The sequence below is a fragment of the Mesorhizobium sp. M1348 genome (genome assembly GCF_040317925.1).
Lineage (GTDB): Bacteria > Pseudomonadota > Alphaproteobacteria > Rhizobiales > Rhizobiaceae > Mesorhizobium.
Genome location: NZ_JAMYLH010000003.1, coordinates 56,580 through 167,989, shown reverse-complemented (window position 1 = coordinate 167,989; position 111,410 = coordinate 56,580). Strand labels below are relative to the sequence as shown.

The 111,410-nt window shown below is 63.2% G+C and carries 112 protein-coding genes, 1 tRNA gene and 1 pseudogene (2 of these 114 cut by a window edge); 55 read left to right on the top strand and 59 right to left on the bottom strand.

The genetic code is table 11. The features are described from left to right. The 3 genes in view from NKH13_RS07820 to NKH13_RS07810 are tightly spaced (at most 15 nt apart) and all read left to right on the top strand, a layout consistent with a single transcriptional unit that may run on beyond the window. Positions 1 to 1,161: the 3' portion of a mannitol dehydrogenase family protein gene (locus tag NKH13_RS07820; protein WP_352911872.1), read on the top strand. 318 nt of this gene lie to the left of the window's left edge; only the last 1,161 of its 1,479 coding nucleotides appear in the window; its start codon lies off the left edge, out of view; the stop codon is at positions 1,159 to 1,161. Positions 1,162 to 1,176: 15 nt separating this feature from the next. Beyond that, the gene (locus NKH13_RS07815; RefSeq protein ID WP_352911869.1) at positions 1,177 to 1,860 is read left to right on the top strand and encodes an HAD family hydrolase; all 684 of its coding nucleotides are present in this window, start codon (positions 1,177 to 1,179) and stop codon (positions 1,858 to 1,860) included. Then, positions 1,857 to 3,443 (top strand): FGGY-family carbohydrate kinase, encoded by a 1,587-nt coding sequence (locus NKH13_RS07810; protein ID WP_352911867.1) that lies wholly within the window; start codon positions 1,857 to 1,859, stop codon positions 3,441 to 3,443. Before NKH13_RS07815 ends, NKH13_RS07810 begins: the two co-directional genes overlap by 4 nt. Before the next feature lie 14 nt (positions 3,444 to 3,457). Here NKH13_RS07810 and NKH13_RS07805 read toward each other — a convergent pair whose 3' ends face one another. Continuing rightward, positions 3,458 to 4,039 (bottom strand): histidine phosphatase family protein, encoded by a 582-nt coding sequence (locus tag NKH13_RS07805; RefSeq protein ID WP_352716406.1) that lies wholly within the window; start codon positions 4,037 to 4,039, stop codon positions 3,458 to 3,460. 232 nt (positions 4,040 to 4,271) lie between these two features. On the opposite strand from NKH13_RS07805, the gene NKH13_RS07800 reads away from it, so the two are divergent. Next, positions 4,272 to 5,675 (top strand): MATE family efflux transporter, encoded by a 1,404-nt coding sequence (locus NKH13_RS07800; protein WP_352592983.1) that lies wholly within the window; start codon positions 4,272 to 4,274, stop codon positions 5,673 to 5,675. A 16-nt stretch (positions 5,676 to 5,691) separates the two neighbouring features. Here the strand turns inward: NKH13_RS07800 and NKH13_RS07795 are convergent, their stop codons facing one another. From NKH13_RS07795 to speB, 4 genes are all read right to left on the bottom strand, one after another. Then, entirely contained in the window at positions 5,692 to 6,339 is a 648-nt protein-coding gene (locus NKH13_RS07795; protein WP_352716354.1) for an amino acid ABC transporter permease, read from the bottom strand. Continuing rightward, entirely contained in the window at positions 6,336 to 7,004 is a 669-nt protein-coding gene (locus NKH13_RS07790; RefSeq protein WP_352911864.1) for an amino acid ABC transporter permease, read from the bottom strand. The genes NKH13_RS07795 and NKH13_RS07790 overlap by 4 nt, the downstream gene beginning before the upstream one ends. Before the next feature lie 6 nt (positions 7,005 to 7,010). Further along, positions 7,011 to 7,820, bottom strand: a complete 810-nt coding sequence (locus tag NKH13_RS07785; protein WP_352716358.1) for a transporter substrate-binding domain-containing protein — start codon at positions 7,818 to 7,820, stop codon at positions 7,011 to 7,013. A 137-nt stretch (positions 7,821 to 7,957) separates the two neighbouring features. Then, a complete protein-coding gene (gene speB / locus NKH13_RS07780; protein WP_352911862.1) occupies positions 7,958 to 9,019 on the bottom strand; it encodes an agmatinase in 1,062 nt (353 codons plus the stop codon). Positions 9,020 to 9,202: 183 nt separating this feature from the next. Here speB and gcvA point away from each other — a divergent pair, with 183 nt between their 5' ends. From gcvA to NKH13_RS07740, 8 genes are all read left to right on the top strand, one after another. Continuing rightward, positions 9,203 to 10,177 (top strand): transcriptional regulator GcvA, encoded by a 975-nt coding sequence (gene gcvA / locus NKH13_RS07775; RefSeq protein WP_352716361.1) that lies wholly within the window; start codon positions 9,203 to 9,205, stop codon positions 10,175 to 10,177. Positions 10,178 to 10,371: 194 nt separating this feature from the next. Next, positions 10,372 to 11,676 (top strand): nicotinate phosphoribosyltransferase, encoded by a 1,305-nt coding sequence (gene pncB, locus NKH13_RS07770; protein WP_292662367.1) that lies wholly within the window; start codon positions 10,372 to 10,374, stop codon positions 11,674 to 11,676. A 176-nt stretch (positions 11,677 to 11,852) separates the two neighbouring features. Then, on the top strand, positions 11,853 to 13,295 hold the full coding sequence (locus tag NKH13_RS07765) for a hypothetical protein (RefSeq protein WP_352716363.1): 1,443 nt from the start codon (positions 11,853 to 11,855) through the stop codon (positions 13,293 to 13,295). Between the two features lie 163 nt (positions 13,296 to 13,458). Next, positions 13,459 to 14,763 (top strand): ABC transporter substrate-binding protein, encoded by a 1,305-nt coding sequence (locus NKH13_RS07760; protein WP_352467797.1) that lies wholly within the window; start codon positions 13,459 to 13,461, stop codon positions 14,761 to 14,763. An 86-nt stretch (positions 14,764 to 14,849) separates the two neighbouring features. Next, positions 14,850 to 15,731 carry a branched-chain amino acid ABC transporter permease gene (locus tag NKH13_RS07755; protein WP_352716364.1) on the top strand — a complete coding sequence of 294 codons (882 nt, stop codon included), beginning with the start codon at positions 14,850 to 14,852 and terminating at the stop codon, positions 15,729 to 15,731. Beyond that, complete coding sequence (locus NKH13_RS07750) at positions 15,728 to 16,690, top strand: branched-chain amino acid ABC transporter permease (protein WP_352911857.1); 963 nt, start codon at positions 15,728 to 15,730, stop codon at positions 16,688 to 16,690. Before NKH13_RS07755 ends, NKH13_RS07750 begins: the two co-directional genes overlap by 4 nt. Beyond that, positions 16,687 to 17,415 carry an ABC transporter ATP-binding protein gene (locus NKH13_RS07745; RefSeq protein ID WP_352911854.1) on the top strand — a complete coding sequence of 243 codons (729 nt, stop codon included), beginning with the start codon at positions 16,687 to 16,689 and terminating at the stop codon, positions 17,413 to 17,415. Before NKH13_RS07750 ends, NKH13_RS07745 begins: the two co-directional genes overlap by 4 nt. Next, positions 17,408 to 18,127 (top strand): ABC transporter ATP-binding protein, encoded by a 720-nt coding sequence (locus tag NKH13_RS07740; RefSeq protein ID WP_352911851.1) that lies wholly within the window; start codon positions 17,408 to 17,410, stop codon positions 18,125 to 18,127. The genes NKH13_RS07745 and NKH13_RS07740 overlap by 8 nt, the downstream gene beginning before the upstream one ends. Here NKH13_RS07740 and NKH13_RS07735 read toward each other — a convergent pair whose 3' ends face one another. Continuing rightward, positions 18,128 to 19,555, bottom strand: a complete 1,428-nt coding sequence (locus tag NKH13_RS07735; RefSeq protein ID WP_352911848.1) for a sodium:proton antiporter — start codon at positions 19,553 to 19,555, stop codon at positions 18,128 to 18,130. 40 nt (positions 19,556 to 19,595) lie between these two features. Next, positions 19,596 to 20,195, bottom strand: a complete 600-nt coding sequence (pncA, locus tag NKH13_RS07730; protein ID WP_023718168.1) for a bifunctional nicotinamidase/pyrazinamidase — start codon at positions 20,193 to 20,195, stop codon at positions 19,596 to 19,598. 272 nt (positions 20,196 to 20,467) lie between these two features. Here pncA and NKH13_RS07725 point away from each other — a divergent pair, with 272 nt between their 5' ends. From NKH13_RS07725 to NKH13_RS07700, 6 genes are read left to right on the top strand one after another with little or no spacing between them, the layout of a single operon-like run. Beyond that, positions 20,468 to 21,328, top strand: coding sequence for an FAD binding domain-containing protein (locus tag NKH13_RS07725; protein ID WP_352911845.1), 861 nt, complete (start codon positions 20,468 to 20,470; stop codon positions 21,326 to 21,328). Beyond that, positions 21,328 to 24,081 (top strand): molybdopterin-dependent oxidoreductase, encoded by a 2,754-nt coding sequence (locus NKH13_RS07720; protein WP_352911842.1) that lies wholly within the window; start codon positions 21,328 to 21,330, stop codon positions 24,079 to 24,081. Before NKH13_RS07725 ends, NKH13_RS07720 begins: the two co-directional genes overlap by 1 nt. Further along, positions 24,078 to 25,622 (top strand): 6-hydroxynicotinate reductase, encoded by a 1,545-nt coding sequence (locus NKH13_RS07715; RefSeq protein WP_352911839.1) that lies wholly within the window; start codon positions 24,078 to 24,080, stop codon positions 25,620 to 25,622. The genes NKH13_RS07720 and NKH13_RS07715 overlap by 4 nt, the downstream gene beginning before the upstream one ends. After that, on the top strand, positions 25,619 to 26,494 hold the full coding sequence (locus NKH13_RS07710; protein WP_352911836.1) for a UPF0280 family protein: 876 nt from the start codon (positions 25,619 to 25,621) through the stop codon (positions 26,492 to 26,494). The genes NKH13_RS07715 and NKH13_RS07710 overlap by 4 nt, the downstream gene beginning before the upstream one ends. After that, entirely contained in the window at positions 26,487 to 27,071 is a 585-nt protein-coding gene (locus tag NKH13_RS07705) for an amino acid synthesis family protein (RefSeq protein ID WP_352911834.1), read from the top strand. The genes NKH13_RS07710 and NKH13_RS07705 overlap by 8 nt, the downstream gene beginning before the upstream one ends. Beyond that, the gene (locus NKH13_RS07700; protein WP_352490575.1) at positions 27,068 to 27,529 is read left to right on the top strand and encodes a MarR family winged helix-turn-helix transcriptional regulator; all 462 of its coding nucleotides are present in this window, start codon (positions 27,068 to 27,070) and stop codon (positions 27,527 to 27,529) included. Before NKH13_RS07705 ends, NKH13_RS07700 begins: the two co-directional genes overlap by 4 nt. 68 nt (positions 27,530 to 27,597) lie before the next feature. Here NKH13_RS07700 and NKH13_RS07695 read toward each other — a convergent pair whose 3' ends face one another. The 3 genes from NKH13_RS07695 to NKH13_RS07685 are packed head-to-tail and all read right to left on the bottom strand — an operon-like array spanning position 27,598 to position 31,453. Further along, complete coding sequence (locus NKH13_RS07695) at positions 27,598 to 28,563, bottom strand: substrate-binding domain-containing protein (protein WP_254815861.1); 966 nt, start codon at positions 28,561 to 28,563, stop codon at positions 27,598 to 27,600. Continuing rightward, positions 28,560 to 29,873, bottom strand: a complete 1,314-nt coding sequence (locus NKH13_RS07690; protein ID WP_023718176.1) for an ABC transporter permease — start codon at positions 29,871 to 29,873, stop codon at positions 28,560 to 28,562. The genes NKH13_RS07695 and NKH13_RS07690 overlap by 4 nt, the downstream gene beginning before the upstream one ends. Further along, positions 29,870 to 31,453, bottom strand: a complete 1,584-nt coding sequence (locus tag NKH13_RS07685) for a sugar ABC transporter ATP-binding protein (protein WP_352911831.1) — start codon at positions 31,451 to 31,453, stop codon at positions 29,870 to 29,872. The genes NKH13_RS07690 and NKH13_RS07685 overlap by 4 nt, the downstream gene beginning before the upstream one ends. A gap of 217 nt (positions 31,454 to 31,670) precedes the next feature. Between NKH13_RS07685 and NKH13_RS07680 the strand changes: the two genes are divergently transcribed. Both NKH13_RS07680 and NKH13_RS07675 read left to right on the top strand, forming a co-directional pair. After that, complete coding sequence (locus tag NKH13_RS07680) at positions 31,671 to 32,690, top strand: LacI family DNA-binding transcriptional regulator (RefSeq protein ID WP_352449454.1); 1,020 nt, start codon at positions 31,671 to 31,673, stop codon at positions 32,688 to 32,690. 247 nt (positions 32,691 to 32,937) lie between these two features. Then, positions 32,938 to 33,561: a L,D-transpeptidase gene (locus NKH13_RS07675; protein ID WP_352911829.1), complete on the top strand. Its 624-nt coding sequence runs from the start codon at positions 32,938 to 32,940 to the stop codon at positions 33,559 to 33,561. Positions 33,562 to 33,696: 135 nt separating this feature from the next. Here the strand turns inward: NKH13_RS07675 and NKH13_RS07670 are convergent, their stop codons facing one another. The 3 genes from NKH13_RS07670 to NKH13_RS07660 form a co-directional block, all read right to left on the bottom strand. Next, positions 33,697 to 34,698, bottom strand: a complete 1,002-nt coding sequence (locus NKH13_RS07670) for an LLM class flavin-dependent oxidoreductase (RefSeq protein ID WP_352911826.1) — start codon at positions 34,696 to 34,698, stop codon at positions 33,697 to 33,699. 158 nt (positions 34,699 to 34,856) lie between these two features. Then, the gene (locus NKH13_RS07665; RefSeq protein ID WP_352717114.1) at positions 34,857 to 36,017 is read right to left on the bottom strand and encodes an AI-2E family transporter; all 1,161 of its coding nucleotides are present in this window, start codon (positions 36,015 to 36,017) and stop codon (positions 34,857 to 34,859) included. 118 nt (positions 36,018 to 36,135) lie between these two features. Further along, a complete protein-coding gene (locus NKH13_RS07660) occupies positions 36,136 to 37,197 on the bottom strand; it encodes an LLM class flavin-dependent oxidoreductase (protein WP_352717115.1) in 1,062 nt (353 codons plus the stop codon). A 229-nt stretch (positions 37,198 to 37,426) separates the two neighbouring features. Between NKH13_RS07660 and NKH13_RS07655 the strand changes: the two genes are divergently transcribed. Then, positions 37,427 to 37,855, top strand: a complete 429-nt coding sequence (locus NKH13_RS07655; RefSeq protein ID WP_023718183.1) for a DUF6481 family protein — start codon at positions 37,427 to 37,429, stop codon at positions 37,853 to 37,855. Positions 37,856 to 37,937: 82 nt separating this feature from the next. Here the strand turns inward: NKH13_RS07655 and sugE are convergent, their stop codons facing one another. Both sugE and NKH13_RS07645 read right to left on the bottom strand, forming a co-directional pair. Further along, positions 37,938 to 38,252, bottom strand: coding sequence for a quaternary ammonium compound efflux SMR transporter SugE (sugE, locus tag NKH13_RS07650; protein WP_352717116.1), 315 nt, complete (start codon positions 38,250 to 38,252; stop codon positions 37,938 to 37,940). 152 nt (positions 38,253 to 38,404) lie between these two features. Then, positions 38,405 to 38,530 (bottom strand): hypothetical protein, encoded by a 126-nt coding sequence (locus NKH13_RS07645; RefSeq protein ID WP_013528464.1) that lies wholly within the window; start codon positions 38,528 to 38,530, stop codon positions 38,405 to 38,407. Between the two features lie 215 nt (positions 38,531 to 38,745). On the opposite strand from NKH13_RS07645, the gene NKH13_RS07640 reads away from it, so the two are divergent. From NKH13_RS07640 to NKH13_RS07630, 3 genes are all read left to right on the top strand, one after another. Further along, positions 38,746 to 39,555: a transglutaminase-like domain-containing protein gene (locus tag NKH13_RS07640; protein ID WP_352717117.1), complete on the top strand. Its 810-nt coding sequence runs from the start codon at positions 38,746 to 38,748 to the stop codon at positions 39,553 to 39,555. Between the two features lie 122 nt (positions 39,556 to 39,677). Continuing rightward, positions 39,678 to 40,643, top strand: a complete 966-nt coding sequence (locus tag NKH13_RS07635; RefSeq protein ID WP_352911821.1) for a cation diffusion facilitator family transporter — start codon at positions 39,678 to 39,680, stop codon at positions 40,641 to 40,643. A gap of 79 nt (positions 40,644 to 40,722) precedes the next feature. Then, positions 40,723 to 41,127, top strand: coding sequence for a GFA family protein (locus NKH13_RS07630; protein ID WP_352911819.1), 405 nt, complete (start codon positions 40,723 to 40,725; stop codon positions 41,125 to 41,127). A 45-nt stretch (positions 41,128 to 41,172) separates the two neighbouring features. Here the strand turns inward: NKH13_RS07630 and NKH13_RS07625 are convergent, their stop codons facing one another. Beyond that, positions 41,173 to 42,435: a DNA recombination protein RmuC gene (locus NKH13_RS07625; protein ID WP_352911817.1), complete on the bottom strand. Its 1,263-nt coding sequence runs from the start codon at positions 42,433 to 42,435 to the stop codon at positions 41,173 to 41,175. A gap of 103 nt (positions 42,436 to 42,538) precedes the next feature. Here NKH13_RS07625 and def point away from each other — a divergent pair, with 103 nt between their 5' ends. Genes def through truA form a run of 4 tightly spaced genes read left to right on the top strand, consistent with a single transcriptional unit; the run spans position 42,539 to position 45,295 of the window. Next, a complete protein-coding gene (def, locus tag NKH13_RS07620) occupies positions 42,539 to 43,069 on the top strand; it encodes a peptide deformylase (protein ID WP_352455964.1) in 531 nt (176 codons plus the stop codon). A gap of 16 nt (positions 43,070 to 43,085) precedes the next feature. Then, positions 43,086 to 44,015 (top strand): methionyl-tRNA formyltransferase, encoded by a 930-nt coding sequence (gene fmt, locus NKH13_RS07615; RefSeq protein ID WP_352912211.1) that lies wholly within the window; start codon positions 43,086 to 43,088, stop codon positions 44,013 to 44,015. Beyond that, the gene (locus NKH13_RS07610; protein WP_352717121.1) at positions 44,012 to 44,521 is read left to right on the top strand and encodes a GNAT family N-acetyltransferase; all 510 of its coding nucleotides are present in this window, start codon (positions 44,012 to 44,014) and stop codon (positions 44,519 to 44,521) included. Before fmt ends, NKH13_RS07610 begins: the two co-directional genes overlap by 4 nt. A gap of 18 nt (positions 44,522 to 44,539) precedes the next feature. After that, positions 44,540 to 45,295, top strand: a complete 756-nt coding sequence (gene truA, locus NKH13_RS07605; protein ID WP_352911814.1) for a tRNA pseudouridine(38-40) synthase TruA — start codon at positions 44,540 to 44,542, stop codon at positions 45,293 to 45,295. On the opposite strand, the gene NKH13_RS07600 is transcribed toward truA, so the two are convergent. Then, on the bottom strand, positions 45,277 to 45,885 hold the full coding sequence (locus tag NKH13_RS07600; protein WP_254815875.1) for a transporter: 609 nt from the start codon (positions 45,883 to 45,885) through the stop codon (positions 45,277 to 45,279). The genes truA and NKH13_RS07600 overlap by 19 nt on opposite strands. A 2-nt stretch (positions 45,886 to 45,887) precedes the next feature. Further along, positions 45,888 to 47,087: a succinyl-diaminopimelate desuccinylase gene (dapE, locus tag NKH13_RS07595; protein ID WP_352911811.1), complete on the bottom strand. Its 1,200-nt coding sequence runs from the start codon at positions 47,085 to 47,087 to the stop codon at positions 45,888 to 45,890. 129 nt (positions 47,088 to 47,216) lie between these two features. On the opposite strand from dapE, the gene NKH13_RS07590 reads away from it, so the two are divergent. Further along, on the top strand, positions 47,217 to 48,248 hold the full coding sequence (locus tag NKH13_RS07590; RefSeq protein WP_352911808.1) for a 2-dehydropantoate 2-reductase: 1,032 nt from the start codon (positions 47,217 to 47,219) through the stop codon (positions 48,246 to 48,248). Here the strand turns inward: NKH13_RS07590 and NKH13_RS07585 are convergent. The 4 genes from NKH13_RS07585 to dapD all read right to left on the bottom strand — a co-directional run bounded on the left by NKH13_RS07585 (position 48,238) and on the right by dapD (position 51,644). Beyond that, positions 48,238 to 49,338, bottom strand: a complete 1,101-nt coding sequence (locus NKH13_RS07585) for a GGDEF domain-containing protein (RefSeq protein WP_352911805.1) — start codon at positions 49,336 to 49,338, stop codon at positions 48,238 to 48,240. The genes NKH13_RS07590 and NKH13_RS07585 overlap by 11 nt on opposite strands. Before the next feature lie 233 nt (positions 49,339 to 49,571). Next, complete coding sequence (locus tag NKH13_RS07580; RefSeq protein ID WP_352911803.1) at positions 49,572 to 50,360, bottom strand: hypothetical protein; 789 nt, start codon at positions 50,358 to 50,360, stop codon at positions 49,572 to 49,574. 21 nt (positions 50,361 to 50,381) lie between these two features. Further along, complete coding sequence (locus NKH13_RS07575) at positions 50,382 to 50,759, bottom strand: DUF805 domain-containing protein (RefSeq protein ID WP_352911800.1); 378 nt, start codon at positions 50,757 to 50,759, stop codon at positions 50,382 to 50,384. Between the two features lie 30 nt (positions 50,760 to 50,789). Beyond that, positions 50,790 to 51,644 (bottom strand): 2,3,4,5-tetrahydropyridine-2,6-dicarboxylate N-succinyltransferase, encoded by an 855-nt coding sequence (gene dapD / locus NKH13_RS07570; protein WP_352911797.1) that lies wholly within the window; start codon positions 51,642 to 51,644, stop codon positions 50,790 to 50,792. Positions 51,645 to 51,789: 145 nt separating this feature from the next. On the opposite strand from dapD, the gene NKH13_RS07565 reads away from it, so the two are divergent. After that, positions 51,790 to 52,629 (top strand): LOG family protein, encoded by an 840-nt coding sequence (locus tag NKH13_RS07565; protein ID WP_292655870.1) that lies wholly within the window; start codon positions 51,790 to 51,792, stop codon positions 52,627 to 52,629. Positions 52,630 to 52,663: 34 nt separating this feature from the next. Here the strand turns inward: NKH13_RS07565 and NKH13_RS07560 are convergent, their stop codons facing one another. Continuing rightward, a complete protein-coding gene (locus NKH13_RS07560) occupies positions 52,664 to 53,371 on the bottom strand; it encodes a pyrimidine 5'-nucleotidase (protein ID WP_352911794.1) in 708 nt (235 codons plus the stop codon). A gap of 161 nt (positions 53,372 to 53,532) precedes the next feature. Between NKH13_RS07560 and NKH13_RS07555 the strand changes: the two genes are divergently transcribed. Then, entirely contained in the window at positions 53,533 to 54,294 is a 762-nt protein-coding gene (locus NKH13_RS07555; RefSeq protein WP_352911792.1) for a GGDEF domain-containing protein, read from the top strand. Between the two features lie 23 nt (positions 54,295 to 54,317). On the opposite strand, the gene phhA is transcribed toward NKH13_RS07555, so the two are convergent. Continuing rightward, complete coding sequence (phhA, locus tag NKH13_RS07550; protein WP_352911789.1) at positions 54,318 to 55,160, bottom strand: phenylalanine 4-monooxygenase; 843 nt, start codon at positions 55,158 to 55,160, stop codon at positions 54,318 to 54,320. Between the two features lie 139 nt (positions 55,161 to 55,299). On the opposite strand from phhA, the gene NKH13_RS07545 reads away from it, so the two are divergent. Both NKH13_RS07545 and bchE read left to right on the top strand, forming a co-directional pair. Continuing rightward, a complete protein-coding gene (locus NKH13_RS07545; protein WP_352911785.1) occupies positions 55,300 to 55,776 on the top strand; it encodes an Lrp/AsnC family transcriptional regulator in 477 nt (158 codons plus the stop codon). 99 nt (positions 55,777 to 55,875) lie between these two features. Next, positions 55,876 to 57,414, top strand: a complete 1,539-nt coding sequence (gene bchE / locus NKH13_RS07540) for a magnesium-protoporphyrin IX monomethyl ester anaerobic oxidative cyclase (RefSeq protein WP_352911782.1) — start codon at positions 55,876 to 55,878, stop codon at positions 57,412 to 57,414. Between the two features lie 21 nt (positions 57,415 to 57,435). On the opposite strand, the gene argB is transcribed toward bchE, so the two are convergent. Beyond that, on the bottom strand, positions 57,436 to 58,329 hold the full coding sequence (gene argB / locus NKH13_RS07535) for an acetylglutamate kinase (RefSeq protein ID WP_023677482.1): 894 nt from the start codon (positions 58,327 to 58,329) through the stop codon (positions 57,436 to 57,438). Positions 58,330 to 58,425: 96 nt separating this feature from the next. Continuing rightward, complete coding sequence (locus tag NKH13_RS07530; RefSeq protein ID WP_352911779.1) at positions 58,426 to 59,922, bottom strand: amidase; 1,497 nt, start codon at positions 59,920 to 59,922, stop codon at positions 58,426 to 58,428. A gap of 126 nt (positions 59,923 to 60,048) precedes the next feature. Between NKH13_RS07530 and NKH13_RS07525 the strand changes: the two genes are divergently transcribed. The 4 genes from NKH13_RS07525 (at position 60,049) to msrB (ending at position 62,726) form a co-directional block, all read left to right on the top strand. After that, the gene (locus NKH13_RS07525) at positions 60,049 to 60,588 is read left to right on the top strand and encodes a sigma-70 family RNA polymerase sigma factor (RefSeq protein ID WP_352911776.1); all 540 of its coding nucleotides are present in this window, start codon (positions 60,049 to 60,051) and stop codon (positions 60,586 to 60,588) included. After that, positions 60,585 to 61,289, top strand: a complete 705-nt coding sequence (locus NKH13_RS07520; protein WP_352912209.1) for an anti-sigma factor — start codon at positions 60,585 to 60,587, stop codon at positions 61,287 to 61,289. Before NKH13_RS07525 ends, NKH13_RS07520 begins: the two co-directional genes overlap by 4 nt. Before the next feature lie 204 nt (positions 61,290 to 61,493). Beyond that, positions 61,494 to 62,051 (top strand): fasciclin domain-containing protein, encoded by a 558-nt coding sequence (locus NKH13_RS07515; RefSeq protein WP_352717137.1) that lies wholly within the window; start codon positions 61,494 to 61,496, stop codon positions 62,049 to 62,051. 174 nt (positions 62,052 to 62,225) lie between these two features. Then, entirely contained in the window at positions 62,226 to 62,726 is a 501-nt protein-coding gene (msrB, locus tag NKH13_RS07510) for a peptide-methionine (R)-S-oxide reductase MsrB (protein ID WP_352464747.1), read from the top strand. Positions 62,727 to 62,851: 125 nt separating this feature from the next. On the opposite strand, the gene NKH13_RS07505 is transcribed toward msrB, so the two are convergent. Both NKH13_RS07505 and NKH13_RS07500 read right to left on the bottom strand, forming a co-directional pair. After that, positions 62,852 to 64,405, bottom strand: a complete 1,554-nt coding sequence (locus tag NKH13_RS07505) for a DHA2 family efflux MFS transporter permease subunit (RefSeq protein WP_352912208.1) — start codon at positions 64,403 to 64,405, stop codon at positions 62,852 to 62,854. Positions 64,406 to 64,472: 67 nt separating this feature from the next. Next, complete coding sequence (locus NKH13_RS07500) at positions 64,473 to 65,651, bottom strand: HlyD family secretion protein (RefSeq protein ID WP_352911773.1); 1,179 nt, start codon at positions 65,649 to 65,651, stop codon at positions 64,473 to 64,475. A 143-nt stretch (positions 65,652 to 65,794) separates the two neighbouring features. Between NKH13_RS07500 and NKH13_RS07495 the strand changes: the two genes are divergently transcribed. Then, entirely contained in the window at positions 65,795 to 66,544 is a 750-nt protein-coding gene (locus NKH13_RS07495; RefSeq protein ID WP_352911771.1) for a TetR/AcrR family transcriptional regulator, read from the top strand. 21 nt (positions 66,545 to 66,565) lie between these two features. On the opposite strand, the gene yihA is transcribed toward NKH13_RS07495, so the two are convergent. The 5 genes from yihA to rpmH form a co-directional block, all read right to left on the bottom strand. Then, complete coding sequence (gene yihA / locus NKH13_RS07490) at positions 66,566 to 67,225, bottom strand: ribosome biogenesis GTP-binding protein YihA/YsxC (protein ID WP_352717141.1); 660 nt, start codon at positions 67,223 to 67,225, stop codon at positions 66,566 to 66,568. Continuing rightward, positions 67,222 to 67,860: a CatB-related O-acetyltransferase gene (locus NKH13_RS07485; protein ID WP_352717142.1), complete on the bottom strand. Its 639-nt coding sequence runs from the start codon at positions 67,858 to 67,860 to the stop codon at positions 67,222 to 67,224. Before NKH13_RS07485 ends, yihA begins: the two co-directional genes overlap by 4 nt. A 144-nt stretch (positions 67,861 to 68,004) precedes the next feature. Further along, positions 68,005 to 69,828 carry a membrane protein insertase YidC gene (yidC, locus tag NKH13_RS07480; RefSeq protein ID WP_352717144.1) on the bottom strand — a complete coding sequence of 608 codons (1,824 nt, stop codon included), beginning with the start codon at positions 69,826 to 69,828 and terminating at the stop codon, positions 68,005 to 68,007. 13 nt (positions 69,829 to 69,841) lie between these two features. Next, positions 69,842 to 70,195: a ribonuclease P protein component gene (gene rnpA, locus NKH13_RS07475; RefSeq protein WP_352539960.1), complete on the bottom strand. Its 354-nt coding sequence runs from the start codon at positions 70,193 to 70,195 to the stop codon at positions 69,842 to 69,844. A 23-nt stretch (positions 70,196 to 70,218) separates the two neighbouring features. Then, entirely contained in the window at positions 70,219 to 70,353 is a 135-nt protein-coding gene (gene rpmH, locus NKH13_RS07470; protein ID WP_008833937.1) for a 50S ribosomal protein L34, read from the bottom strand. Positions 70,354 to 70,688: 335 nt separating this feature from the next. Here rpmH and NKH13_RS07465 point away from each other — a divergent pair, with 335 nt between their 5' ends. The 3 genes from NKH13_RS07465 to NKH13_RS07455 all read left to right on the top strand — a co-directional run bounded on the left by NKH13_RS07465 (position 70,689) and on the right by NKH13_RS07455 (position 73,490). Further along, a complete protein-coding gene (locus tag NKH13_RS07465; RefSeq protein ID WP_352717145.1) occupies positions 70,689 to 72,176 on the top strand; it encodes an ATP-binding protein in 1,488 nt (495 codons plus the stop codon). Positions 72,177 to 72,421: 245 nt separating this feature from the next. Further along, positions 72,422 to 72,498, top strand: a tRNA-Arg gene (locus NKH13_RS07460). A gap of 677 nt (positions 72,499 to 73,175) precedes the next feature. Continuing rightward, complete coding sequence (locus NKH13_RS07455) at positions 73,176 to 73,490, top strand: antibiotic biosynthesis monooxygenase family protein (RefSeq protein ID WP_352717147.1); 315 nt, start codon at positions 73,176 to 73,178, stop codon at positions 73,488 to 73,490. A 46-nt stretch (positions 73,491 to 73,536) separates the two neighbouring features. Here the strand turns inward: NKH13_RS07455 and NKH13_RS07450 are convergent, their stop codons facing one another. Together NKH13_RS07450 and NKH13_RS07445 are read right to left on the bottom strand one after the other, a co-directional pair. Next, a complete protein-coding gene (locus tag NKH13_RS07450; RefSeq protein WP_352717149.1) occupies positions 73,537 to 74,679 on the bottom strand; it encodes an alpha-hydroxy acid oxidase in 1,143 nt (380 codons plus the stop codon). A 77-nt stretch (positions 74,680 to 74,756) separates the two neighbouring features. Next, positions 74,757 to 75,779 carry a LacI family DNA-binding transcriptional regulator gene (locus NKH13_RS07445; RefSeq protein ID WP_352912207.1) on the bottom strand — a complete coding sequence of 341 codons (1,023 nt, stop codon included), beginning with the start codon at positions 75,777 to 75,779 and terminating at the stop codon, positions 74,757 to 74,759. 543 nt (positions 75,780 to 76,322) lie between these two features. Here NKH13_RS07445 and NKH13_RS07440 point away from each other — a divergent pair. From NKH13_RS07440 to NKH13_RS07425, 4 genes are all read left to right on the top strand, one after another. Further along, a complete protein-coding gene (locus NKH13_RS07440; protein ID WP_352911765.1) occupies positions 76,323 to 77,285 on the top strand; it encodes a sugar-binding protein in 963 nt (320 codons plus the stop codon). 112 nt (positions 77,286 to 77,397) lie between these two features. Continuing rightward, the gene (locus NKH13_RS07435; RefSeq protein ID WP_352717152.1) at positions 77,398 to 78,942 is read left to right on the top strand and encodes a sugar ABC transporter ATP-binding protein; all 1,545 of its coding nucleotides are present in this window, start codon (positions 77,398 to 77,400) and stop codon (positions 78,940 to 78,942) included. A gap of 23 nt (positions 78,943 to 78,965) precedes the next feature. Beyond that, the gene (locus NKH13_RS07430; protein WP_352490501.1) at positions 78,966 to 79,961 is read left to right on the top strand and encodes an ABC transporter permease; all 996 of its coding nucleotides are present in this window, start codon (positions 78,966 to 78,968) and stop codon (positions 79,959 to 79,961) included. 153 nt (positions 79,962 to 80,114) lie between these two features. After that, complete coding sequence (locus NKH13_RS07425; RefSeq protein ID WP_352717362.1) at positions 80,115 to 80,645, top strand: DUF2231 domain-containing protein; 531 nt, start codon at positions 80,115 to 80,117, stop codon at positions 80,643 to 80,645. Positions 80,646 to 80,736: 91 nt separating this feature from the next. On the opposite strand, the gene phnN is transcribed toward NKH13_RS07425, so the two are convergent. The 9 genes from phnN to NKH13_RS07380 all read right to left on the bottom strand — a co-directional run bounded on the left by phnN (position 80,737) and on the right by NKH13_RS07380 (position 90,236). Further along, a complete protein-coding gene (phnN, locus tag NKH13_RS07420; protein WP_352717153.1) occupies positions 80,737 to 81,366 on the bottom strand; it encodes a phosphonate metabolism protein/1,5-bisphosphokinase (PRPP-forming) PhnN in 630 nt (209 codons plus the stop codon). Continuing rightward, on the bottom strand, positions 81,363 to 82,502 hold the full coding sequence (locus NKH13_RS07415) for an alpha-D-ribose 1-methylphosphonate 5-triphosphate diphosphatase (protein WP_352717155.1): 1,140 nt from the start codon (positions 82,500 to 82,502) through the stop codon (positions 81,363 to 81,365). Before NKH13_RS07415 ends, phnN begins: the two co-directional genes overlap by 4 nt. A gap of 96 nt (positions 82,503 to 82,598) precedes the next feature. Then, complete coding sequence (locus tag NKH13_RS07410; protein WP_352911759.1) at positions 82,599 to 83,306, bottom strand: DUF1045 domain-containing protein; 708 nt, start codon at positions 83,304 to 83,306, stop codon at positions 82,599 to 82,601. Positions 83,307 to 83,458: 152 nt separating this feature from the next. Beyond that, positions 83,459 to 84,271: a 5-deoxy-glucuronate isomerase gene (iolB, locus tag NKH13_RS07405; protein WP_352911757.1), complete on the bottom strand. Its 813-nt coding sequence runs from the start codon at positions 84,269 to 84,271 to the stop codon at positions 83,459 to 83,461. 2 nt (positions 84,272 to 84,273) lie between these two features. Beyond that, the gene (locus NKH13_RS07400; protein WP_254815905.1) at positions 84,274 to 84,492 is read right to left on the bottom strand and encodes a DUF3329 domain-containing protein; all 219 of its coding nucleotides are present in this window, start codon (positions 84,490 to 84,492) and stop codon (positions 84,274 to 84,276) included. 41 nt (positions 84,493 to 84,533) lie between these two features. Further along, entirely contained in the window at positions 84,534 to 85,451 is a 918-nt protein-coding gene (iolE, locus tag NKH13_RS07395; RefSeq protein WP_352911755.1) for a myo-inosose-2 dehydratase, read from the bottom strand. Positions 85,452 to 85,492: 41 nt separating this feature from the next. After that, positions 85,493 to 87,337 (bottom strand): 3D-(3,5/4)-trihydroxycyclohexane-1,2-dione acylhydrolase (decyclizing), encoded by a 1,845-nt coding sequence (gene iolD, locus NKH13_RS07390; protein ID WP_352911753.1) that lies wholly within the window; start codon positions 87,335 to 87,337, stop codon positions 85,493 to 85,495. A 35-nt stretch (positions 87,338 to 87,372) separates the two neighbouring features. Then, positions 87,373 to 89,307, bottom strand: coding sequence for a bifunctional 5-dehydro-2-deoxygluconokinase/5-dehydro-2-deoxyphosphogluconate aldolase (locus NKH13_RS07385; protein ID WP_352911751.1), 1,935 nt, complete (start codon positions 89,305 to 89,307; stop codon positions 87,373 to 87,375). A 200-nt stretch (positions 89,308 to 89,507) separates the two neighbouring features. Further along, positions 89,508 to 90,236: an SDR family NAD(P)-dependent oxidoreductase gene (locus NKH13_RS07380; RefSeq protein ID WP_352911748.1), complete on the bottom strand. Its 729-nt coding sequence runs from the start codon at positions 90,234 to 90,236 to the stop codon at positions 89,508 to 89,510. Positions 90,237 to 90,373: 137 nt separating this feature from the next. On the opposite strand from NKH13_RS07380, the gene NKH13_RS07375 reads away from it, so the two are divergent. After that, positions 90,374 to 91,264: an AraC family transcriptional regulator gene (locus tag NKH13_RS07375; RefSeq protein ID WP_352911746.1), complete on the top strand. Its 891-nt coding sequence runs from the start codon at positions 90,374 to 90,376 to the stop codon at positions 91,262 to 91,264. Here the strand turns inward: NKH13_RS07375 and NKH13_RS07370 are convergent. Next, positions 91,261 to 92,106, bottom strand: coding sequence for a MurR/RpiR family transcriptional regulator (locus NKH13_RS07370; RefSeq protein WP_352912205.1), 846 nt, complete (start codon positions 92,104 to 92,106; stop codon positions 91,261 to 91,263). The two genes, NKH13_RS07375 and NKH13_RS07370, sit on opposite strands and share 4 nt — an antisense overlap. A gap of 152 nt (positions 92,107 to 92,258) precedes the next feature. Between NKH13_RS07370 and NKH13_RS07365 the strand changes: the two genes are divergently transcribed. Next, entirely contained in the window at positions 92,259 to 93,368 is a 1,110-nt protein-coding gene (locus NKH13_RS07365; protein ID WP_352911743.1) for a Gfo/Idh/MocA family protein, read from the top strand. 57 nt (positions 93,369 to 93,425) lie between these two features. On the opposite strand, the gene NKH13_RS07360 is transcribed toward NKH13_RS07365, so the two are convergent. From NKH13_RS07360 to NKH13_RS07320, 9 genes and pseudogenes are all read right to left on the bottom strand, one after another. Beyond that, positions 93,426 to 94,517 carry a 3-deoxy-7-phosphoheptulonate synthase gene (locus NKH13_RS07360; protein WP_352911740.1) on the bottom strand — a complete coding sequence of 364 codons (1,092 nt, stop codon included), beginning with the start codon at positions 94,515 to 94,517 and terminating at the stop codon, positions 93,426 to 93,428. A 722-nt stretch (positions 94,518 to 95,239) separates the two neighbouring features. Continuing rightward, positions 95,240 to 95,482, bottom strand: a complete 243-nt coding sequence (locus NKH13_RS07355; protein WP_352717171.1) for a hypothetical protein — start codon at positions 95,480 to 95,482, stop codon at positions 95,240 to 95,242. Positions 95,483 to 95,523: 41 nt separating this feature from the next. After that, positions 95,524 to 95,601: pseudogene (locus NKH13_RS07350) on the bottom strand (VapC toxin family PIN domain ribonuclease); the annotation flags it as partial. A gap of 20 nt (positions 95,602 to 95,621) precedes the next feature. After that, entirely contained in the window at positions 95,622 to 96,416 is a 795-nt protein-coding gene (locus NKH13_RS07345) for an SDR family oxidoreductase (protein ID WP_352911737.1), read from the bottom strand. Positions 96,417 to 96,439: 23 nt separating this feature from the next. Beyond that, positions 96,440 to 97,441: an inositol 2-dehydrogenase gene (iolG, locus tag NKH13_RS07340; RefSeq protein ID WP_352911735.1), complete on the bottom strand. Its 1,002-nt coding sequence runs from the start codon at positions 97,439 to 97,441 to the stop codon at positions 96,440 to 96,442. Between the two features lie 65 nt (positions 97,442 to 97,506). Next, positions 97,507 to 98,274 (bottom strand): ATP-binding cassette domain-containing protein, encoded by a 768-nt coding sequence (locus NKH13_RS07335; RefSeq protein ID WP_352911733.1) that lies wholly within the window; start codon positions 98,272 to 98,274, stop codon positions 97,507 to 97,509. A gap of 2 nt (positions 98,275 to 98,276) precedes the next feature. Continuing rightward, positions 98,277 to 99,353 carry an ABC transporter permease gene (locus tag NKH13_RS07330; protein WP_352911732.1) on the bottom strand — a complete coding sequence of 359 codons (1,077 nt, stop codon included), beginning with the start codon at positions 99,351 to 99,353 and terminating at the stop codon, positions 98,277 to 98,279. Between the two features lie 114 nt (positions 99,354 to 99,467). Beyond that, entirely contained in the window at positions 99,468 to 100,409 is a 942-nt protein-coding gene (locus NKH13_RS07325; protein WP_352451673.1) for a sugar ABC transporter substrate-binding protein, read from the bottom strand. 310 nt (positions 100,410 to 100,719) lie between these two features. Then, complete coding sequence (locus tag NKH13_RS07320) at positions 100,720 to 101,751, bottom strand: LacI family DNA-binding transcriptional regulator (protein WP_023677522.1); 1,032 nt, start codon at positions 101,749 to 101,751, stop codon at positions 100,720 to 100,722. 117 nt (positions 101,752 to 101,868) lie between these two features. Here NKH13_RS07320 and NKH13_RS07315 point away from each other — a divergent pair, with 117 nt between their 5' ends. The 3 genes from NKH13_RS07315 to NKH13_RS07305 are packed head-to-tail and all read left to right on the top strand — an operon-like array spanning position 101,869 to position 104,605. Then, positions 101,869 to 103,017 carry a fatty acid desaturase family protein gene (locus NKH13_RS07315; protein WP_502914558.1) on the top strand — a complete coding sequence of 383 codons (1,149 nt, stop codon included), beginning with the start codon at positions 101,869 to 101,871 and terminating at the stop codon, positions 103,015 to 103,017. A 41-nt stretch (positions 103,018 to 103,058) separates the two neighbouring features. Beyond that, entirely contained in the window at positions 103,059 to 103,373 is a 315-nt protein-coding gene (locus tag NKH13_RS07310; RefSeq protein WP_352464700.1) for a MocE family 2Fe-2S type ferredoxin, read from the top strand. 2 nt (positions 103,374 to 103,375) lie between these two features. Then, complete coding sequence (locus NKH13_RS07305; RefSeq protein WP_352912202.1) at positions 103,376 to 104,605, top strand: NAD(P)/FAD-dependent oxidoreductase; 1,230 nt, start codon at positions 103,376 to 103,378, stop codon at positions 104,603 to 104,605. Between the two features lie 34 nt (positions 104,606 to 104,639). On the opposite strand, the gene NKH13_RS07300 is transcribed toward NKH13_RS07305, so the two are convergent. From NKH13_RS07300 to hslV, 5 genes are all read right to left on the bottom strand, one after another. Beyond that, the gene (locus tag NKH13_RS07300) at positions 104,640 to 105,599 is read right to left on the bottom strand and encodes a DUF1402 family protein (protein WP_352717180.1); all 960 of its coding nucleotides are present in this window, start codon (positions 105,597 to 105,599) and stop codon (positions 104,640 to 104,642) included. A gap of 183 nt (positions 105,600 to 105,782) precedes the next feature. Next, positions 105,783 to 107,096, bottom strand: a complete 1,314-nt coding sequence (gene hslU / locus NKH13_RS07295) for an ATP-dependent protease ATPase subunit HslU (RefSeq protein ID WP_352464697.1) — start codon at positions 107,094 to 107,096, stop codon at positions 105,783 to 105,785. A 4-nt stretch (positions 107,097 to 107,100) separates the two neighbouring features. After that, positions 107,101 to 107,697: a DUF2585 domain-containing protein gene (locus NKH13_RS07290; protein WP_254815925.1), complete on the bottom strand. Its 597-nt coding sequence runs from the start codon at positions 107,695 to 107,697 to the stop codon at positions 107,101 to 107,103. 4 nt (positions 107,698 to 107,701) lie between these two features. Beyond that, positions 107,702 to 108,259, bottom strand: a complete 558-nt coding sequence (locus NKH13_RS07285) for a GNAT family N-acetyltransferase (RefSeq protein WP_352911727.1) — start codon at positions 108,257 to 108,259, stop codon at positions 107,702 to 107,704. After that, positions 108,249 to 108,800, bottom strand: a complete 552-nt coding sequence (hslV, locus tag NKH13_RS07280) for an ATP-dependent protease subunit HslV (protein WP_292660356.1) — start codon at positions 108,798 to 108,800, stop codon at positions 108,249 to 108,251. Before hslV ends, NKH13_RS07285 begins: the two co-directional genes overlap by 11 nt. 225 nt (positions 108,801 to 109,025) lie before the next feature. Here hslV and hisB point away from each other — a divergent pair, with 225 nt between their 5' ends. The 5 genes in view from hisB to hisA are tightly spaced (at most 4 nt apart) and all read left to right on the top strand, a layout consistent with a single transcriptional unit that may run on beyond the window. Then, entirely contained in the window at positions 109,026 to 109,625 is a 600-nt protein-coding gene (gene hisB, locus NKH13_RS07275; protein WP_352717183.1) for an imidazoleglycerol-phosphate dehydratase HisB, read from the top strand. Positions 109,626 to 109,629: 4 nt separating this feature from the next. Continuing rightward, positions 109,630 to 110,103: a DUF2628 domain-containing protein gene (locus NKH13_RS07270; RefSeq protein ID WP_352911724.1), complete on the top strand. Its 474-nt coding sequence runs from the start codon at positions 109,630 to 109,632 to the stop codon at positions 110,101 to 110,103. Position 110,104: 1 nt separating this feature from the next. Beyond that, positions 110,105 to 110,755, top strand: a complete 651-nt coding sequence (gene hisH / locus NKH13_RS07265) for an imidazole glycerol phosphate synthase subunit HisH (RefSeq protein WP_352717185.1) — start codon at positions 110,105 to 110,107, stop codon at positions 110,753 to 110,755. 3 nt (positions 110,756 to 110,758) lie between these two features. Next, the gene (locus NKH13_RS07260) at positions 110,759 to 111,049 is read left to right on the top strand and encodes a DUF1330 domain-containing protein (RefSeq protein WP_352717187.1); all 291 of its coding nucleotides are present in this window, start codon (positions 110,759 to 110,761) and stop codon (positions 111,047 to 111,049) included. 2 nt (positions 111,050 to 111,051) lie between these two features. Further along, positions 111,052 to 111,410 carry the beginning of a 1-(5-phosphoribosyl)-5-[(5-phosphoribosylamino)methylideneamino]imidazole-4-carboxamide isomerase gene (hisA, locus tag NKH13_RS07255; RefSeq protein ID WP_352911719.1) on the top strand. 385 nt of this gene lie beyond the right edge of the window, so the window shows 359 of its 744 coding nt (coding positions 1-359); the start codon lies at positions 111,052 to 111,054; its stop codon lies off the right edge, out of view.

Sequence of the window (111,410 nt, the reverse complement as noted above, 5' to 3'; positions counted from 1 at the left end):
CTGGTGCCTGGCGACGCGATCGCAATCGTCGAGCGGCTCGCCGATCCGGCGATCAAGATCGTTTCCCTGACCATTACCGAGGGTGGGTATTTCATCGATCCGGCTTCAGGCGTCTTCAATCCGACGCATCCCGACATCGTTGCCGACGCGCAACCCGGGGCGACACCGAAGACCGTTTTTGGGCTCATCCTCGCCGGGCTGCTGCGCCGCCGCGCCGACGGTATCGTGCCCTTCACCGTCATGTCCTGCGACAACATCCCCCATAACGGCCACGTCACCTCGGATGGCGTCATCGGCCTTGCGCGGCTGATCGACGAGGATCTGGCAAACTGGGTGAGCGAAAACGTTGCCTTTCCCGACGGCATGGTCGACCGCATCACGCCGGCCACCACCGACCGCGAGCGCGGCATTCTCTCCAGCGAGTTCGGCCTCGACGACAATTGGCCGGTGTTTTGCGAGCCGTTCAAGCAATGGGTGCTGGAGGACCGTTTCACCGACGGAAGGCCGCCGCTGGAACAGGTCGGCGTGCAGTTCGTCAGCGACGTCGCGCCCTATGAGCTGATGAAGATCCGCATCCTAAATGGCGGCCACGCGACCATCGCCTATCCGGCCGGGCTGATGGACATCCATTTCGTCCATGAGGCGATGCAGGAGCCTCTGGTACGCGGCTTCCTCGACAAGCTCGAGCATGACGAAATCATCCCGACCGTGCCGCCGGTGCCGGACACCGACCTCGAAGATTACTACCAGCTCATCGAGCACCGCTTCTCCAATCCGAAGATCGGCGACACCATACGCCGGCTTTGCCTCGACGGCTCCAACCGCCAGCCGAAATTCATCATTCCGACCATCGCCGACCGGCTGAAGGCTGGCAAAAGCGTCGTCGGCCTGGCGCTGGAATCTGCGCTCTGGTGTCGCTACTGCTTCGGCACCACGGATTCCGGTGCCGTCACCGAGCCCAACGACCCGAACTGGGGCCGGTTGCAGGCGACAGCCAAGGCGGCCAGGGGCATGCCTGCCGCCTGGCTTGCCATGGAGGACATCTATGGCGACGTCGGACGCTCGGCGCCGTTCGCCGAAGCGTTCGCCCATGCGCTCAAATCGCTGTGGGCGGACGGCGCGCGCGCGACACTGACGCGCTATCTCGCCGGCGAACTCTGAAGCCGATCCAGCGCGATGACGCCTGAACTGGTCATTTTCGACTGTGACGGCGTGCTGGTGGATAGCGAGATGCTGTCCGTCTCGGCATTGCTGGAGATGATCGCGCTTGCCGGCGGCAACGTCAGCGAGGACATTGCCTACGAGCACTTCCTCGGCAAGAGCATGAAGAGCGTCCGCGAAATCCTCGCAAGCGACTTCGGGCTCGATATTACCGACCAGCATCTGATCGAGATGCGCTCCGAACTGATGCGCAAGTTCCGCGAGGAGCTGAAACCGATGCCAGGCATCGCACAGGTCCTGCCGAAGCTCGGCGTGCCGTGCTGCGTCGCCTCCTCCGGCACGCTGGAGCGGATCCGCTATGCGCTCCAGGTTACGGAGTTGCTTGGGCTGCTGGAGCCGCATTTGTTCAGCGCTGCCATGGTGGCGCGGGGCAAACCGGCGCCCGATCTCTTTCTCCATGCAGCCGACAAAATGGGGGCTGTTCCGCGAAACTGCCTCGTCGTCGAGGACAGCCCGGCTGGCATCGAAGCGGCGCGGGCGGCCGGCATGCGCGTCCTTGCCTTCACCGGCGGCTCACACACCGGCAACTCGGCATTGAAAGCGCGGCTTGCGTCGAGTGAGCCGGACTTTATATTCGCTGACATGCTGCAATTGCCCGATCTGATTGCAGGCCTGGGAGCGAGAGCAAGAACACCTTGACCAACAGTTTCGTTTGCGCGGTCGATGTCGGCACCGGAAGCGCCCGTGCCGGCATTCTCGACACCGGTGGCGCCTTGCTCGGCCGCGCCGAGCACCCGATCGCCATGCAACAGCCGAAGGCCGACCACGCCGAGCACGATTCGCAGGATATATGGTCGGCGGTGTGCATGGCCGTCCGCGCTGCCCGCGAAAAGGCGCGCGTGAAGGCTGAGGATATCGTCGGCATCTCTTTTGACGCCACCTGCTCGCTGGTGGTGCGGGACCGGCATGGCGGCCAGCTCAGCGTGTCGCTATCAGGCGAAAGACGCTGGGACACCATCGTCTGGCTCGACCATCGCGCCATTGCCGAGGCCGACGAATGCACCGAAAGCGGCCATGCCGTGCTCGACTATATCGGCGGCGTCATGTCGCCGGAAATGGAGACGCCCAAGCTGATGTGGCTGAAGCGCAACCTACCCGGAACATGGAACGAAGCCGGCTACCTATTCGACCTCACCGACTTCCTGACCTGGAAGGCGACCGGCTCGCTCGCCCGTTCGCAATGCACGCTGACCGCCAAATGGACCTATCTGGCCCATGAAGAGACCGGCTGGCGGCGCGACTTCTTCGAAGCGGTCGGGCTCGGCGACCTTTTCGAGCACGGCAATCTGCCGGGAAAGGCAAGCCCGGTCGGTGCCGATATCGGTCCGCTCGGCGCACGAGCCGCGGCGGAGCTTGGCCTCACCGAAAAATGCCGGGTCGGCGCCGGCGTCATCGATGCCTATGCCGGCGCGCTTGGCGTGCTCGGCGGCTTCGCCGGTGAAGCGCAGGACATCGGCCGCCATCTGGCCCTGATCGCCGGCACGTCGAGTTGCGTCATGGCGATGTCGCCCGATCCGCAGCCTTTCGCCGGTGTTTGGGGGCCGTATTATGGCGCCGCCCTTCCCGGACTGTGGCTGTCGGAAGGCGGCCAGTCGGCCACCGGGGCGCTGCTCGATCACATCATCCGCTGGCATGGCGCCGGCGGCGAGCCGGATGCCGTCATGCATGCCAGGATCGCCCGCCGCGTCGCCGAGCTGCGCGCCGCCGAAGGCGACAATCTCGCCGCCAGGCTGCATGTGCTGCCCGATTTTCACGGCAACCGTTCGCCGCTCGCCGACCCGCATGCCGTTGGCGTCATCAGCGGGCTGACGCTGGATTCCTCCTTCGACAGCCTGTGCAAGCTCTACTGGCGCACCGCTGTCAGCATCGCGCTTGGCGTCCGCCATGTGCTGGAAGCGCTGAACGAGAACGGCTATCTGATCGACACGCTGCACGTCACCGGCGGCCACACCAAGAACCCGCTGTTGATGGAGCTCTATGCCGACGCCACCGGCTGCACGGTGGTCGAGCCGCTGGCGGACGAGGCGGTGCTGCTCGGCACCGGCATGATTGCCGCCACCGCCGCCAGGCTTTTCCCCGATTTGAATGCCGCCTGCGTCGCCATGCAGCAGGGCGGCAAGACACGAGAGCCCAATCCGGCTGCCGCCGGGCGGTTCGATCGCGATTACCGCGTGTTTCTCGAGATGCATCGGCAAAGGCAGGCGCTGGACGCGATCCGATAAATCGGGATCGGTCGCTATCTCTGGTTCCAGCGCCGGATGACCGGCTCGTCAAGATCGTGCTCATAGCCGAGCACGCTTATGCTGGCGGTATCCAGTACGAACAGCGCACCGGCTTGCGCCGGCAGGCCGAGCCAGCGTGCAGCCAGCACCCGCAGGAAATGCGAGCTTGAAAACAGCAGGACGTTGCCGCTGGCTTCGCGCAACTGGCTGACGATCCGGTCCGCCCTCGAGCCGACATCCACGGCTGACTCGCCGCTCGGGCAGCCGTCGCGAAAAAGCCGCCAGCCGGGACGCTCGACGATGATTTGCTTGGTGGTCAATCCCTCATAGGCACCATAATCCCACTCCGCCAGATCGTCCTTCTTCACGCCTGACGAGCCGAAGCCGGCCAGCGCACAGGTGTTGAAGGCGCGCTGCGACGGGCTCGACCACACCGCCGAGAAGGACAGGCCCTTGAGCCGGTCGACGAGCTGCCTCGCCGCGTCCTCTCCGGCCGGCGTCAGCGGTATGTCGGTTCGGCCGGTATGTTTTCCGGACGCACTCCATTCCGTCTCGCCATGCCGAACCAGATAGATTTCGGGAAACGCGCTCATCAGGGTGCCTTTCAAATGGATCTGCCGTGACCATAGCGGCTTCCATAGCCTCTCCAATAGCGTGCATTGAGTTGACTGGCTTAACCCTTCCGCAAGTCAGCCTCTTGCCACCGGTGCCCATTTCGTAGACAAACCCGCCGTAATGCGGAATCCGGCCGATCATGGCCGTTTCCGCGCTGAGACGCGGCTTCCGGCTCTTGCCGACGTGCCGCAATCGGATAGGCGGAAAACTAGAATGTCTGCGATCGAAGCCGACGCTCGCGCGCCGGAAAACCTTTGGCGTCGGGAAATCAGGGCGATGCTGGCGCTCGCCTGGCCGATGGTGCTGACCAATCTCGGCCAGACCGCGATGACCGCTACCGACGTCATGATGATGGGGCGGCTCGGACCGGACACGCTGGCCAGCGGTGCGCTTGGTGCCAACCTCTATTTCATGCCGCTGATCTTCGGGCTTGGCCTGATGCTGGCGACCTCGCCGATGATGGCGACCGAGCTCGGCCGTCGCCGCCACTCGGTGCGCGACCTGCGCCGCACCGTGCGCCAGGGTCTGTGGCTGGCGATCCTCATTTGCATTCCGATTTGGGTCTTTCTCTGGCACGGCGAGGCTGTGTTGCTGGCCATGGGTCAGGAACCGGCACTGGCGCATCAGGCCGGCATCTATCTGCGCTGGCTCGAATGGGCGGTGCTGCCCTTTTTCGGCTACATCGTCCTGCGCTCGTTTATTTCGGCGCTGGAGCGGCCGGGCTGGGCACTGATCATCGTTTTCGTTGCCGTCGCCTGCAACGCCTTTTTCAACTGGCTGTTCATGTTCGGCAATCTCGGCATCCAATCGATGGGCATCGCCGGCTCCGGCCTTGCCACCACGCTTTCCAGCACACTTATGTTCGCCGGCATGGCGGCGGTGGTGATGCTTGAGAAGAAATTTCGGCGCTATCGTCTGTTCGGACGCTTCTGGCGGGCCGATTGGCCGCGCTTCAAGGGCCTGCTGCGGCTCGGCCTGCCGATCGCCGGCCTGCTGGCCTTCGAGGTGACGATCTTCAACGCGGCGGCCTTTCTCATGGGCCTGATCGATGCGGCTTCGCTTGCCGCCCATGCGATCGCCATCCAGATCGCCTCGATCACCTTCATGGTGCCGCTCGGCCTCAACCAGGCGGTGACGGTGCGCGTCGGACTTGCCCACGGCGCCGGCAATCCGGAAGGTGTCAGCCGGGCTGGCTGGACCGCCTATGTCGTCGGTGTCTCCTTCATGGCGCTGATGGGGCTAGTGATGATCCTGTGGCCGCATCTCTTGATCGGCGCCTTCATCGACCTGGGCAATCCGGCTAATGCCGAGGTGGTGGCGCTTGCCGTGTCGTTCCTCGCCTTTGCCGCGCTGTTCCAGGTTTTTGACGGTGCGCAGGCGGTCGCCAGCGGCATGCTGCGCGGCCTGCACGACACCAAGGTGCCGATGATCTATGCCGCGATCGGCTATTGGGGCATCGGCCTGCCGCTCGGCGTGCTGCTGGCCTTCCGTTTCGGCTTCAATGGCGTCGGTATCTGGATCGGCCTGTCGTCGGGACTGGCGGTGGTGGCGGCGCTCTTGCTGGGGCGCTGGCTGCGGCGCGACCGTATAGCGCCGCCTCTGGTATTCGGGCGTTGAATTGCTGGTCGCCCGCTCAGCGGGCCGCCGCCCGCTGCTCGAGCGAACGTGCGTATTGCGTCAGCGGAAAGCACATGACGAAGAAGATCAGCGCTACCAGCCCATAGACTTTGAACGGTTCGAAGGTCGCATTGTTGATCGCGTTGGATGTCCTCACCAGCTCCTCGAAACCGATGATCGAGGTCAGCGCGGTCGACTTGATCAGCTGCACCAGAAAGCCGACGGTCGGCGCGCGGGTGATCGAAAACGCCTGCGGCAAGATGATCAGCCTGAGCTCCTGCAGATAGTGCAGGCCGAGGCTGGCGCCGGCGTCCCACTGGCCGCGCGGCAGCGCATCGACGCCACCGCGCCAGATCTCGGCGAGATAGGCGCTGGCGAAGAAGGTCAGGCCAAGCACCGCCGCGGTCCACGGCTCGATGCGCAGGCCCAGCATCGGCAAGCCGAAGAACATCAGGAACAACTGCATCAGCAGCGGCGTGCCTTGGAAAAGCGCGATGTAGCCCGAGGCGAACCGCCGTGCCCATTTATTCTTGGCGATCCGGAAGAACAGCACGATCATGCCGACCACCACGCCGCCCATAAACGCAGCCAACGACAAGAGCACCGTCCAGCGCGCCGCCAGCAGCAGGTTGCGCAGAATGTCCCAGAAGGTGAATTCGATCATGACACACCGGCTCCAAGAAGCCGGCGCCCGCCGCCGACCAGCAGCCGGCGCAGCCCAATCGACAGGGCGAGATAGACCATCGTCACGACGAAATAGGTCTCGAAAGCCCGGAACGTGCGTGCCTGCAGCATGTCGGCCTCGTAAGTCAGCTCGCGCACCGCGATCTGCGACACCACGGCGGATTCCAGCATCATGATGACGATCTGGCTGGTCAGCGCCGGATAGATCACCTTGAGCGCCTGCGGCAGCACGATCTTAACGAAGACCTGGCGCGGCCTGAGGCCAAGCGCCAGTGCCGCTTCCGTCTGCCCGGGCGGCACCGCGTCGAGCCCGGCGCCGACGATCTCGATCGTGTAGGCCGCCATGTTGAGCGTCATCGCCAGCATGGCTGCCAGCACCGGATCGAGCCTGACGCCGATGCTGGGCAGCCCAAAGAAGATGAAGAACAGCTGCACCAGGAAAGGCGTGTTGCGGATCACCTCGACATAGACGCCGATCGCCCGCTTGAGCAGGAGCGGACCGTTCCGCCGCCCTGCCGCGCCGAGGATGCTGAGCAACGTTCCCGCCAGCGTGGTCACGGCGATCAACAGGATCGTCGTGGCCGCGCCGCGCGCGATCGCCCCTGTCGCCCCGGCAAGCCAGCCGAAGTCGAGGCTATAGGTCACTGGCCGTCAATCCTTGAGATTGGCGGGATCGAGCGGTGTCTTCAGCCAGGCCTTCGAGCTTTCGTCCAGTCTGCCGTCGGCCAGCATCTTGGCAACTGCATCGTTGACCGCTTGCTTGAGGCGGTCTTCCTTCTTGTTGAGGCCGATATGCGAGGGCGAGGTGAGAAGCTGGAATTTCTGTTCCGGCTTCAGCGCCTCCTGGCGGGCGAGCACCTGGGCGCCGACATCGTTGCCGACCACCATCAGCTGGGTCTGACCCGAGATGAAGGCCTGGATGACGGAATTGTAGTTGTCGAAGCGGCGGATGTCGGCCGAGGCCGGTGCCGCCTCGGTCAGCGAGGTGTCTTCCAGCGTGCCGCGATTGACGGCGATCGACTTGTCGGCAAGGTCTTCCTTGCCTTTGACGGCAAGCGCGGCCGGGCCGATGACTGCGATGTAATAGGGCGCGTAGGCGGCGGCGAAATCGATCACCTGTTCACGCTCCTTGGAGTAGCCGACGCTCATCAGCAGGTCGACACGCTTGTCGGTCAGGTACGGAATGCGGTTCTGGCCGGTCACGCTGACCAGATTGAGCTTGACCTTGAGCTGGTCGGCGATGGATTGCGCCACGTCGATGTCGTAGCCCTTGATGCTCATGTCGGCGCTGGCCGAGGAGAAAGGCGGGAAGTCGGAAAAGATGCCGACATTGATCGCGCCGGCCTTGGCGATGTCGTCGATCGCGTCGGCATTGGCGGCCTGGGTGGTGAAACCAAGACCGGCCGCACCGAGCATCAGCACGGCGGCGATAGAAGATTTGAGTTTCATGTGAAGTGTCATTTTAATTCCCCTGCTGGAAGCTTGTTTGTTTGAGTGCAACCGCCGGCTCCAGCGCGGCGGTCGCCTTTGGATTCTCTAGTGAACCATGGTCTTCTCCGAAAACCGGTTCCCACTTTTCGGGATCATGGTCGAGCGTGTCAGCCCGCCTTGCCGGTGATTGCCGGGCTGAAGACCATCAGGCTGAGGATCTCGAACAGCACCTGCGCGCCGGCGTGCGCCGTGTTGGTGGTTGCGTCGTACTGTGGTGCCACTTCGACGACGTCGCCGCCGACGATGTTGAGGCCTTTCAGGCCGCGCAGCAGCTCGAGCACTTCGCGTGTCGTCAGCCCGCCGACTTCCGGTGTGCCGGTGCCCGGCGCGAAGGCCGGATCGACGCTGTCGATGTCGAACGAGACATAGGTCGGGCCGTCGCCGACTATCCTGCGCGCCTTCTCGATAATGGCGGGAATGCCGAGGCCGGTCACCTCTTCGGCATGCACCACGGTCATGCCGGACTCATAGGTGAACTCCCAAAGGTACTCGGCCGAGCCGCGAATGCCGATCTGGATGGTGCGGCTCGGGTCGAGCACGCCGTCCAGCACCGCGTTGCGGAACGGCCCGCCATGGTGGAACTTGGTCATGTCGAACAAGCCGCTGGTATCGCAATGGGCGTCGATATGGATCATGCCCACCGGCGCCTTCTTGCCGACAGCCTTCAGGATCGGGTGGCTGATCGAATGGTCGCCGCCGACCGAAAGCGGAAGAACCCCTGCGTCGACGATCTGGTTGGTGCGGCGTTCGATGTCGTCATGGCTGGTCTCCAGCCGGTAGCGGCTCTGGAATGGCACGTCGCCGATGTCGGCGACCTTCAGCTCATGCGTCGGCGCGCATTCCAGCACATGATTGTAGGGGCCGATGCGCTCGATGGCGCGCAGCGCCCTTGGCCCGAAACGGGCGCCCGGTCGGTTGGTGACGCCCAGATCCATCGGCACGCCGATCATCGCCACCTGCAGATCGCCGAAATCCGGATTGTCGGCGGCGATTTCGCGATAGGGCGCCGCGAGGAAGGTCGGGATGCCGGAATAAGGCGCCAGCCGCGTGCCGCTCTTGGAGAAGATCTTGTCGGCGACACGCTGGAATTTCGGGTCGAACATTTCGCCGCCATGACTCTCGCCATATTTGCGGCGCAACGCTTCGAGCTTGCCGCGGTCGTAACCCATGTCGGTCCTCCATGGCTGGTGCAGCGCGCGGACGGCGGCCTCGATAGCCGCAGCCGTCGGCTGTCTGCAGATTTCACGTCTTGATGCAAGGCTTGGGCAAAGTGTCCTGTAGCTGCATTGAAAAATCAATTGATATTGTTAGGGTGTCCGCTGTGAGAAAATCTCACAGAGCCTAGGTTCCAAATGGCCAAGCGTTTGCCCCCGCTCAACCCGCTGCGCGCCTTCGAGGCGACGGCGCGCCATGCCTCACTGACCAAGGCGGCGGCCGAGCTGAACGTCACCCACGGCGCCATCAGCCATCAGATCAAGGCGCTCGAGCAATCATTGGGCGTCAAGCTGTTCGAGCGTGCCGGTCAGCGGGTGAAGCTGACACCGCACGGCGCCGAATTGCTGCCGGCGGTGTCGACCGCCTTCGACGGCATCGCCGCCGCCACCCAGCGCATGACGAGGCCGGCCAGCACCGGCGCGCTGTCGGTATCCTGCGTGCCGGCGCTGCTGTTGCTGTGGATGATCCCGCGGCTGGGCAGCTTCACCTCGCAATATCCGGATATCAGGCTGACGCTGATCCCATCCAATGACGCCAAGGACGTCCGCGCCCCGCATATCGATGTCTGCGTGCACTATGGTGACGGCAGCTGGACCGACTGCTGGATGCGCAAATGGTCGGGCCTCGAACTGTTCCCGGTGGTCAGCCCGACGCTGATCAACAACCGCCCGATCCGCACCGTCCGCGACCTCGCCGATCACGTCTTCCTGCATGGCGACGATGGCCGCGAATGGCACACCTGGCTGGCCGCCGCCGACGCGCTGGACCTGGAGCGCGGCCGCCGCCACCATCTTGGCGACGCGCGCATGGCGACCGAGGCCGCGGTCCACGGCCATGGCGTGGCGCTCGGCGACACGGTGACCGCGAGCGGACTGCTCGCCAGGGGTCTGCTCGTCGCCCCGTTCAGCCTTTCCGTTCCGGCGGTCGACGATTTCTACGTCGTCTGCCGCAACGAGATGCGGTCGGCGCCGATCGTGCAATTGTTCATCGACTGGCTGTTTGCCGAGAAAGAGCAGGCCGACCGCCGCGCCGACGCGCCGGTGGCAGGCCGCATCGGCATTCGCCGCAAGCGTCCGGCGCTCAAGGTGGTTGGCGCCAAGACCGCATCCTGAGGCCGAAACGGCCATAGGCGCCGCTTGCCGCAGCGGCTTCTTTTTGTCGGGCCAGCCCGCAAAGCGGGAGGCGCTTTCAAAAATTCGATGCTAAGAGCCATTTGGAGCAATTCCAGGAAAAGTGCGCAGCGGTTTTCCGTCCGGAATTGCGCTAGACAAAAAGCTAGAGCGAGCAGCGAAGGCGGCATTGAGCGATGGCAAAGACCGATATAGCGCGGCGCGTCTACAACCACACCTGGAAGCTCGACCCGATCGTCCGCAGCTTGCTCGACACCGATTTCTACAAGCTTCTGATGCTGCAGATGATCTGGGGCATGTATCCCAAGGTCGACACCACCTTCTCGCTGATCAACCGGACCACCTCGGTCCGCCTTGCCGAGGAGATCGACGAGACGGAGCTGCGCGAGCAACTCGACCATGCCCGTACGCTGCGCTTCTCGAAGAAAGAGATGATCTGGCTCGGCGGCAACACCTTCTATGGCCGCAAGCAGATCTTCGAACCGGAATTCCTCGCCTGGCTGGAAAATTTCCGCCTGCCCGAATACGAGCTTTCCAAGCGCGACGGCCAATACGAACTCGCCTTCAGCGGTCCGTGGATGTACACGACGCTATGGGAGATCCCGGCGCTGGCAATTATCAATGAACTTCGATCTCGCGCGGCCATGCGGGCGTTCGGGCCGTTCGCGCTCGACGTGCTCTATGCCCGCGCCAAGGCCAAGATGTGGGCCAAGACCGAGCGGCTGAAGGCGCTGCCCGGCATCCGCATCTCGGATTTCGGCACCCGCCGCCGTCATTCTTTCCTGTGGCAGCGCTGGTGCGTCGAAGCGTTGAAGGAAGGCATCGGCGAGGCCTTCACCGGCACCTCGAACGTGTTGCTCGCCATGGACAACGACCTCGAAGCGCTCGGCACCAACGCGCATGAACTGCCGATGGTGTTCGCCGCGCTCACCAATTCGGAAAAGGAATTGAAACAGTCGCCCTACAACGTGCTGCAGGACTGGCAGCGCTACTACGGCGGCAATTTGCTGATCGTGCTGCCGGACACCTTCGGCACCGCGGCGTTCCTGCGCGATGCGCCGGACTGGGTCGCCGACTGGACCGGGTTCCGCCCCGACAGCGCGCCGCCGATCGAGGGCGGCGAGAAGATCATTTCCTGGTGGCGCGAAAAGGGCAAGGACCCCAAGCAGAAGCTGCTCATCTTCTCCGACGGGCTTGAGGTCGAGACCATCGAGGAGACCTACCGTCACTTCCGCGGCAAGGTGCGCATGTCCTTCGGCTGGGGCACCAACCTGACCAACGACTTCGAAGGCTGCGCGCCGACCGAGACCAACCGGCTCGACGCCATCTCGCTCGTCTGCAAGGTTACCGAAGCCAACGGCAGGCCGGCGGTCAAGCTTTCCGACAATCCGGCCAAGTCGACAGGCGACGAGAAAGAGATCGAGCGCTATTTGCGCATCTTCGGCCAGAAGGACCGCGTGGAGCAGTTGGTGAAGGTGTGAGGGCCGACAAGAAGTATTTCTTGGAAAGCATGAGTTCCCGCCCACCCCCCTCTGTCCTGCCGGACATCTCCCCCTCAAGGGGGGAGATTGGCTCTCATCTCCGCTTTGGCCAACCCTCAACAAGGCAAGAAAAGCGCCGGCCGATTCAACTGCCAATCTCCCCCCTTGAGGGGAAGATGTCCGGCAGGACAGAGGGGGGCGCCGTAGAGCGCTGCATTTCTGCAATCAGGCTCTTTCCCGGCCCCATCGCTTCCTTGGCTCTCCTGTCGCCCACTCCCGCCTTCGCTCATGCCTCCGACCGCGGCCACGTCCTGCTCCTTCCCACCGGCTACTACGTCGCCGGCGGCGCGCTCGCCGTTGCCGCCAGCTTCCTGATCCTGGCTCTACTCCCGCCGGACTCCCTCGACCGCTTCTGGCGCAAACGCCTGCCGCTTTTCGCCTTCGGCGACGGCGCGCGGACTGCCGTCAGCCTGGTAGCCTTTGCCGGCTTTGCAATTCTTGTCGCGGCCGGCCTGTTCGGCAGCCGCGACCCACTTTCCAACCCGCTGCCGCTGACCATCTGGACGCTGCATTGGGTTGGCCTGGCTCTGCTGCAGGGGCTCGCTGGCGATCTCTGGTCGTGGCTCAATCCCTGGTACGGGCCGTGCCGCGTCGCCTCGCGCCTGTCCGGCAGAACGCAGCCGTATCTGCTCCCCCAGTGGCTCGGCTATTGGCCGGCTTTCATGCTGTTCTTCGCCTTCGCCTGGTTCGAGCTTATCGACCCGGCGCCCGACGATCCGGCGCGGCTGGCCTGGGCCGCCGGCCTCTACTGGCTGCTGAGCTTTGCCGCCATGCAGGTCTTCGGCTACCGCGACTGGAGCCGCAGCGGTGAGTTCCTGACCGTATTCTTTTCCATGGTGGCGCGCTTCGCCATCGTCGAACGCAACGAGGACGGCCGGCTCAAACTCTGCTGGCCGGGCGCCAAGCTGCTTGGTGCCGCGCCGCTACCGCTCAGCGGCGTCGCTTTCCTGCTGCTTGCGCTGTCGTCGGTGTCCTTCGACGGCCTGTCGAAAACCTTCTTCTGGCTAGGCTGGTTCGGCATCAATCCGCTGGAGTTTCCTGGACGCACCGCTTTGATCGGCATCGGCAGTTTCGGCCTTGTGCTGAGCTTTGCCGTGCTTGCGGCCGTGTTCGCGCTCGCCGTCTTTCTTGGCCAGCACCTTGCCGGCAGCAAGCATTCGCTCGGTCACGCCGCCGGGCTTTTGGTCTGGTCGATTGTGCCGATCGCGCTCGCCTACCACTTCGCGCACTATCTGACGGCGCTGCTGGTCGACGGCCAATATGCGATTGCCGCTCTCTCCGACCCGTTTGCGCTGGGCTGGAACCTGTTCGGTACCGCCGACATGCCAATTGAAGCCGGCGTCGTCGCCGGCGCCGGTTCGGCGTGGTGGCTGTGGAACCTCCAGGCCGGCGTCATTATAGCCGGCCACATGTTTGCAGTGCTTGTCGCCCATGGCTTGGCCTGGCGGCTGCACCCCATTCCGGCTCGCGCCGCGCTCAGCCAGTTCCCGCTCACCGTGCTGATGATCGCCTACACCGTCCTCGGCTTGTGGCTGCTTGCCACGCCGAGCGCCGGATGAACGAGGTGCGCGATGGCCGTCAATCGAACCTGGGGGAAAGCTCGCTTGCCACGTCAGAGCTTTGGTGATTTAGTTTGTACACATGCAATTTTCGGCCCTCTTAGCAAGAGCGGCCCGCCTCGCTACAGCCATTGGTCAAAGCTCAAAAACAAGGGGAACTGCCGTGACTGACAAGAATGGGTTTTTCGATCTCTCCAGATCCGCTCTCACCCGCCGCACGGCGCTGAAGGGCCTTGCCGCCGGCGCCGGTCTTGCCGTCGCGCCGGGTTTCGTGCGTTACAGCCAGGCGCAGAGCTCGGCGCCGATCAAGATCGGCTTCCAGTCGCACCGCACCGGCATCGGCGCCGCCTATGGCCGCTGGTACGAGAAAACCACGGCGGCTGCCGTCAAGGCGATCAACGATGCCGGCGGCATCAACGGCCGGCCGGTCGAGGTGATCATCGAGGATGACGGCACCGATCCCGGCCGGGGCGCCGAAGTCGTCGGCAAGTTCGCCTCCCAGCACAAGACCGACATCGTCTACGGCACGCTGTTTTCGCATGTCGTCATCGGCTCGGCGCCGGCCGCCGGCGAGGCCAAGATGCCTTATTTTGTTGTCAGCGAAGGCCACCATGTCGCCTCGACCAAATTGAACCGCTACGTCTTTCAGCCCGGCATCACCGATGTGAAGAGCCAGATCCAGTCGATGGCGCCGTGGATTGCCGCCAACGCCGGCAAGAAGGTGACGCAGATATTCCCCGATTTCGCTTTCGGCTACGACCATCGCGACTACCTGCCGCCAGCGCTGAAGGCGCAAGGCGCCGAGGTTATCGCCCAGATCGCCATTCCGCCGACGGAATCCTCCTTCACCAAATATTTCCCGCAGATCCCCGCGGAGACCGAGGTGATCTACCACGTCATGGTCGGTCCGGCGGTGCTCACCTTCGTCAAGGAGCTCGGCGAGTTCTACGGCTCCAATCGGCCGCAGCTGTTCGGCTTCATCGATTCGCTCGAAGCCACCGACATCAACAGCCCCGGCCTGGAATTCCTCGACGGCAGCCATTTCTGGGAAGGTTCGCCGCGTTATGCGCAGCCCGATGACTCCCCTGCGCAGAAAGCCTACCGCGCCGCCGTCGGCATCGACGACAATGGTGCCGCCGTCGGCGATCCCAAGGACGTCTCCACCGCCGCGCACATGTTCGGCTGCTGGGAAACGCTCTACGTCGTCAAGAAGGCGATGGAGGACGCCGGCTACAAGGGCCCGGAAGACCGCGCTAAGCTGGTCGAGGCGACCGAGGCGTTGACAGAGTTCGCCGAGGGCCCCGAGCACCCGCAGGGACCGAAAACCTTCAACGGCAAGATCCACCAGTGTTTTGGTATCCAGAACATCTCCAAGGTCGAAGGCGGCCGGCTGAATGTCGTTCACAAGACCAAGATCGAGGACGGCCTCTACGAGCCGGAAGGGGATTACACGACGCAGGCGCTGTGAGCTTGGCTGCTGCAGCAAGGGTGAGCGCCAAGACACCCCCCTCTGGCCAGAGGGGGGTGCTTCGCGCATCCGCCGGTGCTTAGCCGATGCACTTCGGACCTCACCTGCTCCTCGCCGCCCTCGAAGGCCTCGTCACCTCCGCCGTCCTGGCGCTGACGGCGCTTGGCCTGTCGCTGGTGTTCGGCGTCATGCGCATCGTCAATGTCGCGCATGGCGAGTTCTTCATGCTGGGCGCGGTGCTTGCCTGGGCGATCTCTACGGCGATATCCGGCCATCCGGCGCTCGGCTTCCTGGCCGCCCTGGTGCTGGCGCCGCTGATCGTCGGCCTGATCGCATTGCTCGCCGAACGGCTGGTGCTGCGCCGGCTCGACTACAATCCGGAAGCCACCATCGTCGCCACCATCGGCATGCTCTACATCATCCAGCAACTGGCGCTGACCTTCTATGGGCCGGAGGCGCGGCCGGTGGAGCCGCCGTTCAGCTACCGCATCCTGCTGCCGTGGTTCGGCTATTCCGGCTACAAGCTGTCGATCATCGCCGCGTCGGCGCTGCTGCTGGTCGCGACCTGGCTGGTGCTGACGCGCACGAAAATCGGCCTCATCATGCGCGCCACGCAATATGACAGCGAGACGGCGCAGGCCTTCGGCATTCCGGTGACCAGAGTCTATGCCGGCGTCTTCGCGCTCGGCGCCATGCTGGCGGCTGTGGCCGCGGTGCTGATCGTGCCGATCAGCCAGGCGCATTATCTGATGGGGCAGGATCCGCTGCTGCTGTCGTTCATCGTCGTCATCATCGGCGGCCTCGGCTCGCTGCGCGGCACGGTGGTCGCCGCGGTGCTGATCGGCCTTTCCGACGGCATTATCTCGGTGTTCTTCTCGCCGACGCTGGCCAAGATCATCGCCACCTTGCTCGTCGCCATGGTGCTGGTGTTCCGGCCGCAGGGCCTGTTCGGGACGACATCGCGATGAAGGATGCTTCGCCGGCAAAGCCATATGCGCTGCATCTCGGCGTCATCGCCCTGCTTTTCACCCTTAGCTTCGTCCTGCCGGAATACCATCACGGCCTACTCGCCCGCATCATGGTGCTGGCGGTCTTCGCCATGGGCTACAATCTGCTGTTCGGCTATGCCGGGCTGCTCAGCCTCGGCCATGCCATGTTCTTTTCGGCCGGGCTCTATGGCGCCGGCCTTGCCGTCATCCATCTCGGCTGGAGCGTGCCGGCCGCCTTCGCAGCCGGGCTTGCCTGCGGCGCGCTGCTTGCGCTGGTGATCGGGCTGCTGGCGCTGCGCACCTCCGGCGTCGCCTTCATGATCGTCACCATGATGTTCGCTCAGGTATTCTATCTCGTCATCCTCTATCTCGCCGCCTGGACCGGCGGCGACCAGGGCATGGTCGTACCGCAGCCGATGCGGGTCCTGGTCCTGGGCAGCACGTCGCTCGACCTCACCAACCCGACCGTGCGCTATATGAGCGCGCTGGCGCTGTTCTCGATCGTGCTGCTTATTAGCTTGGCCACAATCCGCTCCGGCTACGGCCGCGTGCTGGTCGCCATCCGCGAGAACGAGGAGCGGACCAAGATGCTTGGCTACGATACGTTCTCCAACAAGCTCGTCGCCGTCGTCATCTCAGGCAGCATCTGCGCGGCTTCCGGCGCGGCCTATGCGCTGCTGTTTGGCTATGTGGGCTCGAGCTTCGCCTCGGTGCAATATTCCATCCTGCCGCTGCTCTGGGTGCTGCTGGGCGGTGCTGCCACCACGCTCGGGCCGCTGATCGGCACGCTGTTCATGTATTACGTCATCGACGTCGCCAGCGGCTACACCTCGGCCTATCTGCTGATCGTCGGCATTGCGCTGATCCTGCTGGTGCTGTTCTTCCCTAGGGGCATTCTCGGCAGCATCCGCCAGCGCTGGCTCGGGTGGTTGCCATGATGCCGCTTTTGACGACCAAAGGCCTGTCCCGCAGTTTCGGCGGCTTGCGCGCCGTCGACGGCGTCGACTTCGCGCTGATGCCGGGCGAGATCCGCGCCGTCATCGGCCCCAACGGTGCCGGCAAGACCACCTTCGTCAGCCTGGTCAGCGGCCGCATCCAGCCCTCGTCGGGCACGATCGTCTTCGACGGCGCCGACATCACCAATCTGCCGGCCTACGCCAGAGTTCGCCTTGGCATCGCCTACACCTTCCAGATCACCAGCGTCTTTGCCAATCTCAGCGCCTACGACAATGTTGCCCTGCCGGTGCAGCGCACGCTGACCGACGGCCGCTCGAAGGGTGCTGTTCACATCGGCGTCATGGCGGCGCTCGAGCGCACCGGCCTTGCCGATCGGGCGCAAATGCCGGCCGGGCAATTGTCCTACGGTCACCAGCGGTTGCTGGAAGTGGCGATGGGGCTGGCACTGAAGCCGCGGCTGCTGATCCTCGACGAACCGACGCAAGGGCTGGCCGACAGCGAGATCGACAATTTCATCGAGCTGGTGCGCGAGATCGCCGATAGCGCCACCGTGCTTTTGATCGAGCACAACATGCCGGTGGTCATGCAGCTCGCCGACCGCATCACCGTCTTCAACGCCGGCAGGATTTTAGCTGAAGGCACGCCCGAGCAGATCCGCGCCAATGCCGCGGTGCAGGACGCCTATCTGGGGACCACCCATGGCTGAGGCCCAGTCCAAGGCACTGACGATCTCCGGGCTTGATTGCTTCTATGGCGAGGTCCAGGTGCTCTATGGCCTCGATCTCGTGTTGAACGAGGGCGAGGTGCTCTGCCTGTTCGGCCGCAACGGCGCCGGCAAGACGACGACGCTGAAGGCGATCATGGGCCTGGTGCCGGCAAGCGCCGGCTCGATCCGGCTCGAAGGGCGGGAATTGACCGGCCTGCCGGCGCACGAGGTGCCCAAGGCCGGCGTCGCCTACGTGCCGCAGGGCCGGCGGCTGTTCGCCGAGATGACGGTGGCTGAAAACATCGAGATCGGCCTGATGGCCCGCGACAAGGGCAGGGCGACCCGCGAAAACGTGCTCGATCTTTTCCCGCTGCTGCGCCAGCGCCTCAGGCAGCGTTCCGGCACGCTGTCCGGCGGCGAGCAGCAGATGCTGGCCATGGCCCGCGCCCTGTGTCTGGAACCGCAGGTGCTCCTGCTCGACGAGCCGACCGAAGGGCTGATGCCGTCGATGATCGCCAAGATCCGCGAAACCGTGTCGAAACTGCGTGCGCTTGGCGTGTCGACAATTCTTGTCGAGCAGCGCGTCGATGCTGTGCTGTCGGTTGCAGACCGCGTTTGCTTCATCGAAAACGGCCGCAACCGCGAGACGGTCGATGTCGAGGAACTGCGTGCCGATCCCTCCGCGGTCCGTCGCTATGTCGGCGTCGGCTGATCAGGCAAAGAACAGTAAGCCGGCGAGCAGGAAAGTCGGGATCAGCACGGCGCCTGACCACGCCATGTAGCCAAAGAAGCTCGGCATCTTGATGCCGCGATGCCGGGCAATGGCATAGACCATGAAATTCGGCGCATTGCCGACATAGGTGTTGGCGCCCATGAATACCGCGCCGGCCGAGATCGCCGCCAGCGTCGAGGCGAGCTCGGTCATCAGATGTTGCGCATCGCCGCCCGCTAGCTCGAAGAACACCAGATAGGTCGGCGCATTGTCGAGGAAGGACGACAGCGCCCCGGTCAGCCAGAAATAGGCAAGGTTGTCGGGCGCGCCGGCAGGCGAACTGACCAGCAGCACCAACGGCGCCAGCGCGCCGTCGAGGCCGGCCCGCAATATGGCGACGACCGGCACGATGCAGATGAAGATGCTGGCGAACAGCTTCGCCACCTCGGCGATCGGCCCCCAGTTGAAGGCGTTTGCGCCGCGAAACTCCTTCGGCGAGACGACAAGCGACGTGAAGGCCAGTATCAGGATGGCGGCGTCGCGCACCAGATTCTGCAGCTCGAGGCTGACGCCCTGGAAAGCGAAGCTCACTCCCGGCTTCCAGGCAGCGGAAATCAGGATCGCGGCGATCACCCCGGCCAGCAGCGGGATGTTGGCCAGGCCACGAATGCGCACCTTGCTGTCGGGCGTCGGATCCTTGATCTTCGGCGCGCCTTCCTCGCGGTGATGCAAGATGATGTCGATCGCCAGGAAAACCACCAGCACCACGCCGGCGACGAACAGCGTCTCGGGCAACAGGTGAACTGTCGTCCAGAAGAAATCGACGCCGCGCAGAAAGCCGACGAACAGCGGCGGATCGCCCAGCGGCGTCAGCGACCCGCCGATGTTGGACACCAGGAAGATGAAGAAGATGACGACATGGGCGTTGAAGCGCCGGTTGTCGTTGGCGCGGATGAGCGGCCGGATCAGGATCATCGAGGCGCCGGTTGTGCCAATGACCGAAGCAAGCACAGCCCCGCCCAGCAACAGCCCGGCATTGACCAGCGGCGTGCCGTGTATGTTGCCGGCAACGAAGATGCCGCCCGAAATGGTGAACAGCGCAAACAGCAGGATGATGAACGACATGTATTCGGTGAGCAGCGCATGCAGCACCGCCTGCGTGGCCGACGGGATGCCGAAGGCGATGGCCAGCGGCCCGATCACCAACGCTGCCCAGAAGGCAGCGATCTTGCCGTAATGGTGTTCCCAGGCATGACGGAAGAGCAGCGGGCCGGTCGCGATGCAAAGCAATAGCCCGGCAAACGGCAGCACCCACCACAGCGACATGGCGGCGCCCGGCAATTCGTGCGCTTCGGCCGCGAGAACCGCTCCCGGAGAAAAGATTGCGGCAACAAGTGCAGCACTTGCCGTCAACGCCGCAAACCGCATGAAGCCCCTCAAAAGTCTGTCAGCTTCGGCTGGATGACGTTCAAATCAGCGCCACGCCGGCATCGCGCATCCGGCCCAGCATCCTCTCCACGGAGCCGTTGAGGTCGATGCCGCGGCAGGCGTCGAGCCGCACGGACGTCTCAAAACCGAGCTTGACCGCGTCGAGCGCCGAAAAGGCGACGCAGAAATCCGTCGCCAGGCCGACCAGGGTCAGCGTCTCGATGTTCCGATCACGGAGATAGCCGGCAAGGCCGGTCGGCGTCGTCCGGTCGTTCTCGAAGAATGCCGAATAGCTGTCGATCGCAGGACGGAACCCCTTACGGATCACCAGCTCGGCCTTGCTCCAGGCGAGGCCCGAATGGAAATCCGATCCCAGGCTGCCCTGGATGCAGTGATCCGGCCACAGCGTCTGGTGGCCATAAGGCACATCGATCGTTTCGAACGGTTGCTTGCCGGGGTGGCTGGAGGCAAAGCTCGAATGGCCGGCAGGGTGCCAGTCCTGCGTCAGCAGGACGTGCTCGGTCCGCCGGATCAGGTCATTGACCAAGGGCACGATTTCGTCGCCACCGGCCACTTCCAGGGCGCCACCCGGGCAGAAATCGTTCTGCAGGTCGATGACGACAAGCGCTTCGTCGGCCATGGAGCCTCCTTATTTTCTTGGTCTTGAGCTTAGGCTCCAATGAAAACGCGACCGGACGCAGAAACTTGACCAGATGGCCGGCTGCGTCAACCTCTCATGGCATAACAAATGCGTTCCGGGCGTACCGGTGCCCATAGCCGTGCAAACTCTGGCTTTGACAATTCCTGCCGGCTTGATATCATTTGCATACGAATGAATTTCCTGCCTTGCATGCTCGGGAAAATCTTTCGGCAGGATCCCCTCTCGGGAAGCCCATTCTGGGAAGGCAAAGCGTGATCCGTTACGCAAAACCCACCACGGTCGACGACGCCCTCGCTTTGCTGGGCGAAGGGCAATGGCGCATCCTCGCCGGCGGCACCGACTTTTATCCGGCACAGGGCAGCAAGCCTTTCCGCGACAATGTCCTCGATATCAATGGCCTGGTGGCATTGCGCGGCATTGCCGAAGCCGAAAACCATTGGCTCGTTGGCGCGCGCACCACCTGGACTGATCTCGTCCGCCATCGTCTGCCGGCGGCTTTCGAGGCGCTGAAGCAGGCGGCGCGGGAAGTCGGCTCGGTGCAGATCCAGAACGTTGCCTCAATTGCCGGCAATCTTTGCAATGCCTCGCCAGCCGCCGACGGCGTGCCGGCGCTGCTGGTGCTCGACGCCGAAGTCGAACTGCGTTCCGCGGTGGCGAGCCGGCATCTGCCCCTTGCAGAATTCATCCTCGGCAACCGTCGCACCGCACTGCAGCCCGGCGAAATGGTCACGGCAATCCGCATTCCCAAACCCGCGACCGCCGGCAGCTCCGCCTTCGTGAAACTCGGCGCGCGGCGTTATCTCGTCATCTCCATCGCCATGGCCGCCGCACGCCTGGCCGTCGAAGATGGTGTCGTCAGGAACGCGGCCGTCGCCGTCGGGTCCTGCTCGGTCGTCGCCGGGCGCCTGGCGGGTGTCGAGGCGGCGCTACGCGGCCTGCCCGTCGGCCACGCGCTGGCCACTGCGATCCAATCCGCGCCAATGGACGAGCTGTCGCCGATCGGCGACGTGCGCGGCAGCGCCGAATATCGGCTGGATGCGGCGCGCGAGATCGTTGCCCGTGCCGTGCTTGGTGCTGTGGGCGCTGTTCCCGACGAAAGGGCGGCAGCCTGATGGGCATGGAGCACGCCAACATCGCCTTCGAGGTCAACGGCGCCGCCGTCAGCGTTTGCGTGCCGCCGGTGCGGCGGCTATCCGCGGTGTTGCGCGACGAGCTGCGGCTGACCGGCACCAAGATCGGCTGTGATGCCGGCGATTGCGGCGCCTGCACGGTGCTGGTCGACGGCGAGCCGGTCTGCGCCTGCCTGATGCCCGCGGCTTCCGCCTCCGGCACCGTGGTGACGACCGTCGAAGGTCTCGGCGATGGCCGGCTGTCGGCGCTGCAGGCCTCGTTTCTCAGCCATGGCGCAGCACAATGCGGCGCCTGCACGCCCGGCCTGCTGGTCGCCGCAACGGCACTCCTGGACAGGACGCCTTACCCGAGCGAGGCCGAAACGCAGGATGCGCTGGGCGGCGTGCTCTGCCGCTGTACCGGCTACCGCAAAATCGTTGCGGCGGTAATGGATGCTTGGCGCCACGCCGATGGTCTCGATCAGCGCATGCCATTGTCCGGCCATGCCGTCGGCTCCTCTCCGATCCGCCTCGATGGCGTGCCGAAAGTCACCGGCGGCGAAAAATTCGGCGGCGATTCCTTCCCCATGGATGCATTGTCGGTGCTGGTGGTCCGCTCGCCGCATTATCATGCGGCCTTCAGCTTCGGCGATCTCGATGCCTGGGTGAAATCCCGTCCCGGCATTGCCGGCGTCTTCACCGCCGCCGACATTCCGGGAAGGAATTGTTTCGGCGTCATCGCACCCTTCGCCGACCAGCCGGCGCTCGCCGAAGGGTTTTCGCGCTTTCGCGGCGAGGCGGTGGCGCTGGTTGCCGGCGAACGCGAGACTATCCTCGATCTCGACCTTGCCGATTTCCCGGTCAGTTGGACCGAATTGCCGCATTTTCTGGAAACTGGCGAAGCGCAGGCCGGCGGCGCGCCACTGGTCCATGAAAACCGGCCCTCGAACCTGCTCACCTCCGGCTTTGTCGAGCGTGGCGACCCCGAAGCCGCGCTCGCGGACGCGGCTTTCGTCGTTTCCGGCGCCATCGACACCTCCTATGTCGAGCACGCCTATATCGAACCGGAAGCCGGCTATGCCTTCATGGACGGCGACACGCTGGTCGTCGTCGCCTGCACGCAGGCGCCCTATATGGACCGTGACGACACGGCAAAAGTGCTCGGCCTTGCCCCGGAAAAGGTGCGCATCGTGCCGACCGCCACCGGCGGCGGCTTCGGCTCCAAGCTCGACGTCTCGCTGCAACCGCTCATCGGCCTCGTCGCCATGAAAACCGGCCGGCCGGCGGCGCTCGCCTATACCCGCACCGAATCGATGATCTCGACCACCAAGCGCCATCCCGCTCGGATGAGAGCGAGCATCGGCGCCGATGCCGACGGCCGCGTCACCGGCATGGTCTTCGCCGGCGATTTCAACACCGGCGCCTATGCCAGTTGGGGGCCGACGGTCGCCAATCGCGTGCCGGTGCACGCCTCCGGCCCCTATGCGACGCCGAACTATCGCGCCGAAGGCCGCGCCATCCACACCAATGGCCCGATTGCCGGCGCCTTTCGCGGTTTCGGCGTGCCGCAGGCGACGATCATGCAGGAGACCCTCTATGACGAGCTGGCCGACAAGCTCGGCATGGATCGGCTCGACTTTCGCCTGAAGAACTGCCTTCGGAACGGATCCGAAACAGTTACCGGGCAGCGGCTCGAGTCGGGCGTCGGCATCGCCGACTGCCTGGAGGCCCTCCGCTCACATTGGCAGTGTGCCCTTCGCGATGCCGAAGCGTTCAATGCCGGCAGCAGCATCAAAAAACGCGGCGTCGGCATCGCTTCTTGCTGGTACGGCTGCGGCAACACCTCGCTGCCCAATCCGTCGACCATCAAGGTCGGCATCTCGGTATCGGGCGAAGTCGTCCTGCATCAGGGCGCCGTCGATATCGGGCAAGGTTCCAACACTGTCATCGCGCAGATCTGCGCCGACGCGTTGGGTCTTCCACTTGAACAACTCCGGCTGAAAGGCGCCGACACGGCGATCACCCCCGACGCCGGCAAGACCTCGGCCTCGCGCCAGACCTTCGTCACCGGCAAGGCCGCCGAAAAGGCCGGCCGCGCCTTGCGCGAGGAGATCTTGCGTTTCGCCAATGTCTCGGAAAAGGCGGCGATTGCGCTGGACGGCACAAGCCTGAGCATCGGGGAAGGCGAAGCGACGCGCCGCATCGATCTTTCCTCGCTGAAGGCAGACGCCGAAGGATTCGTCTTCCGGGCCGAGGAAAGCTACGACCCGCCGACGCAGCCGCTCGATGCAAAAGGTCAGGGCAAGCCTTACGCCGTCTATGGCTATGGCGCCCAGATCGCCGAACTGGAGGTCGACCTCAGGCTCGGCACCGTGAAGCTGATAAAAATCACCGCCGCGCACGATGTCGGCAAGGCCATCAATCCCTTGCTTGCCGAAGGCCAGATCGAGGGTGGCATCGCCCAAGGCATCGGCATGGCGCTGATGGAAGAATACATCCCCGGCCGCACCGAAAACCTGCACGATTATCTGATCCCGACGATCGGCGACGTGCCACCGATCGAGACGATCCTGATAGAAGTTCCGGACCCGGAAGGACCCTTCGGGGCCAAGGGTTTGGGCGAGCATGTGCTGATCCCGACGGCGCCGGCGATCCTCAACGCCATACGCCATGCCGCCGGTGTGCTGGTCACCAAAATTCCGGCGACGCCGACCCGCATCCGCGCCGCCATCCTCGACAAGGAGGCGCGCCGATGAGCGAGCTTGCCGAACGCTTCGAGACACACGATCCCGGCGAAAAGCTGGTGGCCGAGAAGATCCGCTGCGATGCGTGTCCGGTCATGTGCTACATCGCCGATGGCCGCACCGGCGCCTGCGACCGCTACGGCAATGTCGGCGGCAGGATCGTGCGGATGGATCCGCTGACCATCCTCGACCACGCGGCCGAGACAGGCGGCGCGGTCGTGCCCTTTGCGGAGGAAGGCAAGGGCTGGGACGGCGAACTGGTCAACACCGGCCGCCGCTTCGTCACCGCGATCGGCGCCGGCACCACCTATCCCGACTACAAGCCGGCGCCCTTCATCGTCAGCCAAGCGGTCGAAGGCGTCGATCTGGTCACCGTCGTCACCGAGGGCATCTTCTCCTATTGCGGCGTCAAGGTGAAGATCGACACCGACCGTCATATCGGCCCCGAAACGGCAACGGTCCATGCCGAAGGCGAGGCGATCGGCCATGTCACCACCGGCGAATACGGCTCGCAGATGCTGTCGCTGGGCGGCGTGCATCATTTGACCGGCGGCTCGAAAGCTGAAGGGCGCGCCACCTGTGACGCCATGCTCAGCCTGTGCAACCGCAAGCCGGTCGAGCTCGTCATCGACGGTGGCGCCACAGTCATCGTCGAAGCCGGCAAGCCGCCTGTCATCGACGGCAAGCTCGAGCAGCGCATGCGCGTCGGCTGCGGTTCGGCCACCATCGGCATGTTCGCCACTCAATGGCGCGGCCTTGTCGACGAGGTGGTGGTGGTCGACGACCACATCACCGGCGTCGTCTCCGAGCATCAGGCTGGCAAGGTGCTTGGCTGGCAGGACACCGGCATCAAGATCATCGGCCGCCGTTCGACGCCGGGCCGTTATTTCAAGGTGTCGGAGCCCGGCCTCGGCTGGGGCGGCACCAGCATCTCCGACCCGCTGTCGATCCTTGGTGAATGGAACGCCAAAAAGGGTGCGCGCCCCGGCATGTCGCTGCTGATGGTCTCGACCACCGGTGAGCAATTCGCCTATTACGAGCTCGACGACGAATTGAAGCCGGTGCAGAAACCGTTCCCGGAGCGGCTGCGGAAGTCGGTTGAACTGATTGAGGACAATTGCGAGCCGGCGCTCTGCACCGTGCTTTTCGTCGGCGGCGCCGGCGGCTCGCTGCGCGCCGGCGTCACCGAGAACCCGGTCAATCTGACCCGCTCGGTGCAGGGCCTCAAGACCTATGTGACGGTCGGCGGCGCGCCGGTCTATGTCTGGCCGGGCGGCGGCATCACGCTGATGGTCGACGTCACCCGCGTGCCGGAAGGTGCCTTCGGCTATGTCCCGACGCCGGCGCTGGTGGCGCCGATCGAGTTCACCATGCGCCGCGACGATTATGTCAGGCTCGGCGGCTACGAAGCCGAAATCCGCAGCGTCGATGATATCCTGGCTAAGGGCGGCGAGTATCTCAACCCGCGCCGCGGCACGGCCGCACCCCGTGACAATCCCTGGCCGCCGCTGGCGCAGTTGCGTCGCGCGGCCGCAAACGGGGCCGGGCGATGAACGGCCCACAGGCGCATTGGCTCAAGGACGGCCGGCGACTTCACCTCAATCATGGGCCGATTGACCTGATCGTCGAGGCATTCGGCGAGGCGAATGAATGCAGCGCCGCATATCGCCAGGCAATGGCGCGCTTCCAGACAATCCTGGTTGAACTGGTCGAAGAGTTGCCCGGGCTGCGCTGCCCGGCCTCCTCGCAGCCCCGTGCTTTCGCAGGCCCGACGGCACGTCGCATGGAAGCGGCGGTCGTTCCGCTAGCGAAACAATTCATTACGCCGATGGCTGCCGTCGCCGGTTCGGTAGCCGACGAAGTGCTTGGCGCGCTGCTTGCCGGCCACCGGCTCGAGCGCGCCTATGTCAACAATGGCGGCGACAGCGCGATCTATCTCGGCCACGGGCAGTCGATGACGCTTGCCATTGCCGGGACAGGTCATGGGTTGGCAGATCGTCTCACGATCCGCGCCGAAGACGGGATCCGCGGTGTCGCGACAAGCGGCTGGCGCGGCCGCTCCTTTTCGCTGGGCATCGCCGACGCGGTCACGGTGCTGGCGCGAACGGGTGCTGAAGCCGATGGCGCCGCGACCTTGATCGCCAACGCCGTCGATCTGCCCGGTCATCCGGCCGTTAGGCGCGTACGGGCGCGCGATCTCGCACCTGACAGCGACCTCGGCGACCGTTTGGTGACACAGGGCGTCGGGCCGCTTTCCGCCGCTGAAATCGCTCTTGCGCTGGAAGGCGGATTTGCCGTTGCCGAGGAGTTTCGGCGGCGCGGCCTGATTGCCGCCGCGGCGCTTTTCCTCGGCGGTCAGGTGCGCATCGCAGGTCCGATGGCGCTCGCCAACAAAGTTTTAGAGAGGGAAATTGCTCATGCCTGAGTTTCCGATCCGCAAGATCGCCGTGCTGACCGAAGAGATTTTTCACGAAGGCGGGCCGATGGCGAAGGTGCCGCGGCGCCGCGCCGCGGCCATGGCTGTGGTGAAGAACCCGTTCGCCGGCCGTTACGTCGAGGAACTGCAGAGCGCCATGGAGGATCTGAAGCCGCTCGGGCTGCTACTCTCCGACAGGCTCATTGCCGCATTGGGCGGCGACGTCAAACAGATCGACGGTTACGGCAAGGGCGCCATCGTCGGCATGGCGGGCGAGCTGGAGCATGGCGCGCTGTGGCATGTGCCGGGCGGCTATGCCATGCGCGAGCGGCTCGGCGACGCCAAGGCGATCGTGCCGTCGGCAAAGAAGGTCGGCGCCTTCGGCGCGCGGCTCGATGTGCCGCTCGGCCACATCAACGCCGCCTATGTGCGCAGCCATTTCGACGCCATGGAAATCGGCATCAGCGATGGTCCGCGTCCTGACGAGATCCTGTTTTGCCTCGCCATGACCTGCGGCCCGCGCGTGCACGACCGCATGGGCGGGCTGGCGGCCAAGGACATCAAGGCATGGGATGGGCTGCGGTGAGCGCCGAGGACAATCTGCTCAAGCTGGTCGAGGCCGAGGAGCCTGACGAAAACGACTATCGCTTGCAGGAGCAGGTCGGCTTCATTCTGCGCAAGGCGCATCAGCGCCACGTCTCGATCTTCGCCGCACATATCGCCGATCTGACGCCGCCGCAATTTGCCGCTCTGGCCAAATTGCGCGACGTCGGCGAGACCTCGCAGAACCAGCTTGGCAGCCTGATCGCCATGGATGCGGCGACGGTGAAGGGCGTCATCGACCGGCTGAAAGCGCGTGGCTTTGTCGAACTTAGCAAGCACGAAGTCGACAAACGGCGCCTGCTGGTCAGTCTGACGGCCGAGGGGCGCGACGCGATCGAGCGGCTGATCCCGCTTGCCCGCGAGATTACGCAGGAAACGCTGGCGCCGCTTTCCGCCAGGGAAGCGGCCATTTTCATGAAGCTGCTGGCCAAGCTGGCTTAATCTGCTGCCTGCCGGCGTTTGGTTGTTGTTCCTGCCGGGCGCTGAACGCCCGGCAGGAAAGCCTCGTCTCAGAGGCCGTTGTCCTTCAGGATCTGGGCGGCATTTTCCTTGGTGATCTTCTGCGTCGGCAGGGTGATGGTCTTTTCCACCTTCTCCCCGTTCAGGAACTTGATCGCCTGCCGCAGCCCTTCGGCGCCCGGCGTCACATAAGTGAACGTCGCCGTCAGCTCGCCATTGGCGACCAGCTGCACGCCTTCATTGGGCAGGCCGTCGATGCCGATGAACTTGATGTCCTTCTCACGTCCGACGTCCTTGGCGGCAAGATAGGCGCCATAGGCCATCGGATCATTGTGGCCGTAGACAAGATCGATCTTCTCGTTGTTGCGCAACGCGGTCGCCATGATGTTGTAGGCCTGGTCCTGCTTCCAGTCGCCCGACTGCTGGTCGAGCAGGTATTTTATGCCGGGCTCCTTGTCGGTGAATTCATGGAAGCCGTCATGGCGATCGTGTGCCGGCTGGGTGCCCATGCCGCCCCAGATCTCGACGACGTTGCCGGCAGCCTTGCCCTTGCCGCCAAGCAGCTCGACGGCATATTCACCGGCAGCCCGGCCGATCAGCTTGTTATCGCCGCCGACGAACTGCGTGTAGTCATTGGTTTCGACGTTGCGGTCGAGCACGAAGACCGGAATCTTGGCATCGATCGCCTGCTGCACGACACCGGTCAGGCCGGCGGATTCTTTCGGTGACACCAAGAGCGCATCGACCTCCTGACGGATCAGGTTTTCGACATCGGCGACCTGCTTCTCGGTCTTGTCCTCGCCGTCGGTGATGATCAGCTCGACTTCCGGATGCTTGGCCGCTTCGGCCAGGATGTCCTTGTTGAACTGGGCGCGCCAGGGTTCGATGGTCGTCACCTGCGAGAAGCCGATCTTCCACTTCTTGTCCTGCGCATGGGCGCCGCCGGCAAGCATGGCGGTCGTGGTCAGGAGTGCCGCTGTCAGCCCGGCGAGCTTCAACAATTCACGTCGTTTCATTTCTTGTTTCCTCCAATATTCAGAGACGCGGTCTCTTGCGACGGCCGCTTTGCCGCGGCCGTTTCCTTGTGCGCTTGCCCACCGGGCAGTCGCAGATAGAAGAGAAGATCACCGGCATTGCGCTCCTGTACGAGCACGGTACCGATGATGATCATCCCCTTCAGCACCAGCTGAAGGTTCGAATTGATGTTGTGCAGCTGCAGGATGTTGGAGAGCAGCCCGAAGATCAGCACGCCGCAGAACGTCCCGGTGAGGCTGCCGCGTCCGCCCATCAGGCTGGTGCCGCCGATGACCACGGCGGCAATCGCGTCGAGCTCCAGCCCGGCGCCGGCGTCCGGCTTGCCTTGCCGGTACTGCGCGACATAGAGCACCGCCGCGATACCGGCCAGCAGCCCTGACACGGCATAGGTGGCGATCTTCACGCGGCCTGCGGCGATGCCCGACAGCCGCGCCGCCTCCTCATTGCCGCCGATTGCGTAGACATAGCGGCCGAACGGGGTGAAGCGCAGCACGGCGCCGTAGATCAGGATGGCGCCGAGGAAGAACAGGCCCGGCATCGGGATCACGCCGAACACCAACGAGCGCAGCATTTCGAAATCGGCTGTGGCGTTCGAGCCGGTATAAACCGGCAGCACCGCATTGTTCTGGCCGGCGGTCAGCCGGGCGATGCCGAGCGCAGTGACCATCATCGCCAGCGTCACGATGAAGGGCTGCAGCCGCCCGGCGACGATGATAAAGCCGTTGAGCGCGCCGAACAGCAGGCCGACGCAAGGCGCCACCAGCAGCACGCCGAGCACGCCGAATTTTGAGCCTACCTGCGGCAGCAGGAACCACAGCACCAGACTGCACAGGATCACCCCGACAATGCCGGGCGTCACCAGCCCGCGAACGCTGTCCAACCTGATGTCGTGCGTGGCCTGCGCGCCGGCGCGGGATTTTTCGATGTTCAGCAGGATGAAACGAGTGACGAGAATGCCGAGGCAAAGGGCTGCCACGGCAACTGTCGGCACCCCCAGCACCACCGCCGGCGTCACGCCTGGGACCGTCAGCAGCATGGCACAGACAACCGTGCAGATCGCCATCAGCGAGCCGACGGAAAGGTCGATACCGCCGGTGATGATCACCGCAGTCATGCCGGTGGCAATCAGGCCGGTGGTCGACACCTGGCGCAGCACATCGAGCAGGTTGCCGTAGGACAGGAAGATGTTGTTGCCCTTGGAGCTGATCGGCGAGCCGAGCACGCCGATCAGGAAAATGGCGATCAGGCCCCAATAGAGCTTCGTGCGGGACAGGATATGCAAAATGCTCATGCGGCAGGCCTCGTCATGGTCCGTCGCGGCGCCGCAAGCCGCATGATGGCCTCCTCGCTGGCTTGCGCGCGGGACAGCATTCCCGTCTGGCGGCCGTCGGCCATGACCAGGATACGGTCGGAAAGATGCAGCAGCTCCGGCAATTCCGAGCTGATGACGGCGATCGCCAGCCCGTCTCGCGCCAGCTTGAAGATGAGATCGTAGATTTCCCGCTTGGCGCCGACATCGATGCCGCGCGTCGGCTCGTCTAGCAGCAGCACCCGCGGCCTCGTCGCCAGCCATTTTCCGATGACGACCTTCTGCTGGTTGCCGCCGGACAGCGTGCCGGCCGGCTGCTCGACGGTCTCGCAGCGAATGCCGAGCGCCTTGACGGCGTCCCGTGCCAGCCCTTGCTCACCGGCCAGCGAGCGCATGCCGAACCGCGCCAGCGCGCCGACCAGCGGCAGCGCGACATTGTCGGTGATCGAGGCCTCGAGATGCAGGCCTTGCGTCTTGCGGTCTTCTGTGACCAGGGCGATGCCGAGCCGGCGTGCATCGCGCGGCGAACGGATTTCTACTGCCTCGCCATCGAGCCTGATCTCACCGCCGGCACGTCCGCCGCTGGACCCGAAGATGGTTTCCAGGATTTCGGTGCGGCCCGAGCCCAGCAACCCGCCGATACCGAGGATTTCTCCTGCGGCAAGATCGAAGCTGACGCCATCGAGCACGGTGCGCCAGCCATGGCGATTGGGCTTCGACAGCGACAGCTCGCTTACGGAAAGGACCGTGTTGCCACTGGGGATGCGGTGCTCCTGGGGGGAAGCAAGCAGGTTTCGCCCGACCATCGCTGAAATTATGGCGTCTTCGTCGAGCTTGTCCATCGCCTGCGTCAAGACGTGGCGTCCATCGCGAAGCACCGTGACCCGGCTGGCCAGATGCATGACCTCGTCGATGCGGTGCGAAATGTAGACGATCGCCACGCCGCTGTCGGCGAGCTGGCGGATGATGCGGAACAGCCGCTGGCATTCGGCCGGCGAAAGCGCCGAGGTCGGCTCGTCCATGATCAGAATGCGCGCCGACATCGACAGCGCCTTGGCGATCTCGACCAGCTGCTGTTCGCCGACGCGCAAGGCACCGACGCGCGCATCCGGGTCGAGCTCGATGCCGAGCCTTTGCAAGAGCGCGCCGGCGGCGCGGCTGCTCGCCTTGCGGTCGACGATCAATCCGGCGATCAGCTTCTCGCGGCCGAGAAAGATATTGTCGGCGACGCTGAGTTCGGGGACGAGGTTCAGCTCCTGGTGGATGATGGCGATGCCGGCACGCTCGGCTTCGCGGACGCCGGCAAAGCGCACCGCATGGCCATCGATACTGACCGTTCCGTTATAGTCCGTATAGACGCCGGACAGGATCTTCATCAGCGTCGACTTGCCGGCGCCGTTCTCGCCCATCAGCGCATGAACCTCGCCGCGCCGCAGCTCGAAGCCGACATCGACAAGTGCGGCGATCCCGCCGAAGGACTTGGAGATGTGCTCGGCGCTCAGCACGACAGCCGAGCCGTCCGCCATAATGCCTTGTGCAGGGATGGAATTGCCGTGCTGCATGACAAGGACGGCCTCCCTCCGTCGTCACCGAACACCTCAAACGCTAATCTAAACGTTTCGATCATGTCAAGCCAATATCTGGAGTCTGAGATTGTTCCATTTCAATTCTTGCGCAAAACCATAAGATTCCGTAGGTATTGCTGCCGCGGAGTGGTGAAACGTTTCGAAAATGACAGCGTCAGGGCGAAAAAGGCAGCGTAAATCCACTGCACCGACCATGCTTCATGTGGCCGAGGCCGCGCGTGTTTCCGTGGCCACCGTATCGGCGCTGATCAACGGCACCGCGACCGTCAGCCCCGAGCTCAGCCAGCGCATCGAACAGGCGATCCGCGACATCGGCTATAAGCGCAACGCCATCGCCCGCAGCCTCAAGATGGGCACCACACGCACCATCGGGCTCACCGTCCCACACATCACCAACCCGTTCTTTACCGACGTGGTCTCGGTCATCCAGCAGGCTTTCGACCGGGCCGGCTACGCCGTCATGCTGTGCTGCACCGACGAGCACCTGAACACCCAGGACGACCAGATCAGGCTGCTGCTCGACCGCATGGTCGACGGACTGATCGTCGCGCGTGTCGGCGACGGCGCGATCCTCAAACGGATTGTCGACGACGCCAATGTGCCGGTCGTGCTGCTCGACCGTGTTTGCCAGGGTGTCGACACCGATGCCGTCGTTCTCGACAATCAGCGTGCGGTGTTCGACGCCATCACCTACCTGATCGATCTCGGCCATCGGCGCATCGGCTACATCTCCGGCTCTTTCGACATCTCGCCGATGCATGACCGCATGGCGGGATACCGCGAGGCTCTCCAGGCCGCCGGCCTGCCGGCCGAGGCCGAGCTCGTCCGCTTCGGCAACTTCCATGAAGTCGACGGCTACAACGCGACCATGCAGCTTCTTTCGCTGCACGACCGGCCGAGCGCCATCTTTTCGGCCAACAACCCGATGGTGATCGGCACGATGAAGGCCATTCGCGATATCGGCCTGTCCTGTCCGGAGGATATTTCGGTCGCCTGCTTCGACGATTTTCCGTGGTCGGATGTGTTCCGGCCGCAATTGACCACGGTCGCACAGCCAGTGCAGGCGATTGGCGAACAGGCGGCCAATCTGCTGCTCGACCGGCTCGCCGGAAACAGGGACGCGCCGCCGCGCAAGCTGACGCTCAAGGGACGCTTGATGATCCGCAATTCATGCCGCCCGCTAGGTGCGACTGCGCAGAGCGTCAGCGCGTAGCGCTTGGGCTCTGTTCAGAATCTTTGTAATGCCGGACGGACAGCGCTCCCTCTGTCCTGCCGACCCCGGCCCTTCGCAGCCGCTACGGGCGTTCGTCGTTCGAAAAACCGAGCAATTGAAGGGCGCGGCGCCGATCGAGCCAACAATCAGCCCGCCGATAAGCAGGAAAATCTTGGCAATCGAAGCATGTCGGATTAGGAATATGACGAGATGCGGCTGATCGCCTACACGGGCGCCGGCTTGAGTCATGTGCGTGAAATCGATCCTAATCGGGCTGGTACTTGCTGGGATGGTCGCATTCTTCGGCTGCACCACCGGCGGCGCATTAAGGACTTTCCCCTCGGCCTATGGCGGCCTCACCGATTCCGGTTTTCGCGTTCCGCCGGTTCCGATCTACAAGGTTGACCAAAAGTTCCATCGGCAGACAGTGCCTTATGCGACTGAAGAGGCGCCTGGCACCATCATTGTCGATACAGGAGCGAAGTTCCTCTACTACGTGTTGGGAGACGGTCAGGCGCTGCGCTACGGAATCGGCGTTGGCAAGGCGGGCTTCGAGTGGCATGGCACTGCTCACGTTGCGAGGAAGCGCGAATGGCCGGATTGGAGCGCGCCGTCTGCGATGATCGTGCGCGAGCAGAAGCGAGGCCGCATCATACCGGCTCATATGGAGGGCGGACTCATGAACCCGCTCGGGGCGCGCGCGCTCTATCTTTTCAACGAGAAAGGTGACACTGGATATCGCCTGCACGGTAGCCCTGAATGGTGGTCCATCGGCAAAGCGGTGTCGGCGGGCTGCATTCGCCTCATGAACCAGGACATCATCGATCTCTATAACCGCTCTACAATCGGCACCAAGGTGGTCGTCATTTAGTAGACGCCGCGTTTCCGTCTAACAGACGAGCATGACGGATCGAACACTCTCCGCGTAGAACGCGCGAACTGTTCGCGATGTTCCCCTGCCTGAGGCCGGCCTTGACCGCAACAGTGCCAAGTGGCGAACCAACTCTTAGGCAGCTTCCGACAGCGATTTGTGAGCGTCGGCCAGGATCTCGAACGAGCGCACCCGCGCCGCATGGTCGAAAATCTGCGCCGTGACCATCAGTTCGTCGGCGCCGGTGCGGCCCACGAATGCCTCGATGCCTTGCCTGACCGTTTCGGGAGAGCCGACGACGGCGCAGGAAAGCGCTTGGCCGAGCATGGTCTTGGCCATCGGATCGAGGTCGCGCTCATATCCTTCGACGGGCGGCGGCAATCGGCCGGGCCGGCCGGTGCGCAGATTGACGAAGGCCTGCTGCAGCGAGGTGAACAACAGCCGCGCCTCGGCATCGGAAGGAGCGGCGAAGACGTTGAGGCCGAGCATCACATAGGGCTTGTCGAGCTGCTCCGAAGGCTGGAAACGCGAGCGGTAGATCTCCAGCGCATGGTCGAGCTCGGCCGGCGCAAAATGCGAAGCGAAGGCGTAGGGCAGGCCGAGCATGGCGGCAAGCTGCGCGCCGTAGAGGCTGGAGCCCAGGATCCAGATCGGCACTTTTTCGCCTTCGCCGGGCACCGCGCGGATGCGTTGGCCGTCTTCGGCCGGCTGCAAGTAACCGATCAGCTCGACGACGTCCTGCGGGAAATTGTCGGCGCCAGCCTCGAGGTTGCGGCGCAGCGCCCGTGCCGTGGCCATGTCGGTGCCGGGCGCCCGCCCGAGGCCGAGATCGATGCGGCCGGGATACAGAGCGTTGAGCGTGCCGAACTGCTCGGCGATGACTAGCGGCGAATGGTTGGGCAGCATGATGCCGCCGGCGCCGACGCGTATCGTCTTGGTGCCGCCGGCGACATGGGCGATGACCACCGAGGTGGCGGCGCTGGCGATGCCCGGCATGTTGTGGTGCTCTGCCAGCCAATAGCGCCGGTAACCCAGCCGCTCGGCATGACGGGCGAGATCGAGCGAATTGGCGAGTGACTGCGAAGCGTTGCTGCCTTCGACGATCGGCGACAGGTCGAGAACGGAAAGAACGGTCATCGGCGCGGGTTTCCTGTGGGCCGAAGGGATGTAGGAAGCCGTTGCCGAGGCGGCAAATTCAAAATGTTGATGGAGCACTGGGGGCACACAACGGACGTGCGGCCGATGCAAGGTCGTGATCTGCCCCAATCGGGGGACGCTTTTGACCCTTTAAGTCGCTACTTTTTCACCTCGGGAATCTCTTCGTCCTCGAGCACCGTCGTGTGTTGCGCCGCCAGGAAATTGCCGACATGGCTGAGACCGTCGAAATGATCGCAGAACACCTTGATGACGACCAGCAGCGGCACCGCCAGCAACGCGCCGACGAAACCCCACAGCCAGGACCAGAAGGCGATGGCGATGAGGATCGCCACTGCGTTGATCTCGAGACGGCGGCCGACCACCGTCGGCGTCACGAACTGGCCTTCGACGACATCGCACATAAGGACGAAGGCCGGCGCCAGCAGCGCATAGGAAATCGTGTCGAAGCTTATCAGCGCGATGATCGTGACCAGCGTGATGGTGGTCAGCGCCCCGATATAGGGTAGGAAATTGAGCAGAGCCGCTGCCGCGCCCCAGACCTGCGCGTTGGGCACGCCGAGCGCCCACAGGCCGAGCCCGATGACCACGCCGAGACATGTGTTGATGACCGTGACAGTAAGCAGATAATGCGAGATTTCACGTTCTACGTCGTAGACGACGCGCAGCGCCCGCTTCTTTTCGCTGAGACTGGGGAAGGACTGGACAATCTTTTCATAGAACATCGTGCCCGAGGCGAGCAGGAACAGCGACAGGACGAAGACGATGGTAACGCTGGCGCCGGCCGACAGCACATTGCCGGCGGCCTGCGAGAGAATACCGGATGGCGCCATCGCCACCCTCTGGACGCCCGGCTCCTGGGATGTCTGTGTCAGGCCCTCGATCTGGCGTGAAATCTCCACGATCCTTTCGAGCGGACGGCGCAGTTGTGCCAGACGTTCGGTAAGCTGCTGGCCGATCGTCGAGGTGTTGTTGATGAGGTCGATGACCGGGCCGCTGAGCAGATATCCCGCGACGGCGACGAGGCAAAACGAAAGCAGCACCAGCAGTGTCGCCGAAATGACATCGGGCATGCCATGCTTGCGCAGGAAGCGAACGATCGGCGTCAGCGTCAGCGCCAGCAGGAAAGCCAAAATGACCGGCATGAAGAAGGCGCGGGCGAAGTAAAGCGCGTAGATCGCCATGAGGATGAAGATGCCGACGAGCAGCGAACGCATCAGATGCGCATCCGCCCGCGCCTCGGCGCGCGGATCCGGGCTTTCGGCAGCGCTTGCGCCCGAAGCGGCGGGTTCGGCTTTCATTCTGACCCTCGGCGGTACACCGCGATTGGTGCAGACCGTTGGCGAAAACGCCTCTGTGGCTTCAAGGTTCCGTTAGCCGGCGTCACCGGAAGGGCTGCCTCGCGGCCTTGCCGGTGAATCAGGCAACCGGCGTCGCCACGGCGGGAACGGCCTTCGCCGTTTCCCGGCGCACGATCGGCGCCACCTTGGTGCCGTAGAGTTCGATGGCCTTCATCACCTTGGCGTGCGGCATGGCGCCGATCGCCATTTGCAGCAGGAAGCGGTCGTTGCCGAATATCCTGTGCTGGGCAATGATCTTCTCGGCCACCTGTTCTGGATTGCCGACGAACAGCGCGCCGTTCGGGCCGCGCGATTGGTCGAAATGCGCCCGCGACGTCGGCCCCCAGCCACGCTCGCGGCCGATGCGGTTCATCGCCTCGGCCTGCGGCCCGTAAAAATCGTCGGCTGCCTGGTCCGGGGTCTCGGCGATGAAACCGTGCACGTTGAGGCTGGTGGCAAGGCTCGCCGGATCGTTGCCGGCCCGCCTGGCTGCATCCCTGTAGATGTCGAACAGCGGTGCGAACCGCGCCGGCTCACCACCGATGATCGCCAGCGCCAGCGGCAGCCCGAGCACGCCCGCGCGGGCGACAGATTGCGGTGTTCCACCGATCGCGATCCAGATCGGCAATTTGTCCTGCAAGGGCCGGGGATAGACGCCGCGATCGTTGATCGGCGCGCGCAGACTGCCCGACCAGGTCACCTTGACATGATCGCGGATGGCGAGCAGCAGGTCGAGCTTCTCGGCGAAGAGCTCGTCATAATCTTCGAGATTGTAGCCGAACAGCGGAAAGGATTCGATGAACGAGCCGCGCCCGGCCATGATCTCGGCCCGGCCGCCGGACAGAAGATCGAGGGTGGCAAACTGCTGGAAAACGCGCACCGGATCATCGGAGGACAGCACGGTGACGGCGCTGGTCAGCCTTATGCGCTTGGTCCGTTCGGCAGCCGCCGCCAGCGCCACCACCGGAGCCGAGGCAGCATAGTCGGGACGGTGGTGCTCGCCGAGACCAAACACGTCCAGCCCGACCTGGTCGGCCAGCTCGATCTCCTCGATCAGGTTGCGCAGCCGCTCATGCGCACCGATCGCACCGGGACCCGGTTCCGGGCTGACGTCGGCGAAGGTGTAGAGACCGAGTTCCATAGTGTGTCATCCCAGCGTTTGTCTTGGCGCTACAGGTAGCGATCAGTCCGTCGCCCCGCCAGAGGCCTGGATGGTGAACAGTGCGGGTGGCTTTCAGTCGAATTCAATCGAAATGGCGTCTCCCGGTTGCAACAGATCAGAATTTCATGGCTGGCATACCGTTTTGGCGCTTGAACTCTCGGTTTTCACGCGTATGTAAGCCTCGCAAATTGACTCCAGGGAAGTGGACTTGGCTATCTACAGGGAAAAAGACGTTTTCGAGCGGCGCAATGCCGCAAACGAGGCAAAGAAGGCGCTTCTGGAGCGCTTTAAGGCAAAGCCGGCGGCAGATGATCCAGCGGTGCTGGCACGACAGGCGGAGCGCAAGGCGATCCTCGAGGCCCGCGCGATACGCGAGGCCGAAAAGGCCAGGCTGAAGCAGGAAAAGCTGGCGCGCGAAGCAGCAGAAAAGGCCGAGCGCGAGGCAGCTGCCGAAGCGGCACGCATCGCCGCGGAAGAAGCTGCACAGGCCGAAGCGAAGATCCGGGAAGCTGAAGAGAACGAGCGCATCGCCCGTTTTCTTGCCGACGAGGCCGAACGCAAGGCCAAGCGTGATGCGCGCTATGCCGCGCGCAAGCAGCGCACTGGCAGGACGCCGCCCGGCTTCTCCGCCCGATAGCGCCTTCCGGCGCTGATCAGCCGAATTCAAGAATCAGGGCCGCCTTGCAGCGGCCCCGAGCGCGTTCGTCTGTCAGAATCGGCTAAGCCGCGAGCTTCAGTCCCATGATGCCGCAGACGATTAGCGCGATGCAGGCCAGCCTGATCGCCGTCGCCGGCTCCCCGAGCAGCCATATCCCCAACAGCGCCGTGCCGACGGTGCCGATGCCGGTCCACATCGCATAAGCGGTGCCGACCGGCAACGCCTTCAGCGCCAGGCCGAGCAAGGTCAGGCTGACGATCATCGAGGCTACCGTCAGGACGGTCGGCAGCGGCTTCGAGAATCCGTCGGTGTACTTGAGGCCGATCGCCCAGCCGATCTCGAACAGGCCGGCGAGGAACAGGAAAATCCACGACATCGGAACGCTCCGTTTCGATGGCTTCCGGTCGATTTCTTGAACGCGCAAAACTGTCTTCGCCCCATCCATAGGGGATGCGCGTGCGCTTAATGAACAATCATACCGGCCGCGTTTGCGGCCGGTCGAAATCAGCCGAAACGGTAGCTGCGGCCCTACTTGTCCTTCAGCTTCATCGCCTTCACCGGCGGTGCCTTCAGGGCCGGCGCCGGAGCGGGTTTCTTCGCGTCCTTCTTCGGCTTGCGGGCTTCCTTGCCTGCCTTCATCGCACCCTTAGCCATGATTCGTTCCTCCAGTTGATGTCTGGCGAAGTGAAACAAGAGAAAACGCTCGACTGCAAGAGGCCGCTGCCGTGCAGTCGCCCTGGCCGATGGCTGTCAACCGGTTTCTAATTCCCTCGTAAACCGCAGCGGTCCGTGCCATGGTCTTCTTCGCCCTGCAGCATCAGCCCTTGCGATTCGCCGGCTGATGATCAGGCAGGCCGGTCAGGACGACAATGCGGATCCACATCGGTTGCCAGATGAGCTTCGATTTCCCGCAGGAAACACCGCTGATCGCGATGCTAAATGTCCATTATTCGCGCGCATCCGATCTTGAGCGGCCGGACTTCCTGACGTCGAACCCGCCGGTGCCGATCGAAAGCTACCGCGACAGTTTCGGCAATTGGTGCAACCGTCTCGTTGCGCCGGCCGGGCGCTTTGCGTTCGGCACGGACGCGGTCATCCGCGACCCCGGCTCCTTCGAGACGCGCGAGCTGACGGCGTGGCAGCACGAGGTGCGCGATCTGCCGTCGGAGACGCTGCTGTTCCTGCTGCCCAGCCGTTATTGCGAGAGCGACGTGCTGGCGAATGAAGCGTGGCGGCTGTTCGGCAGCACCCCGCTCGGCATTCCGCGCGTCCAGGCGGTCTGCGACTTCGTCCACAACCACATCGTCTTCAACTATTTCAATGCGCGCCCGACGCGCACCGCCGCCGAGGCCTATCGCGAGCAGAGTGGTGTGTGCCGCGACTTTGCCCACCTCGCTGTTGCCTTCTGCCGCGCCCTGAACATTCCGACCCGCTACTGCACCGGCTATATCAGTGATATCGGCCTGCCAAAGCCGTGGTCGGACATGGATTTCGCCGCCTGGATGGAGGTCTATGTCGGCGGCCGCTGGCACGCGTTCGACCCGCGCAACAACGCGCCGCGCATCGGCCGTATCCTGATTGCCTCCGGACGCGATGCCGCCGATGTGCCGCTGACCCACATTTTTGGGCCGGGCGCGCTGGCTGGCTTCAAGGTCTGGACGGACGAGGTCGTCGAATAGCCCCGCGCCGCCCTTTTGAACAACTGACCTTTTGAACAACTCGACACTTCGGGCGTTGTGGGAACTGTGGAGCGTGGGCGGGCGCTCCGCCAATCTCGGTGCATCAACCAAGGCAGCACACCATGGCGGCGCATGGCGGGTCGAAAAAAGTGATCTATGCGGCGCTCGCCGGAAATCTTGCGATCGCACTGACCAAATTTGCCGCTGCCTTGTTCACGGGCAGCTCGGCAATGCTCTCGGAAGGCGTCCACTCGCTCGTCGATACCGGCAATGGCAGCCTGCTGCTTTACGGCATGCACCGTGCCGCCCGGCCGGCCGACCGCACGCATCCGCTCGGCCATGGCCGCGAGCTGTACTTCTGGAGCTTCATCGTCGCGCTCCTCGTCTTTGCACTGGGCGCCGGCATATCGTTCTACGAAGGCGTGACGCACATCATGGCGCCGGAGCCGATCGCCAACGCCAAGGTGAACTACGCTGTCCTTGGCCTTTCCTTCCTCTTCGAAGGCACCTCTTGGCTGGTGGCGCTGAAGGAATTCCGCCACCAAAAAGGCAGCCACGGCTGGCTTGAGGCGGTGCAGCTCAGCAAGGATCCGAGTGTCTACACCGTACTCTTCGAGGACAGCGCGGCACTTCTCGGCCTCGTTGTCGCCTTCGCCGGCATATTGGCAGCGGAACGGCTGGACATGCCTAAGCTCGACGGCGCCGCGTCGATCGGCATCGCGCTCATCCTGGGCGCGACCGCGATCTTCCTGGCGCGCGAAAGCAAAAGCCTGCTGCTCGGTGAGCCGGCCTCGCCCGAGGTGCAAACAAAGGTGCTGGCCATCGTCCAGCAGGACCCGGCGGTGCAACGCGCGAATGGCGCACTGACGCTGCATATGGGTCCGCAGGAGATCGTAGCCGCTTTGAGCATCGAGTTCGAGGATCATCTGTCTGCGCCGGAGATAGAGACCTGCGTCGAGCGCCTCGAGACACGGCTGAAGGCGGAGATGCCGGAGGTGACGCGGCTCTTCGTCAAGCCGCAGACCACCGGCACCTGGGAACGCCGGAGCAAGGCCTTGGCGGGGGCATCCGGACAAGAACCGGCCTAAGGAAAATGGCTTGAGGAAACCGATGCGTCATCGGGCAGTCCCGGCTATGATCGCAGGCAAAAGCTAGGGAGGAACGAAGATGAAAATCGACGGCGGGTGTCATTGCGGCGCCATCACTTACGAGGCCGAAGTCGATCCGGAAAAGACCACCATTTGTCACTGCATCGATTGTCAGAAGCTAACCGGAACGGCCTTTCGCGTCACGGTGCCGGCGTCCGAGGACAATTACAGGATCACCAAGGGCACGCCGAAGATCTACATCAAGACCGGTTCGAGCGGCGCCAAGCGCGCTCAGGCATTTTGCGGTGAGTGCGGCTCGCATCTCTACGCCACGTCGGCGGGCGAGGGACCGAAGGTTTACGGCATCAGGGTCGGGACGGCACGGCAGCGCGATCAACTGGTGCCGAGAAAGCAGATCTGGCATCGCTCGGCGCTGCATTGGCTGCCGGAATTCGAAGGCATGACCATCATCGAGGAGCAGTAGCGCCAGACCCGGGCGAAGCGCTCGCCTCCGGTTCCGGCGGAGCTCTCAATCGTCGCCTTCGACGACCCTTAGCCTCAACTGCCCGGTTTTCGAATCGGCGACGCGCGGGCTGCTTTCCGCTTTTGCTCCGCTGCCATTCGAACCAGTGGTGTTCTCCGCCGGCTGCACGCCAAACTCCAGCGCCTCGATCTTTTGTCCGCGCCTGGTCACCTTCGATGTCGAGACCAGAATGTCGTCGATATCCTTGGCCGATTGGCCGAAATGCGTCTGCAATTTGCGCACCCGCTCGTCGAGCCGAGACACGTCTTCCATCAGCCGGATAACCTCGCCCTGGATCAGGTGCGCCTGCTCGCGCATGCGTGCATCCTTGAGGATTGCCTGGATGACCTGGATCGACAGCATCAAAAGCGATGGCGAGACGATGACGATCCGCGATCGATGCGCCTTTTGGACAACGGCTTCGAAATTCTCATGGATTTCGGCGAACACCGATTCCGAGGGCACGAACATGAAGGCGGTGTCCTGCGTCTCGCCCTGGATCAGGTATTTTTCGGAAATATCCCGGACATGCACCTCGATGTCGCGGCGGAAAGCCTGTGCGGCGGACTTCTGCAGGTCGGCGCCTTCGGCGGCCCGAATGGCATTCCAGGCCTCGAGCGGAAACTTTGCATCGATGGCAAGCGACGGTGCGCCGTTCGGCATCTTCACCAGGCAGTCGGGCCGGCTGCCATTCGACAAGGTCGCCTGGAATTCATAGGCGCCGTGCGGCAATCCGTCGGCGACGATGGCTTCCATGCGCGACTGGCCGAAGGCACCGCGCGTCTGCTTGTTGGAAAGGATCGCCTGCAATTGCACGACCTGGCCGGCCAGCGACTGGATGTTGCCTTGCGCGACATCGATAATCGCCAGCCGTTCCTGCAGCTTGGCGAGGCTCTCATGCGTCGATCTCGTCTGCTCGGTCATGGTCTGGCCTAGGCGGCCGGTCATGGCATCGAGGCGCTGGCCGATCGACTGTGTCAGTTCCGCTTGGCGCGCCCCGAACACTTCTGCGATGGCGCCCATGCGGCCCTGCATTTCCGCCTGGCTTGCCAAGATGCCGGCCATCCGCACCTCGGCGTCGCGGGCGTGGTCGGCGGCTTCGGCGGCCGCCACCGCACGCGCCTTGGCCGATCGCCAGAGCGCAACGACGAGCGCCACGAACAGTCCGAGGAACAGCATTGCGCCGAAACCCAGGGCATGGCCGAGCGTGATCGTGGTGGCGCCGAGCCGGGCGACAGGTTCGGACAGGATGGTGGCCAGATCGTTCATGCCGACAGCATAGATGATTCGGTCTACCGGCACAGATCAAAACGTGAACGACCCGAAGGCGCCCCGGTTGACGCTTTTCCTGCGAGGTCTTAGGTGAGACGCCATGTCGATCAAGCCGCTTATCATCCTCCCCGATCCCGTCCTGCGCCAGGTTTCAAAACCGGTCGAGCGTGTCGACGGCGACTTGCGCAAACTGGCCGGCGACATGCTGGACACCATGTATGACGCGCCCGGCATTGGCCTCGCTGCGATCCAGGTCGGCGAACCCTTGCGCATGCTGGTCATCGACCTCGCCAAGGAGGACGAGACGCCGGCACCGCACGTCTTCATCAATCCCGAAATCCTCGAAAGCTCCGACCAGCGTTCGGTCTATGAGGAAGGCTGTCTGTCGATCCCGGACTACTACGCCGAGGTCGAGCGTCCGGCAGCGGTGCGGGTGAAATATCTCGATCGCGACGGCAAGCTGCAGGAGATCGAAGCCGAGGGGCTGATGGCGACCTGCCTGCAGCATGAAATCGACCATCTCAACGGCGTGCTGTTCATCGATTACATCTCCAAGCTGAAGCGCGACATGGTGGTCAAAAAGTTCAAGAAGCTCGCCAGGGACAAGGCGCCAGGCAAGATGGTGGGATAGGGGTCGACGAATGCCCCTGCGTGTCATCTTCATGGGTACGCCTGAATTCTCCGTGTCGACGCTGCGGGCGATTGCCGAGGCCGGGCATGAATTGGCAGCCGTCTACACGCAGCCGCCGCGCGCCGGCGGCCGGCGCGGGCTCGAACTGACGCCGTCGCCGGTGCAGCGCGAGGCGGATCGGTTGGGCGTCGAGGTTCGCACGCCGGTGTCGCTGAAGGGCGAGGCGGAGCAGGAGGCGTTCCGCGCGTTGGGTGCCGACGTCGCCGCGGTAGTCGCCTACGGGCTGCTTCTGCCGAAACCCATTCTCGAGGCGCCGCGGCTCGGTTGCCTCAATGGCCACGCATCGCTGTTGCCGCGCTGGCGCGGCGCCGCCCCTATCCAGCGCGCCATCATGGCCGGCGATACCGAGACGGGCATGATGGTGATGCGGATGGAGGAAGGCCTCGACACCGGGCCGGTGGCAATGGTTGAAAAATGCGCCGTTGGACCCGACATGACGGCCGGCGATCTGCACGACCGGCTGATGGTGTTGGGTGCGGCTCTGATGGTGCAGGCGCTCGAACGGCTGGAACGGAATACACTGACATTTACCACACAGGCCGAGGTGGGGGTGACCTACGCCAAGAAAATCGATAAATCGGAGACTCGCATAGACTGGCTGCGACCTGCCGGCGACGTGCACAACCAGATTCGCGGCCTGTCGCCCTTTCCCGGTGCATGGTGCGAGGCCGAAATCGGCGGCCGCATGGAGCGGCTGAAACTGCTTCGCTCGACGCTCTTGCAAGGCGCCGGCGAACCGGGAGGAATTCTCGACGATCGGCTGACGGTCGCCTGCGGGTCAGGCGCGATCAGGCTGGTCGAAGTTCAACGTGCGGGCGGAAGGCCCATTGCCGCGCAGGAGTTTCTGCGCGGGGCCAAGCTCGAAAAAGGAATGAAATTGTCATGAGCATGATGTCCATACGCGCGGCGACGCCGCGGGACCGCGAGGCGATCCGCCTTGTCGAAGAACACGCATTCGGCCAGCAGGCGGAGGCCGGACTGGTCGACGCGCTGGTCACCGGCGGTGATGCCGTCGTCGAACTGGTGGCGGACGAAGACGGGCAAGTGGTCGGCCATATCCTGTTTTCACGGCTCTTCGTGCAGAATGGCGGCAAGAGCTTCCCGGCGGTGGCTTTGGCGCCTCTGGCGGTCGAGCCGTCGTTCCACGGCACCGGCATCGGCGGTGCGTTGGTCCGCGAGGCTCATATCCGCCTGAAAGCTGCCGGCGAGACGCTCGCCGTGGTGCTCGGCGATCCGGCCTATTATGGCCGCTTCGGCTACAACCGCGCCCGTGCAGTAAAATTCGAGAGCGAGTACCAAGGCGAGGCTTTGCAGGCGCTTGCCTGGGGCGAGGCGCCGGAGACCGGCAGGCTGGTCTACGCCTCGGCCTTCGGCTCAGCCCTCGCCGCCTGATTTCGCCTCGATCCGGGAATGCCGCGTTTTCGCCTCGACATCGAATATGACGGCAGTCTCTTCGCCGGCTGGCAGCGCCAGGCCAACCAGCCTTCGGTGCAGCAGGCGATCGAGCAGGCGATCGAGAAGTTCTGTGGTGAGCAGGTTTCGCTGCGCGCCGCCGGCCGCACCGATGCCGGCGTCCATGCGACCGCTCAGGTGGCGCATTTCGATCTGATCAAGGCATGGCCCGGCGACAAGGTGCGCGACGCCGTCAACGCGCATCTGCAAGCGGCCAAGGTGCGCATCGCCATCCTGAAGGCCGCCGTCGTGCCGGATAGCTTCGATGCGCGTTTCTCGGCGATCGGCCGCCATTACCTCTACCGCATCGTCAACCGCCGCGCGCCGGCGGCGCTCGACAAGGGCAGGATCTGGTGGGTACCGAAGCAGCTCGATGCCGGTGCCATGCACGAAGCGGCAAAGGTGCTGCTTGGCCGGCATGATTTCACCACCTTTCGCTCGACCCAGTGCCAGGCCACCAGCCCGGTCCGCACGCTCGACCGGCTGGATGTCAGCCGGGCGGGCGATTTCATCGAAGTCCGCGCTTCGGCGCGGTCATTCCTGCACAACCAGGTGCGCTCGATGGTCGGCTCGCTCAAACGTGTCGGCGAAGGCGGCTGGACCATTGCCGACCTCAAGGCGGCGCTCGAGGCGCGCGACCGTGGGGCCTGCGGTCAGGTGGCGCCGCCCGACGGGCTGTTTCTCGTCGGCGTCGATTATCCTACGCCTGGCTGATCCGGCACGCTGATACCGAGCAGCGCCTGCAGGCCGAACAGGACGATCAGCGACGCCACGAACATACCGGCAAAAACAGCGCTGCCGACAGCCGCACCCCTGCCGATCGCGACGTTGGTCATCCGCCAGGTCAATACCATCGACAGCGCGAACAGCAGCAGCGACACCAGTCCGGAGACTTCGTTGGCCGACGTCAGGAAAAGCCGGATCAACGCTGATGGCAGCATCATCCAGGCGATGATCGCCGAGGCCCAGTTGCTGGCCACGACATAATGGACGAAACGGCCGCCGACGCCGACCCGCGGCGCCACCAGGGCGAGGCCTATGAGCGGCAGCACCCAGGCGCCGATATCGACAGTGGCCAGGCGGATCAACATGCTGAAACGGCCGACGAATGCGTTGGGATCGCCGATCTCGTTGGCAATACCGACCCAGCCGACGATCAGTGCCGGCGCCGCGACGACGATGGCAAAAAAGGAGTTCCAGAAACCGTCCGCCGAAAGGTCGAGCAGGCGAAATCCGTCGGCCTTGCCGAGCATCAGCCGCCAGGCGCCGGCAAGCGAAGCGTAGGTTTCATCCGCGGAAAGCATCACTAGGATATGTCCTGCGCAAACCAGTCTTCAACGAAGCGCAGATAAATCTGCGTCAGCGTCTCGAGGTCGGCAATCGCCACGCGTTCGTCGACCATGTGCATGGTCTTGCCGACAAGTCCGAATTCGACCACCGGACAATAATCCTTGATGAAGCGGGCATCGGAGGTGCCGCCGGAGGTGGAGAGCACCGGCTTCCTGCCGGTCACCGCCTTGACCGAACCGCCAAGCGTCTCGATCAACCTGTCGTCGCGTGTCAGGAAAACATGGCTCGGCCCGTCGCGCCAAGCGATCTCGTAGTCGACCGGCGTCTTCTTGCCGGCGCGGTATTTCTTGCGTTTCGCCGCCCGGTCGAGGCGATTGTGGATCTCGGCCTGGATTGTCTCGGCGGTCCATGTGTCGTTGAAGCGAATATTGAAGGTAGCCGCCGCCTTCGCCGGGATCACGTTGGTGGCAGGGTTGCCGACATCGATAGAAGTGACCTCAAGATTGGTCGGCTGGAAATCCCTTGTTCCGTTATCGAAGACCGGGTGAAGCAAGGCGTCGACCAGCGTTACCAGGCCACGCACCGGGTTGTCGGCTAGCTGCGGGTAGGCGGCGTGGCCCTGGCGGCCGTTGACGGTGACCGTGCCCGACAGCGAGCCGCGCCGGCCGATCTTGATCATATCGCCGAGCGCGTCGGGATTGGTCGGCTCGCCGACGATCGCAGCATGCCATTTCTCGCCTTTGGCAGCCGCCCATTCGAGCAGTTTCGTCGTGCCGTTGATCGCCGGCCCTTCCTCATCGCCGGTTATCAGCAGCGAGACCGACCCCTTCGGGCCGCCCTTCTGCGCGATATGTCGCGCTACCGCCGCGACGAAACAAGCAATGCCGCCCTTCATGTCGACGGCGCCGCGGCCGAACATCTCGCCATTGGCGATCTCGGCGGCAAAGGGCGGGTGCGTCCAGGCTGTTTCATCGCCCACCGGCACCACATCGGTATGGCCGGCAAACATCAGATGCGGGCCGTTGCCGGAACGCCGCGCGAAAAGGTTCTCTATGTCCGGTGTGCCGGATTCGGAAAACACCGGGCGCTCGACAGCAAAGCCGAGCGGCTTCAACATTTCTTCCAGCGCGCTCAGCGCACCGCCTTCGGCGGGCGTCACGGAAACGCAGCGAATGAGAGCAGCCAGATTTCTAGTGGGATCGGTAGGCAGCGTCATGGGCAAAAGCGATAGTCGAAAGCGCAAGGCCTGTCACGGCCAGACATAAGGGCCAGCCATGCCGCCGACATTATGGTTTTCATGTCGTATAACTGTGACAAGGCCTCTCGACCAGGACAGGGCCATCGCATGGTCGCGCGTGGCAAGACGATCGTAATCGCCGGTGCCGGCAGTATCGGATGCTACGCCGGCGGCTGCCTGATACTTGCCGGGCGAAAGGTGGTTCTGCTGGCGCGACCGCGCATCGAGCACGCGCTGCAAAAAGGTGGATTGCGCATCACCGACCGTGATGGCCGCGACCGTTCCGTCAAGTCGGAGGCATTGTCGGTCACGGCTGATCCGGCCGCGGCGTTCCCCCGTGCCGATGTCATCCTGGTAACGGTCAAGAGCGGCGCGACGCAAGACATGGCCGGGCTTATTGCGGCCCATGCCCGACCGGACACGATGATACTCAGTCTGCAGAACGGCGTCGACAATGCCGATAAATTGCGAGCCCATCTCACCGCCCGGCCGGTGCTCGCGGGTATGGTGCCGTTCAACGTGGTCCAATCGCCGGAGGGCGAATTGCCGCTTCGCCTGCACCGCGCCAGCGGCGGCAAGGTGATGATCGAACAGGGTCCGACAGGCCTTGACGAAGTGCTTGACGTCGAGGGCTTTGCCGTCGCCACGCATGGTGACATCGAAGCGGCGCTATGGGGCAAGCTGCTACTCAACCTCAACAACGCACTGGTGGCGCTTTCCGGCCTGCCGCTGACGGCAGAGCTTGCCGATCGCCGCTGGCGGCTGATCCTGGCCGGCCAGATCGACGAAGCGTTGGCGGCAATGACGGCGACAGGCATCGAACCCGCTCGCATCGCCGGCCCGCGTCCCGCACTGCTGCCGAAAGTGCTTCGCCTGCCCGACTGGCTGTTCAAGTTCTTGGCGCGGCGGATGCTTGCCATCGATCCGGCCGCGCGTTCGTCGATGTGGGATGACCTTCAGCGCCGCCGGCCGACGGAGATCGGCGAACTGCAAGGCGCGGCCCTGCGCTTGGCCGAAAAGGCCGGCACGCCGGCACCTTTGCTGAAGCGTGTGACGGCACTGGTGCGCGCGGCCGACCAGGAGAGGCGCGGATCGCCCTGCCTGACGCCGGAAGCCGTCATCGCGACCGTCAGATCGTAGCCCGCACAGGCGCCCAATAACGGCCCTTGCCGGTGCGCTTGGCTTCGTAGAGCGCATGGTCGGAACAGGTGAGCAGGATTTCCGGATCGCCGCCGTCTGCGGGTGCGAATGCGCTGCCGACACTCAAGCCGACATGGATGGCGGAGCCGACCCCGAGGTCGAAAGGCACCGAGACCTTTTCGATGGCCCGCTTTGCCAGGTAGGTGGCCTCGATCTCCGAGGTTGCGGGCAAAAGGATGACAAATTCATCGCCGCCGATGCGGAAGACCACGTCCCCCGGCCGGAAGCCGCGCTTCAATCGTTCGGCCACCTTGCGCAGCAGCACGTCGCCGACGGCGTGGCCAAAACGGTCGTTGACCTGTTTGAAGCCGTCGAGATCCATGCTGAGCACTGCAAACGGCTTGCCGCCATTGGCGGCCGGCGCCGCAAGGTCGCGGCACATGTCGCGCAATTTCTCCTGCAGGAAGATGCGGTTTGGCAGGCCGGTCAGCGCGTCCTTGATGGCCAGGTCGCGATTGTCCAGCTCGGCGCGGATCATGCGGGCGTTGATCGCGTGGTTCTGAAGCAGCACGATGATGACGCCGGCAACATAGAACAGCGTCTGAATTCCGACGATCGGCATTCCGGGCGCCGCAGAAAACAATGCACCGACCACGTAAGGCAGGCTTACGGCCAACATGACGAATATGGCGAAGCGCGGGGTCGCCGCATTGCGTGACGACACCACGCCAACGACACCTGCGACATTCAAGGCAGCCAGTACGGACAGCGCCATATTCCCGCTGGCAACACAGCCATAGCAGCCGAGGCCGAAAACGACCGACCAGACGCCGCTGGCTGCCATCAGGCCTGCCAGCGGCCCTTTCGAGCCGCGCCTGCGGGCCCGCTCGCATTCCCGCATCAGCAGAACGCGGACGACGAAAAGCATCAGGTCGGCTGCGATCCAGGCGTAGGGCCACCAATCCTTGGTGGCAAGTGCGGCGCTGACCGCAACCACCAGAACGCTGATGGTGCCGAACAGGACTGCGAATTTGCGGTCGAAAGTGGTGTCGAGCAGCCGGGCGCGGACGGCTTCCGGTTCCAATCTCATCGGCGAAGAGAACCAGGCAAACAGGCGAGCGCCGGCGGTCCACGTTTTGCGCGGCTCCTTGGTGGTCAGAGATAGGTCGCTTGTCAGTCGAGCGCTCCGTGCCGGTCGACACAGTCTTCGCCGGCATGCTGGGCGAGGGTGATTAACATTCGCTTAGAGCATCCGGCGCAAAACCGGGGTTTCGGAACTCCCCGCTCTGCCGCTCTAGCGGATCTGCCGCCGGCTCGCGGGTTTTAGCTTGCCGGCCCCGGTTGTTTGCGGACCGCAGGCCGACGCGGCGGACCCGGCTCGGGATCGGTCTTCGCCGCACGTGCCGGCTGCCCATGAGGGGTTTCGATCAGCGTGATCTTCTGCCAGATCTTTCGAGAGAGGTTCGAAGCCAGGTTCTCGATGTCATTGACGCCGTCGATGACCACGGCGTCGTTCACCGATTGCGCGAACAGCGCGGCGATCTTGCCGGTGATCGACAGCATTTCGGAGCAATAGTCGAGATAGCGGGCAAGGTCAGCGGCGTTGGTGATGCGGGCTGGCGAATGCGCAGTCGGCTTGAAACTGGCTGAAAGTGCTGCCGGATCCTTGGTCAGCTGGTGCATGTCAATGACGTGGATCAGCGACCGCAGCCCGTGGAGCTGGCGAAACACCCGCTTGCGCTTGATCCGCTCCTCGGAGCGGATCAGGGCCAGGAAGCCCAGCACGGCGAGGATGATCATGTTGAGCGAGGCTTCGATGCCTTGCACCGACTGGAAGGCATCGTGGTTTCCAGAAATGCGGCCAAGCGGCAGGATTGTGCCGACGAAAAGGAACATCAGCGCTCCGACGACGAAGGCGGCGATGATGAGGCCGCGCAGCCACCAGATCGGCGCCTCCAGCGCCTTGGCTGCCTTTGCCAGATCGCGCGACAGCGACACGAGCTCGGCGGCGACGCCGCGCAAGCCTGCATTGGGAAAGCGCTCGGCGACACGCCCTTCCAGCCGTTCGGCGGTTTCGAGGATCAGTTTCGGATCAAGCGAGCGGTAGCGCATGACGAAATGTCCAATCGGCGCTCAGGGTTCGGCCGGTGCATTGGTGCGCTTGCCATAGCGGTTGGGGCCGGGTTGCCCCGGAAACAGGCAAAGCACGAGGAAAGCGATGATCGATACAACCGGTACGAACAGCACCAGCGCCGCAACACCCGGCTTGTCGAGGTCATGCAACCGCTTCACCGCCAACACGACGTTCGACCAAAGCGAGGCAATGAAGGCGATGAAGAAAATGAACGACCACATGTTGCTCTCGGTGGTGCCTTCCGGCACCAGCGTGAAACGGTAGAGCGGGAAGGCCTGTATGATGGCCACCAGCAGTCCTCCAAGAAAATAGGCCGCGCGGCTGACGCGGCCCGAAGCTTTGAAGAAAAGCCAGATAAGGTCAGATCCGTCAGGCAAGCGAATTCCATCCGTATTCGTTGGGAAAGATCAATCGCGAAGCAATTCGTTGATCGAGGTCTTGGAACGGGTCCTGGCGTCGACCCGCTTGACGATGACGGCGCAGTAGAGGCTGGGGCCGGGCTCGTTGTTTGGAAAAGGCTTGCCCGGCAGTGAGCCGGCGACGACGACGGAATTGGCCGGCACCTCGCCGTAGAAGATCTCGCCGGTGGCGCGGTCGACGATCTTGGTCGACTGGCCGATGAAGACGCCCATGCCGAGCACCGAGCCCTCGCGCACGATGCAGCCTTCGACCACTTCGGAACGGGCGCCGATGAAGCAATTGTCCTCGATAATGGTGGGACCCGCCTGCATCGGCTCCAGCACGCCGCCGATGCCGACGCCGCCCGACAGATGCACATTCTTGCCGATCTGGGCACAGGAGCCGACCGAAGCCCAGGTGTCGACCATGGTGCCGCTGTCGACATAGGCGCCGACGTTGACGAAGGACGGCATCAGCACGGCGCCGGGCGCGACATAGGCGGAGCGGCGCACGATCGACGACGGCACGGCGCGGAAGCCCGCCTTCTCGAAATCGACGGCGCTCCAGCCGTCGAATTTCGAGGGCACCTTGTCCCACCATACTGCCTGACCGGGACCGCCCTTTATGATCTCCATCGGGGTAAGCCGGAAGGACAGCAGCACCGCTTTCTTCAGCCACTGGTTGACATGCCATTTGCCGTCGGCCTGCCGCTCGGCAACGCGGGCGACGCCCCGGTCGAGCAGGTCGAGCGCCGATTGGATGGCCTCGCGCGTCTCGCCGCGGGTTGCGGTCGAAATCGTGTCGCGTTCCTCGAAGGCGTTCTCGATAATCTCCTCGAGGCTCGCGAGATCGGGCTTCGACATGAATTCGCTCCATTACCAAGCTGTTAAGGGCCGGCGCCTTAACCTGTTTGAAAGTCGCGCGGACCCTATGTGAAGGCTTGGGGAGGGTCAATCGCGGCAGCGTCACGGGACGGCGCAAGTGAATGATTGGACGGGTAAAGCAAATATGACTCCCATGGAAAAGGCGGGATGGACGCCGCTGCCGCATTCGGACGAGGATCTGGAGCGGTCGAGAAGCGTGCCGGACACGCCGCAAACGCGCGCGGAGACATATCGGCTGGCCTGGAACGATCCCGATTTCATGACGCGGCGCGAGTTGCGCGCGGTCAGGCTGCAGCTCGAACTGCTGAAACCGGAGATGATCCTGGCCGAGCGCGGCATCCAATCGACCGTCATCCTGTTCGGCGGCGCCCGCATTCCCGAGCCCGGCGGCGAAGCCTGGGCGGCCAAGAACGAGACGCAGAAGAAGAACCTCGAGCAAAACAGCAAATATTACGAGGAGGCGCGCAAATTCGCCCGCCTCTGCTCACAGCAGTCGGCCACCTCGTACTATCGCGAATTCGTCGTGGTGACCGGCGGCGGGCCGGGTGTCATGGAGGCCGGCAATCGCGGCGCCGACGATGTTGGCGCGCCGTCGATCGGTCTCAACATCGTGCTGCCCCACGAGCAGGCGCCAAACGCCTACGTGACGCCGGAACTCTGCTTCAACTTCCACTATTTCGCGGTCCGCAAGATGCATTTCGTTATGCGGGCCAAGGCCGTTGCGGTATTTCCAGGCGGCTTCGGCACGATGGACGAGTTCTTCGAAACGCTGACCCTGATCCAGACCGGCCGCATGGAACGCGTGCCGGTCATTCTGTTCGGCAAGGCTTTCTGGGCAAGGGCAATCGACCTCGATTTCCTCGCCGAGCAAGGCACGATCACGCCCGGCGACCAGGATATCATCGATTTCGTCGACACCGCCGACGAGGCCTGGGGGATCATTAGCCGCTTCTATAAACTTTGACATGCAAGCAAGGACTTGAAGCGCGCCGGCTGCCTCAAGCAGTGACTTCGACGATCGCCGTGAGAAAGCCGGCGAGATCGTCGGTGACGAAGTCCACATCGTCCTCGTTGGCCGGGTCGCGTTCCCAGATTTCCGAGAAGGTCGGCTCGAAATTGCGCGGCACCACCAGCACCGTGGTCATGCCCAGCGATTTCGGCACCGACAGGTTGCGGGCGAGGTCTTCGAACATCACCGCATTTTGCCCGGTAACGGCGTGGAGTTCGGCAAATTTCTCATAAGATTGCCGCGCCGGCTTGGGGTTCAGTCCGGCAGCGACGATATCGAAAATATCGTCGAAATGCTCAAGAATGCCCAACTGCCGCGCGGTGCGTTCGGCATGCCGGCGATCCCCGTTGGTGAAGATGAATTTACGGCCGGGAAGCTGGCGTATGGCGGTGCCGAGGACGGGATCTGGAACCAGCCAGGAATAATCGATGTCGTGGACCTTCTCGAGAAAATCATCGGGGTCGATGCCATGGCGCGTCATCAATCCGTTCAGTGTCGTGCCGTATTCGCGGTAGAGCTCCTTTTGCAGCTTGCGTGCTTCCTCGCGCGGCAGCGTCAGCAATTCTCCGACATAGGCGGTCATCTTCACATCGATCTGCGAGAACAGATTCGAATGATGCGGATAAAGGGTGTTGTCGAGATCGAACACCCAGTCGGTGACATGGGCAAAGCGGGCGGGGTCGGGAAGTGTGGTCATACCGTCCTTATGGCACGAAACGATCTTTCTAACAGGAGGTTTATCCACAACCTATGCGCGCCCTGGGTGGTGAAAATGGCGCCATAATTAAAATCTTAAGCATCGCCGAAAGGTGACATTCAGCGCTTGCTGTGACCAAGACGGATCAGTGGGAGCAAGCGATGAATCGCATATTTCTAAAGTCTGCCGCCATCGCTTTCGCCTCTGTCGCGGTCTCGCTTTTGCTGACGCTGATCGTCGTGCCAGCAATGGGTTTTCCGATCAATCGCACCATCTGGCTGACATCCACCGTCTGCCCGCTGGCCCTTGCCTGGGGCGTCGGCGCCTATACGTTCTGGCAGGGCGAAAGGTTGCAGACCGCCCATCGCGAGCTTTCCCGCGCCCATGCCCAACTAGCCGCCGCGCACAGGCGCTTGGCGGAAAAGGCGAGCCGCGACGACATGACCGGCATGCTCAACCGCGAAAGCTTCTTTGCCGCGCTCGACGGCTCCCGGCGTAAATTCGATCGCGGAGCATTGCTGATCATCGATGCCGATCATTTCAAGACCATCAACGACAGCTACGGCCATCTGATCGGCGACGATGCGCTGCTCCTGATCGCAAACGCGATAGAGCGTGGCGTGCGCAGCGGCGACGTGCTTGGCCGCATCGGCGGCGAGGAATTCTGCGCCCTTCTGATCGGCGCTACCGAACACGAGGCCAGGCGCGTCGCCGAGCGCATCCGCCGTGAAGTCGAGCGTATCCGTTTCCGGCCCGTCGACGAACGAACGGTTCCGCTGACGGTCAGTATTGGCGGCATCACCTGCGGCAAGGACGCCGCAGTGTCGGAGCTGATGCGCGCCGCCGACCAGCGGCTTTACGAGGCCAAGCATCGCGGCCGCAATCTGTCGATCATCGACCGCGATATTTCCGAAGCCGCCTGAGCCTTGGCGGTCGCTAACAAGAACTAACCTTTCAGACCTTTTGCCGGATCGAGCGCCGGCTCGCCTTTGCGGCGCGCCACGATCGCCGCAAGATCGGCGGTCTCGAAAGCATCACGCAGGGCGTCGAACGACGGCAGCACGAAATAAGCACGCTGAAACTTGTCGATCTCGTAGCCGGTGCGCATTACGGTTTCCAGGTCGAAGGCGACATGGTGCGCCTCGCCGCCTTCGACCGCGAACTGAAGCTCCGTGAAGGATGACATCAGCCCGGCGCCGAACGCCTTCAGCGGCTGGCCGGGTTCGCGCATCAGCCCGTATTCGACGGTGTACCAGTAAAGCCTGGTGATCATCTCGTCGCCGCCGAGCGCAATCACGCTGTCGGCCTTCTTGCCATACATCTGCATGAAGTCGGCAAAGACCGGCTGCGTCAGGATCGGCACGTGACCGAAGAAATCGTGGAACATGTCGGGCTCGACAATGTAGTCGAGCTCCTTTTGGGTTCGCAGCCAGTTGGTGACCGGGAAGCGGCGGTTGGCGAGGTGGTCGAAGAACGGCTGGGCGGGAATGAGCCCCGGCACGGCGACGATCTCCCAGCCGGCGAGCTTGCGCAGCTTCTCGCTGACCTCACCGAAATCCGGGATCTTGTCGAGAAGGCCAAGCGCCGCAACGCCATCGAGATAGGAATGATGGGCGAGCTTCCTGGTCAGCTTCGTCTGGCGGTCGCACAGCGTGCGCCACACCGCCTGTTCTTCGTCGCTATAATTGTAGCCCTGCGCCACGGTGAAATCGGCACGGCAGACCGAATAGTCGCCGCGAAGGCCTCGCGCGGCGCATTCGCGGGCATAGTCGGCAACGTTCATGGTCATGGCTGCTCTCCCTGGAAATCATGATCAGCGGATTGTCGGCAATTCTAGCGGAATGGCGGGAGGCAAATCAGCTTTGATGGTGGCTCAAATGCGGGGTTGGAGGTAAAAGACTCCACGATCGAGCTTTGGGAGAGTGAAAATGCCTCAGTTTGACGAATTCGAGATCAAGATGCTCGACATCCTGCAGCGCGACGGGCGCAAGCCGGTATCCGAACTGGCGCAGCAGATCGGCCTGTCGACGACACCTTGCGCGCGGCGCTTTGAGGTTCTTCAGCAGGCGGGCATCATCAAGCGCTTCGCCGCGGTGCTCAGCCGTCGCGCCGTCGGGCTGATGGTCGAGGTGTTCATCCAGGTGCGCCTGACCAGCCACAGCGACGGCTCGCCCGAAAGCTTCATCGCCGCCGTCCAGCGCATGGACGAGGTGTCCTCATGCTGGACCATGACCGGCGACCATGATTTCTTGCTGCACGTGATGGTGCCGTCGGTCGACGAGCTCAATGCTTTCGTCATGCACCGTCTGATGCGGCTCGAAGGCGTGCGCGACGTCCACACCCAGCTTGTGCTGCAGAACATCAAGGGGCCCGGCCATGTCCCGCTTGCACATCTCAGACGATAGGCATTTCTGCGGAAAGGCTGCACACAAACTGCTGAAGCTGGCCAATCTCCAGAGCTAGATCGCCGACTACGACATGCGGACCGCCATTGAAGGTCCGCCATGAAAATCGTCCTGATCAACCCGCCACATACAGTCATCGGCAGCCGTGTGCCGGACGACCATCTGCCGCCGCTCGGTTTGCTGGCACTGGGCGGTCCGCTGATCGACGCGGGACATCAAGTGCGGCTTGTGGACGCCGAATTCGGGCCGATGGCGCTTGCCACGCTGGTCCGGGACGCCTTGAGCGACCATCCCGACTGCATTCTGATCGGCCATTCCGGCTCGACCTCTGCACATCCGACAGCCCTGCTGATCGCCGGCATGGTCAAGGACATCGAGCCGGCGACAATCCTGATTTATGGCGGCGTGTTTCCGACCTATCATTGGCGCGACATACTGAACGAAACAGATGTCTTCGACTTCATCGTGCGTGGCGAGGGCGAGGCGACAATCGTCGCGCTGGTCGAAGCGCTGGAAAAACGCAAGCCGCTGTCGGATGTGACGGGCATCGCCTTTCCTGATGATTTGCGCCGGCCCTTTGCCACCCGGCCGACAAGGACGATCGCCAATTTCGACGATTACCGCATCGGCTGGGAACTGATCGACTTCAGTCGCTACAGCTATTGGGGAGGCAAGCGCGCGGTGGTCATGCAGTTCTCGCGAGGCTGTCCGCATCTGTGCAACTATTGCGGCCAGCGCGGCTTCTGGACGCGCTGGCGGCACCGCGACCCCGTGAAGTTCGCGCGGGAGATTGCCTGGCTATACCGCGAGCATGGCGTCGAGCTGATCAACCTTGCCGACGAGAACCCGACGTCGTCCAAAAAAGCCTGGCGCGCCTTTCTCGATGCGATGATCGCCGAGAACGTGCCGGTGCTGATCGTCGGCTCCACCCGCGCCGACGACATCGTCCGTGACGCCGACAGCCTGCATCTCTATCGCCAGGCCGGCGTCATCCGCTGGCTGCTTGGCATGGAAAACACCGACGAGCAGACGCTCCAGTTGATCCGCAAGGGCGGCAGCACCTCGTCCGACCGCGAGGCGATACGGCTGTTGCGCCTCAACGGCATCTTGTCGATGGCGACCTGGGTGGCCGGTTTCGAGGACGAAGGCTTTCGCGACCTCTGGCGCGGCTTCCGCCAGCTGATCGCTTATGACCCCGACCAGATCCAGGCGCTCTATGTGACGCCGCATCGCTGGACGCCGTTCTTCAGGATTGCCAGGGACCGCAAGGTGATCCAGCTGGACGCCCGCCTGTGGGACTACAAGCACCAGGTGCTGCGGATGACCCGCCTCAAACCGTGGATGCTGTTCTTCGCCGTCAAGCTGATCGAACTGGCCGTGCAGTTGCGGCCCAAGGCGCTGGTGCGTATCCTGTTCCACAAGGATCCGGAGCAACGGCATTCGATGCGCTGGTACACCAAAATGGGCCGCCGCGTCTGGTTCCGCGAGGTCTGGGGCTTTCTGGTCCGCGACCGCCGCCTCAAAAATGGCCCGACGCTTGCCGAATTCTGGGGCGCGCCGCAAGACGAGGAAGAGGAATCGATGGTTGTCGAACGCCTGTCGCGTAAGTCCGTGACCGCTATTTCGCCAAACGCTTGAGCCCCTCAGGCACCCGGCCAGTCACGGCACGATCAGCGTGCCGGCGCCGTGTTCGGTGAACAGCTCGAGCAGCACCGCATGCGGCGTCTTGCCGTTGAGGATGACGACGCCGGCGACGCCGCGCTCGATTGCCTCGATGCAGGTCTCGACTTTGGGGATCATGCCGCCCGAGACAGTTCCGTCCTTGATCAGGGCCTTGGCCTCGGCCACGGTCAACTCGTCGATCAGCTTCTTGTCCTTGTCGAGCACGCCGGGCACGTCGGTGAGGAACAGCAGGCGCGTCGCCTGGCAGGCCCCGGCGATGGCGCCGGCAAAAGTGTCGGCGTTGATGTTGTAGGTATGGCCGTCGCGGCCGGGCGCCACCGGCGCCAGCACCGGGATCATTTCGGACCGCGCCAGGAGGTCGAGCAATGTGCGGTCGACCTCGACAGGCTCACCAACGAAGCCTAGGTCGAGCACCCGCTCGATGTTGGAATCCGGATCGATCATGGTCTTGCGCGCCTTTTCGGCAAACACCATGTTGCCGTCCTTGCCGCACAGGCCGATCGCCCACTCGCCCTCGGCGTTGATCAGCGCGACGATTTCCTTGTTGATCGACCCGGCCAGCACCATCTCGACAATCTCGACGGTCTTCTGGTCGGTGACGCGCAAGCCGCCCTCGAATTTGGATTCGATGCCCATCTTGCTGAGCATGGCGCCGATCTGCGGCCCACCGCCATGCACGACGATCGGGTTGACGCCGGATTGCTTGAGCAGTGCGATGTCGCGGGCGAAAGCCTTGCCGAGCGCGATGTCGCCCATCGCGTGGCCGCCATATTTCACCACGACCGTCTTGTTCTCGTAGCGCTGCATATAGGGCAGCGCCCTTGAAAGCAGCGCGGCCTGCATTTCGGCGGTGGCGGCGACATCCGTCATCGGCGTGGTTCCCAGCTTGGAATGAACGGCGGCGTCTTAGCGGGAATTGGACGAGGGGGCAAACGGCTTTGCTGTCACGATCGATCAAATCACCGCCTATGCCGGCACCTGCAGCGGCGCCCGCCGGCCCAGCCATCCCGAGATTTTTTCCATCTGCGCGGCGAACGACAAAAGCGTCTCCTCGTCGCCGGGGCGGCCGGCGGCCTGGACGCCGAGCGGCAGGCCGGCATCGGTCACGTAAACCGGAAGCGTGATCGACGGTTGCCCGCTGACGTTCTGGATCGCCGGCCAGTGGGTGAACCACAGGCTCTTGTCCATCAGCTGGCCGAATAGCGGCTTGAACTTCAGCAGGCCGGCGAGGCGCAGTCTGTCCAGGACATTCTCGATGAATTCGTCGGCGCCTTTCGGGTCCATGGTGCCGCAGGCGAGCGGCGGATGCGCGATGACAGGCATCAGCACTGCATCGTAATGCGCGGTTTCGGTGATAAGCCGGCGCGAGGTTGCGTGCAGCCGCTGCAGGCCGGCATAGATTTCGCCGGCCGAGAGGATTTCACCGAACCGGCTCATCACGCGCGTTGCGCGTTCGATGTCGCCTGAGATGGAGCGGCCGACGCGCAGGGCCTCGCCACGCATCGTGCCGGCCACCGCCGCGGCGACGGTTCTGGCGAAATCGGCGATGAAATCGCGATCGATATAGGGCAGGTCGATCTCCTCGACGCTGTGCCCGCCTTCGCGCGCCAACGCAATTGCCGCATCCAGAGCTTTCAAGGTTTCTTCCGAAATCGGCAGGCCGAGCGGCGATTTTCGGTAGAAGGCGAGCTTGAGCTTGCCCGGATCGCGCCCGGCGGCCGCAGTGAAACTGCCGTTCGGCGAGGGTGCCGCGTAGGGCGACAGCGGGTCGGGCCCGTGGGTCAGGTCGAGCAGCAGGGCCGTATCGCGCACCGAGCGGGCCAACGCATGGTCGACGACGAAGCCGTACCAGCTTTCGGTGACGAGCGGCGTCAAGGGCACGCGGCCGCGCGAGGTTTTCAGCCCGACCAGCCCGGTACAAACGGCAGGCACCCTGATCGAGCCGCCGCCATCCGAGGCGTGCGCCACCGGCACGACGCCGGCCGCGACCAGCGCAGCCGCGCCGCCCGAGGAACCGCCGGTCGTGTGGGCGGTGTCCCATGGATTGCGGGTGACGCCGTAAGCCACGGACTCGGTCACCAGCCTCAGCCCGTGTTCGGGTGCGGTGCTGGTGGCGATCGGGACCAGGCCAGCAGCCAGATAGCGTTCCGTCATGACCGAGTTGAAATCGGGGGTGTAGGCTGGGATGCGGCTGCCGCCATGCGTCGGCACGCCCTTCATGGCAATGCCGAGGTCCTTCAGCGCAAAGGGCACTCCGGCAAGCGGCAGCTTGTGGTCGACGGTTTTCGCTCGCGCCCGCGCCGCCTCAAAAAGCGGTTCGGCGATGGCGTTGATCTCCGGCTGGGTGGCCTCGGCCCGGGCGATCGCCGCATCGACGAGATCTTGCGGTGTGATCTCTCCCTTGTGCACGAGTGCGGCCTGGCCGGTTGCGTCATGCTCCCACAGAACCCGCTCGATCGACATGGTCGCCCTCCCGCTCATGGCAAGCTAGCGGGCGGCGATTTCCTTGGCAATCGACGCTGGCGCTGCCAGTGCGCAAGACCATTTCAGTCGTTGCAAATACATTGCAATCGCCTAATTTGGCGGCCGATGACGCCGCAGGACATCAGCAACCTGATTGTCCGGACTTCCATGAAGGACCGGGCTGCGTTCGATCTGCTGTACCGGCAGACCAGCGCGAAACTTTTCGGCGTCTGCCTTCGTGTATTGAAGGATCGGGGAGATGCAGAAGAGGCGCTTCAAGAGGTCTTCGTCAAGATATGGACGAAGTCGGACCGTTTCGCCGTTTCGGATCTGAGCCCGATCTCCTGGCTGGTGGCCATTGCGCGCAATCATGCGATCGATCGGATCAGGGCGCGGCGAGAGCCTGCCGCCTATATCGATGCCGCGCTCGACGTGGCCGATCCGGCGCCGGGGCCGGAGGCCATGGCCGTGGCGGGCGGTGAGTCCGAACGCATCTACCATTGTCTCGAGGAATTGGACAAGGACCGGGCGGCGGCCGTCCGGAGCGCCTATCTGGATGGCAAAAGCTATGCCGAGCTGGCGGAGCGCTATCGCGTGCCGCTGAACACAATGCGGACCTGGCTGCGGCGCAGCCTGTTGAAACTGAGAGAATGCCTGGAAAGATGACGCTGGCTGACGACAACGGACCGGAACGTGGGGGCGACGACCTGTTCGCCGCCGAATACGTTCTTGGCGTGCTGGCCGCCGACGAACGCGAGATCGCGTCGCGCCGCATCGATGCGGACGCCGCCTTCGCGCGCCTTGTCGATAGCTGGGAGGCGCATCTTTCGCCGATGGCCGCCGCCTATCCGGAGACAGAGCCTCCGATCAGGGTCAAGGAAGCATTGGACCGCCGGCTGTTCGCTGCAGAGCCGCGCGCCGGCCTGTGGTCGAGCCTTGGCTTCTGGCGCGGCCTTGCCGCCGCCGCCATTGCGGCGCTGGCGATCTACATCGCCGTGCCTTACTTCCGCCCGCCCACCGAACCGCCGCAGACGCGGCTTGTCGCCTCGCTGGCGGCCGAAGGCAGCGACGTCAAATATCTCGTCGTCTACGATGCCGCCCGTCACGAGATCGGTCTTTCCCACGTTTCCGGCGAGCGGGCCGCCGGCAAGGACTTCGAACTGTGGATGATCGAAGGCAAGAATGCGCCGGTGTCGATGGGTGTCATCCCGGCCGGTGCGAGCGTGCATCTGGCCATCCCGCTCGCCGTCCAGGAAAAGTTGGCGCAAGGCGCCGTGCTTGCGGTCAGCGTCGAGCCTGCCGGCGGTTCACCGACCGGCCAGCCGACTGGACCGGTGGTCGCAGCGGGCGATCTGAAGAGCGTCTGACCGCTTCTTGCCTCTAGAAGCAGACCTGAAATCTATCTCCCGCGATTTAAACGCCTGCAAAGTTTGTTGGCGGCTGCCGATCCGCACTGGGCAAATTGCAGCGACACAATATTTTTTGCGGAGAGGGCGAAACTCCCACATTTCTGTCGCGTATCTCCTTGCGTTCCCGAATGAGGCGAACGATAACCCGAGGAGATTGAAATCATGCGTAAATTCGCCACCCTTTTGCTTGCCGGAACGGTCGCCATTTCTGCGCTCGCCACCATTGCCTATGCCCAAAATCCGATGGTCGGCGGCGCCGCCATGTATGCCCAGAAAAACATCGTCGAAAATGCTGTCAACTCGAAGGACCACACGACGCTGGTCGCTGCCGTCAAGGCAGGCGGCCTGGTCGATACGCTGCAAAGCGCTGGCCCCTTCACCGTGTTCGCGCCGACCAACGAGGCCTTTGCGGCACTTCCAGCCGGCACGATGGGGACGCTGCTCAAGCCTGAAAACAAGGACAAGCTGGTCAAGATCCTGACTTGCCATGTCATCGGCGCCAAGGCGATGGCCGCCGACGTCGCCAAGATGGTCAAGGATGACGGCGGCACCCACAAGGTCAAGACGGTCGGTGGTTGCGAACTGTCGCTCAAGACCGACGGCGGCAAGGTCACCGTGACCGACGAGAACGGCAATGTCGCCAATGTGACGATCGCCGATGTCGAGCAGTCCAACGGCGTCATCCACGTCGTCGACAAGGTTCTCCTGCCGAAGATGTAACAAACGCACGCTGCCGGCGAAGATATCGCTAAGGGCCTCCCTGCGCACACTCCGCGCCGTTCACGCAAGATGTGGATAGGCGCGGAGTCCCGCTTTGAGGACAGCGATCGTCACCGGCTTTTGATTTCCGTGTGGCGGTCGAATTTGGCACAAGCAATGACAGGAGGAATGGCCATGAACCGTCGCGAGCTTCTTTTGAGTGGTGCGGCAGCCCTTGGCGTTGTCGCAGGCGCCACCGCGCTGCGCATGGGCGGAGCCCAGGATGCACGCGCGGCCGAGACTTTCGAGGTCACCAAGACCGAAGCCGAGTGGCGCGCCATCCTGTCCGACGCGGCCTTCAATGTGCTGCGCAAGGAGGGCACGGAATACCCGGGAACCAGTCCGCTGCTCAACGAGCACCGCAAAGGCATCTTCGCTTGCGCCGGCTGCGACCTGCCGGTCTATTCGTCAGAGACCAAGTTCGATTCCGGCACAGGCTGGCCGAGCTTCTGGCAGGAAATCCCGAATTCCGTCGGCAAGACCGTAGACAGGTCGTTGGGCATGACCCGCACCGAGGTCCACTGTCGCCGCTGCGGTGGCCATCTCGGCCACGTCTTCGACGACGGTCCGCCGCCGACCGGGTTGCGGCATTGCATCAACGGCGTCGCCTTGACCTTCAAGCCGGCGACGGCGTGAGGACGGCTGCGCCCTGGCTTTGTCGGAGCGCGCGAGGACTTCGTAATGGTTGATTTTGCGCATGACCCCGAAAATCGCTTTTCGGGGTCATGCGCGAGGGCGCCAGGCGGGGGATCCAGCGCGCCTCAATGGCCTCCGCCACTGCCGCCCTGAGCGGCTGGCTTGCGGATCACCAGGGTGAAGAGCCCAAGCGTCGCGAACAAAACCGTCAGCATGAAGAATACGTCCATGAACGACAGCAGCGATGCCTGCTGCTGGACCATGCCTGACAGTTTGGAGATGGCCGCCTTGGAGGCGTCGAGCCCGGCGGTCTGCTCGAAGTTGAGCGTCATGTTCTGCAGCTTCTGCTGCGCAGCGGCACTTCCCCATTGCACGTGCTCGGAGAGCCTGGCGTAGTGGAAGGCATTGCGGTCGATCAGCACGGTGTTGATGACGGCCAGTCCGACGGCGCCGCCGAGATTGCGGGTCAGGTTGAACAAGCCAGACGCATTCTTCAGCCGCTCCGGCGGCAGGGTTCCGAGCGCAATGTTGTTGATCGGCACCATGCAGAGCATCATCGAGCAACCGCGCAGGATCTGCGGGATCAGCAGTTCATAGAAATCCCAGTCGGCGGTGAGATGCGTCATCCACCAGGTCCCCGTGGCGAAGCCGAAGAAGCCGATCATCATCATGATGCGCGGGTCCATCTTGTTCGACAGGATGCCGGAGATCGGCGCGGTGAAGAACATGGCCAGGCCGCTGACGAACAGCGCCTCGCCGATCATCATCGAATCGTAGCCGCGGATGCGCCCCAGGAACACCGGATAAAGATAGGTCAGACCGTAGAGGCCGATGCCGACGACGAAGGAGAACAGCGAGCCGAAGGCAAAATTGATATTGCTGAAGGCCCTCAGATCGACAATCGGCTCCTCGGCGGTGAACACGCGCCAGAAGAACAGCACCGCGCCGAAGGTCATGATGACGGCGCAGATGAACACCGCCTGATCCTGCAGCCAGTCGTTGTTGGGACCTTCCTCCAGCACATATTCCATGCAGCCCAGGAAGGCGGCCATGCCGGCAAGCCCCCACCAGTCGAACTTGCTGAACAGCTTGAGATTGGGTTTGTCGAAGTCGATCAGCGACCAGGCGGCCGTCGTCACCAGAATGCCGGGCACGACGTTGACCAGGAACAGCCAGTGCCAGGACATGGCATGGCTGATATAGCCGCCGACTGTCGGGCCGATGGTCGGCGCCAGCGTCGCCACCAGGCCGATCATCGGCGAGACGATGGCGCGACGCGACGGTGGGAAGATGGTGAAGGCGGCTGCAAAGACGCTCGGGATCATGCCGCCGCCGATGAAGCCCTGCACGGCGCGGTAGACGATCATCTGGTCGATATTGGTTGCGGTCGCCGCCAGCGCGCTGGCCGCGGTAAAGCCTGCTGCCGAGATCGTGAACAGCACCCGCGTCGACAGCATCCGGCTGAGGAAGCCCGACAGCGGGATCATCACCACCTCGGCAATCAGATAGGCCGTCTGCACCCACGGAATCTCATCCGAACTGGCGCTCAGCCCCGCCTGGATCTCGGCCAGCGAGGCCGAGACGATCTGGATGTCCAGGATGGCCATGAACATGCCGAACACCATCGCCAGGAAGGCGATGACGCGGCGTGTCGAGATGTGGTCGGCCGGCACCGGCATGGCTGGCGCCGGCGCCGATCCTGCAGTTAGGGTTGCGGTCGCCATGACCTTTGCTCCCGGTTCCGCTTTACTTCGATGCCGAAGGCGCCGTACGGCTGTCGACGGCGACGACGACGCTCAGGCCGGCGCGCAGCCTGCCCGTCTTCAGCACATCCGCGGGCACGTCGACACGAACCGGAACGCGCTGCACCACCTTGGTGAAATTGCCTGTGGCGTTTTCCGGCGGCAGCAGCGAGAACACTGCTCCCGAAGCCGGGGCCAGCGACGACACGGTACCCTCGAAGTCCTGGCCGTCGATCGCGTCGACCGACACACTGACCTTTTCACCAGGCACCAGCCGGGCAAGCTGGGTCTCCTTGAAGTTGGCGACGATATAGAGCTTGTCCATTGGCACGATGACGGCGAGCTTCTGTCCGGGGCTGATCAGGTCGCCCTGCTCGACCGAGCGGTTGCCGACCACGCCGTCATAGGGTGCGCGCAACACGGTGAAGGACAGGTCCCGCACCGCCTTGTCGTGGGCAAGCTGCAGCGAGGCCAGCGTGCTGGCCGATTCCGCGCGCTGCGCCTGGAGCACGCCGATATTGGCCTGAGCCGCCGCGATCTGTGCGTCGGCGCCGGCTAGTGCGGCATTGGCTTGCTCGACCGCCGTCTGGGCATCGTCCAACTGGGCCTGGGTGCCGACGCGGGTCTTGAGCAGCTGGGCGGCACGAACCTGAGCCCGCTTCGCATTGTCGGCCGCGGCCTGGTCGGCGGTCTTCTGCGCCTGCGCCTGCTTGAGCGAGGCGCGCGCCGCCTCGGTCTGGGCATCGATGCGGTCGAGCGTCTTGCTCAACGTGGCGATCTGCGCCTCGGCCTGGGCAACGGCTATCTTGTAGTCACCGTCATCGACGATTAGCAGCGGGTCGCCGGCCTTCACCTGCTGGTTCTCGGTCACTTTGACCTGATCGACATAGCCCGAGATTTTTGGCGAGATGAACGCCGTGTCGGCCTGGACATAGGCGTCGTCGGTCGTGATCATGAAGCGCCCGTCGGTCCAATAATCATAGCCATACCAGGCGCCGGCGCCCAGCAGGGCCAGGCCGATGATGGGCAACAACAGGGAGCGCATCGAGCGCTTCTTCTTGGCGGGCGCCAGCGGGGTGACGTCGGCGGGTTTGACGGGGGCTTCCGGCGCTTCGATCGCAGGTTGGACCTTGGCACTGGGGAAAGGGCGGACTTCGGCACTGGTGGGCGCGTTCGAGGACATGATATCTCTCTAAATTAACTGGCGCTGAACTTCATCAGACTGAACCGTTCGGTTCGATCTCGGCGTTGACTTAGCGCTTAAAGAGGCCCATATCAAGAGCAATCGAACCGGATGGTTCGAATTATTTTACGAGGTGTGACATTATGGCCGAAGCCCCCAAGGCCGCTCCTTTGCCTGAGTCAGGCCCATTGTCCAGCGCTGGCAAGGACCAGTGCGATCTGCTGGACAGTCTGCCGCGCGGCCGCCCGGCCGCGGGGCAAGACCCGGTCAAGCGCAGCCAGATCATCGAGGGTGCGCGCCGTGTCTTCATCGACAAGGGCTTCGAAGCCGCGTCGATGAACGACATTACCCGCGAGGCCGGCGTGTCCAAGGGCACCATCTATGTCTACTTCGCCAACAAGGAAGAGCTGTTCGAAGCACTGATCGAGGAAGAACGCGGCACGATCTTCAAGAACATGTACGAAGTGCTGGACCAGATAGGCGACCTTCGCCAGACGCTGGTGAAGTTCGGCATCGTGCTGTCCATGAAGATCACCTCGGCCAGGGTCATCCTGGCGCAGCGGACGGTGATCGGCGCGTCGGAACGCATTCCGGAGCTTGGCGCGCGATTTTACGAACGCGGGCCGAAGCGCGGCCATGACAGGGTTGTCGTTTTCCTCAACATGGCTATCGAACGCGGCCTGCTGAAGATCGACGATGTCGAGCTTGCCGCCTATCAGTTCACCGAGCTGTGCCTGGCCGGTCTTTTCCGCCAGTGCATATTCGCCTATCGCACCAAGGCGCCAAGTGCGGCCGAGATCGAACATATCGTCAGGTCGGGCGTCGACGTGTTCCTGAAGGCCTACGGCACCGAACAGCTTGCAGAGCAGGAACGGGCCTCCAGCCCCGCCTGACCAGCCGTCGGAGTCCGTTGCCTATCCGCCATTGGCGGCGAGCACGATCGCCGCACGCAATTCCTCGAGGCCCTCGCTCTTTTCCGACGACGTGGCGAGCACGAAGGGAAAGGCCGCCGGGCGTTTCTTGATTTTCGCCAGCGTTTCCTCGATCAGCTGCGGTATCCCCGCCGCCTTGATCTTGTCGGTCTTGGTCAGCACGATCTGATACGACACCGCCGCCTTGTCGAGCAGCGACAGCACCTCGTCGTCCTTGGCCTTGATGCCATGACGGGCATCGATCAGCACGTAGACGCGCTTCAGCGTCACCCGGCCCTTGAGATAGTCGAACACGAGCTTCGTCCACTCGTCGACCTTTTCCTTCGGCGCCGTGGCGTAGCCATAGCCCGGCATGTCGACCAGGGCCATCGGCGGCAGATCGGCGCCTTCTCCCGAAAATCCGCCCGGCACGAAATAGTTGAGCTCTTGCGTCCGGCCCGGCGTGTTGGAGGTGCGCGCCAGCCCCTTCTGGTTGACCAGCGCGTTGATCAGCGACGATTTGCCGACATTGGAGCGGCCGGCAAAGGCGATCTCGGGTGGACCCTCCGGCGGCAGGAATTTCATTGCCGGCACGCCGCGGATGAAGATCCAGGCTCGCGTGAACAATTCGATGCCGATCGTGGTCTTGTTCAACGCGTTCAAACCGCTGCCTCCAGAAGAAAAATGTTGCTGCCACGAATGGCATCGAGATTGCGGCTGATCTTTTCCACCGGCCAGTGCCACCACGCCAGCGCCAGCAGCCGCCGGATGGTCCTTTCGTCGAAGCGCATCTTCACCACCTTGGCAGGATTGCCGGCGACGATCGCATAGGCCGGCACATCGTGCGTCACCACCGACTTTGCCGCGACGATGGCGCCGTCGCCGATCTTCACGCCCGGCAGCATCACCGCTTCCATGCCGATCCAGACGTCATTGCCGACGATTGTGTCGCCACGCACCTCTTTAGACGATGTCGCCGGGTCGAAACCTTCCTCCCAGCCGTGGCCAAAGATGTTGAACGGATAGGTCGAAAAGCCGGACATGGCGTGATTGGCGCCGTTCATGATGAAGCGCGCACCCTCGGCAATGGCGCAGAACCTGCCGATGACCAGCCTGTCGCCGATGAACGGATAATGATGCAGCACGCATTTTTCGGCGAATTTGTCGGGTCCGTCAGGGTCGTCATAATAGGTGAAGTCGCCGATCTCGATATTCGGCGCCGTCACCAGCGGTTTCAGAAAGCCGACGCGCGTGTGCAACGGGATCGGATGCTTGATCGATGGATTGGGTCCGGTCATATCGAGCTCCATCGGGCAACTGCCAGCCAGGTCAAAATAGCGCGATCCGTCCGGCAGTACCAATCGCTTAATCCAGGCCGGCAACTTGTGCAAAAAGCCCCGGACGAACCGGGGCTTTTGGGTTTCGCATCATCGGAGCGCCGGCTATTCCGCCGGCGACGGTTTCTTGCGGAACAGCGCGACCAGATTGTCCCACAATTCGATCTTGGCGCCTTGCCGCTTCATGATCACGCCCTGCTGGAGGATCGACAGCGTGTTGTTCCAGGCCCAGTAGATGACGAGGCCGGCCGGAAAACCCGCCATCATGAAGGTGAAGATCACGGGCATCCAGGTGAAGATCGCAGCCTGCGTCGGGTCCGGCGGCGTCGGGTTCATGCGCATCTGCAGGAACATCGTCACGCCCATGATCAGCGGCCAGACGCCGATCATCAGCATGTGCGGCAAGGTGACCGGGATCAGCCCGAAGAGGTTGAAGATCGATGTCGGGTCCGGCGCCGCCAGATCCTGGATCCAGCCGAAGAACGGCGCGTGCCGCATCTCGATGGTGATGTAGAGCACCTTGTAGAGCGAGAAGAACACCGGGATCTGCAACGCCACCGGCCAGCAGCCGGCGAGCGGATTGATCTTCTCGGTCTTGTAGAGCTCCATCATCGCCTGCTGCTGCTTCATCTTGTCGTCCGCGTATTTCTCGCGGATCTCGAGCATCTTGGGCTGCACCTTCTTCATGTTCGCCATCGACGCATAGGACTTGTTGGCGAGCGGGAAGAACAGCGCCTTGACGATGACGGTGGTGGCGAGGATCGCCAGACCGAAATTGCCGAAGAATTTGTAAAGCGTGTCGATCAGCCAGAACATCGGCTTGGTGATGAAATAGAACCAGCCCCAGTCGATCAGAAGATCGAACTGGCGAATATGACGGTCCTTTTCATAAGCGTTGATCGTCGAAACTTCCTTGGCGCCGGCGAATATCTCCGACTCCACGGTCGTCGATTGCCCGGGAGCGACCGTGACAGGATCGGACAGGAAATCGGACTGGTAGCTGTGCGGATGGGGCCCGCTTTTGAACTCGAAATAAGAGAATTTGGGCTGAAATTCGCGGCCGCTAGGCGGCACGAGGGTCACCGCCCAATACTTATCGGTGATGCCCAGCCAGCCGTCGGTCGACTTGCCTGGCTTGTATTCCTTGTCAGATTCGACGCTGGAGTATTTGTATTCCTGCAGGCCCTCGCTTCCGGTAACGCCGATCAGGCCCTCGTGCAGCACATAGGTGCTGGCGATAGCCGGCTTGTCGAAACGCGTAACGCGGCCATAGTTCGACAACGTCGCCGGCGCCGAGCCGCCGTTCTGAACCGTGTCGGACACGGTGAACATATATTGGCTGTCGACGGAGAAGGTGCGCTTGAAGGTCAGGCCCTTGTCGTTGGTGAAGGTCAGCGTGACCGGCGTCGCCGGTGTCAGCGTCGCCTTGCCGTCGGTCTGCCAGACGGTGTCGGGGCCGGGCAGCGTGCCGACATTCGGCGTGCCGGAAAAGCCGATCTCGGCGAAATAGCCGTTCGGCAGAGACGCCGGGTTGAGCAACGCGATCTCGGGCGAGGTCTTGTCGACCGTCTCCCTGTAGTGCTTGAGCCGGAGGTCGTCGAGGCGCGCGCCGGTGAGGTTGATCGAGCCTTCGAGGCTCGGCGTGTCGATCTTGACGCGGCTGGTCGAGGCAATCGCCTGGTCGCGGCCGGCCGGCGTCACCGCGTCGCCGCCAGGCGCGTTCGGAATGGCGCCCGGCTGCACCGGTGTTTCGCTGGCGCCCGGGCTGGTGCCTTGGGCGGCCTTCTTCTGCTCCGCCACGCGCTGCTCTTCGATGCGGGCGGCTTCGCGCTGCATCTCACTGCGCGGCATCACATAGAAATATTGCCAAAGCGCCAGGATCAGCACCGACAGTGCGATGGTGATGAAGAAGTTGCGGTTGTTTTCCATCGAAGCCCTTGGCCTATCGTGTTCCACGCAATCTGCGGGAGAGTTCGGCCTTCAACTGGCCGAACGGAGTGGTAAGCACGTCTTCGCGCCCGACGATGACATAATCATTGCCTGGCGCCATGTCATCCGCGGCATGCGTGCGCACGGCCTCTCTCAGCCGCCGCCGGATGCGGTTGCGAACGACGGCGTTGCCGACCTTCCTGGTGACGGTATAGCCGACGCGCGGCGCTTCGCTGTCGCCGCGGCCCAGAACCTCGACGAGGAAAAGCCGCCCGCGGCGCTTCTCACCACGGCGGACGGCCAGGAATTCCGCGCGCTTCAGAAGCCGCTTGGGATGGGCACCCGTTGGCTTGCCGGTTGCGGGCAACGATCTTGTCTCTCGCTTGGTGCTCAGGCGCTGAGACGCTTGCGGCCGCGGTTGCGGCGGGCTGCGACGACGCCGCGGCCACCTTTGGTGGCCATGCGGGCGCGGAAACCGTGCCTGCGTTTGCGGACGAGTTTGGACGGCTGGTAAGTACGCTTCATTTGTTTAAATACCGCGGGGTGCGGCCCTTCTTGATTCTGTCACTTTGTAACAGGAGCTTTGCCGGGCCGGTTTTGGCGCGATCGAAACCGCGCCGGGACGAATGGCCCGAGCGTGAGCGGGCTTATAGAAAGAAGGGTTTTGGAAGTCAATCCAGCGCGTCGGGCCGGTGTTGCCGGGCTGGCAGGGAAGTCTTGCGGCCCTTTGTCCGGCTTCGACCAAAGGATGAATTTGGCAAAAAAGCCGCAATCGCCTAATCTCACCCGATCAAGCGATCGTGAAGACGAGCAGTCCTTAAGACAAGCAGCCGTGATGACAGGCAGCCGTGACGACGAGCATGAGTGAAGTCCCAGCAACCGACGAGAGCATCGCCCAGGCGAAGGCGGCCACCCGCAGGGTGCCGCTGGCGCGCGGCCTGTCGACCAAGTTGCTGCTGCTCACCATCGTCTTCGTGCTCTTGGCCGAAATCCTCATCTTCGTGCCCTGGATCGCCAGCTACAGGCTGAGCTGGCTGAAGGAAAGGCTGAGCACGGCCGCCGCGGTTTCAATCGTCCTGGTGCAGGGCGAACCTGCCTCGCTGTCGCGTGCCGCCCAGAACGACGTGCTGATGGCGATCGGCGCCAAGGCGATCGCGGTGCGCGACGGCGGCGTCTCGCGGCTTCTGGTCGTGGCCGAAATGCCGCCGCAGGTCGACGATCATATCGATATCGCCAATGTCGGCATGATCAAGGGCATGACCGGCGCGCTGGACACGCTGTTTTTCGGCGGCAAGCGGATGCTGCGCGTCTTCGGGCCGGTCGGCGACAGCGACAAGGAATTCGAGCTGATCATGCCCGACCACCGCCTGCGCAATGCCATGCTGATCTATTCGCGCAACGTCGCCTTCGTCTCGCTGCTGATCTCGCTGTTCACCGCCATGCTGGTCTACGCCGCGATAGACCTGATCATGATCGGCCCGATCAGGACGATGACACGTTCGATGCTGTCCTTTTCCGAGGCGCCCGACGACCCCGGCCGCATCATTCACCCCGCCGCGCGGGGCGACGAGATCGGCGTCGCCGAACGCGAGCTGTCGCAGATGCAGGAGCGGCTGCAAAAGATGCTGACCGAGCAGAAGCACCTGGCCGATCTCGGCCTGGCCGTGTCGAAGATCAACCACGACATGCGCAACATCCTTGCCTCGGCGCAGCTGATGTCGGACCGCCTGCGCCAGGTCAAGGACCCGACTGTGCAGGCCTTCGCGCCAAAACTGCTGCGCGCGCTCGACCGCGCCGTGTCCTATTCGGAGGGCGTGCTTGCCTATGGCCGCACCCAGGAGCCGCCGCCGTCGCGCCGCAGGCTGCGGCTGCGCCAGCTGGTCGAAGACGTCCAAGGCCTGCTCGACATCGAATGCGGCATCGAATTCGTCAACGCCATCGATCCGGTGCTCGAGGTCGACGCCGATTCCGACCAGCTGTTCCGCGTGCTCACCAATCTTAGCCGAAACGCCGTGCAGGCGATGGCGGCGGACACCGAGAGCGCCGTGGTGCGCCGCCTGACCATATCGGCCGAGCGCATCGGCAGCGTCAGCCGCATCGTCGTCACCGACACCGGCCCCGGCCTGCCGCCAAAAGCGCGCGAAAACCTGTTCGCGGCATTTCGCGGCTCGGCCCGCAGCGGCGGCACCGGCCTTGGCCTGGCGATCGCCCATGAATTGATCCGCGCCCATGGCGGCACGGTGGAGCTGGTCGAAAGCATCGGCGGCCGCACCACATTCGCGGTCACCATTCCCGACCAGCCGGTCCGGCTCGACCAGGCCCGCAACGGTCTGCGCCGCCCGGCGTAACGAACCGTTTCGTTACGGGCCGTTTCAATTCGCAAATGGTTGGTCCGAGACTACGAGCCATCGGCTCGGCCGCCGTGTGGCGTGAGCTCGCCTTCGCCGGCGGGCGCGTGACGGCAAAACGTGGCGGCAAAACTTTTGGCCAGGATCGGCTTGCTTTTCGCAAATTCAGTCGCTAGGGAACAGCTCACATTCGCGGCCGGTCGCCAGGATCGGATTGCGGGGCTATGCAAAGCATGGCCTGTTGCGCGCCCGTAGCTCAGCTGGATAGAGCACCAGACTACGAATCTGGGGGTCAGGAGTTCGAATCTCTTCGGGCGCGCCATCAATCCAATGCACGGCCCGCCTCATGGGGCCTCTCGGGCGCGGTGAGCTCATAGCCGTCCGACTATGACCGTGACCGGTAGCCGGAAGGTCGCGAGGGCTGAGCGCCATCCCTGCCAAAAAGGGGATCGTCAGCCGATGCTGCTCAGTCGGCCTGCTTAATCTCCGGACCCGGTTCAGTCGGCGGAGCTGGCGTGCAATTCTGGCCGGTGCATTCCTGCACGGGATCGTTCGCCGGCGGGAGACAATTTTGGCCTTCACAATGAACGGGCGGCTGCGCTGTTGCGGCTTTATTGTTCGGCGGCACAGGCCGATCCTCAGCGCGAACGGCCGGCATTCCAAGGTCGATCATGGCCGTGCACAAGAGCGCAATCCGAAGCAAGTTCATTTTCGCCTCCGCAACTGACAGCGAGACGCAGATTATACCTTCGAACTGCGGCCAACATCCTGTCACCCGCGAACGGCGTTAACAGCGCGTTTCATTGCCGGTCGCAAGGGCGTACCGATTGAGATCGAGCGTCGTCCTCTTCCTGGCAAAATAGCGCCAGAAACGGGGCATTCGGCCGGAGGTGACTGAAGCCAACCTTCCGATTTTCCTGTACACGTGTTCGAAGGGTTTGAGTGCCTTAGGGCTTTCGCATATTCGAGCTTCTTCAGGTCTTTCACGGGGGAACGTACATGACGGCATTCAACAGCGTCCGCTTCCAGGTCAAGCCGGGTAGTGAAGACGAATTCGTCGAACTGTTCAGCAGCGCTCCGCGCAATTTCGAGGGATTGCGAAAAATGGCTCTCATCAAATCGGGAGACGGCGCCTTCTTCTCGATTGGAGAGTGGGACACTTTCCAGCACATGGTCGATGCCAGGCCCAAAATGCTAGGCAATCTTGATCGGTTCCGGCATGCGTTGCAGCGGCTTGAGGGCGGATATACGGATGCTGTTTCCGGCGAGGCCGTCTTCGAAACGGACGGCAGGAGCAGCGGCAGGTCGGTATAGGTTCGCACTTCGAAAAGCTTATGCCGTGCGCCACTTCCCGGCTGCCTCACCTAAACCGCACATTCCCCCTGGAAAGCTCTGCCACCGACCTGCATCCCATCAGCCGCATGTCGCGTTCGATCTCGGTTCGCATCAGGCCGAGTGCCCGTTCGACGCCGGCCTGTCCGGCGGCTGCCAGCGGGAAGAGATAGTAGCGCCCGACACCGACGGCCTTGGCACCCAACGACAGGGCTTTCAGCACATGCGTGCCGCGCTGGACGCCGCTGTCGATGATCACGTCTATCTTGTCGCCCACCGCGTCGACGATCTCCGACAGCTGGTCGAAGGGACTGCGCGAGCCGTCCAGCTGCCTGCCGCCATGATTTGACAGAACGATGCCGGTGCAGCCGATGTCGACGGCCTTTCTGGCATCGGCGACGCTCATGATCCCCTTCAGGCAAAACTGGCCGTTCCAGAAGCGGACCATGTCTTCGACGTCCTTCCAATCCAGCGATGGATCGAGGATCTCGGTGAAATAGCGGCTGATGGAAAGCGCTCCGCCACCGAGATCGATATGGCCGTCCAACTGCGGCAGGCTGAACTTTTCGTGCGTCAAATAGTCGATAGCCCATCTCGGCTTGATCGCGAACTGCATCATCCCGCCGAGCGTAAGCCGAAAGGGGATTGAAAAGCCGGTCCGCAGGTCACGCTCGCGGTTTCCGCCGGTGACGCTGTCGACGGTCAGCATCATCACCTCGACGCCGGACGCCTTGGCGCGCTCCATCATGGCGCGGTTCAGGCCGCGATCCTTATGGAAATAGAACTGATAGACCTGCGGCGTCCTGTGCTTGCGGACTTCCTCCAGGCTGACTGTGCCAAGCGACGAGACGCCGAACATCGTGCCGAACTTCTCCGCCGCCGCGGCGACGGCGCGCTCGCCGCTATGGTGAAACAGCCGCTGGAGAGCCGTCGGCGAACAATAGACCGGCATCGCCAGCTTCTGGCCCATGACGGTGACCGACATGTCGACCTGTCCGACGCCGGCAAGGACGTTGGGGACGAGATCGCAGTCCTCGAACGCCGCCGTGTTGCGCCGCAGCGTCGTCTCGTCGTCCGCGCCGCCATCGATATAGTTGAAGATCGGGCCTGGCAGGCGCTGTTTTGCCAGCCGGCGAAAGTCCTGAAAATTATAGCAGCTTTGCAATCTCATGGATTCAATCGGGCCTATGCCGGGCGCGCTGTCAAGCCAGTGCCATTGCGGCTCGCCAGCTATCCCGCCGCCTCGCGTCAGCCCGCCACAGCGCCAACCGACTCCCGCTCCACCAGCGGACATTCGAGCTTCGTGATGGGATAGCGGCCGCGACCGGGTGGGGCGGGGACTTCCAGCTGCTCGATCGCCCATTGCCCCATCGCCATATGCGGCAGGATCGACGTCGTCAGCGGCGGGAACAGATGCCGCGCGATCTCCTCGTCGTCATAACCGACCACCGAAATATCCTGGGGGATGTGCAGGCCGGCCTCCTTCAGCGCCTCGTAGCAGCCGATCGCGGTGCGATCGTTCTGGCAGAAGATGGCGGTCGGCCGGTCCTTCAGCCCCAAGAGCTTGACGGTCGCGGCATAGCCGGCGCTCGCCGACCAATCGCCTTCGACGACCAGCGCCGGGTCGAACGGGATGTCGGCTGTCGCCAGCGCCCGGCGGTAACCCTTCAACCGGTCCTGCGCCGCCTGCATCCAGGGCTCGCCGGTGATGGTGGCGATACGGCGATGGCCATGGCTGATCAGGTGCCGGGTCGAGCTCTGCCCGCCGGCGATCTCGCTTGGCACCACGGCGGGGAAGGCATAGTCGGCGGTGTAGCAGTTGAGCAGGATGACCGGAATGTCGAGGCCGTAGAGATAATCCGGCGCGACGATCTCGCGGGTGAAGATGGTCATGTAGATCAGCGCCGAAATGCCCCGCTTGGTCAGCGCCGCGATGGCGCGGGGCTCCATCACCTCGTCGCCCATGGTCTGCGCCACCAGCAGCACATTGCCGGCGTTCCACGAGGCTTGCCGCGCCCCTTCAATGGCGACGACCGCCTCCGGGCTGGTCGCCAACTGGTCGACGGCGAAGCCGATCACGCCATCCAGCCCGTCGAATGCGGCAACCGGGGCTCGCAAGGCAGAAAACACCGGCGGCGAATAGCCCAGCGTTCGCGCGGTCTCGATCACCCGCTCTCGGGTTTGCTGCGACAGCCTGATGCCCGGCGTGTTGTTGAGCACGAACGAAACCGTCGCCTGCGAACAGCCTGCGGCCCTGGCGATGTCGGTCATGGTAACGCGGCCCTTGGGGTTTTTCCCGGGCAGCTTGCGCCGCCTGGTACCCTCAAGGACGGGATCACGCAGTGGTTCGTTCATATCATTGGTCCCTCGAATCTCGCATTTATAAGGCAAAGCGCTACTAATAGATATAATCGACCCTCTTAGGCGATTTAGTCCCCGATCCGAAACGGTAGCGACTGGGGAGGCCGCTCTCCTTTGTGACGAGAATCCCGACCAAACTAATACTCTTTACTAATATCTGGCATCCCTATAACGTCAATCCATCATGCCCGGACGACATCGGACCGCGCATGTTCGGAACGCAAGCCAGCCTGGTATCGGACGGTTCCCGTCAGCCGGAGCTCGCCTGCCGCTTCGGGGAAATGTCAGACAAATCGGACTATTTACGAACGACGAATGAGTCTCTAAAGTCGACGATCGCGGCTGGAATTGCGTCGTTCTTCGCTGCCGGAAACCCTTGAGGAGGAGGGCGTCCAAGCCGCGCCGGCAAGTTCATCATCAGCGAAAATTACTGAGTCAAATGGGAGGTTGAATATGAAATCTGTGATACGAAATGCGTCCGTCGCCGCTGCGGCCCTGCTGCTCGGCCTGTCCGCCAGCGCAATTGCGCGGGCCGACGACAAGCCGACATTGGCCTTCGTCGTCAACGGCGCGTCCGACTTCTGGAAGGCGGCAGAAGCTGGCGTCAAGAAAGCGCAGGGCGAACTGCCCGACTACAATCTGGAACTGAAATATCCTGAGCAGTCGTCGGTCGCCATCCAGCAGCGGCTGATGGACGATCTTGTGACGGCGGGCGTCAAGGCCATCATGGTCTCCGCGGTCGACCCCAAGACCTCGACCGACGGCCTGAACAAGATCGCTTCGGAAACGGCGCTGTTCACCACCGACAGTGACGCCCCGCAGACCAAGCGCGTCGCCTATATCGGCTCGTCCAACGTCGATGCCGGCAAGCAGGCGGCCGAGATCGCCAAGAAGGCGATGCCCGACGGCGGCAAATGCCTCGGCTTCGTCGGCCTGCTCGGCGCCGACAACGCCAAGGAGCGCATCCAGGGCATGAAGGACGGGCTAGCCGGTACCAAGATCGAGCTGGTCGACGTGCGCGGCGATGACATCGATCAGGCCCGCGCCAAGAAGAATGTCGAGGACGCGCTGGTCGCCAGCCCCGACGTCACCTGCATGGTCGGCTTCTATTCCTACAACACGCCGCGCATCTATGAGGCGCTGCGCGATGCCGGCAAGCTTGGCCAGATCACCGTCGTCGGCTTCGATGACGATCCGATCACGCTGGGTGGCGTCAAGGAAGGCACCGTTGCCGCCACCGTGGTGCAGCAGCCCTTCGAGTGGGCCTATCAGGGCATGAAGCTGATGGCCGCCTATCTCAAGGGCGACAAGTCGGGCGTCCCGGCCGATGGACTGATCATCATCCCGACCAAGATCATCGGCAAGGACGATGTCGACGCCTACGCCGCCAGCCTCAAGGCGATGTCTGGAAACTGAGCGAATTAGGTTGCGCCGGCTCAAGGTTCGCCTTGAGCCGGCGTTCTATTGACGTGCCTCGCGAGGCTCGTCAGTCTGAGGCCAAACGGCTCACCGGCTGCTGTCAGGCGTGATGAATTATTCCGACCCATCCATCGTTGCATCCACGGACGCTCCGTTCCTGAGCCTCGACGGTGTGCGCAAGACCTATCCCGGCGTCGTCGCGCTAGACGGATTCTCGATGGACGTAAGGCCCGGCGAAGTCATCGGCCTGGTCGGCGAAAACGGCGCCGGCAAATCGACGCTGATGAAGATCCTCGGTGGCGTCACCAGGCCAGATACCGGCACCATCACCGTCGATGGCGTCGCCCATGACGGGCTGACCGTCGAGGCCAGCATCGGCTCGGGCATCGCTTTCGTCCACCAGGAACTCAACCTGTTCGAAAACCTCGACGTGGCCGCCAATATCTTCTTCGGCCGCGAACCGCTGCGCGCCGGGCCGCTCAAGCTCGTCGACCGCGCCAGGCTGCGAGCGCAGGCGGCGCCGCTGCTCAAACGCGTGGGCGCCAATTTCTCGGCCGATACGCCGGTGTCGGCGCTGTCGCTGGCGCAGCAGCAAATGGTCGAGATCGCCAAGGCGCTGTCGATCGAGGCAAGACTGGTTATCCTCGACGAACCGACGTCCAGCCTGCCGATCGCCGAAACAGACAAGCTCCTCGGCGTCATCAAGGCGCTGAAGGCAGACGGCATCAGTGTCATTTTCATCTCGCACCGCCTTCACGAGGTCGAGCGCGTTGCCGACCGCGTCGTCGTCCTCAGGGACGGAATGCTCGCCGGAACCTTGCCGAAGAGCGCCATCAATCACGACCAGATGGTCAAGCTGATGATCGGCCGCATGCTGAAGGAGCGCGAGAAGGCCGCAGAATCGGCGCGCCCGCCGGGCTCAGTCGCGCTGTCGGTCAAGGCCATTCGCACCGCCGCCTATCCTGATCGGCCCGTCGACCTCGATGTCAGGCATGGCGAGATCCTTGGCCTGGCCGGCCTCGTCGGCTCCGGCCGGACGGAACTGGCGCGCGTCCTGTTCGGCATCGACAGGAGCTTTGGCGGTTCGTTCCAGCTTGACGGAAAAGATCTGGTTCTTGGTTCGGCCGCGGATGCAGTGGCCAACGGTATTTTCCTCGTCCCCGAGGATCGCAAGCTGACCGGCATCCTCCTCGACCTGTCGATTGCCCAGAACATCTCGCTGCCCAATCTGCCAATGCATTCGCGGCGCTCGCTGGTCTCGGCCAGCGCCGAGGCCGCCACCGCCGAGAAGCAGAAGACCGATCTCGGCATCAGGGCGCCCTCCGTCCAGACGCGTACCGGCACGCTGTCGGGCGGCAACCAGCAAAAGGTCGTGCTGGCCAAATGGCTGGCGATGAAGCCGAAGGTGATGATCCTCGACGAGCCGACGCGCGGTATCGATATCGGCGCCAAGGCCGAGATCTACGGACTGATGCGGGCGCTGGCCGATGCCGGCGTCGCCGTGCTGATGATCTCAAGCGACATGGAGGAGGTGATCGGCGTGTCCGACCGCATCGCCGTCATGCATGAAGGCCAGATCTCCGGCATTCTCGACAAGGACCGGTTCAGCCAGGAAAACGTGCTGCTGCTGGCGGTCGGCAAGCAGCCGAAGTAGTTCGCAGGCATTGGGAGAAGACGATGAGCAAGAAAGATCTCGGCCTGCTGATCCTGATCCTGGTGGTCGGCGCGGTGGTGGCGATCATCAACCCGCGCTTCCTGCTGCCGATCAATCTCGCCAACACCTCGAACCTGATCGGGCTGTTCGGCATCCTGTCGATCGGCCAGGCCTTCGTCATCATCACCGGCGGCATCGAATTGTCAGTCGGCTCGGTGGTTGCGCTACTCGGTACGCTGTTCATCGATTTCATCGCCGTGCGGGAGATGGAGTGGCCGCTGGCCTTCGTGCTGATCATCGCGCTCGGCGCCATCATCGGCCTGATGCATGGCTGGCTGATCACCCGGCTGAAGTTGCAGCCGTTTGTCGTCACCCTCTGCGGCCTGTTGATCTATCGCGGCGTGGCGCGCTTCTACACCGCCGACGGCACCGCCGGCTTTGCCTTCGGACAGAACTTCCCGGAACTCGAGTTCCTGACGGCGGGGCGGTCCTGGGGCGTGCCGAACAGTTTCATCGCGCTGATCGTCATCGCCGTCGTCATGTGGGTGGTGCTGCACCGGTCGGTGTTCGGGCGCTATCTCTATGCCATCGGCAAGAACGAGGAAGCGGCGAAATATTCCGGCATCCGTACCGGCCGCATCGTCATGGCCGCCTATGTCATCTGCGGCGTGCTGACGGCGCTGTCGGCTATCTATTTCGCCATGTACACACGCTCGATCTCGCCGGCGAGCCACGGTCAGTTCTATGAGCTCTACGCCATCGCGGCAGCGGTGCTCGGCGGCTTCTCGCTGCGCGGCGGCGAAGGCTCGCTGATCGGCGTCCTCCTCGGCACGGTGCTGCTGCAGGAGTTGCAGAACCTCGTCAACCTGCTCGGCATCCCGTCCTCGCTCAACTTCGCCGTCATGGGCGGGGTGATCCTCATCGGCGTGCTGGTCGACCAGCAATGGGGCGTGTTCAGGGCGCGGCGGCGGATGCTGGAAGCCACACGCAAGGGCGTGGCGGGTGCTGCCGCGGAATGACGCAAAAATAGCTGGATGAAATACGCCGACTGCCACGGCAGGTGGCGTGAAAAGGTCAGCCTGAGCTTCGCGACAGCAGTTCAGGTCGGTCTCTATTTGGAACGAAACCCGTATCTGAGCGTTTATTTAAGCTTTGCTACGCGGAGGCGTCCCATGCCCACGAATCCAGTAAGTACCGCAAAGGTAGGAACTCACCCTCTCCACCCGATGCTGATACCTTTTCCTGTCGCGTTTCTTGTCGGCGCCTTTGTCTCCGACCTGGTTTTCTGGGGAACTGCCGATGCCTTCTGGGCACGGGCATCGATGTGGCTGATCGGGGCAGCCATCGTAATGGCCCTTCTCGCTGCGACAGCCGGTTTTATCGACTTCCTCAACGAGCCGCGCATTCGCGCCTTGTCCGACGCCTGGTACCACATGCTGGGCAATCTGACCGCGGTTGTTGTGGCACTGATCAATTTCTATCTTCGATATGCCCAAGGCGCCGAAGCCGCGGTCCGGCCATGGGGTGTGCTGTTGTCGTTCATAGTGGTCTGCATACTGCTGTTCACCGGCTGGAAGGGCTGGGAAATGGTGTATCGCCATCACGTTGCAGTTCTGGATACACCAGCGGATGTGCCAGCGAAGCCTTCGACAACCACTGCCACCGATACTCGTCACACTGGTCGGGACCGGCACGCCGCATGAGGCCATAATCCCGAAAAGTGGATACCGGTTTCCAAAAAAATATGGGTTAGACAAGTAGCGCCCATCCAGAATTCATCGGATGGGCGCTACTTTAGATAAGGCCCGACATGTCGGAGAAGGCCATGGCCTTGCGCAGCACCTCGGCGAAGCGCTCGCCGGCGGCTTCACGAGGACCGCTATTGTCGATCGAGGTGACACCCGGTCCGGACAGCGCCACATTGGCGCTGCGCGCCAGCCGTGCCAGCACTTCGCCGCGCGATTCGCGACCGCGCAACGCCAGCCGCTCGGCCAGGATCTGCGGCGTAGCCGTGATCTCGACGACAGCCAGATTGGCGTAGCGCTCCCGCAGCGCCGGGATGATCGCGCGCGAGACGTTGGCGATCGCGACACGGCCGTTTGAGACCGACCAATCGACTTCGGCCGGGATGCCATAGCGCAGGCCATGCGCCTCCCAGGAAATCGCGAAGGCGCCATCCGCTTCGGCCTCGACGAAGGCCGCGTCGGCGAGCGTGTCGTGATCCTCGGTAGCCGCGTCGCTCTGCCGGGTGATGACCCGGCGCACGAACTCCAGCCGGCTCTCGTCGGCAAACACGGCGCGCGCATAGCCGATCACCGTGTCCTTGCCGGCACCGCTCGGCCCGACGACGGCGACGAAGACGCCGTCGCGGATCGGAAACGCCGCGGCTGACAATTCACGCTCGACCGATGCCGACACCATCATGCGACCCGCCGTCCCTGCCGCCAGACCGTGCGGACGACTGGGACATGGTCGTCGACGCGCACGCGAACCAGATCGGCGCGCCGGCCGGGCTCGATGACGCCGCGATCGGTGAGGCCGACCGCCTCGGCCGGGTTCTTCGAGACCATCGCCACCGCCTGTGGCAACGAGATGCCCTCGACCACGTCGCCGAGGAAGAAGGCCGACTGGATCAGGCTGAACGGAATGTAGTCCGATGACAGGATATCGAGCAGGCCGTCGCCGGCCAGCGTGCGGGCCGAGACATTGCCCGAATGCGACGCGCCGCGCATGACGTTCGGCGCGCCCATCAATACGCCGAGCCCTGCCTCTTTTGAAGCCCGTGCCGCCTCCTCAGTGGTCGGGAACTCGGCGACGCGCACACCTTGCTCGATCGCTTCGTCGACATGGCCGACGGTTGCGTCGTCATGGCTGGCCAGCACGATGCCGCGCTCTTGGCAGGCAGCGGCGATGAAGCTGCGGTTCGGGCTCGAGTTCCTCGCTGATTCCGCCATCCGCTTTTCGCAGAATTTCTGGAAATCGCGATCGGTCAGCTTCAGCTTGCGCTGGTAGTAATAGGCATAGGTTTCCAAATTGACGAATTGGCGCTGTCCCGGTGCATGGTCCATCAGTGACGCCAGCCTGACCCGCTCGTCGCCGTCGAAATTGGCGAAGGCTGTGAGGCAGTCCGGCGCCGAAACCTCGCAGCGCAGATGGAGGAAATGGTCGGCCCTGAGCCGGTCCTGCTGCACGCTGTCTTCGATCGCGTCGGCCAGCTTGCGTATGTCGGCGGCCGTCAGGTCGGCATCCTCGTCCATGCCGACACGCAAGGCGTCGAGCACGGTGGTGATGCCGGCGGTCGCCACCTGCGCGTCATGCGCCAGCACAGCTGCGATCGGGTTCCAGCGCACTTTCGGCCGCGGCGCGTAATGGCCTTCGAGATGGTCGGTGTGGAGCTCGACCAGGCCAGGGATGATGAAGTCGCCGCCCATGTCCTCGCCGCTGCGGCCAGCGCCGGGAGCGATGTCGGCGATCACGCCATCGCGCAGCACGATCGACCCTTCGATGATCTGGTCGGCCAGTACGATGCGGGCATTGTCAAGAACGGTCTCGGCGGTCATTTCAGGCAGTCCTCGGAGCATTTTGCAACCAACTGAAAATGAATCGGCGTCGCACAATGCGGTTAAAGCAAATAGTCATTTAGGCAGTTCTTCTGGTCAGGCAGTTCTTCTGGCCGGGCGGCGCCCGAGCGCGTGATGGGACAGCACCATGAATGGTGCGCCGGGTTCAGTTTCCACAAACAGCGTCAGCGCGTCCACCGCCACCGGCCGTTGCAGCACGCCCGCAAACAGGCTGTCGATTGCTAGGCGAAGACGAGGGCTTTCCTGTGACGAGACCCGGCCGGACAGCGTCATATGGAAGCGAAAGGTCTCGAAGACATAGGGGTAGCCCCACTGGCAGAGATTGCGGAACTCGTCGGGCTTCAGCGAATCGGGGCTGCGCCGCTCGATCTCGGCTTCGGTCAACGGCGCGCGAAAGCGGTCGAAGTCGTGCACCACATCATCGGCGAAGCGGTTGAGCGCCGGCAGCGGTGCTTCCGGCACCAGCGCGAAGAAGCCGTCGATCTGGGTGACGATCAGCCGCGGGACCGTCACCACCGACGTCGCCTCGGCAAAATCGTCGAGTGCTGCGCGAAGCGAGGCTTCCGTCTCGGTGGAAGCCAGTCGGAAGGGCGCCTTCAGCGTCGCATGAAAGCCATAGCGGCGCGCCGAGGCGGTATGGAAGGCAACTTCCGCCGCCGACAACTCGCCCACCGCCTCGACCGGCTTTGTGGCGGCGCCGAACGGGTCGCGGCCGAGCCAGTTGGCGGCGATCCGCGCCAGCGGTTCATCCTGCCGGGGGGTGAAATAGATAGCGTAGCGCATCGAAAGTCCTCGTCAGCCCCGCTGCCATAGGCGATTTCCATGACGAATTGACGAAGCTTTGCAGCGTTTTCGGTAACAAAACGACACAGCCTGGTCATTAGCCGACGATTTTTTCGGCTTGGACCAGCGGTTGAGAAGCGAAGGGGAAACGGTCAGGCCTTCATCAGCCATTCGTGCTCGGGCGCGTTGTGGAATTTCCACGTCCGCTTCGGTCCGGCCATGACGTTGAGATAATAGAGATCATAGCCGTGGCAGGCGGCGCAGGGGTGATAACCCCTGGGGACCAGCACGACGTCGCCGTCCTCGATCGCCATCGCTTCGTCGAGCGAACGAGCACCGTTCTCGTCGGCATCGGTGTAGACGCGCTGGAAAGCAAAGCCCTGTGGCGGGTTGAGACGGTGGTAATAGGTTTCCTCCAGATAGGATTCAGCCGGCAGATTGTCCTGGTCGTGCTTGTGCGGCGGATAGCTCGATGTGTGGCCGCCGGGCGTGATGACCTCGACCACCAGCAGGGAATCGGCCGGCTCGCCCTCCGGCAGGATGTTGGTGACGTAGCGCGTGTTGGTGCCTTTGCCGCGAACCTCCTGGCCGAGATCGTCACGTCCGATGACACGGACCGGCAGACCGCCGCCCAGTCCTGGCGCCGAACAGACGGCAAGTTCGAGATCGGTATCGGCGCTCACCGACCACTCCGACCCCTGCGGCACATAGACCGACCACGGCTTGCCTTCGAAGGGCGACATGCGCTCGCCGAGCAGGCCGAGTTCCTTGCCGCCGGCCTTGGCCTTACCCTTGCCGGTGACGAACACAAGGCAGACCTCACGATCCGCGGTTTGCCCGGAAGCGCTCTCGCCGGGCCGCAGCCGGTGCAGATCGAAGCCGACATAGGTCCAGCCGGCGCTCTGCGGCGTCACATGAGCGACGCGGCCGTGGCCCTTATTGGCTTTGACGAGCAGCTTAGACATGGTCATTCCTTCGGTTTGGCGTCCGCCGATGGCTTGTCCTCGTCAGCTGGCTTGTAGAGATAGAAGAATTGCCAGACGGCATAGCCGGCGAAGCCGAGCGCAATCACGCCCCAGAACGGTGTGCCGGTAGCGAATTCGATCACCGACCAGACCAGGCAGACCGCGACAACGGCAACGCGCCGCCACAGCGGCCGGAAAAACGGGTGCTCGGAGTCTTTCATCGGATCACCCACGGCATCGGATCAGCCCTTCCTCGCGAGCCTCAAGCATTGGGAAAGCCCTGTGTCTCCACCGTGTAGCCCGCCGCCGTCATCACCCGCATCAATTCCTTATAGCCGACCTGCGCCATCTTGAGCGGCGGGTTCTTCTTCGGATCCTGCTCGGCCTCGACCACGAACCAGCCTTCATAGCCATGGTCGGCTAGCCTCTGGACGATGGCGCCAAAATCCAGCGAGCCATCTCCCGGCACCGTGAAGGCGCCGAGCGCCACGGCATCGAGGAAGGATTGCTTCTGGCGGTCGAGTTTCTCGATCACCTCCATGCGCACGTCCTTCACATGCACGTGGTTGATGCGCCGGTGATGATTGTCGATGGCGCGCAGCACGTCACCGCCGGCAAAAGCCAGGTGCCCGGCATCGAGCAGCAAGGGAATGCCTTCACCCGAATAGCGCATGAATACATCGAGTTCGGGCTCGGTCTCGACGACCGCCGCCATATGATGGTGGTAGGAGAGCGGCATGCCTTGCTCGGCACACCATTCGCCGAACTGCGTGAGCCGCTTCGCATAGGCTTTCATCTCCTCGTCCGAAAGCCTGGGCTTGGTGGCGAGCGGTTTGGAGCGGTCGCCCTGGATGGAGCGGCCGACTTCACCATAGACGATGCAGGGCGCATTCACCGCCTTGAACAGATCGATCATCGGCTGGATACGATCCTTGTTTTTCGCCATGTTTTCGTCGACCAGCGTTCCCGAGTACCAACCGCCGCAAAGCGTCACGTCGGCCTGCCTGAGGATCGGCAGCATGATTTTCGGATCGTTAGGAAAGCGGCGGCCCATTTCCATGCCGGTGAAACCAGCCGAACGCGATTGGCGCAGGCACTCCTCCAGCGACACATCATCGCTGAGTTCCGCAAGATCGTCGTTCCACCATGCAATAGGGGACATGCCCAGTTTGGCTTTCAAGTCGTCACTCCAGTTTCTGACATTCGAGGCGTTGGCGGGCGCTAAAATCGCCGCCCGCTCAGCGCTTCCTCATATTTCTTGCGCGCCGCATTCACTTGCGGCCGTGCCGAGACTTCCGGCACTGCGACATCCCACCAGCTTCCACCGGCCTCGGTCGAAACCAGCGGGTCGGTGTCGATGACCAGCACGGTCGTTCGCGTATTCTTCTTCGCTTGCACCAGCGCCGTTTCCAGCCCGGCGATCGACGGCACTTTTTCGGCAATGGCGCCCAGGCTTGCCGCATGTGCGGCGAAGTCGATCTCGGGCAAGGTCTCGTGACGAGCGTCCTTCAGCAGATTGTTGAAGTTGGCGCCGCCGGTCGCCATCTGCAGCCGGTTGATGCAGCCATAGCCGCGGTTGTCGAGCAGCACGATGGTCAGCTTGAGGCCGAGCATCACCGAGGTCGCGATCTCGGAATTGAGCATCAGGTAGGAGCCGTCGCCGATCATCACCACAACCTCCTCGTCGGGCCTGGCCATCTTGACGCCGAGTCCGCCGGCGATTTCGTAGCCCATGGTCGAGAAGCCGTATTCGGCGTGATAGGAGCCGGGCGCACCCGCCTGCCATAGCTTGTGCAATTCGCCGGGCAGGCCGCCCGCGGCATGAAGCAGCGTCACGCCGGAGCCCATGGCCCGCTGTACGGCGCCGATCACCTGCGCGTCGGACGGATGGGCCGCATTGGTTGACCCAGTCGCCTTGCCGGCATCCGCCTGCCACTCCTTCTTGCCCCTGATCGCATTGTCGGTCCAGCCTGAAGGGGCTTTCCAGCCTTTCAGCGCGGCAGCCAATTCGGCGAGCCCTTCCGCCGCATCGGCGACCAGCGGCAGCGCCTGGTGCTTTCCGGCATCGAAAGGCTGCACGTTGAGCCCGATGATTGTCTTGCCGGAATTCTTGAATAGCGCCCAGGAGCCGGTGGTGAAATCCTGCAGTCTGGTGCCGACGGCAAGCACGACGTCGGCCACTTCGGCCAGCCGGTTGGCCGCCGAAGTGCCGGTGACGCCGACCGCGCCCATGTTCAAGGGATGATCGTCCGGGAGCGAGGATTTGCCGCCTTGCGTCTCACAAACCGGAATGCCGGCACCTTGCACCAGCTTCGCCAATTCATCCGACGCCTGCGAATAGAGCACGCCGCCGCCGGCGATCACCAGCGGCTTTTTCGCCGCTTTGAGCGCCGCGACTGCGGCCGCCAGTTCGTTGCGGTCCGGGCGCTGCCGACGCGGCGTCCAGAGCCGCTCGGCAAAGAAGCTCTCGGGGTAGTCATAGGCCTCGGCCTGCACATCCTGGCACAGCGCCAGGGTCACCGGGCCGCATTCGGCCGGGTCGGTCAGCACCTGCATGGCGCGGTTGAGCGCCGGCATAATCTGCTCCGGCCGCGTGATGCGGTCGAAATAGCGCGACACCGGCCGGAGGCAGTCATTGACCGTCGCCGTGCCGTCGGAAAAATCCTCGGCCTGCTGCAGGACGGGATCCGGAATGCGATTGGCGAAGACGTCGCCGGGCAGAAACAGGACAGGCAACCTGTTTACATGTGCAAGTGCCGCAGCGGTCACCATGTTGAGCGCGCCGGGGCCGATCGAACTGGTCGCAGCCATGAAGCGGCGGCGGAAATTGGCCTTGGCGTAGGCAATCGCCGCATGCGCCATCGCCTGCTCGTTATGGGCGCGGAAGGTCGGCAATTCGTCGCGCACCTGGTAGAGCGCCTCGCCGACGCCGGCGACATTGCCGTGGCCGAAGATCGCCCAGACGCCGCCGAAGATCGGCACTTTCTTGCCGCCGATCTCGGTCATCTGCCGGGCAAGAAAGCGGGTCAGCGCCTGCGCCATCGTCAGGCGGATTGTCTTGGTCATGTCGGTTCCTCCGCAGTCCTTATTGCCGCGCCTTCTTATGCTGCTTTGCGGCCGCGCGCGGCAAGCCACGCCTCGGTCAGTCTCTCGAAGCGAGATGCCATGTCGGCAACCGCCTCATCGTCCGACATCTTGCCGGCCAGCCATTGTTCGGCCGCGTTGATGAAGATGGTGCGGCCGACGGCAAAGCCCTTGACGATGGGCGCCTTGGCGGTGGCGGCAAAGGCCACTTCCAGCTCGTCCTGCGGCGCTTCCAAACCGAGCAGCACAATCCCGCGGCACCAGGGATCGTTCTTCAGGATCACCGCCTCGATCTTTGCCCATGCGCCGGCCGATGCCTGTGGTTCGAGCTTCCACCAGTCGGGCTTGATGCCGAGTGCGTAGAGTTCCTCGAGCGCGCGCGGGATGGTCATGTCGTCGAGCTTGCCGTGCTTGCCGGCGATGATCTCCACCAGAAGTTCTCTGCCCACTTTCCGCGCGGCCTCGAACAAAGCGCGCAGTTTCTGCTGCTGTTCGGTCTTCAGCGCCGCGGGATCGTCGGGATGATAGAAGCACAGGCACTTGATGCAGTGGTCGACCGGCCATTCGGTCAGTTGCGAACCTATGTCCTGCGAGAACTCGAAGCGAAGCGGCCGCGAACCCGGCAGCTCGACCGGCCGGCCGAGCCAGGCGAAGGAATGGTGGGCGAATTCGAACATCGCCTCGCGTCCGTATTTTTCGTCGAGAAGCATGCCGTAGCCGCCGCGGCCGGCCGCGACCTTGGCCGCAGCCTTGACCGTCAGCACCTTGAAAGCTGGTATTCGCGACGGATCGGCGCCGGCTTTTGCCGCGACGTCCTCCAACTGGACGCGGTGGTCGCAGGCGAACGCCATCAGCGAGGGGATGTCGTGCCGGCGCGTGGTCGCCCAATGGATGTGGTTGATCGCCTCGTCCTTGCGCAGCGCCAGATGCTTGCTGCCGTTTTTCAGGAAGAACTGCAATTCCTCGAAAGTCGGGTATTCCGGTGCGCAGAGCAGCCGCGACACGGCAAAGGCGCCGCAGGCATTGGCCCAGGTCGCCGCCGTCGCCAGGCTTTCCTCGCCGAGCCAGCCGCGCAGGAAGCCCGACATGAAGGCGTCGCCGGCGCCGAGCACATTGTAGACCTCGATCAGAAACCCCTTGCCGACGACACCGTCCTCGAGGTCGTCACTGATCGGCCCGTCATAGACGATGCAACCCATGGCGCCGCGCTTAAGCACGATGGTTGCCGCCGACAGCGAGCGGATGGTTTTCAGCGCACTCAGGCAATCGTCTGCGCCCGAGGCGATCATGATCTCCTCTTCGGTGCCGACGATGAGGTCACAGTCGGGCAGCACCGTCTTCAACTGCGCCGAGACGCGGTCGGATTTCACATAGCGCTCAAAGCCTTCGGCGTGGCCGGCGAGGCCCCACAGGTTGGGGCGGTAGTCGATGTCGAACACCACCTTGCCGCCCTTGGCCTTCATGGCACGGATCGCTTTGCGCTGGGCGGCGTCGCTGTTGGGTCGCGAAAAATGCGTGCCGGTGACGACGACCGCGCGTGCCGAAGCGATGAAGGCCTCATCGATGTCGTCTTCCGAAAGCGCCATGTCGGCGCAATCGCTGCGATAGAAGATCATCGGCGAGACGCCTTCATCCTCGACCGACAGCAGCACCAGGGCAGTCAGCCGCTCCGGATCGGTCTTGAGGCCTTGGACCGAAACGCCCTCGCGGGTCAGCTGCTCGCGGATGAAGCGGCCCATCTGCTCATTGCCGACGCGGGTGAGCAGCGCCGAGCGCAGGCCGAGCCTGGCAGTGCCGACTGCGATGTTGGCTGGACAGCCGCCGACCGACTTGGCAAAGGAAGTAATGTCCTCGAGGCGCGAGCCGATCTGCTGACCATAGAGATCGACGGAAGCGCGGCCGATCGTGATGATGTCGAGCGGCGCATGTCTCGCTTCCACGGCTTCGCCCATTCGAACCTCCCATCGGCTTTGTTGTCTTGGGTAACACGCGCGAGCGGCAACGTGGCGCCGGCAATATGAAATAATAATTCCAATCCATAGTCAATATGGAACGAGCATTCCCAAGGCTGAAAAGTGCTGTGCAAAGCTCGCGCGTTCAGAAACTTTGAAGTCAGACGAACGTCAAGGGTCTGCCACTGAAACCAGCTGATTTACCAAGGAAGCGGGCCATCATCGTTGAAGTACCCGGCGGTCGGGCCATCGGCGTCCAAGGTCGCCAGGTGAATGACGATCTCGGCCGCCTGCTGCACCGTGCGGTGACCTTTATACCCGTTGAGATCGGTGGCGGTGTAGCCGGGCGCCGCGGCGTTGACCTTGATGCCTTGGGGCGCGAGCTCCCTGGCGAAGGCCACGGTGATGGCGTTCAAGGCTGTCTTGGAGCTGCCGTAACCCATCATATTGACGGCGTGGTTCGCGGTGGCGGGATCCAGCGCCCGGCCGATGGACCCGGTGGAGCTGCTCACCATCACGATCCGGGCAGCAGGTGCTGCCAGCAGCAGCGGCAGGAATGCCTGGGTCACGCGGATGGGGCCGAAGACATTGACGTCGTAAGTGGCCTGGATGTCGGCGATCCGCTGCTGGCTCGGCGGCAGGTCGTAATTGATGGCGACGCCGGCGTTGTTCACCAGCACGTCGAGGCAGGGGCTGGCCTGCCCGAGTGCCTTGGCTGCCGCCGCAACACTGTTATCCTGCGTGACGTCGAGTTCAAGCCACTCTGCGTCGAGGCCTTCCGCGCGCAATGCCTGCGCCGCCGCCATGCCGCGTTCGGCGCTCCTGGCGCCGAGCCAGACCTTGAAGCCCATGGTCGCCAGTCGCCGGGCGATTTCGCGGCCTATACCCTTGTTGGCGCCGGTCACCAGCGCGGTCTTCGAAGTCGTCATTTCGGTGTCTCCATTATTCTTGTGGAAGACCCACAAATGGCGCGAGGCAGCGGGCGCCGCGCGCCGGAAATTCTCAGGCTCTTGCCTAATCCTCTCACGCTGTTGCGCGGCCGGTGCGAATGCGCGATGCTGGCGCAATGAGCGAGGCGCTGCAGGAGTTGATCGAGATCGCCGGCCGCCATGCGCGCGGGCGACGAACAAGCACGGCGGTTCCCCGCGTTTCGATCGGCCGCAGCGAAGTTGCCACGCCGCCATTGCCAGGGGTGTGGGGGTTGGGGATCTTATTCGTATTGCAGGGCGCGAAGACGGTTCTGATCGGCGACCGGGCTCTTCGTTACAAGCCGGCCAGCTATTTCATCTACACTGTCGAGACGCCCACTATCAGCCAGATAATCGAAGCGAGCGCGGCGCGTCCTTATCTGGCCATTGGCTTGACCCTTGACCTGCAAGCCGTCGCCGCCCTCCTCGTCGAGCACGCGCCAGCCCTCGGCGGCGACAGTTTCTCCATCTCTCCCGTTGATGACGACCTGCTCGACGCGCTCCGTCGAATGATGCGGCTGCTTGACCGGCCAGCGGAGATTCCCGTGCTCGCGACCATGCTCAAGCGGGAGATGCTGTTTCGGCTCCTGCAAGGTCCGCAAGGCGGAAAGCTTCGTGAACTTGCGCGCGCCGATGGCCATCTGTCCCGAATTGGCCAGGCGATCGCCTGGATCCGTTCGCATCCCCATCAGCCGGTCCGGGTCGGGGATCTGGCTGAAATCGCCCATATGAGCAGTGCTGCGTTTTATCGTCACTTCAAGGCGGCGACGGCCATGAGCCCAGTCCAGTATCAAAAGCAAATCCGCTTGCTGGAAGCCCGCCATCTGCTGATTGCCCAGCCGGGCAACGTGGCGCGTGTCGCCTTCGCTGTCGGCTATGAGAGTGCTTCCCAGTTCAGCCGGGAATATGCCCGCCAGTTCGGGTCGCCGCCTGCCCGCGACGCAGCGCGGCTTTTGGCAGAAGGCGAAACGGCAATAGAGGTGATCTAGGCCTTGCGCTTCCTGCCGCTATCGCGCCGCTTCTCGCCGACTGCGACGGTCAGCGCCATAGCCAAAGCCATCGTCGCCGACAGCGAGCGGAAGCCGGCGAAATCGGCTTCGGCGACCTCGAACCAGACCCTGGCGAACTGGGCGAGCGGCGAAAAGGAGCTGTCGGTAATCGCCACGATCGGCACGCCTTGCTCCGAAATGACGCGCGCCTCCTCGATGGTGGCCGGGGCATAGGGCGAAAAGCTGATGGCGATGACGGCATCCCTTGGAGAGGCAAAGCCGATCATCTCCGCGTTCAGGCCGGCGGCCGATTCGATCAGCTGGTTGCGGATCTTGAGCTTGCCCAATGCATAGGCAATGTAGGAGGCGACCGGGTAGGAGCGCCGCTTGGCCAGCACATAAATGGTTTCCGCCTTGGCCAGCACGGCGATCGCGTCTTCGAAATGGTCTTCATTCAGCGTGCGCGAAATGTCGTTGAGCGAGGTGCTGGCTGCGGCGACAAAACCGTCGAAAATCGCGCGGTGGCCGGCGCCTTCGTCGGCCTTGGCGCGCAATGCCGCCAGCCTTTCATCGTAGGATGAGTTGCGCTCGCGCAGGCGCTCGCGAAACACCAGCTGCAGGCTGGTGAAACCGTCAAAGCCAAGCTGCTGGGCAAAGCGGATCAGGGTCGAAGGCTGGACACCGGCGGAAGCGGCGATGCTGGCAGCGGTGCCGAAGGCGATATCGTCGGGGTTATCGAGCGCATAGGCGGCGATCTGGGCGATACGTTTCGGCAGGCTCTGACGCCGCTCCAGGATCGTCGCCCGCAGCGTTTCGAAATCGCGAGGCACCCGTTCGTCCATCGTCGCTCCGCCCAGGCTCATCGTCGGTTCCCTCTGTGCCCCATCATAGCGGGCCTGTGCAAGAACACCATAAAAAATGAGGCAAGCGTTCCATTTGCAAACAAAATGGACTAATTCATCCACATAAGTTTGCACACAGGGAGGCAAGGCAGATGGTCAGGGTAGGTCTTATCGGCACGGGCTTCATGGGCAAGTGCCACGCCATTGCCTGGAACGCGGTCGGCACCGTCTTTCCCGATGTCGACAAGCCAAGGCTGGTCCATCTGGGCGAGGTCAACGAGGACCTTGCCAAACGCCGCGCCAGCGAATTCGGCTTCGCCAAGGCATCCGGCGACTGGCGTGCGGTGGTCGATGATCCCGATGTCGATGTCATCTCGCTGACCACGCCAAACCAGTTCCACCCGGAAATGGCCATCGCCATCCTCGAAGCCGGCAAGCATCTGTGGTGCGAGAAGCCGATGGCGCCAAGTTTTGCGGAGGCGCAAGCGATGGCTGCGGCGGCCCAAAAATCCGGCAAGGTGGCCGCGCTTGGCTATAACTACATCCAAAATCCCGCGATCCGCCACATCGGTGCGCTGCTCGACGAGAAGATCATCGGCGAGGTCAACCATCTGCGTATCGAGATGGACGAGGACTTCATGGCCGATCCGGAGGCGCTGTTCTTCTGGAAGCACGAGGCGGCGTCCGGTTACGGCGCGCTCGACGATTTCGCCGTACATCCGCTGTCGCTCATTGCCGTACTGTTCGGCCGTGTCGCCCGCGTCATGTGCGACATGGCCAGACCCTATGCCGACCGCCGCGTCGCCTCGGGCGGGCGCCGCGCCGTCGAGACCTATGACATCGCCAGCATCCTGATGCATCTCGAAAACGGCATTGCCGGCACGTTGCTGGTCAACCGTTCGGCCTGGGGCCGCAAGGGCCGGATCGCCATCCAGATTTTTGGTTCGAAGGGCTCGATCCTGTACGACCAGGAGCGGATGAACGAGTTCCAACTCTATCTGACAGCCGACCGGCCGACCGAGCAAGGCTATCGCACCATCCTGGTGGCGCCGCACCATACGCCTTACGACGCCTTCCTGCCGGCACCCGGCCACGGCCTTGGCTTCAATGATCTCAAGATCATCGAATGCTGGGAACTGTTGACGCGGCTTGCCGGCAAGCCGGCGCGGATCATCGACTTCGACGAAGGCCTGGAGATCGAGCGCACCGTGCACGCGATGGCGCGCTCGTTCGCGGAACAGCGCTGGATCGCAGTGCGGTAATTGCTGGGCGCCGGTTGCCCTTCTCCCACAACAAGGGGAGAAGGGGCATTGGCTGCCTCAGGCGGCTCCCGGACGGCCGGCGATCATGGCGCGGCGCACCGACCGGCGCCGCTCGACGGCGTCGGCAAGGCCGTGAAGCACCGTCTCGGTGGCTGCCCAGTCGATGCAGCCATCGGTGATGCTCTGGCCATAGACGAGCGGCTTGCCGGGCATGACGTCCTGCCGGCCGGCGACAAGGTTGCTCTCGATCATGACGCCGATGATGCGCTCGTCGCCTGCCGCGACCTGGCCAGCCACGTCGGCCGCCACCCCTGGCTGGTTTTCCGGCTTCTTGCTGCTGTTGGCGTGGCTGACATCGATCATCAGCCGCGGCGCCACGCCGATCCGGCCGAGTTCCGCGCAGGCAGCAGCAATGCTGGCCGCGTCATAATTCGGCACAATACCGCCGCGCAGGATGACGTGGCAGTCCTCGTTGCCGGTGGTCGTCGCGATGGCGCTGCGCCCGCCCTTCGTCACCGCCATGAAATGATGCGGCTGGGCGGCGGATTTCACGGCCTCGGCCGCGATCCGCAAATTGCCGTCGGTGCCGTTCTTGAAGCCGACCGGGCAGGACAGGCCCGATGCCAGTTCGCGATGGATCTGGCTCTCGGTCGTGCGCGCGCCGATCGCGCCCCAGGCGACGAGGTCGGCGATATATTGCGGAGTGGCCATGTCGAGGAATTCGGTCGCCGCCGGCAGACCGAGATTGTTGACGGCGGCGAGCACGTTGCGGGCCATCCGCAGCCCCTTGTCGATGTTGAAGCTGCCGTCGAGGTCGGGATCGTTGATCAGGCCCTTCCAGCCGACCGTCGTGCGCGGTTTCTCGAAATAGACGCGCATCACGATCTCCAGCCGATCCGACAGGCTTTCACGCAGCGATGCCAAGCGGCTGGCATAGTCTACGGCAGCGGCCGGATCGTGGATCGAACAAGGGCCGACGACGACCACCAGCCGATCGTCGATGCCGGTCAGCACGGTGTGGATGGCGTTGCGTGACGCGGCAACGGTGCGCGTCGCGGTCAGCGTGCGCGGTATCTCCCGCATCACCTCGTCCGGCGTGCTCAATTCCCTTATTTCTTTGACCCGAAGATCGTCTGTGGTCGTCAACACGGCATTCTGCTCCTGATTGGGAGACCTGCCGGCTGAAACAAAAAAGCCGCCAGGTCTGGCGGCTGTTCGGATGTTGTTGCTGCAATCTTCAGATCGAGCGCAATCCTCCCGCCGCCAGCGAGCTCATAAAGTACCAATATTTGGCGGTCAGGTTGATCATGAGGGCTGATATAGTCGATGCGGAGGCGCTTGTCACGTGCCAGGTGGCTCGGCTTGAAATGTGACATGTCGTCCATCGTCACCTAAGCCAAACCGCTTTATGCTTGACACGAAGCCGCTCCACCGAATGCGGCGCGAAAGCGAAATCAAAGGTTATGCCAGAGCCCCAAGGATACCATCTTCTCATAATCGTGGCGTTCGTATTGGCGATGGCCGGAATCGTCTATGGCTTGAGGTCTCCAAATTTGACTCTTGGCTGGCGCTTTGTGCTGTTCATTGCTGTTTTTGTTTTGAGTGCCCCTGGCCTCTTCCTTCTTTTCGCTTCGCTCGTCGCGCGTGCCGGGTAGACTGACACCCTTTATGGGCTCAGCCGTAGGGGAGCAGCATTCTGCGCCGCTGCAATGCTTTGAAGTCACATATGGATCTCGGGGTCTGCGCCGCGCCGCTTCGCTCCTTGCTTCGCCCCGCGATGAAGAAGCGATGGGCGTTTCCGCTAGTCGCCAAGGCATTCGGGATTTAAGCGCAAGCGCCTCCGATCTGTCACGAGCCGAGAAGGTCGTGTCTCAGTTTGCAATGTGTTCCAAACCTTGAGGATACCAGATGCCGCGACGAAACCAGTTGGCCGCACCCAAATTGGGCACGACATGGTTCTGGTCGAGATCGTTCATGTCCTTGATGATCTCGATACTGATAATTTCTTGGCGGATCCCGTAGGCAAGGGCGAAGAGTTGTAGGGCATCGGCTTCCGACCGGGCGGTAACGCTAACGCCAAGGCTACCGCTTATCCTGATCCAGTATGGATGCATCTCGGGTCACTTTCGAGGCCCAACATGCTGCGCCGAGCGGTTCATGCAGTCCAGGGATCGACGAGTTCAATTCCAAAGCCTTCGAAATCCTTCGTGTTACGCGTTGCCAAGGTGAGCTCCTGCGGCTACTCGGTTGATCCTATTCCGGCGACGACCCTGCGATGTTCTGATCGTAGTCGACCAGCGACCCGGTCATGACGCCGGACTGCGGGCTGATCATGTAGCTGATCAGTCGGGCAAGCTGCGCCGGCTTCACCAATTGGCCCATCGGCTGCGCGGCTTCGGCCTTCTCCAGCCAGTCGTCCGGCGCGTCATGCCATTTCTTCTGCACGATCGCCTCGCCCTCAGTATCCATCCAGCCGGGCAGCACCGCATTGCAGCGGATGCGATTGCCGCGATAGGCATTGGCGACATTCTTGGTCAGTGTCGCCAGCGCTCCCTTGCTCGACGAATAGGGTGCCAGGAACGACTGGCCGCAATGCGCCGACATCGACAGCACGTTGACGATCGAGCCCGGTGCCTGGCGCGCCAGCAAATGCGCCACCACTCCCTGCATCAAGAAAAACGGGCCGCGCACATTGGTCTGGAATATCTGGTCGAACAGATCCTCGGAGGTCTCGACCAGCGAGCCGCGGGCCGAGGTGGCGGCGGCGTTGACCAGCGCGTTGACGGTACCGAAATGGCCAATCGCCGTTTCGACCGCACGCTTGCAGTCGGCCACCTCTGAGACGTCGGCGCTGATAAAGATTGCATCGACGCCTGCCCGCTTGAGGGCGGCGACAGCCTTGTCGCCTTTCTCCTGCGAGCGGCCGATCAGCGCCAGTGCCCGGCAGCCCTCATCGGCCAGCGCTTCGGCGACGGCAAAGCCGATGCCTTGTGCGCCGCCGGTGACGATGGCGCGTGTTTCGGAATTGCGACCGGCTGAACCGTTCATCGCCTTGCTCCTGTGTTTGATAGTCAGATTGTTTTGTCGAGGCGGACGGTCTTGCCTTCCTTGGCCGATTTCAGCGCCGCATCTGCCAGCCTGAGCGCCACCAGCCCATCCTTGCCGCTCGGCGCCGCCTTCTTGCCTGACGTCGCTGCCGCGATGAAGGCGGCGATCTCGTTGGCATAGGCGTCGAGATAACGGGTCATGAAGAAATCGTGCAGCGGCGGCCGCGTATAGCCCTTTTCATTGGCCAGTTCGATCGACACCGGCCGCTGGTTCTCGGCCGCAATCATGCCTTTCGAGCCATGCACCTCGATGCGCTGATCGTAGCCATAGGTGGCGCGGCGCGAGTTGGAGATGACGCATTGCTTGCCGGAGGCAGTTTCGAGGATGACGCTGACGCTGTCGAAGTCGCCGGCCTCGCCGATCTTTTTGTCGACCAGCACCGAAGCGTGCGCGCTGACCGCCACCGGCTCCTCGCCGAGCAGGAAGCGCGCCATGTCGAAATCATGAATGGTCATGTCGCGGAAAATGCCGCCCGAGCGGCCGATATAGTCGAGCGGCGGCGGGCCGGGATCGCGCGAGGTGATGGTCACCATCTCGACCGTGCCGATGGCGCCGTCGTCGATCGCCTTGCGCACGGCGGCAAAGTGCGGATCGAAGCGGCGGTTGAAGCCTACCATCAGGGTGGCGCCAGCCTTGTCGACGACGGCCAGGCATTGTTCCACCCTGGCGGCGTCGAGGTCGATCGGCTTTTCGCAGAAGATCGCTTTACCCGCTTTGGCGAAGCGTTCGATCAGATCGGCATGAGTGTCGGTGGGCGTGCAGATGATGACCGCATCGATATCGCCGGCCTTCTCGATGGCATCGATGCTGCGCACTTCGGCGCCATAGGCAGAGGCCAGATCGGTCGCCGCCTTCTCGAACGCGTCGGCAACCGCAACCAGCCTGGCCTGCGGATTGGAACCAACGGCGCGAGCATGGACCTTGCCGATACGGCCGGCACCGAGAAGAGCAAAGCGAAGAGGCATGAAGAATTTCCTTTGAGGATGGTTTGGAAGGGAAGGCGTCAGCGCCTGTGGCTCAGCGTTGGCCCTTAGGCCGCAAGTTCCGCCTGCCCGGTCTTGGCGCCGGTGATGTAGGAGACGATATCGTTGCCGTCGGTGTCCTGCTTGCGCAAATTGGCGACGATGCGGCCGCGCCGGAAAACGACGATACGGTCGACCAGATCGAACACCTGGCGCATATTGTGAGAGATCAGGATTAGCGGTTCGCCATTCTCCTTCAGCGTGCGTATGATGTTTTCGACCTGCATCGTCTCCTGCACGCCGAGTGCCGCCGTCGGCTCGTCCATGATGATGAGCTTGGAAGCAAAGGTCGCGGTTCTGGCGATTGCCACGCACTGGCGCTGGCCACCCGACATGTGGCGGATGGTGTTGGAAAGATTGGGAATCTTGACCGCGGTGCGGACCAAGGCTGCCTCGGTCGCCTTGCGCATGAATTTGCGATCGAGGATCGAGAAGGGTCCTAGATTGAACAGCACCCGCTCGCGGCCGAGGAACAGGTTCGACGGCACGTCGAGGTCGTCGGCGAGCGCCAGGTTCTGAAACACCGTCTCGATGCCCGCCTCGCGGGCTTCGATGGGGCCGGCGAAATTCACTTCCTTGCCGTCGAACCACATCTTGCCGTTGGTGCGCTGCTCGACACCGGCAATCTGGCGCACGAAGGTCGATTTGCCGGCGCCGTTGTCGCCCATGATGGCGACGTGCTCGCCCTTGCGCAGCTCGAAATTGGCACCCTCCAGCGCATGGACGCCGCCATAATACTTGGTCAGGTTTTCGGTTTTCAGCACGACGTCCGACATGATCAAGCCCTCATTGCCCGCAGGCGTTGGCGCCACTGGTCGAGTACGACTGCGCCGACGATGATAACGCCCTTGACCATCTCCTGATAATAGGCGTCGAGGCGCAGAAAGGTGAAGCCGGAGATGATGACGCCGAAGATCAGCGAGCCGATCACCGTCCCGATAATCGAGCCGCGACCGCCCGACAGCGACACGCCGCCGATAACCGCCATGGCGATCGCGTCGAGCTCGTACATCACACCCATGCCGGCCTGGGCGGTGAGATTTTTCGAGCTCAGCACCACGGCGGCGAGCGCGGCGAGGACGCCGGCAATGACGTAGACGAGGATCTTGTGGTTGGCGATGTTGATGCCGGACATGCGCGCGGCGTCCTCATTGGAGCCGATTGCATAGCAGTGCTTGCCATATTTGGTGTAGCTCAGGATCAGCTGGAACAGCACCGCGAGTGATATGAAAATGATGACCGGCATCAGCCCCTTGCCGATGGAGGCGAAACTCTCGGTCGGAAACGAGATCGGCTGTCCCTTCGACCACCATTTGGCGATGCCGCGCGCGGTGACCATCATGCCGAGCGTGGCGATGAACGGCGGAATGCGCGTGTAGGCGATCAATGCACCGTTGACCAGGCCGGCCAGCAGACCGCAGCCGATCGCGACCAGCACCGGCACGATCACCGGCAGGTCGGTCCAGCCCTGGGCGATGAACATTGCCTTGGGGTTCGGGTTGCCGTTGACCGTCGCCACCTGGGCGAAGCTCATGGCGATCATCGCCGTGGCGCCGACGATCGAACCCGAGGACAGGTCGATGCCGCCGGTAATGATTACCTGCGTCACGCCGATGGCAATGATGCCGACGATCGACACCTGCAGGATGATGATCTGCAGGCGCGCCTCGTTGAAGATCGCATCGATATTGTCGCGGGTATTGAACAGGAAGCTGTCGCCCAGGAAAACCCGGCCGATCAGTTCGAAAGCGCCGACGAGGATGACGAGCGCCAGGAAGACGTTGAATTCGGCTGGCCATGCGCGCCGCTTCGCATCATAGCTGAGCCCGCCGACGCCGTGAGATGTCTGTGCCAATCGTGCTTCCTCCGTCAGCCACGGTCTCCACTCGGCGCTGTTCAGGCCGAGAGGGAAAAAGCGGAGCGGCGCTGTCTTACTTTGGCGCGCCGCTCCGTATCGGACAGGTCCGCCTCAGTTCTTCTTCAGGAACTTGTCGATATTCGCAGGCGTGACCAGCTGGAACGGGATGTAGACCTTGTGCTCGACCTTCTCGCCCTTCGCCAGCTTGAGCGCTGCGTCAAGCGCGCCGGCGCCCTGGCCGGCTGCGTCCTGGAACACCGTCGCATCGAGGTCGCCCGCCTGCATCGCCGCAAGCGCATCCTGGGTAGCGTCGACGCCGCCGACGACAACCGACTTCATGTCGATGTTGGCGGCCTTCATCGCCTGGATGGCGCCGATGGCGCTTTCGTCATTGTTGGCGATGACGCCGTCGAACGGCTTGCCTGTCGACAGCCAGTTGGTCATCAGGTTCTGCGCTTCTTCGCGCTTCCAGTTCGACGTCTGCTTGTCGATGATCTTGATGAAGCTGCACTCCGGCGTGGCGATCACGTCGTCAATGTCCTTGGTGCGCTGCACCGCTGCCTGGTTCGACAGCTCGCCCATGATCACATAGACATTGGCTTCAGTCTTGCCGGCCTCCTTGAACAGGCGGCAGACCTCCTTGGTCTCGAGCGTCCCGGAATCGGCTTCGTTCGAGGCAACGAAGGCCTGGTTTTCGGGCAGCGTGTCGACGTTGACCGGCTCGCGATTGACATAGACCAGCGGAATCTTGGCAGCGGCGGCTGCGTCCGACATCGCCTGGGTGGCCGAGGTGTCGACCGGGTTGACGATGATGGCGTCGACGCCCGAGGCGGCGAAGTTCTTGATCTGGTCGAGTTGCTTGGCGACGTCGTTCTGCGCATCCTCCACCTGCAGCTCGACGCCGTCCATGCCCTTGGCCTGCTCGATCATGCCGTTGCGCAGCACGGTGAGAAAATTGTCGTCGAACAACGCCATCGACACGCCGATCTTGGCTGCAAAGGCGGACGAACTCATCAGCGCCGCGAACGCGACGCCCAAAAGCAGTTTTTTCATTTTATTTCTCCTCCACATTGGTGTCCGGCTGCACCGATTTACCCGGAATCCCCGATCTCGCAGGGAATTCTCTCCCGATTGCCATTTTCAGTTCCGGAAGGCATTTGCCTGAAACAGATCTTCCGGAACGAAAGAACCAAAATGCTCAGTTGGTGAAATATTTATTCCATTTCGCGTGGGCGTCAAGCGAGATTTCGCCAAGAGCAATGGATTTTCGGCATTTCGAGCGCTTTTAGACGAACGCTCAGGCAAGCCAGGCCTGAAAGCGTTCTGATAGATTACATCATGTGTGCCGCCAATGACCGCGACGTCAGATGTTTTCCGGCAGATAAATGTCGAAGGGCAGAAAGGTCTGACCCGGCGCATTCGCAGCGCCGGTCTCGATGGCGTGCGCCATCAGCCCGACAAGCTCGCGGCAAAGCGCCGCCAGTGGCGTCGAGATCACCATCGTCAGGAAATTATCTGCCAGCGCCGCGCGGGAGTCGGGCGTGATCTCGTTGCAGACGACCGCCGGCATCTCAGCCGGCTTTGCCTCCCTCAGCGCCGAGATCGCGCCTTCCATGCCGCCACCGGCGACATAGCAACCGGCGAGATCGGGGTGGCGGGCCAGAAGCTCGATCATTGCATCATGCGTGATCTGGTTCGCTTCCAGATTGACCAACGTCTCGAGGAGAGTGAATTCCGGCGCCTGCTCGCGAAAAAAGGAGCGAAAACCGATCTCGCGAAGCTCATGGCCGTGGAAGCGATGGCTGCCGACGAAGAGGGCGACCTTGCCAGGTCTCTTCGCGGCCTTCGAGATCATCCAGGCAGCGGTGCGGCCAACCTTGCGATTGTCGAGGCCGACATAGCCCTCGCGAATACCGGACGCAAAGTCGGAAAGCAGGGAGAACACCGGTACACCATTGGCTTTGAGAGCCTCGACGGCGACCGTCAGCGTCGGGTGATCAGGCCCAACCAGGGCGACGGCCCTGGATTTGGCGGCCAGCTTGCGCATCCGCTCGACGATCTCGTCCGGCGCCAGCGAAGCGGCGAAGTCGATGGTGGCCACGCCGCGAAAGCGCGGCGACTGCGATACCGCCAGTTCAAGCTCGCGGGCAAATTCACTGTAGAAGACGTCCTCCCGCCTCAACAGCAGGAACCCGAGCCGGTATTCGGGCAATTCATGGCGCATCCGCTGCTTGATCAATCCGGCTGCGTGATAGCCGATGCTGGTCGCCGCTTCATAGACGCGGCGTGCGGTTTCCTCGCGCACTGGCAAGCGGTTGTTCAGCACCCGGTCGACGGTGGCAACGCTGACCCCCGAAATGCGTGCCAGGTCGGTGATCGTCGGCCGTTTCGCCATCGCTGCCTCGCTCTACTGTCCGGCTCCTTTTACACCATTCTGATGGAAAATGATAGAAACTATCTTTGTGATATTGAGCCTATCAGGGCTCGGCGTTATTTTGAACGCTGACCGAATATGATCGAGGCCTCCGCCATGGTGGATATTGGACTCCGAACCGGGAATACGAGCTCCGCAGCAGCGTCCCGACGCGACTACAGCCTGATCGGCCGCGACGCGAAGCTCGCCGTCGAGAGCGGGCTGGCGGCGGCCGAGTGGTATCACACCGACGTGCCGCGCAAGCAGATGAAGGAGCTGATGCAGCGCTCCGACGGCCCGGCAATCCGCGATACCATCATCTGGCTCGGCGCCTTAGTCCTGAGCGGCGCCGGCGCCGTCTGGTTCTGGGGCAGTTGGTGGTGTGTGCCGTTCTTCTTCGTCTACGGCGTCCTCTACGGTTCCTCCACCGATTCACGCTGGCACGAATGCGGCCACGGCACCGCTTTCAGGACGCAGTGGATGAACGACGTGGTCTATCAGGTCGCCTGCTTCATGATCATGCGCAACCCGGTGACCTGGCGCTGGAGCCACACGCGCCATCACACTGATACCATCATCGTCGGCCGCGATCCGGAGGTCTCGGTCATGCGGCCGCCCGATCTGCTGCGCGTCGTTCTCAACTTCGTCGGTATTCTCGATGCCTGGCATGCGATGAGCGACATGCTGCGCAATGCAGCCGGCATCATCAGCCCGGCCGAAGGAACATTCATTCCCGACCAGGAGCAGCCGAAGGCAATCCGCATTGCCCGCATCTGGACGACAATCTATGCCGCGACCATTGCGCTGGCGCTCTACACGGGCTCGTTCCTGCCGCTGATGCTGGTCGGTCTGCCCAGGCTTTACGGTGCCTGGCATCATGTCATGGTCGGCCTGCTGCAGCATGGCGGCCTGGCCGAAAACGTCACCGATCACCGGCTCAACAGCCGCACCGTCTACATGAACCCGATAAGCCGCTTCATCTACTGGAACATGAACTACCACGTCGAACATCACATGTTTCCCATGGTGCCCTATCATGCGCTGCCCAGGCTGCATGAACTGATCAAGCACGATCTGCCGGCGCCGACGCCGTCCATCCTGGCCGGCTACCGCGAGATGATACCGGCTTTCCTGCGCCAGCTGCGCAATGAGGATTATTTCATCAAGCGCGAACTGCCGCCGACGGCGAGGCCCTATCGCGAGGACTTCCACAGGGATAACGCTGCCGCTGCTGTGGCTGCCGAATGACAAGCCCATGCCGAGGGCGCCAAGAATTGGGGGAGGCGTAAATGAGCGACTGGGTCGAGGCCTGTGACGCCGGGGACATCGACGAAGAGGACGTGATGCGCTTCGACCATGGCGGCCGCACCTTCGCCGTCTACCGCAGCCCCGACGACGAGTATTTCGCCACCGACGGGCTTTGCACGCATGAGAAGGTGCATCTGGCGGACGGGCTGGTGATGGACGATATCATCGAATGCCCGAAGCATAATGGCCGCTTCAATTACAAGACTGGGGCTGCCAGGGGCGCGCCGGTCTGCGTCGATCTAAGAACCTATCCGGTCAAAGTCGACGCCGGCAAAGTCCTTGTCCGGATCGGTTGATGATGACGAAGGGAATGGTCATCATCGGCGCCGGCGAATGCGGCGGGCGCGCCGCCCTTGCGCTGCGCGAGCTCGGCTATGATGGCCCGGTGACGCTGGTCGGCGACGAGCCGCATCTGCCCTATGAGCGGCCACCGCTGTCGAAAGACGCGATGGTCGCCGACTCGCCCCTGCTCAAGGCGATCGCCAGCGAGGCGGTCCTGGCCGGAAGATCGATCAGGCATATCCATTCGGTCCAGGCGGTGGCGATCGACCGCGCGGCGCATGTCGTGCGCCTCTCGGACGGTTCCGTCCTGGCCTACGAGAAGCTCCTGCTGGCGACCGGTTCGGTGCCGCGCAAGCTGCCGATGCCGGGCCTTGGCGGGCGCTGCGTCTACCTCCGGACCTTCAACGACGCGCTGGCCATTCGCGCCCATCTCAGCGCCGGAAATCGCATCGCCATCATTGGCGGCGGCTTCATCGGGCTTGAGCTTGCCGTGGCGGCACGCAGACTGGGTGCGGCGGTCACAGTTATCGAGGCGCAGCCGCGCATTCTGATGCGCGGCGTGCCGGCCGAGATCGCCGAGATCATCCATCAGGCGCATGAAGCCGAAGGCGTCAAAATCCTGTGCGGCGAGGGCATCGCCGCCATTGCCGATGACGGCGCCGAAGTGCGCATCACGCTTGCCGGTGGACACGACATTGTCGCCGATCTTGCCGTGATCGGCATCGGCGCCGTGCCGGTGACCGGACTTGCCGCGGAAGCAGGGCTGACGATCGACAATGGTATCGCCGTCGACGCCGAGCTTCGCACCAGCGACCCGGACATCTTTGCCGCCGGCGATTGCTGCTCGTTTCCGCTCGCCTTCTATGGTGGCCGGCGCGTGCGGCTCGAAGCTTGGCGCAATGCGCAGGAGCAGGGCGCGCTCGCCGCAAAAAACATGCTTGGCGCCGGCGAGGCCCATGCGGCGGTGCCGTGGTTCTGGTCGGATCAGTACGGCCTGACCTTGCAGATCGCCGGCCTGTCGGACGAAGGCCGCAGCATTGTGCGCCGCGATCTCGGCGCCGGCGCCTTCATCCTGTTCCACCTCGCCGAGGACGGCAGGCTGGTTGCGGCAAGCGGCATTGGCCCCGGCAACGCGATCGCGCGCGACGTAAGGCTGGCCGAGATGCTGATTGCAAAGCAGGCAAAGCCGGCGCCGGAAGCGCTGGGCTCGCAGACCGTGAAGTTAAAGTCGCTGCTGGCGGCTTGATCCGCCGCGTGGATAGTTGGCCGAACGCGTTCGGCTAAAACAGCGCCTTCAGCTCCGGCAGCTTGTCGTTGACCAGCCAGCCATAGTAATTTTCCTCCGGCAGCTTTTCCGGCTCGCCCGCAGCGCGGCGCTTGTCGTTCTCGGCCTTCAGCGCATAGGCACGCTGTTCGGGGTTGCCGACATTGTAGAGCGTCGACGTGATGCCGGGATTGCCTGAGATGTCGAAGCCGGCAATGCTTTCATAGGCGTCGATCGACTTCCTGATCGTCGCCGCGACATAAGGCAGTGTCAGGTCAGGGTCCATGATTGTCTTGTAGACCGCGTTCGGGTCGCCGACGTCGAGCTCCGGCAGGCCGGAAACCTTGTGCACGAGGTCGCTCATCTGCAGTGCCGTCAGCGGATTGAGCTGGCCAAGGCCAAAGGTCTGGCCGGCATAATAAGGCTGGAAGAAAGTGGCGCCGAAGCGGTCGTTGGGAAAGCTCTCGCCGTTGACGGTTTTGCCGCGGAACGACCGGTTCCACACCTGTTCGCGGCACTCCCACAGATCGTAGCTGTCGGACTTCCCTGCGCATTTCGCAAATTGCGGCCGTTGCACGAAATCGGTGATGTCCTCGCCATCATAGGCAAAGGAGAGCTTGCTCGACAGGTACGAGATCGCCTTCACGTAATAGGTCTGCAGCCGGTCATAGGCATCGACATTATAAGTATGCTCGCCGACGACGGCTCCAACGATATGCATTGGGTCGATGCCATAGGCCGCGGCTGCCTGCTTGATCTTGCCGCGCAGTTCGGCATCGTTCTGGAGCAGCGCAAAGACTTTTCGGTATTTCGCCTGGAACGTGGTGTTGGTCGCCTGGGTGCGCCGGCTCGATGCGCCCGGTATGTCGGGTTGCTCGGTGTTGCGGTTGCCCGGCGGCACCATCGTTGCCGCTTGCGCGGCGAACATGGCTGCCGCCAGCGTCAGCCCCAAAATGACGAGGATCAGTTTTTTCATGCGCCGCCGCCCAAATAATCGCCGGCAAACTAGGTAATGCTCCACCGGGAGTCGAGAGACGCCTGCACCGGACGGGACGAAAGCTTGCCGGATGCTTCCATTTGGCCACACATCGGGAATGCCGGGCCGAATTAGGCGGAGACCGGGAGCAATTCCCCGGCCTCTTCGAGAATGAAGCGTCTCCTACAGGATGAAACGCGACAAGTCCGTGTTTCTGGAGAGGTCGCCGACGTGCTTCTCGACATAGGCGGCATCGATGGTCACCGAGGTGCCGTTACGGTCCGGCGCGTCATAGGAGATGTCGTCAAGCACCCGTTCCATCACCGTCTGCAGCCGCCTGGCGCCAATGTTCTCGACGCTTGCGTTGAGGTCCACGGCGATGCCGGCCAACGAATCGATCGCGTCGTCGGTGAAGACCAAGTCGACGCCTTCGGTCTTCATCAGCGCGATATACTGCTTGATCAGGCTGGCTTCGGTCTCTGTGAGGATGCGGACGAAATCGTCCTTCTCCAGCGCCCGCAGCTCGACGCGGATCGGCAGGCGGCCCTGCAATTCCGGCAGCAGGTCGGAGGGCTTGGCGACGTGGAACGCGCCCGAGGCGATGAACAGGATGTGGTCGGTCTTCACCGGTCCGTATTTGGTCGCAACCGTGGTGCCTTCGACCAGCGGCAGCAGGTCGCGCTGCACGCCTTCACGCGAAACGCCGGCACCGATGCCGCCTTCGCGCGAGGCGATTTTGTCGATCTCGTCAAGAAAGACGATGCCGTCGTTCTCGGTCGATTCGAGTGCCCTGCGCACCACTTCGTCCTGATCGAGCAGCTTGTCGGACTCGTCGCCGATCAACAGCCCGTAGGACTCCTTGACCGTCGTCTTGCGCAACTTGGTCTTCTTGCCACCCATCGCCTTCGACAGCATGTCGTTGATATTGAGCACGCCGATATTGGCGCCCGGCATGCCGGGGATCTCGAAGCCGGGCATGCCGCCATTGCCGGTATCGGCCACTTCGATCTCGATCTCCTTGTTGTCGAGCTCGCCGTCGCGCAGCTTCTTGCGGAAACTGTCGCGGGTGGCCGGGCTTGCCGTCTTGCCGACGAGGGCTTCGAGCACCCGTTCCTCGGCGTTGATGTGGGCTCGCGCCTTGACGTCCTCGCGCATCTTCTCGCGCACCAGCCCGATGGCGATCTCGACCAGATCGCGGATGATCTGCTCGACATCGCGGCCGACATAGCCGACCTCCGTAAACTTGGTGGCTTCGACCTTGACGAAAGGCGCACCGGCAAGGCGTGCCAGGCGGCGCGATATCTCGGTCTTGCCGACACCGGTCGGGCCGATCATCAGGATGTTCTTCGGCATCACCTCTTCGCGCATCTGGCCCTCGAGCTGCTGGCGGCGCCAGCGGTTGCGCAAGGCAATCGCCACGGCACGCTTGGCGTCTTTCTGGCCGATGATGAAGCGGTCGAGTTCCGAAACGATTTCGCGGGGAGAGAAGGTGCTCATGTCACTAAATTCCACTTTGCCACTGCCGAATGGACTCGAACGGATGCAGCAGCATGATCACGTTGAGTGTCAGATTGTCCCGGATGAGATAGCCGACACCGAATTCGAAGATGAGGGCGAGGGTTACGATCACCCATATAGGAAGCCTTCGCGCCATGACAAACCCCAGCACCATTGCCAGCGTGTCCGACACCGAATTGATGATGCTGTCGCCATAATAGTCGAGCGAGATCGTGCCGGCGCGATAGCGATCGATGATGAAAGGGCTGTTCTCGAGCAGCTCCCAGCCGCCCTCTATCACCACCGCAAAGGCCAGCCTGAGCCCGATCGGCGAGCGCGGGAAAAGAAACCACGCCAGCGCATAGAACAGGAAGCCGTGAATGATGTGCGAGAAGCTGTACCAGTCGGAAATATGCTGGGAATTCTCGGAGCTCTGCACGATGCCGTGCCACAGCTTGACGTAGCCGCAGGTACAAATCGGCGTCCGCCCCATGCCGTAGAGGACCCCGGCCTGGAAGATGACCAGGCCGAGAACCAGCAGAAGCCCCATTCGCCAGCTGTCTTCGTAGGCCGAGACGGTTTTGTCGCTGGAAACGCTCATGCTGCTATTGCCCCTCTTCTGTGTCACCCTGTTCGGCATCACCCTGTTCGGCGTCACCCTCTGGGGCATCAATCGCCATCAGCACGGCATCGCCATATTCCGACTTCCTGCGATCGATAGCCCTGAAACCGGCCTTTTCATAGGCTCGGATAGCCCGTGCATTGGCTGGGTCCGGATCGATGATGACGCGCGGCGCCCCTTCCTCGAAAAGCTGCTCGACGAACTGCCGGACGATCGCCGAGCCGTGGCCGATCCCGACAAGCTCCGGCACGCCGATCGACAGATCGATGCCGAGCGTGCCGAACGGCTGGTCGCTATAGGGATGGCCATCCTCCAGATGTGGATCGTAGCTCTGCAGATAGCCGATGGGTTTGCCGTCGAGCTCGACAATCAGCGGCTCGACCGAAATGCTGTCGATATGTTCGCGGATCTCCGCGATCTCGGTCTCTGGATCGTTCCACCATTCGGCGACATGCGGCTCGGCAAGCCAGCCGGCGATCATCGGCAGGTCCCTCTGGGTCACAGGCCGAAAACCATAGCGGAGGCTCCGCTCAGGCGGCATCGAGGGTTTCGACGACGAAGCTGTTGTTGGTGTAGACGCAAATGTCTGATGCGATCTGCATCGCCTTGCGGGCGATCTCCTCTGCGCCCTTGTCGCTATCCATCAAGGCGCGTGCCGCTGCCAGCGCGTAATTGCCGCCCGAGCCGATGGCCATGACGCCAAATTCGGGCTCCAGCACGTCGCCGGTGCCGGTCAGTGCCAACGACACCGACTTGTCGGCCACCAGCATCATCGCTTCCAGCCGCCGCAAATAGCGGTCGGTGCGCCAGTCCTTGGCGAGCTCCACGCAGGCGCGTGTCAGCTGGTCGGGATATTGTTCGAGCTTGGCTTCGAGCCGCTCGAGCAGAGTGAAGGCGTCGGCGGTGGCGCCGGCGAAACCAGCGATGACGTTGCCGCCCTTGCCGATGCGGCGCACCTTCTTGGCGTTGCCTTTCATGATGGTCTGGCCGAGGCTGACCTGGCCGTCGCCGGCGATCACCACTTTGCCGCCCTTGCGCACGGTCAGGATGGTCGTGGCATGCATGGTCAGTTCATTCGACATTTTCCGCTCCGATAAGCACCGATCCCATCAAGGCGATCGGCGCGTTACGAGTGACTTGATCGGCCATATGTATGCATAGGCCGGACGATTGCAAACCGACCATCCGCCGGGCCGGACTGTGCTCCGCAGCGGTAACTGGCAATCGCCGGACCATGCTGCTAGAAGGCTTTCGTTTTCAGGCATGTGAACGCCTGAATCATGCAAATCTGAGACAAGGATGAGGTCATGGCGCCCCGTTCCGCCGAGATAAGCCGCAAGACCAAGGAAACCGACATCTCCGTGTCGGTTCAGGTCGACGGCTCGGGCAAATCCGACATTTCGACGGGCGTCGGCTTCTTCGACCATATGCTGGACCAGTTGTCGCGCCATTCGCTGATCGACATGACCGTGAAGGCCAAGGGCGACCTGCACATAGACGACCACCACACGGTCGAGGATACGGGCATCGCGCTCGGCCAGGCGCTGGCCAAGGCATTGGGCGAGCGGCGCGGCATCATGCGCTACGCCTCGATCGATCTCGCCATGGACGAAACGCTGACGCGGGCGGCAATCGATGTCTCCGGCCGGCCTTTTCTGGTCTGGAATGTTTCATTCTCGTCGCCGAAGATCGGTACGTTCGACACCGAGCTGGTGCGCGAATTCTTCCACGCGCTGGCGCAGAATGCCGGCATCACGCTGCATGTCACCAATCATTACGGCGCCAACAACCACCACATCGCCGAGACCTGCTTCAAGGCCGTGGCGCGTGCGTTGCGTTCGGCACTTGAGCGCGACCCGCGCCAGCCGGATGCGGTTCCCTCCACCAAGGGATCCCTGAAAGGATAGCGTCATGGCCATCTATATCGTGATGGAGCCGCCAGGCCGCAGCGAAAGCGTGGACACTACCTTTATCCGTGACGGCTTTGCCTGGCTCGGCTTCCTGGTGCCGCCGCTGTGGCTGGCGTGGCACCGGCTGTGGGTCGAGGCGGCATTGGCCTTTGTCGCCATGGGCCTGCTCTCGATGCTGGGCGAAAGGCTGGGCCTCGAAACAACCGGCTCGCTTTTATCCCTGCTTGTCATGCTCTTTATCGGACTGGAAGGGCAGGGCTTGCGGATCGCAGCCCTGCGCCGTCGCGGCTGGCATGAATGGGGCGTGGTCGAGGCCGACAGGCTCGACGACGCCGACGTCCGCTATGCATTGGAAGCCGAAGCCCAGTCGGATGAACAACCGCCGGTGCAACGCATCGTTCCGGACGCAGCACTTGCCCGGCCGGCGCAGATGGGCATGGCGCTGGGGCTGAACCATATTCCGGGAAAGCCCTGAGATGAGGGTCGCGATCATCGACTACGGGTCGGGCAATCTGCGCTCGGCCACCAAGGCCTTCGAGCGTGCCGCGCATGAAGCCGGCATTGCCGCCGCGATCGAACTCACCGCCGATGCCGAGCGGGTCAGGACCGCCGACCGCATCGTCCTGCCGGGCGTCGGTGCCTATGCCGATTGCGCCGCTGGACTGCGTGCGGTCGCCGGCATGTGGGAAGCGGTGGAGGATGTGGCGATCGCCAAGGCTCGGCCGTTCCTCGGCATCTGCGTCGGCATGCAGCTGATGTCGGAGCGAGGCCTGGAAAAGACCGTCACAAAGGGCTTTGGCTGGATCGCAGGCGACGTCAAGGAGATCACGCCGGCCGATCCGACACTGAAGATCCCGCAGATCGGTTGGAACACGATTGACCTGAAGCGCAAGCATCCGCTGTTTTCCGGCATTGCGACGGGCGGCAAGGGACTGCACGCCTATTTCGTCCACTCCTACCATCTGGACGCACGGAAGGAGGATGAGGTGCTGGCGGTTGCCGACTATGGCGGCCCGGTAACGGCCGCTGTCGCCCGCGACAACCTAGCCGGAACGCAATTCCACCCCGAGAAGAGCCAGGCGCTGGGCCTGGCGCTGATCACCAATTTCCTAGGCTGGAGGCCCTGAACCATGAGCAAGAAGGGCTATTGGATGGCGATGGTCGATGTCCACGATCCTGAGATCTACAAGCAGTACATCGAGGCCAATGCCGCGGCTTTCGCGAAATACGGCGCGAAGTTCCCGGTGCGCGCCGGGCGGTATACCAGCCCGGAAGGGCCGACAGGCAATCGCCACGTGCTGGTGGAATTCGAATCCTATGAAAAGGCGATGGAATGCTACGGCTCGCCTGAATACCAGGAGGCCTTGAAGTACAGGCTCGCCGGCTCGACCGGCCACTTTGTCATCGTCGAAGGCGCCTGAAGGTGTTTCTGTTTCCGGCGATAGACCTCAAGGACGGCAAATGCGTGCGCCTCCGGCATGGCGACATGGCGACGGCGACGATCTACAATGACGATCCCGCGGCTCAGGCGCGCGCCTTCGAAGAGCAGGGCTTCGAATGGCTGCACGTCGTCGACCTCAACGGCGCCTTCAAGGGCCAGAGCGTCAACAGCGCGGCGGTCGGCGCCATCCTCAAGGCGACGAACAATCCGGTGCAGCTCGGCGGCGGCATCCGCACTCTGGCGCAAATCGAGGACTGGCTCGACCGTGGGCTGGCCCGCGTCATTCTTGGCACCGTGGCGGTGCGCGATCCGGATCTGGTCAGGCAGGCGTGCAAGGCGTT

Coding starts and splice junctions, on each gene's coding strand:
- NKH13_RS07815 (WP_352911869.1), top strand. CDS start 1,177: ATGACGCCTGAACTGGTCATTTTCGACTGTGACGGCGTGCTGGTGGAT.
- NKH13_RS07800 (WP_352592983.1), top strand. CDS start 4,272: ATGTCTGCGATCGAAGCCGACGCTCGCGCGCCGGAAAACCTTTGGCGT.
- NKH13_RS07795 (WP_352716354.1), bottom strand. CDS start 6,339: ATGATCGAATTCACCTTCTGGGACATTCTGCGCAACCTGCTGCTGGCG.
- NKH13_RS07785 (WP_352716358.1), bottom strand. CDS start 7,820: ATGACACTTCACATGAAACTCAAATCTTCTATCGCCGCCGTGCTGATG.
- speB (WP_352911862.1), bottom strand. CDS start 9,019: ATGGGTTACGACCGCGGCAAGCTCGAAGCGTTGCGCCGCAAATATGGC.
- gcvA (WP_352716361.1), top strand. CDS start 9,203: ATGGCCAAGCGTTTGCCCCCGCTCAACCCGCTGCGCGCCTTCGAGGCG.
- pncB (WP_292662367.1), top strand. CDS start 10,372: ATGGCAAAGACCGATATAGCGCGGCGCGTCTACAACCACACCTGGAAG.
- NKH13_RS07765 (WP_352716363.1), top strand. CDS start 11,853: ATGTCCGGCAGGACAGAGGGGGGCGCCGTAGAGCGCTGCATTTCTGCA.
- NKH13_RS07755 (WP_352716364.1), top strand. CDS start 14,850: ATGCACTTCGGACCTCACCTGCTCCTCGCCGCCCTCGAAGGCCTCGTC.
- NKH13_RS07750 (WP_352911857.1), top strand. CDS start 15,728: ATGAAGGATGCTTCGCCGGCAAAGCCATATGCGCTGCATCTCGGCGTC.
- NKH13_RS07745 (WP_352911854.1), top strand. CDS start 16,687: ATGATGCCGCTTTTGACGACCAAAGGCCTGTCCCGCAGTTTCGGCGGC.
- NKH13_RS07740 (WP_352911851.1), top strand. CDS start 17,408: ATGGCTGAGGCCCAGTCCAAGGCACTGACGATCTCCGGGCTTGATTGC.
- NKH13_RS07735 (WP_352911848.1), bottom strand. CDS start 19,555: ATGCGGTTTGCGGCGTTGACGGCAAGTGCTGCACTTGTTGCCGCAATC.
- pncA (WP_023718168.1), bottom strand. CDS start 20,195: ATGGCCGACGAAGCGCTTGTCGTCATCGACCTGCAGAACGATTTCTGC.
- NKH13_RS07720 (WP_352911842.1), top strand. CDS start 21,328: ATGGGCATGGAGCACGCCAACATCGCCTTCGAGGTCAACGGCGCCGCC.
- NKH13_RS07715 (WP_352911839.1), top strand. CDS start 24,078: ATGAGCGAGCTTGCCGAACGCTTCGAGACACACGATCCCGGCGAAAAG.
- NKH13_RS07710 (WP_352911836.1), top strand. CDS start 25,619: ATGAACGGCCCACAGGCGCATTGGCTCAAGGACGGCCGGCGACTTCAC.
- NKH13_RS07705 (WP_352911834.1), top strand. CDS start 26,487: ATGCCTGAGTTTCCGATCCGCAAGATCGCCGTGCTGACCGAAGAGATT.
- NKH13_RS07695 (WP_254815861.1), bottom strand. CDS start 28,563: ATGAAACGACGTGAATTGTTGAAGCTCGCCGGGCTGACAGCGGCACTC.
- NKH13_RS07690 (WP_023718176.1), bottom strand. CDS start 29,873: ATGAGCATTTTGCATATCCTGTCCCGCACGAAGCTCTATTGGGGCCTG.
- NKH13_RS07685 (WP_352911831.1), bottom strand. CDS start 31,453: ATGCAGCACGGCAATTCCATCCCTGCACAAGGCATTATGGCGGACGGC.
- NKH13_RS07680 (WP_352449454.1), top strand. CDS start 31,671: ATGCTTCATGTGGCCGAGGCCGCGCGTGTTTCCGTGGCCACCGTATCG.
- NKH13_RS07675 (WP_352911829.1), top strand. CDS start 32,938: ATGTGCGTGAAATCGATCCTAATCGGGCTGGTACTTGCTGGGATGGTC.
- NKH13_RS07670 (WP_352911826.1), bottom strand. CDS start 34,698: ATGACCGTTCTTTCCGTTCTCGACCTGTCGCCGATCGTCGAAGGCAGC.
- NKH13_RS07665 (WP_352717114.1), bottom strand. CDS start 36,017: ATGAAAGCCGAACCCGCCGCTTCGGGCGCAAGCGCTGCCGAAAGCCCG.
- NKH13_RS07660 (WP_352717115.1), bottom strand. CDS start 37,197: ATGGAACTCGGTCTCTACACCTTCGCCGACGTCAGCCCGGAACCGGGT.
- sugE (WP_352717116.1), bottom strand. CDS start 38,252: ATGTCGTGGATTTTCCTGTTCCTCGCCGGCCTGTTCGAGATCGGCTGG.
- NKH13_RS07645 (WP_013528464.1), bottom strand. CDS start 38,530: ATGGCTAAGGGTGCGATGAAGGCAGGCAAGGAAGCCCGCAAGCCGAAG.
- NKH13_RS07640 (WP_352717117.1), top strand. CDS start 38,746: ATGCGGATCCACATCGGTTGCCAGATGAGCTTCGATTTCCCGCAGGAA.
- NKH13_RS07635 (WP_352911821.1), top strand. CDS start 39,678: ATGGCGGCGCATGGCGGGTCGAAAAAAGTGATCTATGCGGCGCTCGCC.
- NKH13_RS07630 (WP_352911819.1), top strand. CDS start 40,723: ATGAAAATCGACGGCGGGTGTCATTGCGGCGCCATCACTTACGAGGCC.
- NKH13_RS07625 (WP_352911817.1), bottom strand. CDS start 42,435: ATGAACGATCTGGCCACCATCCTGTCCGAACCTGTCGCCCGGCTCGGC.
- def (WP_352455964.1), top strand. CDS start 42,539: ATGTCGATCAAGCCGCTTATCATCCTCCCCGATCCCGTCCTGCGCCAG.
- NKH13_RS07610 (WP_352717121.1), top strand. CDS start 44,012: ATGAGCATGATGTCCATACGCGCGGCGACGCCGCGGGACCGCGAGGCG.
- truA (WP_352911814.1), top strand. CDS start 44,540: ATGCCGCGTTTTCGCCTCGACATCGAATATGACGGCAGTCTCTTCGCC.
- NKH13_RS07600 (WP_254815875.1), bottom strand. CDS start 45,885: ATGCTTTCCGCGGATGAAACCTACGCTTCGCTTGCCGGCGCCTGGCGG.
- dapE (WP_352911811.1), bottom strand. CDS start 47,087: ATGACGCTGCCTACCGATCCCACTAGAAATCTGGCTGCTCTCATTCGC.
- NKH13_RS07590 (WP_352911808.1), top strand. CDS start 47,217: ATGGTCGCGCGTGGCAAGACGATCGTAATCGCCGGTGCCGGCAGTATC.
- NKH13_RS07585 (WP_352911805.1), bottom strand. CDS start 49,338: ATGAGATTGGAACCGGAAGCCGTCCGCGCCCGGCTGCTCGACACCACT.
- NKH13_RS07580 (WP_352911803.1), bottom strand. CDS start 50,360: ATGCGCTACCGCTCGCTTGATCCGAAACTGATCCTCGAAACCGCCGAA.
- dapD (WP_352911797.1), bottom strand. CDS start 51,644: ATGTCGAAGCCCGATCTCGCGAGCCTCGAGGAGATTATCGAGAACGCC.
- NKH13_RS07565 (WP_292655870.1), top strand. CDS start 51,790: ATGACTCCCATGGAAAAGGCGGGATGGACGCCGCTGCCGCATTCGGAC.
- NKH13_RS07560 (WP_352911794.1), bottom strand. CDS start 53,371: ATGACCACACTTCCCGACCCCGCCCGCTTTGCCCATGTCACCGACTGG.
- NKH13_RS07555 (WP_352911792.1), top strand. CDS start 53,533: ATGAATCGCATATTTCTAAAGTCTGCCGCCATCGCTTTCGCCTCTGTC.
- phhA (WP_352911789.1), bottom strand. CDS start 55,160: ATGACCATGAACGTTGCCGACTATGCCCGCGAATGCGCCGCGCGAGGC.
- NKH13_RS07545 (WP_352911785.1), top strand. CDS start 55,300: ATGCCTCAGTTTGACGAATTCGAGATCAAGATGCTCGACATCCTGCAG.
- bchE (WP_352911782.1), top strand. CDS start 55,876: ATGAAAATCGTCCTGATCAACCCGCCACATACAGTCATCGGCAGCCGT.
- argB (WP_023677482.1), bottom strand. CDS start 58,329: ATGACGGATGTCGCCGCCACCGCCGAAATGCAGGCCGCGCTGCTTTCA.
- NKH13_RS07530 (WP_352911779.1), bottom strand. CDS start 59,922: ATGTCGATCGAGCGGGTTCTGTGGGAGCATGACGCAACCGGCCAGGCC.
- NKH13_RS07525 (WP_352911776.1), top strand. CDS start 60,049: ATGACGCCGCAGGACATCAGCAACCTGATTGTCCGGACTTCCATGAAG.
- NKH13_RS07520 (WP_352912209.1), top strand. CDS start 60,585: ATGACGCTGGCTGACGACAACGGACCGGAACGTGGGGGCGACGACCTG.
- NKH13_RS07515 (WP_352717137.1), top strand. CDS start 61,494: ATGCGTAAATTCGCCACCCTTTTGCTTGCCGGAACGGTCGCCATTTCT.
- msrB (WP_352464747.1), top strand. CDS start 62,226: ATGAACCGTCGCGAGCTTCTTTTGAGTGGTGCGGCAGCCCTTGGCGTT.
- NKH13_RS07505 (WP_352912208.1), bottom strand. CDS start 64,405: ATGCCGGTGCCGGCCGACCACATCTCGACACGCCGCGTCATCGCCTTC.
- NKH13_RS07500 (WP_352911773.1), bottom strand. CDS start 65,651: ATGTCCTCGAACGCGCCCACCAGTGCCGAAGTCCGCCCTTTCCCCAGT.
- NKH13_RS07495 (WP_352911771.1), top strand. CDS start 65,795: ATGGCCGAAGCCCCCAAGGCCGCTCCTTTGCCTGAGTCAGGCCCATTG.
- NKH13_RS07485 (WP_352717142.1), bottom strand. CDS start 67,860: ATGACCGGACCCAATCCATCGATCAAGCATCCGATCCCGTTGCACACG.
- yidC (WP_352717144.1), bottom strand. CDS start 69,828: ATGGAAAACAACCGCAACTTCTTCATCACCATCGCACTGTCGGTGCTG.
- rpmH (WP_008833937.1), bottom strand. CDS start 70,353: ATGAAGCGTACTTACCAGCCGTCCAAACTCGTCCGCAAACGCAGGCAC.
- NKH13_RS07465 (WP_352717145.1), top strand. CDS start 70,689: ATGAGTGAAGTCCCAGCAACCGACGAGAGCATCGCCCAGGCGAAGGCG.
- NKH13_RS07455 (WP_352717147.1), top strand. CDS start 73,176: ATGACGGCATTCAACAGCGTCCGCTTCCAGGTCAAGCCGGGTAGTGAA.
- NKH13_RS07450 (WP_352717149.1), bottom strand. CDS start 74,679: ATGAGATTGCAAAGCTGCTATAATTTTCAGGACTTTCGCCGGCTGGCA.
- NKH13_RS07445 (WP_352912207.1), bottom strand. CDS start 75,779: ATGACCGACATCGCCAGGGCCGCAGGCTGTTCGCAGGCGACGGTTTCG.
- NKH13_RS07440 (WP_352911765.1), top strand. CDS start 76,323: ATGAAATCTGTGATACGAAATGCGTCCGTCGCCGCTGCGGCCCTGCTG.
- NKH13_RS07435 (WP_352717152.1), top strand. CDS start 77,398: ATGAATTATTCCGACCCATCCATCGTTGCATCCACGGACGCTCCGTTC.
- NKH13_RS07430 (WP_352490501.1), top strand. CDS start 78,966: ATGAGCAAGAAAGATCTCGGCCTGCTGATCCTGATCCTGGTGGTCGGC.
- NKH13_RS07425 (WP_352717362.1), top strand. CDS start 80,115: ATGCCCACGAATCCAGTAAGTACCGCAAAGGTAGGAACTCACCCTCTC.
- phnN (WP_352717153.1), bottom strand. CDS start 81,366: ATGATGGTGTCGGCATCGGTCGAGCGTGAATTGTCAGCCGCGGCGTTT.
- NKH13_RS07415 (WP_352717155.1), bottom strand. CDS start 82,502: ATGACCGCCGAGACCGTTCTTGACAATGCCCGCATCGTACTGGCCGAC.
- NKH13_RS07410 (WP_352911759.1), bottom strand. CDS start 83,306: ATGCGCTACGCTATCTATTTCACCCCCCGGCAGGATGAACCGCTGGCG.
- iolB (WP_352911757.1), bottom strand. CDS start 84,271: ATGTCTAAGCTGCTCGTCAAAGCCAATAAGGGCCACGGCCGCGTCGCT.
- NKH13_RS07400 (WP_254815905.1), bottom strand. CDS start 84,492: ATGAAAGACTCCGAGCACCCGTTTTTCCGGCCGCTGTGGCGGCGCGTT.
- iolD (WP_352911753.1), bottom strand. CDS start 87,337: ATGACCAAGACAATCCGCCTGACGATGGCGCAGGCGCTGACCCGCTTT.
- NKH13_RS07385 (WP_352911751.1), bottom strand. CDS start 89,307: ATGGGCGAAGCCGTGGAAGCGAGACATGCGCCGCTCGACATCATCACG.
- NKH13_RS07380 (WP_352911748.1), bottom strand. CDS start 90,236: ATGACGACTTCGAAGACCGCGCTGGTGACCGGCGCCAACAAGGGTATA.
- NKH13_RS07375 (WP_352911746.1), top strand. CDS start 90,374: ATGAGCGAGGCGCTGCAGGAGTTGATCGAGATCGCCGGCCGCCATGCG.
- NKH13_RS07370 (WP_352912205.1), bottom strand. CDS start 92,106: ATGGACGAACGGGTGCCTCGCGATTTCGAAACGCTGCGGGCGACGATC.
- NKH13_RS07365 (WP_352911743.1), top strand. CDS start 92,259: ATGGTCAGGGTAGGTCTTATCGGCACGGGCTTCATGGGCAAGTGCCAC.
- NKH13_RS07355 (WP_352717171.1), bottom strand. CDS start 95,482: ATGCATCCATACTGGATCAGGATAAGCGGTAGCCTTGGCGTTAGCGTT.
- NKH13_RS07345 (WP_352911737.1), bottom strand. CDS start 96,416: ATGAACGGTTCAGCCGGTCGCAATTCCGAAACACGCGCCATCGTCACC.
- iolG (WP_352911735.1), bottom strand. CDS start 97,441: ATGCCTCTTCGCTTTGCTCTTCTCGGTGCCGGCCGTATCGGCAAGGTC.
- NKH13_RS07335 (WP_352911733.1), bottom strand. CDS start 98,274: ATGTCGGACGTCGTGCTGAAAACCGAAAACCTGACCAAGTATTATGGC.
- NKH13_RS07325 (WP_352451673.1), bottom strand. CDS start 100,409: ATGAAAAAACTGCTTTTGGGCGTCGCGTTCGCGGCGCTGATGAGTTCG.
- NKH13_RS07320 (WP_023677522.1), bottom strand. CDS start 101,751: ATGGCGAAACGGCCGACGATCACCGACCTGGCACGCATTTCGGGGGTC.
- NKH13_RS07315 (WP_502914558.1), top strand. CDS start 101,869: ATGATCGAGGCCTCCGCCATGGTGGATATTGGACTCCGAACCGGGAAT.
- NKH13_RS07310 (WP_352464700.1), top strand. CDS start 103,059: ATGAGCGACTGGGTCGAGGCCTGTGACGCCGGGGACATCGACGAAGAG.
- NKH13_RS07305 (WP_352912202.1), top strand. CDS start 103,376: ATGACGAAGGGAATGGTCATCATCGGCGCCGGCGAATGCGGCGGGCGC.
- NKH13_RS07300 (WP_352717180.1), bottom strand. CDS start 105,599: ATGAAAAAACTGATCCTCGTCATTTTGGGGCTGACGCTGGCGGCAGCC.
- hslU (WP_352464697.1), bottom strand. CDS start 107,096: ATGAGCACCTTCTCTCCCCGCGAAATCGTTTCGGAACTCGACCGCTTC.
- NKH13_RS07290 (WP_254815925.1), bottom strand. CDS start 107,697: ATGAGCGTTTCCAGCGACAAAACCGTCTCGGCCTACGAAGACAGCTGG.
- NKH13_RS07285 (WP_352911727.1), bottom strand. CDS start 108,259: ATGCCGCCTGAGCGGAGCCTCCGCTATGGTTTTCGGCCTGTGACCCAG.
- hslV (WP_292660356.1), bottom strand. CDS start 108,800: ATGTCGAATGAACTGACCATGCATGCCACGACCATCCTGACCGTGCGC.
- hisB (WP_352717183.1), top strand. CDS start 109,026: ATGGCGCCCCGTTCCGCCGAGATAAGCCGCAAGACCAAGGAAACCGAC.
- NKH13_RS07270 (WP_352911724.1), top strand. CDS start 109,630: ATGGCCATCTATATCGTGATGGAGCCGCCAGGCCGCAGCGAAAGCGTG.
- hisH (WP_352717185.1), top strand. CDS start 110,105: ATGAGGGTCGCGATCATCGACTACGGGTCGGGCAATCTGCGCTCGGCC.
- NKH13_RS07260 (WP_352717187.1), top strand. CDS start 110,759: ATGAGCAAGAAGGGCTATTGGATGGCGATGGTCGATGTCCACGATCCT.